The following is a 115343-nucleotide window of genomic DNA, read 5'->3' as shown; positions in this document are numbered from 1 at the left end:
TCAGGCCTTCGAGCCCAACAGGGCCACGAGCATGAATTTTATCAGTTGAGATACCAATCTCAGCACCTAAGCCATATTCAAAACCATCAGCAAAACGGCTAGACGCGTTAATCATCACGCTGGCTGAGTCAACTTCACGGATAAAGCGCTGCGACTTTGTATAGTTATCGGTAATGATAACGTCGGTATGATGGCTGCCATGGGTATTGATATGTTCAATCGCCTCGTCGATACCTGATAGTACTTTAATCGCTAAGATAGGCGCTAGGTATTCAGTATCCCAGTCCTCAGCAGTTGCCGCAGACAGGTGACCGGCAAGCTTAGCATTGTCATTTAAGATGGCTTGTGACTTATCATCAAGGCGCAGTTGCATTGCATCATCAGCAGCGACGATGGCTTCAGCAATTTTTGGCAACAGCTCATTGGCGACTGATTCATCGACCAATAGTGTCTCCATGGTATTACAAGTCCCGTAGCGATGGGTCTTAGCATTGACGCTGACTTTAATCGCTGTTTCGGCATCGGCATCACTGTCGATAAAGGTATGACAGTTACCATCTAGATGCTTGATGACTGGCACTTTGGCATCGTTACTGATACGCGCAATCAAACCTTTACCGCCGCGTGGCACGATAACATCGACATACTCAGTCATCGTAATCAGCTCACCGACAGCCGCACGATCAGTCGTTTGTAATACTTGTACGCTATGCTCAGACAGACCGACTTTTTGTAGTCCTTCTAAGATACATTTGGCAATCGCTTGGTTAGACTCAAAGGCTTCAGAGCCACCGCGTAAAATAATAGCGTTACCTGATTTTAGGGCCAGTGAGGCGGCCTCTAGGGTTACGTTAGGACGCGACTCATAAATCATACCGACCACGCCGAGTGGTACACGCATTTTGCCCAAATGAATCCCTGATGGCTGATACGTCATATCCGTCACTTCACCGATAGGATCAGGCAATGCTGCTACGTCTTTTAGACCTTGGAGCATACCGTCGAAGCGCGCATCATTTAGTTCTAGACGGTCAAGCAGCGCTGCGTCCAAGTCGTTCTTTTGACCATTGTCCATGTCTATTTTGTTGGCGGCCAATATGTCTTGCTTGGCACTCAGTAGTACGTCATGAATCGCCATAAGCGCTTGGTTTTTGTCGCCAGTATTCGCAGCAGCGAGGGCACGAGAAGCCGCCCGTGCTTGCTTGCCGACAGATTGCATATATGCGGTAACATCAGTGGTATTCGATTGACTCATAAATTATTTTCCTTATGTTATAAATGTCTGAAATAGATAAAAGCGCCCAATAGGCAAAAATTTAACAATGAATGAAATGAAAGGTTTTAATACCCAGATGGCATTATGCTATTTAACATAGAGCAGATGAGGTCGATAGTAAAGTTGATTTTGTGAACAGCCTCTGCTTTACAAAGTGGTTATCAGCATAATTTTGGTTAATAGCTTTGGGTTTTATGGTCAAATTTTCTAGAACATTACTTAGTAATTGTCGTTACGTGTCTTTAACAGAATTGCGTTGTAAATCCTAAGGTAGTCAGTATCAATCGTCAGTATAGTGGGCATAAAGTAGTCGCTGATTACATAAAAACGTGAGAATACAGATAGATGTGACAACTCATTGATAAATCGATTTACTTAACGAATTGATTAATACAACTTGATTAAAACGACACCTATTTATGATGGAGAATAAAATGGCTATCAACGATAAAATGAATAAAAACTGGCTAACCATGGGCTTGGTTGCTGCAGCGTTAACACTAAGCGCTTGTGGTAAAAAAGACGATACACCAATGGAGACTGAATCAACCGTCGATGCACAGACGGCGGTAGAAGAGGAAGCTACCGGTGTGGCTACTGCAAACAGCTCGGATGATATTGCGGTTGCTAGCGCTGACACAAGCACTGATGAGGGCATGGTGGTTGGTGAAAACGACGATGTCGCTGTGGCAACTGCGGATGATGCCGAAGTGCTTGACGGTACTGAGAGCTCAGAGCATGTCTCGACTTACTAATGGCGAATTACTAACTTTTAACCACTAGTCTTAGCGTGCTAAGTAGTCAACTACTCACTGGCAAAAACCGCTCAATGAGATAAAACAACGTTTAGGACGCTAAAGTGATAAAATAACGCCCAGCGCTGTACATTCAGACTGGGCTTTTTTATATCGGCTATTTAAGTCAGGGGTGATGGGCTGATGACTGGTCTCTTTTTTGAGCTGTTGAGTTAAATGCTCAGCGAGCCCGTTATAGGTCAAACAGTCATAATATTTGCCTTTTTGCTGCCGAATAAGAGACAATACAGGATTTTTATCTGATGGTTGTTATTCGATGTTTTTTTGTTGAATAGGACACTGTCACGATAATGCTCAGTATGACACGTAAACTCATACTATATGCACTACCTATCCTGTAGTGCCATGCTCATCATTTTTTTCTATCACGTTTTCACTCATATTTATTGGAAGTCTGCTAAACCATGCTTGATACTGCAAAAAATCCGACTCGGCCTATCGCCTTAGATTTACAAGACATCCATAAAAGCTACGGCTCATTGGCAGTGCTAAAAGGGGTGTCACTCACTGCTTATGATGGTGATGTCATCTCTATTTTGGGCTCATCTGGCTCAGGTAAATCTACCTTGCTACGCTGTATTAACTTACTTGAAAAGCCCAATCAAGGTCGTATCATTATCGGTAATGACGAGTTGATGTTAAAGCCTGCCAAGTCAGGTGAGTTGCAAGCGGCGGATATCAAGCAGTTAGAGAACTTGCGCGCGCGCGTGGGTTTTGTTTTTCAAAACTTTAACTTGTGGCCACACAAAACGATTTTGCAAAACATCATCGAAGGACCTACGCAAGTCCTAAAAATCAAAAAAGACCAAGCCATTAGTGATGCTGAAAAACTGCTCGATAAAGTGGGTCTGCTTGATAAAAAAGACGCCTACCCAGCCAACTTATCTGGTGGTCAGCGTCAGCGTGTTGCCATCGCCCGCGCGCTTGCCATGCAGCCGCAAGTACTGCTATTTGATGAGCCGACCTCAGCGCTTGACCCTGAGCTGGTCAATGAAGTGCTTGCTGTGATGCGGGAGCTGGCAGCAGAGGGACGTACCATGCTTATCGTTACTCATGAAATGCGCTTTGCCCGTGAAGTATCGAGTAAGGTCGTATTCCTGCACCAAGGTATCATTGAAGAGATTGGTACGCCTGAGCAAGTTTTTGACAATCCTACCTCTGAGCGTGTCAAAGACTTTATGTCCTCGCATCGTCAAAACTAATCGCACTCCTAGCATCTGCTGTGCATTCAAAATTCGGGATAGTAATGCCTTTGCTATCCCTATGATATCCTTAAGTCAGTTAGACATCATTCAAATTGATAATATTCAAAATAGTTTTGATTATAAAATCTGGCGTTTAGTGACTGCTGTCTCGTAATTACTATTGGGTAATTGCCGTTTCGTAATTAGCGTTGACCGTTTATTGCCCAATAATAACAGTCGGTATGCAAAACGTTTGTTTTTGATATTTTAGTCAGGTATTATCAAAAGGTTTATAGACGGTCATTCATAACGGCTGTCTGTCTATTCTGTTATCTATATTGCTTGTCTGGCAAGGATGTCAGAGAACAAAATATCAGAATCCTAACATATCAAACGCCCAAAGTTTCAAAACCCTATATGAAAAATTCATCAGAATTTAAGGAATATATGATGTCGAATTCTCGCCTATTGTGGTCATCGATGACCGTTACAGCAGCATTAATGCTGAGTGCTTGTAGTCAGCCTGCTAATGAAGCCACCGATACCAACGCTGATGCCCCTGCAGCAGAAACGGCTGGCAAGACCATTCGTATCGCTACCGAGGGCGCTTACCCTCCTTTTAACTATACCAATGCTGATGGTAGCTTGGCTGGTTTTGATATCGATGTTGCCAATGCATTATGTGACCAAATGCAAGCCAAGTGTGAAATCGTTGCTCAAGATTGGGACGGTATTATTCCAGGTCTATTGGCACAGAAATATGATGCCGTTATCGCTGGTATGTCAATCACTGCTGAGCGTCAAGAAAAGATCGATTTCAGTGAGCCGTATTTTGCCAATACCATGGTATGGCTGACTGGCAATGACAGTAATTTTGATCCAATGTCGATTAAGAACCTAACGCTTGGCGGTCAACGCTCGACGACGCCGGGTGCTTATCTACAAGACAATTACGAAGGCAAAGAGGGCAATACCGTTCAGTTGTATGACAACTACGACAATGCTTATCTGGACCTAAAGTCTGGTCGTAGCGATGCGGTATTGGCCGAAAAAGTCTCTGCCAAATCATGGTTAGCAGACAATACCGAAGGCTTTGGTGTCGTTGGTGATGAGATTGACAACGACGATAATATTGCCATTGCCGTTCGTAAAGGTGACGCACTCAAAGAAGACTTTAATAAAGCGCTGAGCGAAATCCGCAGCAACGGTGAGCTGGCTCGTCTTGAGCAGATTAATTTTGGTCAATAAGCTTTCATAAATGAGCTTGAATCAAAACAATCGAGCTTAAAAAATTGAGCTTAAAAATAAGTCATGAGTGACAAACGGCTGGTATCTATTAAGGAATAAAAATATGGCAATTTCAATGACATCATCAATGGGCAAAAAAGCCTTATGGCTTGCGCCGCTAAGCGCAGCGATGCTTATGCTAGCAGCGTGTAACAATAGCTCAGCACCGGCAGACAGTGCTGAAGCGGATACAGCAACTGACGCACCGTTGAACATCAAAATCGCTACTGAATCAAGCTATAAGCCTTTTAGCTATACTGATGCTGATGGCAAGCTAATCGGCTATGAGATTGAGTTGGTTGACGCACTATGTGCACAAATGAAAGCAGAATGTGAAGTGATTTCACAAGATTGGGATGGTTTGATTCCAGGTCTTAATGCGCAAAAGTTTGACGCTGCCATCGCTGGTATGTCAATCACTCCTGAGCGTAAAGAAGTGGTCGATTTCAGCGACCCTTACTTCCACAGTGGCATTATCTTAATCGGTAAAAAAGGTGATGACCTAAGCATCGATGGTCTGCAAGGTCAGCCTATTGCTTCACAGCGCTCGACAGTGGCTTCACAGTATCTGCAAGACGAGCATAGCAATGCCGACATCAAACTTTATGACACTCAAGATAATGCTTATCTAGATCTTACCTCAGGTCGCGTGCGCGGTATGATGTCTGATAAAGTCACAGGCATTGACTGGTTGAAAACAGAAGCCGGTAAAAACTACGAAGTTAAAGGTCAAGAAATCAGCAGCAACGACGATGCGATGGGTATTGCTTTCCGTAAAGGTGATCCACTGATTGCTAAGTTCAACAAAGCCTTGGCTGAGTTAAAAGACAATGGCACTTACGATCAAATCACGGGTAGCTATTTTGGTACCAGCTCAACCGCTGCTGCGCAAAAAGCAGTCGCCACTGACGGTGTCGAAGAAGTGCTGGTAGTTGACGAAGGTAATGTCGATGCCAATGCGGTAATCGCTGCAGAAGAGCAGGCAGAAGCGACAGCTAACTAATAGTGGCAAACGTTATTTTTATTAATAAACCCCAAGGATGACCATGAATAATCATTTTGATCAATACTCTACAGCCGCGAATGTATCTGTTATCAATGGTGTAAAGGCGCGACGTTTTTCAGCGCCTTTGGTTGCGATTACAGCACTTTTAACGTTAGCAAGTTGCAGTAATGGTCAAAATGATGTTGATGATGAGGTCACGCAAGAAACGGCTGAAGCAGCTGCGACGGGTGATGTGCTACGCATTGGTACTGAGGGCGCTTATGCCCCCTTTAACTATACCAATGCTGATGGCACACTTGGCGGTTTTGATATTGATATGGCAAATGCTATCTGTGAAGACATGCAAGTAACTTGTGAGATTATGGCACAAGACTGGGACGGTATCATTCCTGGTCTAAAAGCAGGTAAATATGATGCGATTGTCGCGGCGATGTCAGTCACGCCTGAGCGCGCGCAACAAGTTAGCTTTACCGATCCATACTTTAGCAACGCCTTGGTTTTCTTAGCCAAAAAAGACAGCAGCTTTGACCCTAGCAATAGCAGCGATATTGATGCGCACTCTATTGCCGCTCAGCGCTCGACCATTTCATCACAGTGGCTAGAAGAGACCTATCCAAAAGCCAACATGAAGCTCTATGATACGTTGAGTAATGCCTTTTTGGATTTAGGCTCAGATCGCGTTGATGCGATGATTTCTGACAAGCTACCAGCGATAGAGTGGTTGAGTTCAACCTCAGGCAGTGACTATGCGCTAAAAGGCGAAGAGATTGATATTAATGATAACTTTGCCATAGCGGTGCGTCCAGGTGACCCACTACAAGCGAAGATTAATCAATCGTTGGCCAATCTAAAAGCCAATGGTACCTATGATAAAATCAATCAAAAGTATTTCGCTGTACCGTCAGCCAGTACTGCTACTGGTACGGTAGACGATGCTGAGCCATCAGTAGAAGCTAGCGCTGCTGAATAATGGCTAAGTTGATAACGATTAACTTTAGTAATTTTTTAGTGTAATGACACTTGCGCTTAATGATGTTTGAGCTGAATAATTTCTAAAATTTGTTGTTATACTTAGCGTTATGCAAATAATGACAAGGGCATCACCATCATGGTGGTGTCCTTTTTATTGTCTGAATTTCGCCTAGTCGTAATTATATATTCATACAAATTATCTACCAAAACAAGCTATACTAAATTTTAGAACTTATATGAAAACAAGTAAAATGGGTGGTGTTCTAAAAAGTATGCTGGCATCAGACGTAGCCATAATTGACATAAAAGAACACCAGATCGAATACTTTAAAGTGATTATCAAGCTTTTTTGAGAAGCAACAAGTCTTTCTAACCGCCCGACGCAATCGGTGTCTAAGACGGCAGTTATTGCCTTCAATCCCTATCGTATGCTGTTTGCCAATTCGTTTGTTATCACTTTTAAAGGCGGTTATAAAACTGTCCCAGTTGTCCATACTGATAGAGCCATAGCTGACTGTAAGCTGCTTTAAACGTGCTCTTAACTTCTTAGCCGTTTTTAGGTCACGTTTGCCCCAGACATAAGCGACAATCTCATTAGTAGCACGGTCATAAGCGTAGATGAGCCAGACTTTACGCTTCTTGCGATACACGTAAGTCCAGAACTCATCAACCTCTAAGCGTTCATAATATCGCTTCTTAGGCGCGATCTTATAAACAGATGAGCCTATGGTGCCAAGTACTTTACCAATGCTAACCTTGGCTATAACGGCTGTGTCTCTAACACCACAACCTCGGACAGTCATCAGTCGTATGAGATCTTCTATTCTAGAGTGACAGCCGTTATAGGTTACCGCATGATCGCCAATAAATTGGCGTTTGCAGTCCTTGCATTGGTAGTTCTGCTTGCCATAGCTTTTTATGCCATGTATCGAAAAACTGGGACTGTGACAGTCGGGGCAATTGATCTGTATTTGTGTCTTCATAACCTCAAATATATCATCTTGCTTTGACTGTCACCCTCCCTTTATTACTCCAGCATACTTTCTGATACACCACCGTAAAATGAATGGGTGTTATGAAAATCAACAAAGCGTATAAATTTAGGCTTGAGCCTAATGCAGAGCAACAGATTATTCTAAATAATCTTGTCGGCTCTGCACGTTTTGTTTGGAATCAAATGCTAGCGATCTCATTTGAGATGTTTGCCAAAAATGAATTTATTAATGCCACCAACTTAGTTAATAAAATCATGGATCTAAAGAATAATCCTGATTTTGACTTCTTAAAAACCCATGCCAATGCCGTGTCTTTACAGCAGAAAATACGTGATCTCGCCTCTGCTTGGTCACGATTTTTCGACCCTAAAGTTCATGCTAAGCTCAAAGAAAATAAAAAGAAACCTAAAAAGCCCAAATTCTTTAAGCTAAACGATGGCACAGAGATTCAACTTCGTCCACTAATGCCACGCTTCAAGCGCAAATCCGATGGCCGCGACTCCATGCGCTTGGTTCAGTTTGAGAGATATTGCCGTATTGAAGGCAACCGCGTCAAACTACCCAATGGCGTGGGCTTTGTAAAGTTCAGAAAATCGCAAGAGGTTGTTGGCACGATTAAAAACGTCACCATTAGCAAGAAATCAGGGCACTGGTACGTGTCGTTTGGTACTGAGCGTGAGCTGGAACAAAACCCGACTCATCCCTCTAAAAGCGCCATCGGCATTGATTTAGGTATCACCAAACTCATTGCCACCTCAGACGGTCAAACTATCCAACCAAAAAACAGCTTTAAAGCCAACCAGGTCAAACTTGCCAAGTTGCAGCGCCAATTGAGCAGAAAGGTCTTATTCAGTCAAAACTGGAAAAAGCAGAAAAGCAAGATTCAAAAATTACACCATCACATCGCCAATATTCGCCATGACCACTTGCATAAAATCACCAGCACAATCAGCAAAAACCACGCCATGATTGCTTGTGAAGATTTAAAAGTCGCCAATATGTCGACATCAGCCAGCGGGACGATGGAGAAAAAAGGTCGTCATGTCAAAGCCAAGTCAGCATTAAACAAATCTATATTAGATCAAGGGTGGGGCATGATGATTGATATGCTTGAGTACAAGCAGCACTGGCAAGGCGGCTTACTTATTAAAGTAAACCCACGCTACACCAGTCAAACCTGCTTTAACTGCAAGCATGTTGCGAAAGAGAATAGACGCACTCAAGCAAAGTTTGAGTGTGTCAAATGCAGTTATAGTGCGAACGCAGATGTTAATGCAGCTAAAAATATTTTATCGGCAGGACATGCCGTTTTGTCTGTGGAGGGAGGATGCGGTAAAGGTCGCCCGATGAAACAGAAAACTTGCGACGGTCGTGAGAAAGTCGCTTAAGAGCTTATGCTTTTAGAATCCCACATTTGAGCTTGTCGAAAATGGGGGAGTATGTCAATTAGGCGCGGCTTTTACGCGTCAGTATTAACATAGCGGCGAGCGAATATGATAAAATCAGCGCTCATTTCTACTGTGTCAATTACCGCCGCCATAATCGTATTTATATCACGTCACTCTATGACGCAAAAGACCGATATCTGTTTGGTCTATCATACGATTATCAGCAGCGCTCAGCTATTGATGCTGATTCTTTTAACTCATATTTTGCAAATTGCTAATATAAAGAGACTGAGTGGATAATTGTGTTTGATTTACAAGGATTTGGCGCGCTTCTATTAAGCGGCGCTACCGTCACGATACAGCTTGCTTTAACCAGCTTGGTCATTGGTATGGCTTTGGGCTTGCTTGGTGCCACCGCAAAGATGTCCAATGTCTGGCTGCTGCGTAAGCTTGCGACTGTCTATACGGCAACGATGCGCGGCATACCTGAGCTGCTATTGGTACTGTTTATCTATTATGGCGGTTCTATACTGCTGATGAGCATCCTCAAAAAGTTCGGCTATAACGACTATGTCGAGATTAGTGCTTTTTGGGGCGGGGTGATGGCGCTATCGATTGCTTTTGGTGCTTATGCGACCGAAATTTTTCGTATGTCCATTCAAGAAATTCCGGTAGGGCAAAAAGAAGCTGCCCAAGCGATTGGCATGCGTCCTTTTCAGATATTTTATCGCATTACGTTGCCGCAAGTATGGCAGATAGCATTGCCAGGACTGGGCAATCTGTTTTTGGTACTGCTAAAAGACACAGCATTGGTCTCGGTCGTCGGTCTCAAAGACATTATGTATCAGTCCTCCCGAGCCGCGCAGTCGACACAGCAGCCGTTTACCTTTTATATGGCCGCAGCGATTATTTATTTGGGTCTGACCATGTTGATTACAGGCTTTATGATGTGGCTTGAGTGGCGCGCCAATCCGGCGGCACGCTATGCCAAAAAGCTGAGCCGTCAGTCAACTCAACGTCAATCGACCATAGGATAGAGGAGAGATACTATGGATTGGAATTGGCAGGTCATTTTTGACCATATCCCTGATTTACTAGGCGGCGCGGTATTGACCGTACAGCTGGTCATCGTGTCAGGTATTATCGGGCTGTTTTTTGGTTTGATACTAGCATTACTAAGGCTGTCCAAAAACTGGATGGTACAGATACTCCCATTTTTGTATATTTTCTTTTTCCGTGGCACGCCGCTATTGGTACAGATATTCCTAATCTATTATGGTCTTGGGCAGTTTGAAGCGGTACGTGAGTCGTTCTTATGGGAGCCAGTCCTTAGCCAAGCCTACTGGTGTGCCATCATTGCCTTTACGCTGAATACCAGTGCGTATTTGGCAGAGATTATTCGCGGTGCGATTCAGACCATTCCCGTTGGTGAGCTTGAAGCTGCCGATGCGCTTGGTATGTCAAAATGGCAAAAGCTTACCCGTGTTACTTTGCCACGCGCCTTTGGTATCGTGATTCCAGCTTACAGTAACGAAGTCATCTTTATGCTAAAGGGCAGTGCGCTGGCATCGACCATTGCCTTGATGGATATCACAGGTGTTGCTCGTACGATTAGTGCTCGCACTTATACTCTGATGGAGCTGTTCTTTGCCGCAGGTATCGTCTATCTGTTATTGTCATGGGTCATCTTATTTAGCTTTAGACTGTTTGAAAAAAGAATGAACCGTCATGCCAGTTACGTACCACCAGACGTGATGACCAATACGATTCCATAAATCGTCGTTATGACTAATAGAGTCGTTGTTAAGGCGGTACTGTTAAAGAAACTATCCGTTAAGAAAGCATGAGTTAATAAAGCTATAAATGCTGCAGTATTTTTTACCAAAACCAATTATCTGCTATGAGAGCCAAGTATGAGCCAATCGCCACCTATGTCGTTAGTGAATGTCGTTGCTGCGAATGTCAGTGATGATGACAGCGCGGTAAATGCCAATCAACGCTTGCGTGCGCCTATTGGCAAAGTGGTTTGTGTGGGTCGTAACTATGTTGCCCATGCTCACGAATTGGGTAATGAGGTGCCAACAGCGCCTATGTTGTTTATGAAGCCTGCCTCTTCGGTGGTCTCTATTGGTCAAGGCGTCATCCGTCCAAATCCAGAGATGGTAGGCGAAACACACTATGAGACTGAGCTATGTGTTCAGCTTTCAGCGGATTTATCAGCGGCGACGATAGAAGAGGTACAACAAGCGATCGGCGGTGTGACGCTAGGGTTAGATTTGACCTTGCGTGACTTGCAGTCTGAGCTAAAAGAAAAAGGTCATCCGTGGGAGCGTGCTAAGTGCTTCGATGGCGCTTGTGTGCTTGCTGACTGGCTAGACCCACAAGCATTTGGCGACTTCAGTGATGTTGCGTATCAGCTTTACATCAATGATGCGCTCAAGCAAGACGGTGATACGGCCTTGATGCTATTCCCCGTTTATGAATTGCTGGTCAATATCAGTCATGCTTTTAGCCTACAGGCAGGTGATGTAATCATGACAGGAACGCCAAGCGGTGTCGGTGTACTGCATGCCGGTGATCAGCTAAAACTCAAATTAGGCGAACATGAGTGGCAGGCGCAAGTACAATAGCCATAAAATGTCAGATTGCTATTATCAGGTTGCTATTAATAGTTAAAGCGTTGATAGTTGTTAAGCGCTTATAACTGTCCAAACCCAATCACTATCAAAACCTCGAATACGGTTCGGGGTTTTTTTACAAGTGTTTATCACACTTATGGTGTGTTGCTGCTGATAAACTGGTCAAAAAAACATAATCAAAATACTGAGTAAAACTGGTATGTTGATGTTCTTGTAACCGATCTAACAATAAAGATACTTGATAGTTAAATCATTGTCTTCTGTTTATGGCATTTACAGGCTAGTATGTAAAACCTCCTTAATCGCTTGATGTATCGAAATTATGCTCACTCCAAGACCACTAGAAAGCATTCATGATTTTTTTGCCACCACTCGCCGTCCACCTGAAATGGTGGTGGATGCTGACGAGGGTTTTCAGGGTGATGTCTATGAAGAGCTGGCGAAACTTGAATATATTTATGTGGATGATTTCGCCGCAGAAAGTGTAGATGATGGTTATACCAAACCGCATAAGCCTATCTCCTTAGTTGATTTCTTTGAAGGCTTGGCTCAGCTGGCAACGATGGGCGTGGTTGAAGTCACTGATATTGTAGAAGCCATCCACCGTGAGATTTTGCTTCGTCCTTTAGGGCGGTTCAATCAAGGCAATCTTGACCAGTGGCAGCGCGGCATTACAGGGAGAATCTATGGCACGGTACGTCAAGCCATGCAATTGGTCGGCAACAATCTTGCCTCAGGGCTGCGTCTTTATAATAATATTTTAAAACCCAAAAAGTTACAGCCGTTACCGAAAAATTTACGCCGTGTGGTGAATCTTTTAAATGGCGTCATGGGTGATCATCTGATAACCCATAATAATCCCTTAGCAGTGTCAATGGTGTTATATGACAAATACAATCGTGTGCAAAGTGAGGCATTGTCGGGGCGTGTGATTGTTCTATGCCATGGCCTGTGTTTGAGTCACTTGAGTTGGCAAGTATCTGAAGAAGGGGATTTGGCTGAAACGCTGAGCAGCAATCTGCCAGCATCAACGGTTTTATATTTGAACTATAATACCGGTCGACGTATCTCTAGCAACGGGCGTAGCTTCGCCAAAGTCTTGCAAAATTTGGTCGATAGGAATCCGGACATCACCCAGCTTGACTTGATTGGTCATAGTATGGGCGGCCTAGTCAGCCGTAGTGCGTTATTTTATGGCAAAGAGCAAGGCTTTAACTGGGTCAAACGGGTGGGTAATCTGATCACTTTAGGCTCTCCGCACCATGGCGCAAGCTTGGAGCAGATTGGCAGTTTTGTTCAAGACAAAATCGCTAAGTTACCTTTCGCCGGTTCACTGGCAAAACTGGGTGACTTGCGTAGCGCTGGCATTATTGATTTACGCTATGGCAGCATTCGTGATGCGGACTGGAAGTCTGCCGAAGGACGCAGCGTACTGCCCGCAGAGTTCCGTCACCCGACGCGCTTACCTTTGCATGTGAATACCTATCTGGTTGCAGCGGCGTTGATTGAGGTTCATTATAAATCTAAGACCACAAGCTTACTCGGTGATGGGCTGGTGTCAGTAGAGTCAGCACTCGGTGAATATACCGAAGAGCATACGCTGAACGTACCAGAAGGTCATAAGGCGATTTTTTATGGCGTCAACCATATGAACCTAATCTATAATGATAGGGTGCACCAGCAAATCATCACTTGGTTGTTAGCCAACAGGCAAGGGGATGCGCATGAAGCGAAGTATGCACTTGATGATCGTATTTACTCTTATCCAAAAGATTATGAATTGGCAGATTAAGAGTTTTTGAAATGATTCCTATTATATATAGTATAAGCCTAAGGTAATAAAAATCAAAACCCCTCAAGCATCACACTTGAGGGGTTTTACAATAACTGATGTATAGTAATAAAAACGATTAGGCGAATATGGCTGCTATATCGTCCTTATTGAATTTGTAGACCTCACCGCAGAATCCGCAATTCATCTCAAAGCTACCGCCTTGCTCTTCAACGATATCTAACGCTTCTGTCTCGCCAATTTGTTCAATGGCCATTTCACACTTCTCGCGTGAACAGGTGCAACCAAACGACAGTGGTACAGGATCAGGGGCGACGACGTTTTCTTCATGATACAAGCGATAGAGAATCTCGTTGGCATCAAGCGTGGTCAACTCTTCTGCTTTTACCGTACGAGTTAATACACTTAAACGGGTCCACAAGTCATCATCGATGCCCGCGTCTTCGTTTTGCTCCACTTCATAAGTTTCTTCAGCAGTACGAGGTAGCATTTGTACCAAAATACCCCCTGCTTGCAAGCCATCAGATGCCAAGTTAATCAGCGTTGGAATTTGCGCCGATTGTTTTTGATAGTGCGCCAAGCAGTCAGCCAAGTTGTCATGGCTACGCTCAACGATACCTTGGTATGGCTCACCGCCATCAGGCTGAATGTTGATAAACAACACGCCTTGACCCATCGCGCCCAATTCAGCAAAAGCTTCTTTGGCAGTCGTCATATTTTCCCAAGCATGTAGTTGCTCATCGGTTTCTGCTTTCCAACTAGCGAGCGCGCGAATGATGCCGTCTTGGTCGCATTCTGCCATCGCCCAATTGAGCAAGCTGTCACTGTCTGATGACTGCAATTGAATAGATAAGCGACCATTGATTTTGACCGTACCGATAAGCAAGCTTGCGGCGGTTAGCATCTCACCCAATAAGCGTTTGATGGCTTCAGGGTAAGGCTTTTGGGCAATGGTGCTCGCGTAGCTGCGTGATAGGCGCACAACGTCACCACGTACAGGCGAATCTTCGATAAAGAAGCGTTGGCGTACGTCATTATCGCTATGATGACCAGTGGTTTGGCTGCCCGTATTTGGGACTTGAGTATCTTGTGTCATAAGTCATTTGTAGTATTAAGAAGTTGTTAGCTTTATGGGGATTGCTGCCAATTTATCAATCACCTTTGCGATGCTGTTTTACCGTTTGCCCAAAATATTCTCTAGATAACTCAGCTTATTTTAAATAAAAGGCTCAAAGATATGACAAGTAGGCAGTCGGCAAAATAGTCGTTGAGGCACTGCATACAGATAGGGTGGTACGGTAATGACAAGCGACTTATATAAAGGTAGAAAGTTCATATATTCATAAATACTGATTCTATTAAAAATAGTTCACCATGAGCATCGATTTTGTTGTACAGTAACATTACGTTGCATTGTGACAAACAATAGCAACAACCGCATGGATGCGCGTCATTAAGGCTAGTTAATAAGACCTATGTCGTCCAAGCACTCATCTAATCTTATGATAATGTGATAAAAGGATGTATCTCATGAGCTATCTATCTTCTCAGTTTTTCTCCAAACCCTTGACTCTGGCTGCTTTTATGGCGCTTGGTCTAGCAGGGTGTAATAACAGCAGTCAAACGACCACTGATGCGGCAGCAACAGATGACGCGACCACCACAGAAGCCGCAGCAAGCACTAATGGCACGCTACAAAAAATCAAAGACTCTGGCACCATTGTGGTTGGTCACCGTGACTCCTCTATTCCGTTTTCTTATATCGCTGATGACCCAAATCAGCCGATTGGCTATGCGCATGATTTAGAGATGAAAGTCGTCGAAGCGGTCAAGCAAAAGCTCAACATGCCAGACCTCAACGTGCGCTATAACCTAATCACTTCACAAACTCGTATTCCATTGGTACAAAATGGCACAGTGGATTTTGAGTGTGGTTCAACCACCAACAACGAAGAGCGTCAAAAGCAAGTGGCATTCTCAAATGGCTTCTTTGAAATCGGCACACGTCTATTGACCAAAAATGATTCCGGTATCCAAGATTTTGAAGACCTCAAAGGTAAGACGCTTGTGACGACCGCAGGTACAACTTCAGAGCGTTATATTCGTCAGTATAATGATGACAATCAGATGGATACCAACATTATCTCTGCAAAAGACCACGGCGAAGGCTTTTTAATGCTAGAGAATGGTCGTGCTGATGCCTTTATGATGGATGACGTGCTGCTCGCTGGCGAAAAAGCCAAAGCAAAAAATCCTGATGAATGGGTCATCGTTGGTACACCGCAATCGTTTGAAATTTATGGCTGTATGATGCGTAAAGACGACCCTGAGTTCAAAGCAGTAGTTGATGAAGCCTTGGCCAATGTCTTCAGCTCAGGTGAGATTAATAGTATCTATGACAAATGGTTCTTAAATCCAATTCCACCAAAGAACGTCAATCTAAACTTTGAGATGTCTGACAACTTAAAAGCATTGATTGCCAGTCCGCATGACAGTGCTCAACCAAAAGTGGCGACTGCACAGTAATCATTGTCCTTCAACATAGCTTGCTTACGCGTTCAGACTGATAGTGATGTCAATCTGACGCGTGAGTTTCTCAATCGCTGCTCGGAGAGACAACCATGAATTATAGCTGGAACTGGGGTGTGCTCTTTGAGCAGACTGGTATCGGTAACGAGCTTTATATCCATTGGATGATTACCGGTCTTGGCTGGCTGCTATTGATTGGTAGTATTGCTTGGGCCATCGCCATGGTCGTTGGCACCATCTTTGGTATCATGCGTACCTTACCCAATAAAACAGCTCGTGCCATCGGTACGGCTTATGTGACATTTTTTCGTAATATTCCTTTGCTCGTTCAGCTGTTCTTTTGGTTTTATATCGCGCCTGGTTGGCTCACGCCCACGATACAAGAGTGGTGGTATAAGGACTTGTCTCCCAATACCTCAGCCATGCTCTCTGCGAGTATCGGCTTGGGGTTATTCACTGCGGCTCGTATCGTTGAGCAGGTGCGTACTGGCATTGAGTCATTGCCAGAAGGGCAGGTCAATGCCGCTTATGCGCTAGGTTTTAGTATTCCGCAAGTCTATAAAGAAGTGCTGCTACCGCAAGCCTTTCGTATTATCTTACCGCCGCTCAGCTCTGAGCTGACCAACTGCTTCAAAAATGCCTCTGTCGCTTCCTTAGTCGGGGTAATGGAGCTGATCAGCCAAACCAAGACCATTAGTGAATATACGCAAAACAGTATCGAGATTTATACCTATGCGACGGTCATCTACTTGGTATTCAATCTGTCCTTGATTGCTATTATGGGATTGATCGAGCGCAAACTACGTGTGCCTGGGCTGATTGCAGGAGGTCAGAAATGAACATGATGACCGAGTTAGCAACCGCCTATCCCGGCCTCATGGGCGGGATGATTACCACGTTAAAAGTATTGTTTTTGGCCATTTTGGGTGGTATCAGCTTAGGCACAGTACTTGCCTTGATGCGGTTGTCTGGTATTAAGATGCTTGAGATACCGGCAAAGCTCTACGTCAATTACTTCCGCTCGGTACCTTTGCTATTAGTGCTGTTGTGGTTTTATTTTGCCGTACCGATGATTTATTTTTGGGTAGCAGGTAAGTACTTGCAACTTGATGCAGCCTTTGCCTCCTGTGTGGTGGCTTTTATGATGTTTGAGGCTGCTTACTTCTCAGAAGTGGTGCGTGCAGGTATTCAGTCTATCGGTAGCGGTCAGGTCAATGCAGCAAAAGCATTGGGCATGACTTATGGGCAAACCATGCGTTTGGTCATCTTGCCACAAGCCTTTCGCAAGATGCTGCCGCTTATTTTGCAGCAGTGTATTATTTTATTCCAAGATACCACACTGGTATTTGCGATTGGTCTGACAGACTTTTTCCGTGCAGCCTACGTACGCGGTGAGCTGATGGGACTGCTGACGCCTTATATTTTAGGGGCTGGTGCTGTTTATTTTGTCATCAGTTTAAGTGCCTCTGTTGGCGTGCAGCAATTACAAAAGCGCTTAAGGTTTTAACACACGCTGAGATAGCTTTTTTAGTTTTCAGTGTTTTATTTAATAGTAGCTACTAATATTAACTATTAACAACAATGATTCATGACAATTATCAAAAAACAATGTGGTTAGGAGCCGATGATGAGCAATACTGATACATTCGTAAATGTCTTTGGCGGACTGGTCACCAACAATGGTCATGCTAGTGATGAGATGGTCATTGAAATGTCTAACGTCAGTAAATGGTATGGCGACTTTCAAGTGCTGACTGATTGTACTGCGCATGTGCACAAAGGTGATGTCGTCGTCGTCTGTGGACCATCGGGTAGCGGTAAATCAACGTTAATTAAGACGGTTAATGGGCTTGAGCCTTTTCAAAAAGGTGAAATCATGGTCAATGGTATCTCAGTTGGTGCACCTAAGACCAACTTACCTAAGCTGCGTAGTCGTGTCGGTATGGTGTTTCAGCATTTTGAACTGTTTCCGCATCTAACGATTATTGATAACCTAACCGTTGCGCAAATCAAGGTGCTAGGCCGTAAAGAAAGCGAGGCCAAACAAAAAGCCATGGCGTATTTGGATCGTGTCGGACTGACAGTACAAGCGGCGAAGTATCCAGCAGAACTGTCTGGTGGTCAGCAGCAGCGTGTAGCGATTGCCCGTGCGCTGGCGATGGATCCAGTAGCGATGCTATTTGATGAGCCAACTTCCGCACTTGACCCTGAGATGATTCAAGAGGTACTCGATGTGATGGTGGAGCTGACTCGTGATGGTATGACCATGATGTGTGTGACCCATGAAATGGGTTTTGCCAGTCAGGTCGCCAACCGGATTATCTTTATGGATGAAGGTCATATTGTCGAAAACTGTAGTAAAGATGAATTTTTTGAAGGGGCGAAAAGTGAGCGCGCGCAGATGTTCTTATCTAAAATTCTCAATCACTAACGATGTTATTAGAAAAATCTTTAGATTTACATGATGAGAAGCGTCTATTTATAGGCGCTTTTTTGTGCCAGTAGCACATTTGACTATTCCATAAACCCTAGTCGATTTATACGGTCAACCATGATATTGATATGAGTAATTACATTGTGAGCTGTATGGCAGAATAGGTGAGTGAATGGCTGTTTACTGATACAATGGCAGTTAATCGGCTAAAAATCAAAAGCAATCGTAAACGACAGTGGAGCTAATATGAGTGTGGAAAATCAATCTGTAGTGCCTGAAGCATCCTCTCATGGTATCGTGATTATTGGAGCGGGGCTGGCAGGCTGGCATGTCATCGATGCGATTCGCGCGAAAGATAAAGACATGCCAATTACCTTGATTACTGCTGATAGTGGCGATCGTTATCATAAACCCATGCTAACGATGGCAATTAGCCAAAACAAAAGCGCATCAGACTTGGTGAGAGCTACGGGTAGTAAGGCGGCAGAAGCTGCGAATGTTAACTTGCTGGCTAATACGCAGGTCACTGATATTGACGCTAGCACTCAGCAGCTACAACTTGTCTCTGCGCTGCGATCGGACCCCGTTTATACCAATTACGCCACTATCAGCTATGACAAGCTGGTACTGGCAATGGGTGCTCATCCTATCTTTCCACAAAGCTTGCCGGAAGATTTGGTCTGGCATGTCAATCATATTGAGCGCTTTGGTCAACTGCAAGAGAAGTTGGCAAGCGGTCGTCAGCATGTTGCCATTGTTGGAGCTGGCATGGTTGGGACAGAAATCGCAGAGGATTTGCTGAAGGCTGGTCATGAAGTAACGCTGATTGATTTGAATGATGCACCGCTTTCACAAATGCTACCGTCAAAAGCGACGGCACGTATTGCTCAAGCGGTCAAATCACAAGGGATTGACTTTTTAGGCGGCTACCAAGTGTCTGACGTCATACGTAATAGTGATGGCAAGCTGCAAGTCAGCTATGAGTCAGTCGCATCAGGTGCTGATAGTAATATTGCTCAGTCTCTCGAACCATTAATCGTTGACCATGTCATTGCCAGTACTGGGCTGACGGTTGATGATAAATTGCCTGCTGCTGCTGGCGTTGAATTCAATCGACGTACCGGTATCGTGGTTGATGCGACAACACTGCGTACTAATACTTCTAGTATTTACGCCATTGGTGATTGCATGTCTATTAATGGGGTTGCCTGTCGTTATGTTGCGCCACTGCGTGCGCAAGCTGCCACCATTGCGGATGATATTTTGGGGCATGAACATGACGGCTATGAGCATAAACCGCCGATGATTCGTCTGAAAAATAAAGCCATCTCTGTGATGGTCACTGGGGTTCCGCAAGCTACTGGCAATTGGCAGGTAAAGACTGAAACGGATGACGAGTTAATCATGGATTTGCTAGATGATAACGATGTGGTCAGTGCGACAGTCACTATTAAAGCGCCTGTCATGCCTAAAGGGTAACTATTAAAAATCTCTACACCATAGCCAGTGCTGCAAACCTAATGCAGCACTGGCTTTTTTTATGGCTATCGCATTTTTTGCATTAGTTATCGACTTGATAATACGTTGTATCAATCATAATCGATACGTGCTGTATCAGTTATGATTGACAGTCTTTTCTTTTAGGCGCTATATTGGTTAGGAGGTAACTAGAAAGCTATAAATATAGCGATAAAGAGTATTCAAGGAAAAATATTTACCTTAGCAGCGCATTACATGCACATAGGGCAATAAAATAATAAAACTAACAGCAAAACGAAAGGATTCGTTATGACTCAGCACACCGATTTCGACAATATTCTCAATGAGAATACTCTTAATGACAGTATTCTAAGTAATGTTCCCAAAGTCAATATAGGCGCGCGCTCAGCGAATGCGCCACTCACCCAAAGCCATGATAAAGGACTTGATATGCCGCTGATTGAAGCGACCATCGGTGACTTTTTCGATGCTATTGTTAATAAATATCCTGAGCGTGAAGCCTTGGTTTCTCGCCATCAAAATATCCGCTGGACGTATCGCGAGCTACAGGAAAAAGTCAATCAACTGGCCAGTGCCATGATTGAGATGGGGCTTGAGATAGGGGATCGTATCGCTATCTGGTCGCATAACAATGCGGAATGGCTGCTGATGCAATTAGCGACAGCAAAAATCGGCGTCATCTTAGTCAATATCAATCCTGCCTATCGTACCTTTGAGCTGCAATATGCGCTGAATAAACTGGGCTGCTCGGCATTGGTATTGATGCGTCACTTTAAAACCAGTGATTATACGCAAATGATTCGTGAGCTATGTCCTGAAATTTATCATAAAAGCTATAATCAGCTTGATTTGGTCGAAATTCCTACCATTGAGCGCATTATTTGGATTGATGAACCAGAAAGCGATGAGGACTTTAATTTTATGCAGAAGTTCTCTACGTGGATGGCAGAGGGAGATGCAAACGACCCTCGCGTAGCGGAACGCCAAGCCTTGCTTAAGAACACTGATGCTATTAGTGTGCAGTTTACCAGTGGCACGACCGGCACACCGAAAGGCGCCACCTTAACGCATCGCAATATCCTAAATAACGGCTATTTTATGGGCGAAGGAATGAGGCTCACCGAAGAAGATAGGCTATGTATCCCATTGCCACTCTATCACTGTTTTGGCATGGTGGGCGGCAACTTAGCTATTTTGACCCACGGTGGTTGCGCGGTGTATCCCAATGATGGTTTTGATCCGTTGACAGTATTGCAAACGGTGGAAGAAGAAAAGTGTACTGCTCTGCTTGGGGTGCCAACGATGTTTATCGCGGAACTCGATCATCCAGAATTTGATAGCTTTGATTTATCTAGTCTGCGCACCGGTATTATGGGCGGCTCAAGCTGTCCTATTGAGGTCATGCGCCGTGTCATGGATAAGATGCACATGAGCGAGGTCACGATTGCTTATGGCATGACCGAGACCAGTCCAGCCTCTTGTCAGACCAGCTCGCAAACGCCCCTTGAAAAGAGAGTATCGACAGTAGGGATGGTGCTGCCAGCGCTTGAGGTCAAAATCGTCGATACCGAAACGGGTGATGTCGTCCCGATTGGAGAAACAGGCGAATTACTGACATACGGCTACGCGGTCATGAAAGGCTATTGGGGCAGCCGTTTTAAAACCCGAAAAGCCATTCAGGATGGTTGGATGCACACGGGTGATTTGGCAACGATGGACGAAGATGGCTATATCACTGTGGTTGGGCGTAGTAAAGATATGATCATTCGTGGTGGCGAAAATATCTATCCAGTAGAAGTCGAAAACTATCTTTATCGCCATCCAAAAATTCGTGATGTACAAATCGTTGGTGTTCCTGATAAAAAGTATGGTGAAGTATTGGCGGCATGGATTATTCCAAAAGAGCAAGGTAGCTTAAGCGAAGAAGAAGTGCGTCAATTTTGTCGTGATCACATTGCTCATTATAAAGTGCCGACCTACTTTCGTTTCGTTGATGAATACCCAATGACCGTCACTGGTAAAATTCAAAAATATAAAATTGTTGAGCAAATGATAGAGGAGTTGGGCTTGGAATGATTTGAAACTATTCATCACTGGAAAAGCCAGCTTTTTACTATTATGGTATAAAGTTGGCTTTTCTAACTTAGGTCGTATAAAAGACTCGTTGATTAGTCACCATTGAGGCATTACTCTTGTGTCGTTATTTTTAAATGATACATAATGTATTACTATTATTGACAGCCTTTCATTGATGGCGTTATAGTAGCTGCATGCTATGTAAGACCTGTTCAAGGAAGAACGCTATACCCACAGGCTATTAATAAGCACCGTATAAAGTAAAACGAAAGGACTCGTTATGACTAAAAATCCTGATTTTGATACCATTCTAAAAAATATTCCTAGCATCAATATGGGCGCGCGCTCAGCAAATGCGCCACTTACCCAAAGCTATGATAAAGGTCCTGATGTGCCGCTGATTGAAGCGACTATTGGTGATTTCTTTGATGCGATTGTCTCAAAATACCCAGAGCGCGAAGCACTGGTCGTGCGCCATCAAAATATCCGCTGGACGTATCGTGAGTTACAACAGCGTGTCAATCAGCTGGCTAGTAGTATGATTGAGATGGGACTTGAGATTGGTGATCGCATCGGTATCTGGTCGCACAACAATGCTGAATGGCTCTTGATGCAATTAGCGACCGCGAAAGTCGGCGTTATCCTCGTCAATATCAATCCTGCCTATCGTACCTTTGAGCTGCAATATGCGTTAAATAAACTCGGCTGCTCAGCACTCGTGCTCATGCGCCATTTCAAAAGCAGCGACTATGCAGGTCTCATCCGTGAGCTGTGTCCTGAGATTTACCATAAAGATTATACTCAGCTTGATTTGGTCGAGATTCCAACCATTGAACGCATTATTTGGATTGATGAGCCAGACTCTGATGAAGCGTTTGGTTTTATGCAGAAGTTCTCTGCTTGGATGGCGGAAGGCGATGCCAACGATCTACGGGTTGCCGAGCGTCAAGCCCAGCTTAAAAACACGGATGCTATTAACGTCCAATTTACCAGTGGCACGACAGGGACGCCAAAAGGCGCGACGTTAAGCCATCGCAATATCTTAAATAACGGCTACTTTATCGGTGAGGCCATGAATCTCACTGAGGAAGACAGACTGTGTATTCCAGTACCGCTATACCATTGCTTCGGTATGGTGCTCGGCAACTTTGCGATTCTGACGCATGGCGGTTGTATCGTCTATCCGAACGATGGCTTTGAGCCGTTATCAGTGCTGCAAGCCGTCGAAGAAGAAAAATGTACGGGTCTGCATGGCGTACCGACGATGTTTATCGCCGAGCTCGACCATCCTGAATTTGAAAATTTTGATTTATCGACCTTGCGTACTGGGATTATGGCCGGCTCTAGCTGTCCGATTGAAGTCATGCGCCGTGTCATTGATAAGATGCATATGAGTGAGGTTACCATTGCTTATGGCATGACTGAGACCAGTCCCGTTTCCTGCCAGACCAATGAGCATACGCCGCTTGAGAAGCAAGTATCGACCGTTGGTTTGGTACAACCTGCGCTTGAAGTTAAAGTCGTCGATACCGAAACGGGCGAGATTGTACCATTAGGTGAAACTGGCGAGCTCCTGACCCGTGGTTATTCAGTGATGAAAGGCTATTGGGGCAGCCGCTTTAAAACCCGCGAAGCCATCCAAGATGGCTGGATGCATACCGGCGATTTGGCGACCATGGACGAAGATGGCTATGTCAAAATCGTTGGTCGTAGTAAAGACATGGTCATTCGTGGCGGTGAAAATATTTATCCAGTTGAGATTGAAAACTATTTATATCGCCATCCAAAGATTCGTGATGTGCAAATCGTTGGCATCCCAGATGAGCGTTATGGTGAAGTACTGGCCGCATGGATTATTCCTAAAGAGCCTGACTGCCTGACTGAAGAAGAAGTGCGCCAGTTCTGTAGCGAGCATATCGCTCATTATAAAGTGCCGACCTACTATCGCTTTGTGACCGAATACCCGATGACTATCACTGGCAAAATTCAAAAGTATAAAATTATCGAACAAATGAAAGAAGAGCTGGGCTTATAGTAAGCTTGCTTGTCAGGTATGAAATAACCAGACCTGAAAATCACGGATTAATCATGTGAGTAACGCTTAAAATAAACAACAGTTAAAATAACTCGCATAACATAAAAAGCTACTCGCATTTACGTATAAAAGAAAAGGGATATCATGAGCGCTATCATAACCAGTAAACTGAGTCCAAACGCTGCTGAATTTCAGCAAAACAGTGCCGCCATGCAAGCGGTAGTCGATGACCTATATGTGCACTTGCGTAAAGTCGTTCAAGGCGGATCAGAGCGAGCGCGAGCTAAGCATCTAGCGCGTGGCAAGCTGCTGCCTCGTGAGCGTGTCGAGCGTTTGCTTGATGTGGGTACGCCATTTTTAGAAGTGGCTCCGATGGCGGCGCACGATATGTATGGCGAAGAGATTCCCGCTGCTGGCGTGATTGCTGGTATCGGTCGCATTAACGGCACTGAGTGTATGATTGTCTGTAATGATGCCACGGTAAAAGGCGGAACTTATTACCCAATGACGGTAAAAAAACACCTACGGGCGCAAGAGATTGCTCAAGAAAATAATTTGCCTTGTGTATATTTGGTGGATTCAGGCGGCGCAAACTTACCCAACCAAGATGACGTGTTCCCAGATAAAGAGCACTTTGGACGTATCTTTTTTAATCAGGCGAATATGAGCGCTGCAGGCATTCCACAGATTGCCGTAGTCATGGGTAGCTGTACGGCGGGCGGTGCATACGTACCAGCGATGAGTGATGAGTCTATTATTGTTAAAGACCAAGGCACTATCTTTTTAGGTGGTCCGCCACTCGTGAAAGCAGCAACGGGTGAAGAGGTCACCGCTGAAGACTTGGGCGGCGGCGATGTGCATACCCGTCTGTCAGGGGTGGTCGATCACTTGGCGCAGAACGACACTCACGCGTTGTCAATTGCGCGCAATATCGTCAGTCATCTAAACCGTCCTGCTAAGCAAATCCCAAATCAAATCAAACCACGTCCACCACGCTATGATGCCAAAGAGCTATACGGCGTCATTCCAACGGATAAGCGCAAACCCTTTGATATCAAAGAAATCATCGCTCGTATCGTTGATGACAGTGCCTTTGATGAGTTTAAAGCGCGCTTTGGTACCACGCTGGTTTGTGGGTTTGCGCATATTGAAGGTATGCCAGTCGGCATCATCGCCAACAACGGCATCTTGTTTAGTGAGTCGGCGCAAAAAGGCACGCACTTCATTGAGCTATGCTGTAAGCGTAAAATTCCATTGATATTCCTGCAAAACATCACCGGCTTTATGGTCGGGCGTAAATATGAAAACGAAGGGATTGCCCGTCATGGCGCCAAGATGGTGATGGCGGTGGCCAACGCCAAAGTGCCGAAATTTACCGTCATTGTCGGTGGTTCATTCGGTGCCGGTAACTACGGCATGTGTGGCCGTGCTTATAGTCCACGCTTCTTATGGATGTGGCCAAATGCCCGTATCTCTGTGATGGGCGGCGAGCAAGCAGCATCGGTATTGGCAACGGTCAAGCGTGATAATTTCGATCGTAAAGGCGAAGAATGGAGTGCGGAAGATGAGGCTGCTTTTAAAGCGCCTATTCTGGACATGTATGAGAAACAAGGTCACCCATACTATGCGACGGCACGTCTCTGGGATGACGGGGTGATTGACCCTGCCGATACTCGTAATGTATTAGCCTTAGGATTGAGCGCTGCCTATAACGCCCCGATTGAAGAGACGACTTATGGTGTCTTTAGAATGTAGACTGGTATTCTACTTTTGATGAGAGAATGCTTTAGTTTAAAATGAAAACTGGGTTACTAAGGTCAGACGCGATTGGTAAAAAATTTTCTTGCGTGCTGTGCCTACGCCGACAGAGGCTGCGAAAATTTCTACCAGTCACCCATTTCTTTTCGAAGATAGAATGACGGTGTTAGAAGTAAAAAAGAACATTACGCAAAATTATCCGTAAAAAAAGACATGCAAAAGTTACCACAAAACATTGAGATAACTCTATATGAATAATTATAAAAGCCTATTGGTCGATATTGAGCAGCACGTCGCTACGGTGACATTAAATCGCCCTGAGATACGTAATGCTTTTAATGACGAAATGATTGCCGAATTAACGGATGTATTTAACAAGCTTGGCACTGATGATAATGTCCGAGTCATTGTGCTAGCTGCTGCTGGTAAAGCTTTCTGTGCTGGTGCGGATCTTAATTGGATGTGCGCCATGGCGGATTATAGCTATGAAGAAAACCTAGCCGATGCTGATAAGCTTGCGCAAATGCTTAAGACCATTTATGAGTGTCCTAAGCCGACGGTTGCTGCTATTCAAGGCGATGTCTATGCAGGTGGCATGGGTTTGGTCGCTGTTTGTGATGTGGCTATCGCCGTCAAGATTGCGAACTTTTGCTTGAGTGAAGTCCGTTTGGGGTTAGCCCCTGCGACGATTAGTCCTTATGTTATTAGAGCGCTAGGTGCTAGAGCGTCGCAACGTTATTTCTTAAGCGCTGAGATTTTTAATGCCAAAAAAGCACTTAAACTTGGCTTTATTCATGAGCGCGTCAGTGAAGAGTCTCTTGATGATGCCGTTGCTGCATTCTGCGCTAAAATGGTCAAAAACAGCCCTGATGCGGTTAAGACCTGTAAACAATTATTACATGAAATAGCGGGCGCACCCATTACCGATGATTTGATTGCCGCTACGGTAAAAGGCATCGCTGATATTCGTTCATCAGAGCAAGGTAAGGAAGGAGTGCAAGCTTTTTTACAGAAGCGCAAGCCTGATTGGCTGGCAGCAAATTAATAGTAGAAAAGAGACTTTTGTTAAATTGATGATAAATGAACAATCAATGCCATTTTCTTAAAAACAGTCACACGTCAACATCAACCTAGATTTTATTATTTATCATTATTTATTAATGTCACAAACGAATGTTAAAAACGATAAAAACGACAAGACACAGGGATAGTTATGTTTTCTAAAATTCTAATCGCCAACCGTGGTGAAATTGCCTGCCGTGTTGCAGCAACTGCCAAGCGTCTGGGTGTAAACACCGTCGCTGTTTATTCTGATGCTGACCGTGAAGCTAAGCATGTCGCTGTCTGTGATGAAGCCGTTTATTTGGGCGGATCGTCTCCCAAAGACAGCTATCTTAAAGGCGATGCTATCATTGCGATTGCTAAAGAGACAGGTGCAGAAGCGATTCACCCAGGTTATGGGTTTTTAAGTGAAAATGCGGATTTTGCGCAAGCCTGTCAGGATGCAGGTTTGGTCTTTATCGGACCATCAGCTGATGCGATTCGCGCAATGGGCGGTAAATCTGAGTCCAAGCGTTTGATGGAAGCGGCTGGCGTGCCACTGATACCGGGTTATCATGGTGACAATCAAGATGCCCAGTTTTTAAAGCAGCAAGCAGACAGCATTGGCTATCCAGTACTGATTAAAGCCAGTGCCGGCGGTGGCGGTAAAGGCATGCGTATCGTTGAGCAGAGCAGCGATTTTATTGACTTACTAGACTCCTGTCGCCGCGAAGCGATTACCAGTTTTGGCAATGACCAAGTATTGATTGAAAAGTACGCCCTAAAACCACGCCATATCGAAATTCAAGTATTTGGTGATACGCATGGCAATTATGTGCATCTGTTTGAGCGTGATTGCTCGGTACAACGCCGCCATCAAAAGGTATTAGAGGAAGCGCCAGCTCCAGGTGTTGACGCTACCATGCGTGAAGCGATGGGAACAGCGGCAATTGAAGCGGCGCGTGCGGTCAATTATTTTGGTGCGGGTACCGTTGAGTTTATCGTTGAACAGCGCGAAGGCTCTATGAACTTTTATTTCATGGAGATGAATACCCGTTTGCAAGTTGAGCATCCAGTCAGTGAAGCCATTACTGGTGTCGATTTGGTCGAGTGGCAACTCTTGGTCGCCGCGGGTCAGCCATTACCTAAGCAGCAAGATGAGCTGGCGATTAATGGTCATGCGATTGAAGCGCGTATCTGTGCAGAAAACCCTGACAATGGCTTTTTGCCAGCGACAGGTACTTTATTTACCTATCAAAAACCTGAGCACAGCACCTTTAACATTACCGATGTACGTATCGATGATGGGGTACGCGGGGGTGATGTCATTAGCCCGTTCTACGACTCCATGATTGCTAAGCTTATCGTTCATGCGCCCACTCGTGAGCAAGCATTGGCAAAGCTTGATCGAGCACTGGGACAAACACGCATCGTTGGCTTGCCGACTAACGTGGCATTTTTGCGCTACATTCTCAATACTGAGTCGTTTAGTAAGGCTAATCTCGATACCGCATTGATAGAGCGTGAGGCGGACGAGCTGTTTAATCAGCATCCGATTCAGTTATCGACGCTTGCTGTTACTGCTATCGCGCAGCAGCTTGCCAGTGAAGGGATTGCACAAGACGCAGATGCAGATCCGTTTAGTAAGCCTACTGGTTTCCGTGCTTATAACGCTTATGCAAGATCTTTTAGCTTGGTTTATGATGAGCAAGCTTATAGCGCCCGTATTAGCAATTGGCACAACGCACATTATTCTGACAGTAAAAAGGGTGCTGAAAATACCAGCAGCTTTACGTTGATCATTGAAAAAGAGATCGCGAGTAACGACACTCAAGATAATGTCAATGTAGCCGCTCAGACAGAGAGTGTTTATGAAAGTGAAGTCAGCTACGCCAGCAGTGACGCACACAATCATACTTTATGGCTAGAAGGCGCACGTATTAACGCCCAGAGCTGGGTACATAATGAGACCGTTTATGTGTTCACAGATAGCGGTCGGGACGAGATTACGCTAATTGATATTATGGCACATGTGGGCGAAGAGTCTGCAGCGGTCGGTAGTTTGAAGTCACCAATGCCAGGGCAGGTCGTTGCCTTCAAAGTGGCTGTCGGCGATAGCGTGAAGAAAGGCGAGCCACTCGCCGTTATCGAAGCGATGAAAATTGAACATACCATTACCGCACCAACTGACGGCGTGGTGGCAGAATTGTTATTTGCGGCGGGTGACTCGGTTGCAGATGGTGATGAGCTGCTGCGTATTGACACGGAAGCTAGCGAAGCTTAAGAGCCGAAGTATAAGAACAATGAAAGGATAATAACCATGAGCCATCCGTATCCAGAGCACGTCACCATCGTGGATGTTAGCCCACGTGATGGCTTACAAAACGAGTCCATGACGGTGCCAACTGCGGTTAAGCAAACGCTTATCAACGATTTAATCGCAGCAGGCGTCAAAAAGCTCGAGGCGACCAGCTTTGTCTCGCCAAAGTGGGTGCCGCAAATGGGTGACAACAGTGAGCTGATGACCGTGCTTGCAGATAATAGGCGTGATGACGTTATTTATTCGGTACTCGTGCCCAATATGCGCGGTTTTGAAAATGCTATTGTGCATCGTCCTGATGAAATAGTAATTTTTGGCTCAGCCAGTGAAACCTTTAGTCAAAAAAACATCAATTGCAGTATTGATGAAAGTATTGAACGTTTTGCACCCGTTGCCGCTGCTGCAAAAGAGCAGGGCATCAAAGTGCGCGGCGTCATCTCTTGTACGGTCGGCTGTCCTTACGAGGGCGAGATTGATCCTAGCCAAGTGGCTTATGTGACTAAGCGCTTGGTTGAGATTGGTTCAGAACAGATTGGTATTGCTGATACCATTGGTGTTGGTACTCCGCTGAAAGTACAGCGCGCGCTACAAGCCGCATTAGAATATGCCGACATCGCTATGCTATCAGGACATTTCCATGATACTTATGGTCAAGCCGTCAGTAATACTTTAGCCGCTTTACAAATGGGCGTCAGCGAATTTGATACCTCAGTGGCTGGACTTGGCGGCTGCCCTTATGCCAAAGGCGCAACGGGTAATGTCGCAACTGAAGACATAGTTTATATGCTGCATGGTATGGGTATCAGCACTGGCATTGACTTGGATAAATTAGTCGTCGCTGGCGAGCGTATCAGTGATTTTTTAGGTCGTCGTAATGGGTCAAGCGTGGCGCGTGCGTTGATTAATAAGCGTCAGTCCTAATTAAATGCGCTGAAAATATAATGGCTTTAAAGATAAATTAACATTTAATATTTAAAACATCAAAATACAAGGAATGGTTATGAGTTTACCTGGATTGAACTTTCAGCTTGGCGAAGATATCGATGCTTTACGTGATGTGGTGCAGCAGTTTGCGGCGAAAGAAATTGCCCCGCGTGCCGCTGAGATTGATAGCAGCGATGAGTTCCCAATGGATTTATGGCAAAAAATGGGCGACCTAGGTTTGCATGGTATCACTGTTCCTGAAGAGTACGGCGGCTCTAACATGGGTTACGTTGCTCATATGGTCGCGATGGAAGAGATTAGCCGTGCTTCTGCCTCTGTAGCGCTGAGCTATGGTGCGCACTCAAACCTATGTATCAACCAAATCAAACGTAATGGCTCAGAGGAACAAAAGCAAAAGTATCTGCCTAAGCTCATCAGTGGTGAATTCATCGGTGCGCTAGCGATGAGTGAAACCGGTGCTGGCTCAGATGTGGTTAGTATGAAGCTAAAAGCCGAAGAAAAAGACGGTAGCTACATTCTAAACGGTAGCAAAATGTGGATTACCAATGGTCCTGATGCTAATGTAATGGTGGTTTATGCTAAGACCAATCCAGAAATGGGTGCGAAAGGCATGACGGCATTTATCGTTGAAAAAGGCATGGAAGGCTTTGGTACAGCGCAAAAGCTCGATAAGCTCGGCATGCGCGGTAGTCATACCGGTGAGATGACTTTTAATAATGTTGAAGTCCCTAAAGAGAATATCTTAGGCGGTCTCAACGAAGGCGTTAAAGTACTGATGAGTGGGCTTGATTACGAGCGCGCGGTATTGGCTGCCGGTCCTATCGGTATCATGCAAGCGGTGATGGATAACGTTGTTCCGTACATACATGATCGTAAGCAGTTTGGTCAAGCGATTGGTGAGTTCCAACTCATTCAAGGTAAAGTCGCGGACATGTATACCATCTTGCAAGCGGGACGTAGCTTCTTATACACCGTTGGTAAAAATCTCGATATGCTAGATCAGCGCGGTGCAGGTCATAGTCGAGAAGTGCGTAAAGATTGCGCCAGTGTGATTTTATGGTGTGCCGAAAAAGCCACTTGGATGGCAGGCGAGGGCATTCAAATTTTCGGCGGTAATGGCTATACCAATGAGTATCCTCTAGGTCGTTTCTGGCGTGATGCTAAGCTCTATGAGATCGGTGCAGGTACCAGTGAGATTCGCCGTATGTTGGTTGGTCGTGAGCTGTTTAACGAGACTAAATAAAACTTATCGAGGGTTCGTTAGATATTAATTTCAGAATAAAATCGATACATTAATATCCTCGTGCTAATGGGCTAAATTTTTCTTACTTGCTGTTCGCAGGCGTGACAGAGGCTGCGAAAAACTCATCACATTAGCAATCTGTATGGGTTTGAAGTCGAACAGGCTATAACAAAAAAGCAGTACGCTTAAAACGTACTGCTTTTTTTATTTCTAGCTTATAAAATTTTTTCAGTCGTCATGCCTGTTTACTATGATCAAAATAACGTGCCAAACCATTTAATAATAAATCATCGCGCAGGCGCACTGAACGATTAATATGTTGCGCAATGATATGAGCATCACCACCCGTCATGATGAGCTCAAAGTTTGGATGCCGGTTACTGATTTCATTGATGGCACCAACGATAGATAATAATATCCCGCGATGGACCGCATCTTGCGTGGTAACTCCCTGACTGACGCTATCAAACGTACCGTTAGAGATGGTGATTTGCTTGGTACCAGAGAATAGGGATTCACGTTGCAGATAGATGCTTGGGAAAATATAACCGCCTAAATGCTCAGCGTGATCAATCAAATCAATCGTTACAGCTGTACCGCAGCCAATCACGCATTGACGCTTTTTCTTATCAACTGCGCCTAGCATTTGTAGCCAACGATCACAGCCGAGCTGTTCGTCGTTGTAGGCGCTACGCATCAATGGATGTTCAGCATCAACATGGACAAACTCAAACGGAATATCTAGACGACTCAAGGTCTCTGATACTTTTACGTTGAGCTCGTCACCTAGTACAGACGATATACCGATAAAGTCAGGCGCATAACGCTCAAAGCGATCAGTTAGACCCATGAGTAATTCGGCAGGCGCTTGCAAATGCTGCTTGGCATCGTGCGCGACTATCTGGCCGATATCATCAGTGAGCCAGTATTTTAGACGGGTATTGCCAAGATCTAACCAGAGCATAAAAATCCCTTTATATGGTGCTCGTTAAGTATGTGTTCTACGCCTCACGAATCACATCAATACGACCGGTAAAAAGCGCAGAAATCTTACCGTTATCTTCACGCAATTGCAAACAGCCGTTTGTATCAATACTGCAGGCGTCACCAGTGATTACATGCGAATTATCATCATGGTCTTGGGTGACACGTAATCGCAGACCTGCCAGTGCATCCATCGTTGCAAACTCTTGCAAAAAGCCATCCAGATAGTAGGTATGCCCAGTGGGTCTTTCTATATCAAAATGCTCAAAGCGCGTCATAGCCGCCAATAACGCTTCACTAATTTGTTGATAAAACGTTTGTAAGGTTGGTAGAGTGTTCGCGTTATCTGACGCTAGCATTCCATAAATATCTTGTAAGCTAATGGCTTGATAGCTCATGCCTTCGCAAGTCTGCGTGGTTAGTTTTGGCGCAGCTTGTACATTAAGTCCAACGCCCATGACCACGCCAACCAATTTTCCTGCCTTCCACACAGGTTCAATTAAAATACCAGCAAGCTTATTAAATTGAATAATTTGTGTGTCTGGTTCAGCTTTATCTGCTTCAGGTAAATTTTGATAAAAGCCCAAGTCATTGGCCCATTTTACGCCAATAGGGACTAAACCTTGCGCGCGTAATTGCTCATTCAGCATTTGGATAACGGGCATTTTTGCCAACTCAACGCCGATAATCAGCGATAGTAAACCGCTAATCGGCATGTGTACTGGATGGTATAACGACAAGTAGACATTGCCGCGCGGTGATTGCCATGAACGACCGCGCTGTCCACGTCCTGCGCTTTGGGTCTCAGCCGTTAATAAATGCAACTCAGTAGCGTCAAGCGTAGCATCTTGCACAGCGTCTATCAGCTCACTATTGGTAGAGGCGCTGCTGGTCACATGACGATGGGTAAGCTCAGGTAAATGGACAGAGTAATTGGCTGGTGACGGCATAGATATAGATAACGGCATAAATTTAGTCGCTGTAGTTCATATAAGGTTTAATCGAGTCTTTAAGATAGCATTTGATATACTAAGGCAATTTTAAGAATGACAGCCATCGGCAGAATTGTCACGACTTAGATGCTAATGACGCGCAGGCGCTGGTTATTATCATCTAAAAATAACCATAATAAAAGGTAGAGCTATGTTATATGTGTGGTTTGTCATTGCAGGGGCGTTTGCTGGGGTCAGTGCAGGTTTGTTTGGCGTCGGTGGCGGCATGATTATCGTGCCAGCATTGGTATGGATTTTTACTGCGTATCATTTTCCTCCTGAAGTGGTGACCCATTTGGCAGTTGGTACCTCACTTGCGACCATTGTAGTGACTTCTATTAGCTCACTCACGGCGCATAATAAGCGCGGCGGTGTACGCTGGGAAGTATGGCGAAAAATGGCGTTGGGCTTGGTCATCGGTAGCCTCGTTGGCGCGGGTGTTGCTGACATGATTGACGGTAAGGTATTGCAAGCCATCATCGGTGTCGGGGCGTTATTGGTTGCTTTAAAGATGTTGTTCTTTTCTAACAAAGAGCAGCTAGGTAAGCCGTTACCGTCCGCTGGTGTGCAGTTTGGTGCGGGTACAGGGATTGGGATGGCGTCGTCTATCTTCGGAATTGGCGGTGGTAGCTTGACCGTACCATTTTTAAATTGGGCTGGACTACCGATGAAGCAAGCAGTCGGCACTTCAGCTGCTTGTGGCCTGCCGATTGCATTGGCTGGCGCAGCAGGATTTGCATGGTTCGGTCAAGATATGGTCAACCTGCCTGAAGGTACAATAGGCTTTGTACATATTAGTGGGTTTTTATGTATTTCCGTTGTCAGCTTCGCTATGGCAAAAGTCGGTGCCAAGCTTGCCCATGTATTACCTGCGCTAACACTTAAGCGTGCTTTTGGGGTGTTGTTATTATTTGTAGGTGGGCAGTTATTGTTAAGTGGGATTGGGGTGATTTAAGTTATTTCTTATCAATCGCATCCAGCCCCAGACGCATCCACTTTCTTGCTAACTCACTATGGTCGCTGAGCATACTCCAAAGCGCATCTTCACTAAAGATTGAGTACTCTTTACCTGAGTGTTCAATTGGCAGATCCGCTTCACGATCTGTCATCCATTGCGGATTTAGATAGTAGTCTTTTAATTCGTTTTGCAATGCTTCAGCTTTTAAGAACTGCTGTTGCGCCTCAAGCTGTTTACGATGTAGCTCACACCATTCTTCATATTTTTGTTGTAGTTCTTGCGGGTTATATTCTGCCATTTTAATTCTCTTTTTTAGTGATTAATAATTTAGCTTTTGAGCAGTATCATATAATGAATTGAAATAAAACTAGTATATAGATTTGAATGTGCTACTGGTATAAATTTTCCTTGCTTGCTGTGCGACTTCGTCAATCCAGAGGCTACACAAAATTCATCCCAGTAGCACTATATACTTTTTAAAGTGAACATATTATAGCATTCCTCACAAACTCTAAAAACTCGTCACAATTTCAGGTAGAATAGCCGCCTGTTTTCGCTAAGTTTATTGATTATTGATGCGCCTAAAATCTCTAAAGCTGGCAGGTTTTAAATCCTTTGCCAATCCAACGACTTTTACCTTCCGTCATGGTATCACTGCCATTGTCGGGCCGAACGGCTGTGGCAAATCCAACGTGATTGATGCCATTCGCTGGGTGCTGGGTGAGACCTCTGCCAAGCAGTTACGTGGCGGAGCTATGAGTGATGTCATCTTTGCCGGCACGCAAGACAAATCCGCCAAAAGTGTTGCCAGTGTCGAGCTTACTTTTGAGCATACGCAAGATGAACAGACGGGTATTCGCCATGAATTCAATCTCTATCAAGAGCTGTCAGTACGCCGACAGGTAAATAAGGAAGGACGCTCAGACTACTTTATCAATGGCACGCGCTGCCGTCGCCGTGATGTAGTTGATGTGTTCTTGGGAACTGGGCTTGGCGCGCGCAGTTATGCGGTTATCGAACAAGGTATGATTGGGCGAATTGTTGAATCTAGCCCCATGCAGCTGCGAGAGTTTATCGAAGAGGCGGCAGGGGTTTCGCGTTATCAAGCGCGCCGCGAAGAAACGCAAAAAAAGCTAGAGAAAACTAAAGATAATTTAGCACGTCTGCATGATATGCAAAGCGAGCTGATTAGCCAGCAAAAACGGTTATCTAAGCAAGCAGAAAGCGCTCAGCGTTACGAAGAGCTAGCGTTAACACTTGCTGATATCAAGCAGCAACTTGCCATTCAGCAACTGTATCAAGCTAAGCATAACCAGCAGCAGCAAAAAATCGCCCATGAACGTAGCGCTAATGAGGTCGCCACACTACAAGCCAGCTATGAGACTCTAAAAGCCAAACAAGATAAGCTTGCTGCCCATATCAATCAAGAGCAGTGGCTAAAAGATGATGCTCAAAGTGCACATTATCAGCAGCAGCTAAGCTATCAACAAGCTGAGCACCAGCTCAGTGATGCAACGTCGCAGCTCGCCGTCATTGAGCAGCAGCTAGTTAGTTTAGAGCAGCAGCGTGAGCAAGCAGTCGATGAAATTGAGCGCTTAAAAACCGAGCAGGCTGAGCAGCATAATGTGCTAGAAGGCTTGCGCCCACAGCTTAGCGAGTTAACCAATAAACGCGATTCGCATAAACGCAACGAGCAACCATTACAGCGCGCCTACCATGATGCGCAAAATAATCTGTCACGCCTGCAAGATAATGCGCGTGCACTTGAGCAGCAGCAAGCGATTAATAGCCAAGCGCAAAAACGGCATCAGCAAAACTATGATAAATGGCAGCGTCGCCAGCAAAACTGGCAGAGTCTATGGCAGCAACTACAACAGTCACTAGCACCAGCTGCCAATACTGACAGGGCTGATGGTAATGGACAAGAGCAGGCTGATGCGAACAATTTGCAGCGCACATTAGAGACGCAAGTGACTGAGCTAAATAAACAGTTGCAGCAGATTGAGCGTCAACAAGATAGCGTTGATGAACGACTGTCTAAACTACAACCGCAAGCCCATGATTTACAACAACGCTTGAACATGCAGCAACGCGAGTTGAGCGAGGATGAAAAACGTCACGCAGTTTTAGCAGGTGAGTACGATACTCTACATCAGATATTACATCCTAAACCCATGCCAAAGTCGCAACAGTCTGCTAATGTAAAAACTGATTTAGAAAATGAAATAGCCAACGACTATAATGACTTAGCTATCACCACCTTACGTGAGCAGATTGAGTTAAGCGCGAAAGGTCAGCAGCACGCAGAGTTACTCGATAGCGTAATGGCGTTATGGCTCGATAGTCATGTGCTGGTTTCTAACCAAACTAGCAGTGAAAAGATTAATGATGACTCTCAAACAGCCGATAGCTTATGGCAAGCGCTTGAGCATGACTTAACGCATTTGTTTACTTATCAGACTGCACAAAATGAGCGTAGTAATAGAGAAGAGAGTTCTTCAATAGAAACAGGCCATAGCCTGTGGCTATCTGCTAAGCAAAGTGAGGTTAAAGATAATTTATTTGTTAGCGAATTGCCTGACAGTTTGACTGATACAGTACTGTCTTTATCAGAGCTGATTACTGCACCTAACTTAGCGCTTTGGCAGCAATGTTATTTATATGTCGCACAATCTGACGCTACTAATAAGCAGACACTTGAAGCGCTCGCTGATATTCTGAAAATATTACCATCATCAGCAATTCTGCTAACCTCGGACGGCTGGATTATCAGTTGTCAGGGTACGATTAATCTCAGTAAGTTTATTGGTGCGCAAGATGGTCAAAACGATAGCAATAGTCAATTCTTAAGCCAGCGTTTACAGCAGCGCAGCCGTCTACAAGCGTTAGAAGATTTGCTTGATGAGTTTGAAACCAAAATACAAGAGCAGCAAAAGACTATCGCTAATAACCAGCGTAACTACGATGCGTTAACGATCAGCTTAGAAGAAACTCGCGCTCAAGCGGAGCAATTAACCCGCGATAAGCATCAATACCAGCAGCAGCTTACCACTCAGCGCGCCAACGCTGAACGTCTACAAGCAGACAGCCAGCGTCTAAATGCTGACAAAGAAGCCCTTGAGCAAGAGCAACAAGAGCTTGAGCAAGAGTTGCAAGCCCTCAATCATGAGCAACAGCGTATTCAAAGTGAGATAGCGGCGCTGACTCCACAAATAGCGGATGCTCGGACATTGAGTCAGCAGTTGCAGTCCGAACGTAGTGAGCTTACCCGCACACGTCAGGCAGATGATGACGCTTGGCAAGCATTGCAACTTGGTATTCAACAAAGCGAGATGCGTTTAGAGCATAGCGTTAGTAGTCTTGCCCGTGCGAGTGAGCAACATGGTAAGTCACTACAAAACGAGCGAAGTCTAAAGGTGCGTCATGAGCAGCAGCAAAACAAACTGCCAGCACTGCAAGCAGCATTGCACACAGCGCAGACAGCACGCGATGAACAGCAGACAGTATTGGCAGAACGTGAGACGACATTAACGGCTCTCAAAGAGGAATATAGTCAGCAGCAGATAGAGGTAGATACGCTACAACAGTCATTGCAGACTCAGCAAAGCAAGCTTGCACATCACGCTACCGAGCTGGCATTAAGCGCGGCACGTCTAGAAGATGCCAGTACTCATACGCAAGAGGCTTTAGAAGCTTACTATGGCATTAGGCATAGATATAAAACTGATAAAGAGTTACCACAGCAACCGATTAGTGTCTCAAATTTATTAGCGGACTTTATCGCCCATGATCGCCGTGTACGCCCAGAAAAAATAGCTGAGCTTGAGAGTGAGCATGCTAAGCTTGACCAGCAGTTAAGTAAAATTGGCGCGGTCAATCTTGCCGCGGTGGCAGAACTGGCTGAGGTCAATGAGCGTTTAGAACCGCTGGCGCAGCAGACAGAAGATATTGCTGCCAGTATGGAGACGTTAACGGAGGCGATTGCCTCGATTGATGAGACTACCAAAACGCTATTTATGCAGACGCTTGAGGCGGTCAATAGCGAGCTTGCCAATTTATTTGCCAAAGTCTTTGGTGGCGGGCAAGCAAGCTTAACCCTCAATACTGACGATATGCCTGCTAATGCGCCAAAATCAGAACAGTGGCGGGCAGGGCTGACTTTAATGGCACAACCAAAGGGCAAACGTAATAGTCGCCTTGCTGTACTTTCCGGTGGTGAGAAAACCTTGACCGCGCTAAGTTTAATTTTTGCGATATTTAAGCAGCATCCTGCACCGTTTTGTGTGCTTGATGAAGTCGATGCGCCGCTTGATGATGCCAACGTTGCTCGCTTTACCAGTTTGATTCATGAGTTAGCAGACGACTTGCAGTTTATTTTTATCAGCCATAATAAGCTGACGATGCAGATTGCCGATGAGCTTAAGGGTATTACGATGCCGAACGCAGGCATTTCTACTTTGGTCAGTGTCTCACTCGATGAGGCGGCAAGCTATATTGATAGTTAACAAAAGTGATTGAGATTATGGCATGTAAATAACGAACAATGATAGCGAATGATGATGTTAACGTTGATATAACAACATTTATGCTGATAACTGCGATAATAAATAGCACACTATAAACGGCTACTATATGGTGACGATAACCGTTAGCCATGCTAGACTATTGCCATTTGTAGCCTCTTATGTATTCCCTTTTGTCATATATTAGGATGTATTTCTCATGACCGCTATTCAGTTTGTATTGATTGCCATTGCTGCATTTATTGTGCTTGCAGGCCTGTTTATGGTCATTCGTAGCTTTAAGCGTCGCAACACTGCTGAGACTGCTGCGGTCAATTATGATAAGAACGGTATTCCAATCATACCGCGCCACGAGCGAAATATCGTTGATCAGCCAGACTTGGACGATACGGTCGCAGGCGAAACGAGCATTGCTCCCGATCGCAGCTATTTGGATGCTGTCGTTGAAGAAGAGCCATTAACTCAAACGCATACCAATGTTAATACACAGCTCAGCGCTGGGCAGGACAACATCAGTCACGATGATAATGACATGATGGATGATACAGATTATGCACGTTGGCAAGATGAGCAATTGCGTAGTGATAACGCTGAGTTTGTCGAAACTGCTGGGCAACTGAATATCGAGCAAGAGCCTGATGCGTTCTCTACTCTGGTATCAGCGACTGACAATTTGATGCCGTCGATTGATATGGCAGAAGAGCCAAGCTTTAATGACAATAGCCCGATTCTTGATCAGCATCTGTCAGAGCCAGTCGATGAAGCGCAAAACGGTCCACTCATCAACGCCAAAGACAACATCAATATCACTATTTTGCCACACCAATATCGTGATCGCCCAACTGCCATTATTCGCGGTCGTGACTTGTTGGCATTGATTGATAAGTACGGTTTGCGTTATGGCGCGATGAATATGTTCCATCGTTATGAGCAAAAAGACGGCACCGGTATGCTGTGGTTTAGCATGATGGGTATCACTGACAGTGGTATCGCACCTTTTGATCCGCACAGTGTAGCGACCAATACTTATAACGGGCTGGTGGTGTTCTTATCTTTGCCGCATCCGCAAGCATTGCGCAGTTTCGACAGCATGATGAGTATTGCTTATATGATGGCAAGTGATTTAGATGCCATTATGCTTGATGAAGAAAACGAACCAATCACCCCTGAATACAAGCAGCAGCTGCGCAACCAAGTGCGTGACTATGAAGGGTAAAAGCTATAAAAGCTAAGCGCTATGAAGGGTAAGTTCTATAAAGGTTAGGTTAGAGTTTTGAATAATAGCTGATTAATATCAACCGTAGTGCAACCATTAAAAGTAGTAAAAAAGGCAAATAGCGATTGACGTTATTTGCCTTTTTTGGTTTTCTATTTTCGTTGTTCATCGTCTTGATTTCCATAAAAGGATATCCGAGCCTCCTACAAACTTGTTATTATATCGGCATCTTGAATCGCAAAAAAAAGACGCCGACTATGACTGACTCTCGCTTATCAAATAATTCTAAAAATGCTTCTACTCAATTAAAAAGCGCTCAATCAACGACTGACGATACGCCTTATACAACTGACAACAATACAGAGATTGTCACCCAGATGCGCTCGCTTATTGATGCCATCAAGAAACACAATTACGCCTATTATGTGCTTGACAATCCTGTCTTAGAAGACAGCGAATACGATCAATTGCGTCGCGCTTTGCTTGAGCTTGAAGAAGAATATCCAGATTTGGTCCAGCCGGACAGCCCTATCAATCAAGTCGGTGATATGCCGTTATCTGCTTTTACCCAAGTCATGCACGATGTGCCGATGCTATCGCTCGGTAACGTCTTTGACTATGATGAATTACATGGCTTTATGCGCCGTGTCAATGACCGTCTTAACGATGCACAAAAAACCCCCGAATACGAGATGGAGTTAAAGCTTGATGGTCTTGCGGTCTCAATAAAATATGCGTATGGCAAATTTGTCCAAGCAGTGACGCGCGGTGATGGGCAAACAGGGGAGGACATCACCCAAAACGCCAAAACCATTCGCAATCTGCCACTGTGGCTTGCAGCAGCTGCTGATATCGAGTTGCTAGAGGTACGTGGTGAGGTGTTAATGCCCAAGGCAGGCTTTGAGCGTCTCAATCGTCTAGCAGAAGAGAAAGAAGAAAAGACCTTTGCCAATCCCCGTAATGCTGCTGCGGGGAGCTTACGTCAGCTTGATCCAAATATTGCCGCCAGTCGTCCACTTGCCTTCTATTGTTATTCAGTCAATCAAGGTCTACCTGAAAATATAAATACTCAATCAGCCGCGCTAGCATGGTTAAAAGACATTGGTTTTACGGTCAGCGCGGTCGAGGTCGTGCAAAATCCACGCGAGGCACAAGCCTATTATGAGTCAGTGATTGAAACGCGTGATGAGCTACCGTTTGAAATTGACGGTATGGTGATTAAGGTTAATAGCTTAGCATTGCAACAGCAGCTTGGGTTTTTATCTCGTGAGCCGCGCTGGGCAACCGCTTATAAGTTTCCTGCTGAAACGGTCATGACACGTCTAAACGATATCGAGTGGCAAGTTGGACGTACCGGACAAATCACCCCAGTCGGTAAGCTTGAGCCTGTAAAAGTCGGCGGCGTCACCGTCAGCAATGTCACCTTGCATAATTTTGGTGAGATTCAGCGCTTAGACGTGCGCGCAGGCGATATGGTCAGCGTCCATCGTGCTGGCGATGTCATCCCCAAAGTTACGCGCGTCTGGCATGATCAGCGTCCAGAAGACTCAGAGCCCGTTAAGCTACCGTCCACTTGTCCAGTATGCGACTCGCCTGTTGTGCTGCCCGAAGACGAAGCCTTGGCGCGTTGTACGGGAGGGTTGTTTTGTCCCGCGCAGCAGCAAGAAGCGCTCATTCACTTTGTCTCACGTCGGGCGATGGATATCGATGGCTTAGGCGAACGTTGGCTCATCAGTTTCTTTGAGCATGGACTCATCAAAACCGTCGCTGATATCTATCAATTGCACAATCATCAAGATCAGATGATTACTTTTGAGAAGTTGGGCGAAAAATCGGTACAAAACATCATCAGCGCTATTGAAGCCAGTAAAAAGACCACCCTAGCCAGATTTATTTATGCGCTGGGCATTCGCGGCGTGGGTGAGACCACCGCGCAGAATTTGGCGCAGCAGTTTGGCGACCTTGATAGCCTGATGGCAGCAGATATCGAAAAACTACTGCAAACACCAGATGTGGGCGCTATCACCGCTGAGCTGGCACATGAGTTTTTCCGCGCACCGCACAATATCGAAGTCATCACTGCATTGCGAGAAGCTGGTGTGCATTGGGATAAAGTTGAGCAAACCGCATCAGCTGACCAGCCGCTAGATGGGCAAACATGGGTCATCACTGGCGCGCTCGATAGCATGGCGCGCGATGAAGCCAAAGCTAAGCTGCAAGCGCTGGGTGCTAAAGTCTCAGGCAGCATTTCTGCAAAAACCACTGCCTTACTTGCAGGCGATAAGGCAGGCTCTAAGCTAACCAAAGCTGAAAAGCTTGGCGTTAAGATAGTGGGTGAGGAAGCGTTTTTGGCATTGCTTAGTGAGTAATAGTTAAAAAATCGGAAGACAAAAGCAAAAAAACATGGCCTCAGTATGGAATCCTTTTATGGGGGAGAAATATGCGGGTCATGGGTAGTCTTTCTTTAATGATTTACTCAGCGCTCGTCCCTCGCGCACAGTTCTCCGGCTGCTTTTGAGCCTCGTATCGACATTGTTTTATACACTCGCGCAATATTAAAATCTTGCACTTATTTGAGTAAGGTGCGCCTAGCTTATCATTTAAGAATTAAATTTTGAGATTTGAATTATTATAAAAAATACCTGAACGTGGAATCAATTGCATAGATAAGTGTTTTAATTTGTCTTTCATGCTTACGTATCAGTACGCGGGGCGCATCCTACAACTACTCTTCAAGAAGCATCTAGCATTCTACTCCGCCACCTTTCCATGCGCCTTTACCTCACTCTTCTTACCATCTGGCTGAATCACGATAGGTAACACCAACCCTTTAGCAAAGTCATCAGACAGCACGTAGTCATAGCGACTGGCAGTGACATCGGGCGTAGTATGAATGATAAGTGTCATATCTTTATCATCAGTCAACTCATGCGACACATAGGTCTCACTCAATTGATCTAATGCTTTTGACAGCGCTTCGTTACTGGCCATACTCACCGTCAGGTTATGCTGAGCCGTGGCACTATCCACCTCGAAATACTCTGCATAATCACGCACATTTTGGCTATCGAGTGCAAATGGATACTGATAATTGGCGCGGTCAGCAGGCTTTTCGCCACTCGCGACCAACGACCAGTCGACGTTATGTGCCGCTGGTGTAGAGGTTTCTATTGTCGTGATATCTTGCTTAGAGGCTGATTCAGAGCTTTGCTCGGCAGTTTCAGTATTGCTGTCGCAGCCAGTTAACGCCCACATACTGGCAGCAGTGATTATCAATATACTCATTAAGAGCTTAACCATCGACGTGTCCTCTTTATTATTGGTCATAAATTTTATATAAGCGCTATTTTGACAGCTTTTGTTATGCTTCTCTAGCATAATGCAGCAAACGTGTGATTGTTATAGAAATAAGGGCGCGCCCTAATATGTATTAAAAATACCCATAAAAAAACAGCCATCTTTCGATGACTGCTCTCGGTTCGCTATTTCTTATTTTGCTTTTATGTCGTTTGAATGCGTAAGGTTAATGACGCAACAACCTCAATCATTATCTACCGATCTGGCAATTTACTTGGTATTCTTTACCGTTTGCCCATTTCGTCGCAAAGATACCTTTGTCACCTTTCATATGCCATGCGTAAACCACTTCTGGGTTTGAATCGTTGACGTAACTTGCCGTATCACCTTTGACGCCGCCATTAAGGATGATTGGCTGGTCAGCCCATTTTAATTTAGGTAGTGTCGCATTGAGCATCACTTGGTTTTTATTGATTGACTGTTTTGCCATGATTTTGCTGTCATCAGTACAGGTATAAGGTGCTGGTGCCATACGGTCGTAGGCGGCATCAGTGACACTTTCAGAGGCAGGCGTGTTGTTTGGCGCCGTAGGCGCAGTAGTCGCACAAGCGCTTAGTAATGCAAGGGCAGGTAAGGCAACAGCAACTTTAGTTAAGGTGTTCATGGTTTTCTCCAAAATAATATATTTTCTAATGTATTTTTTACTATGCAGCAAGCACATAGCGTATATATTAGCGAATACATGGCTTGGATAATGTTAGAAATTGTTTGTTACATGTTCGTTAAGTTACTTAAACACCGACTAATGTAACGCTTAGCTTAAAAGAATGTGTAAGGTAGCTTATTTAAGATAGGGTGAAAAAGGGTGTGGTGAAAAAGGGTGTTAGGAAGTCGATGTATGTAAGAAGACAAAATAAAAAACGCATATCAACTTGGGAGCTGATATACGCTTTTATTGTCTGACTTATATAGGCTGATAAGAGTCAGCCTATATTTTGTGTTATTTAATACAATTTATTAATACTATTTGGTTTTGCGTGGTGGTAGACCAGTATGCTGAGTTTGGAAGTTACCTTTACTCACTCTCTTTTTAGTATTTTTGCTGGCCACATTGTTATTGGCTGAGCCATTGCTACGCTTGACTGAGTCATTACCAAGGCGGCTATTCTTTTTGCGTGCTGATTGATAACTGTCTTGCGCAGCATCGCGACCTTCTAGATGCGCGTTAAATGGTGGAATCAAGCAGCCACGGTTTTTACCAATCAAATCACTGCGTCCCATATCTTGCAGCGCTTTACGCAACAGCACCCAGTTTTTTGGATCATGATAACGCAGAAATGCTTTATGTAATTTACGCTGCTTGCCAGACTTAACGATGTCCATGTCACCCTCACTACGGCTAATCTTATGCAGCGGGTCTTTGTGGGTGTGATACATGGTGGTTGCTGTCGCCATCGGGCTAGGGTAGAATGCCTGAACTTGGTCAGCACGATAGCCATGACTTTTTAGCCAGAGGGCTAAGTTCATCATATCTTCATCCTTGGTGCCCGGATGCGCAGCGATAAAGTAAGGAATCAGATATTGCTCTTTGCCTGCCTCTTGGCTGTACTGCTCAAACATGGCTTTGAATTTATCGTAACTGCCCATGCCAGGCTTCATCATTTTTGACAATACGTTTTCTTCAGAGTGCTCAGGAGCAATCTTTAGATAACCACCGACATGATGGCTGACCAATTCTTTGACATATTCAGGATCTTTTACCGCCAAGTCATAACGCAGACCAGAAGCGATAAGGATTTTCTTCACGCCTTTGATATCGCGTGCTTTACGGTATAACTGAGTCAAATTACTGTGGTCAGTAATCAGGTTTTCACAGACATCAGGGTAGACGCATGACGGCTTGCGGCAGTTTTTCTCAATATTTTCGTCTACACAACTAAGACGATACATGTTTGCCGTTGGCCCACCTAAGTCGGAGATGACGCCAGTGAAAGCTGGGGCAGTATCACGAATCGCTTCGACTTCACGTAGGATAGATTCTTCTGAGCGGTTTTGGATAATGCGGCCTTCGTGCTCAGTAATCGAGCAGAAGGTACAACCACCAAAACAGCCGCGCATGATATTGACCGAAAACTTAATCATGTCATAAGCAGGAATACGTGCATCGCCATAGCTTGGATGTGGCAAGCGTGCATACGGTAAGTCAAAGACGTAATCCATCTCTTCGGTTGAGAGTGGAATCGGTGGTGGATTGAGCCAAACGTCAATCGAGGTGTGTGAATTACCTGCACCGCTGCTATGACGCTGCACCAACGCCCGAGCGTTCCCTGGATTGGTCTCTAAATGCAAGATACGGCTAGCATGAGCATAAAGTACTGGGTCAGATTTTACATGCTCATAATCAGGCAGACGAATCACCGTCTTCTCACGAGCAGGCATTTTTATCTTGTATTTACGCGCTGTTTTAGGCTTGTATTCTTGAACCTCCATACCGCGCATTTGAACGACTTGCGTGTCTTCATCAACTTGGTCGGCGTTAATGACTTTATTGGTGACTGGCTCTGCGACGAAACCCTGATATTGCGCTGATATGCCTGTCATGGCCTGCCCAACGGGTGAGTCGGCCGGCTTTTCTTGCTCAATTTTGCAGCTGTCAACGTCTTCGGTCATCACGTACGGATTGATAATCGGATCGACACGACCAACGGTATCGACATCATTACTGGCGACTTCGGTCATGTCCGCTTGCCAATGGCGACGTGTCGGTGTCAATAGATAAGCCGTACCACGTAATTTACTCATCTGCTCAAAGGTGTAGCCTTTCGACAGACCGTGAACCACATCGACGATGGCACGTTCGGCATTACCATACAATAAAACATCGGCACGGGCATCGAGCAAAATACTGCGGCGAACTTTATCCGACCAATAGTCATAGTGAGCGATACGGCGCAAGCTGCCTTCAATACCGCCTAATATAATCGGCACATCAGGATAGGCTTCACGGCAGCGCTGACTATAAACGATAGCAGCACGGTCAGGACGTTTATTGGCAACGTTACCCGGAGAGTAGGCGTCATCGCTACGAATCTTACGATCAGCAGTGTAGCGGTTAATCATGCTGTCCATGTTGCCCGCAGTCACGCCGTAAGCATAAACCGGTTTGCCAAGCTCCATAAAGGCGTCTTTGCTCTTCCAATCTGGCTGAGCAATGATACCAACCCGAAAGCCTTGTGCCTCCAATAGACGACCGATAATCGCCATGCCGAAGCTTGGATGATCAACATAGGCATCGCCTGAGATGATAATAACATCGCAAGCATCCCAACCAAGTGCGTCCATTTCAGCACGGCTCATGGGTAGATAAGGCGCAGGCTCATAGCAGCTTGCCCAGTGTTTATCGTAATCGTATAAAGGTTTGACGCCTTGTTTAAAGGCGGTGCGGGCGATGGTATCGGCAGACATGAGCGGACCTGTTAATTAGAAAAATGGTACTAAAAATGAGCCGTTATTATTCTTGATTAATAACGGCTTATTTAAAAGCGCTCATTTTAACATGAATCGCACTCATGATGTGATAAAGCAGCTTGGATAAATGTTCGATAAGTTATTGATAGCGTAAGATAATCTAGTATCAAAGCGTACATTGGACAGTCAAATATACGCTTTATTCTAGCCAACCATTAACCTCAAGAATCATTATTGTAGTAACTGAAATGGGAAGGTGACGACATCAAATGCTAGAGCAAAGGGCAGTAAGACCAGCTTTTGCGCGGTATTGGCACCACCACTACGCGACACCTGACTTTGTTCGCTCTGTGTGTAAAAGCTGACCATATAAGGTTTGCTCAACGCGCGGTAATTGGCTTGAATCAGATTTAGATTACTGACTTGCGGATAGATAGCACCTTTGACAAGAACGCTAAAACAAAAACGCTGAGCATTGATACGCAGATCGCTGGCTGACGTGCATTCGCGTCCATTATTTTGTAAAAAGAATTGATAGTCTGAGCGCTGGAACTCATCTTTTAATTTGGCGTAAGAAAGTTTCATTTCGCCCTGAAAATACCCATCATTATTAGGCACAGAAAAACTCATATCGTTATCGACTTGGATATTCTTTGCTGTCAGGTTACTTAATAAACTGACCATTTCTGTCCCGCCTTGGGTCAGCACATAGCTGTTCTTTTCACCAACGATGACCATGGTCGCATTTGGTGTCTTTGGTAATGCCTGCGCAGGACGGCCAAATGCCAATATTTGGTCTTCAGATAAGATGCTTTTCGTCGTTTTGGTGCTGACATAACGGTCGTCATCTAATAATGAGCTGGTGGCGCAACCTGAGCTGGCGAGCACTGCCGCAAGCGCTGCACCTGTTAGCGCTATTTTGATATTTAGTGTGCTTCTTACGTTGAATGACTTTAGACTGACTGGCTTTAATGCTATATCATCGCTTTTTTCTTTATTGATAGGACGGATGTGCTTAGTCATGTGAAGCTTCCTTGTTTACATTGACTATGATTGGAATTTTTTAACTGATACTTATACACTCAAATTCTTTCAAGCTTTAACGACTATCGTACCTTGTTTAATCACTACTTATCTACTGTTAATTAAAACGCTCATTAGCCTTAATTATTACCATCAATCGAGCAAAATCTTGGTGCCACTTTTGGTAAAGTTCATCACAAACTGGCTTTTAAAGCTGCGCACATTATTCTCGTAAGTCAGCAAATTACGCGTGAATTCATGATAGTCATTCATATTTTTGGCGTTGACCATAAGCATAAAATCCGCATCCCCCGACACTTCAAAGCAGCTCATCACTCGCGGCTGATCGTGCATCAAGCGCTCAAATCGATGCTGCATCGAGGTGTTTGAGCGCGACATCTCTATCATTACTACCGCCGTCAGCCCATAACCTACCTTGTTCGGGTTAACGATAGCGACTTGTTTGGTAATCACGCCGTTATCCATTAAGGCTTGGATGCGGCGCTGGGCAGTAGCAATAGAGACATGTACCCGCTCTGCGACGGCCTTCAATGGCAATGTCGCATCGTTCTGTAGCAGATTCAAAATGGCTTTATCAGTATCATCTAATATTTCACTCATCGGCTTGGCTCTCGTTAAAAGTATTATCACTATAAATTGAAAATTGATAAATAATACAGTTTTAGAGCATTTATTCGATAAATAAATTCAAAATTCTATTTATATAGAGATAATATCCCATAGCACCTTAGTAAAATAGTCGGCAACAAACAGAGCTCATCAATGAAAATAATAGCTGAACGCTCGAACGTCTATTCAAATTTACGGTGCTTACTATGTCTATCTCAATGCTATCTAACGTATTCGCGAACACACTCATAACCACTGTTTCGCGCTTGCCATTGCCTACGATGTGGACAGCGGGCAGCATTCAGCAACGTACCTTAATAATGGGTGTGGCACTGGCCGTATTATCAAACATTTTATTTGGCGTGCTTTATGCGTATAGCAGTTTTTTGGCACCGTTATCAGGCACGCAAGTCTTTATCTGGCGGATGTTGGCGATGTGGGCAGCCTTGGTAGGGTATTTAGTGATTAGTGGAGGCTTAGGCTTACATATAGATAAGTTAAAAGCGCTACGAGGTATGAAGCAGTGGGCGTGGTTATTATTGCCAACGTCGATATTTCTCAGTCAGTTTTGGCTATTTATGTGGGCGCCGGTTAATGGGCAAGGTGTGCAAACCGCGATGGGTTATTTTTTATTTCCACTCATGATGGTGGTGTTTGGCTGCGTCCTGTTTGGCGAAAAATTAAGCCGTTTACAGTGGTTGGCAGTTGCCTTTGCTGCGGTAGGCGTGGGCAGTGAGATTGTACGAACTCAAAGCGTTTCTTGGGCGACGCTATGGGTGTGCGGTACTTATCCCGTCTATTACATTTTACGTCGCATGCAAGGTATTGGCGCGATTACAGGCTTGTTGGTTGATTTGACCATCTTTGCGCCTTTTGCGGTAGCCTATTTATTGTTATTCGCGCCGAGTAGTTTAGAGTTGGTTAGCAGTTCTGGCTTCTTTATCATGATGCTGACAGGGTTGGGCATACTTAGTGTGCTCGCGATGAAAACCAACGTCGATGCCAGCCAGATGTTACCAGTAAACGTCTATGGCATGATGAGTTATACAGAGCCAGCGCTATTATTTATTTTAGCCGTCACCGTATTAGGCAATCCATTTGAATCAGCGATGATTTATAGCTATGGTTTAATTTGGTTAGGCATTGTGTTTTTGATTATCCATGGCGTTAGACAGTTGCGTCAGGCAAATAAAGAAACTAAGGCTTCGTTAATCGTCAAATCTGTATAAATAACTTTGAGTGAAGCTGACATTCTTTTAAGAAGCATAGATGTTTTAAGAAGCATAGAACACAAAAAGGACGATTCAGCTTGAGTTGAATCGTCCTTCGGTTAGATTAATATCAGCAGTTTTGCATCAAATATTAATCCAAATGCTGCTTAAAGCCGCGCTGCTTATCACGTTCCCAATCGCGGTCTTTTAGGGTCTTACGTTTATCGTGCTGCTTTTTACCAACGGCAAGCGCAATCTGGCATTTCACCAGTGAGTTTTTCCAGTAGCAAGATAATGGCACGCAAGCATAGCCTTTTTGATTGACCGCGCCCATAAGTTTTTCAATTTCACGACGATTCAGCAGCAGCTTACGAGTACGGATGCTATCAGGGCTTACATGTGTTGAGCTTGAAAGCAATGGCTGAATATGCGCGCCAAACAGAAAAGCTTCGCCATTACGAAAGATAATATAAGCTTCGGTAATGGTCATTTTACCTGCACGAATGGCTTTCACTTCCCACCCTTGTAGCGATAGACCTGCCTCGAATGTCTCTTCGATAAAGTACTCGTGACGAGCCTTTTTATTACTGGCAATTTGATTGTCAGGTCTTTTTGATTTTTTTGACATAATTTCTCCAGAAGGAATTCAATATATATTGTGGTGATATCCCTCAAATATATATGTCCCTTGTCTAACAGTTCCTCATCCTATGAATATTCAACAGACCCTAATACGAATTATTTTTTGCCATGCTGGCTTGTTTTACTAAGCCCGCTAAAAAGGATGAGTCGAACCGACTATTGTAGCAAAGCGTCTAACAAAAATGTAAGTCAACTGTTAGGACAAATGTAGCAGATAAGTATTAAGTTTGGACAAAATTTGCTAGCATATAGCGTAATATTACCGACTATATTAGCCACATTATGAGCAATCCTACTTCTCCTAATTCCTCAAAGCTACATACCAAGATTTTGTACCCTGGTACTTTCGATCCCATTACCAACGGTCATGTGGATTTGGTGAAGCGCGCGACCAAATTATTTGATGAGGTTGTTATCGCCGTTGCTTCAGGACATCACAAAAAGCCCTTGTTCGATTTTGAAGAGCGAGTCGCCTTGGTCGAGACCGTCTTTGCTGACTTACCGCAAGTCTCGGTGATTGGCTTTGAAGGTTTGTTGGTCGACTTTATGCGCGAAAAAAACGCCACTGCCGTATTGCGTGGCTTGCGAGCAATGTCAGACTTTGAATATGAGTTTCAATTGGCCAATATGAACCGTGAGCTCGATGAAAACTTCGAGGCAGTTTTTTTGACGCCATCGCAGAATTACTCATTTATCTCCTCGACCATGATTCGAGAAATAGCCAAATTGGGCGGCGATGTCAATAAATTCGTCCCTCCTTGTGTCTCGCGAGCCTTTGCTGAAAAATTAAATCTTGAATGAATGTATGCTCTAGTCGCTTGTAGCGAGTAATTATTCAGTTATTGATAGAAACAGTCAAAGCTGTCAGTTTCTATTGTTATCAGTAAAATATAAGGAGCAGTTTGTGGCATTGTTAATCACTGATGAATGCATTAATTGTGATGTTTGTGAGCCTGCCTGCCCAAATGAGGCCATCTCAGAAGGGGAGGATATTTATGTTATCGACCCTGATCTCTGCACCGAATGCGTTGGTCATTTTGATGAGCCGCAATGCGTGGTGATTTGTCCTGTTGACTGCATACCTAATGACCCAAACCATGTCGAAAGTGATAGCGATTTACTCGCTAAGTACAAACGTATCACCGGTCAATGAGCATGTTTTTATGATGAGTATGTCAATCACAAAATTTTATATTCAAATAAGCGCAAAAGAAATGCTCAGACGGCTATAAGTTTGTTATACTAGCGCGCTTGGTAGACTAGGCGATCGCCGCTGCACACTGGTAACAGATGAGCAGGGGAGGAAAGTCCGGGCTACATAGGGCAGCGTGCCAGCTAACGGCTGGGCAGGGTAACTTGACGACCAGTGCAGCAGAGAGTAGACCGCCTTGCGTAAGCAGGGTAAGGGTGAAAGGGTGCGGTAAGAGCGCACCGCGTGGCTGGCAACAGTTCACGGCATGGTAAACTCCACGCGTAGCAAGACCAAATAGGCATCGGCATGGCGCGGCCCGCGTTCGATGCGGGTAGGTTGCTTGAGCGTATTAGCGATGATACGCCTAGAGGAATGATCGTCCACGACAGAACCCGGCTTATCGGTTTACCAAATTTTTATTGTTCGTTTTTATCGTAAGTAGCATCAATAGTTGTGATTAATTTGAATAAAATTCATTTTTTTTGCAAAAAACGATAATTAGGGGTTGACGATAGTCATCTCTATCGGTATTATACCGAGCCTTAAATGGCGATGTAGCTCAGCTGGTTAGAGCGCATGACTCATAATCGTGAGGTCAAGAGTTCAAGTCTCTTCATCGCCACCATTTATAGTAAAACCTGCAGTATTTAAAAAGCCAATCATTATGTGATTGGTTTTTTTTTGCTTATAAGAAATGATTAAAAGATCTCGTTTGTAGTAATAGTGGTTAAGCTTTATATGAAAATGGCTGTGAATTACTTACTGATTTATTGCTAAATCATAGTCTTATCAGTTTACTCACAGATTAATTCTTGTAACTTATGTCCCGCTTACTTATCATAGGGGCTGTTTTCGGTAAAGTCCTGTAACGCCATGTCTGTACAATTGCCTCCTTATCGTCCTATCAAGCACCGTAGTGGCCTTAAAGTCATGGGTGCAGCTTTTCATGCTTTGCTGATGCGTGAGCTACAAACGCGCTTCGGTGGTTATCGTTTGGGCTATCTTTGGGCGCCGCTTGAGGTTCTTTTTCAAGTGCTGATTTTTCTAGTTATTTTTGGTACGATTCGTGAGCGTTTAGTTCCAGGTATGGACTTCTCTTTGTTTTTGGTAGTTGGAATGGTTCCTTTTCGTATGTTCCAAAGAATTGCTGTTAGAGCATTAGGGGCAGTTGATGCGAATAAAGGCCTGCTAATGTATCGCTCAATTAGACATGTAGATGTAATTATTGCACGCTCATTTTTAGAGCTGGTTATCTATTTTTTTACCTCAATATTACTACTATTTGGTTTGGCTTTTTTTGATATCTACGCTAATTTAGAAAATTTACATATTGTATTGTTCTGCTGGATTACGCTTTTTATATTCAGCTTTGGTGTTGCTTTAATTATGATGGTCGTGGGGTTCTACGGTGGTGAGATTAGTAAGGTTATCACGATATTTTTCACCATATTATATTTTCTATCAGGCATTGTTTATCCCATTCATGTTATTCCTGAGCCTTATTTTAGCTACTTACTTTATAATCCGTTTATTCATAATATTGAACTAATGCGTCATGCATTCGCACCCAATTACCCTGCTTATCATATTGATATAAGTTATTTTCTAAAATGGACGTTTGCAGTAAATTTTTTTGGATTATTACTATATAAATATGCTGAACGTGACATGATACGTTCTCGTTAAAAGCAACTATAGAAGATACATAAAAGGTAAGTAAGTGATTGAAATTAGAAATGTTTCTAAGTCATTTATGACCAAGAAAGGTCGGCACTATCTATTTAAAGATCTCAATCTGACCATTGGTGATAAACAAAGTGTTGGGTTGCTCGGTCGTAATGGTGCGGGTAAGTCAACTTTATTGCGTATTATATGTGGACTAGATGAGCCAGATCATGGTGAAATCATTACCGACTCTACTATTTCTTGGCCAGTAGGGGTAGCAGGTGGCTTCCAAGGCAGCTTAACTGGTCGTCAAAATGTACGTTTTGTTTGTCGTCTTTATTCAAGCGGTCCTTATATTGATGAAAAAATTCGCTTTGTCGAAGAGTTTGCTGATATTGGTAGCTATTTCGACATGCCGGTTAAAAGCTATTCATCAGGCATGAAAGCACGTTTGACCTTTGGGCTTAGCTTAGCCTTTGATTTTGATTATTATATGCTTGATGAGGCGGGTGCGGTTGGTGATGCCGCTTTCCGTAAACGTAGTGAAGAGATTTTGGCAGCTCGCCGTGCACAAGCGGGATTTTTGATAGTGTCGCATAATATCGGCGATATAAAGCGTAACTGCGATATTGGTATTGTGTTAATGGATCAAACAGCACACGTCTTTGACGATACAACAGAAGCGATTGAGGTTTATGAAAAGCATATCCATAAAGCAAAAAAGTAAAATAATTAACTTCTCGCTGTTTATCGGCTTGGTCATCCTTCCTTGGGTGCTGGTGATATTTTATGTCATGACGCTTGCGCACCCGCGATTTATATCTACTGCTGATGTGGTAGTGAAGCAAGTCAGTGAGTCGAGTGTGCCCTCAGGTGGTGGTCTATCAGCCCTTTTGGGTGTGAATAGTACCAGTAAGGAAGATGCCACCTACTTAACCGAGTACATTCTATCTAACGATATGGTGAAGCGCCTTGATAATAAATTCAAGTTCCGCGAAGCCTATCATGTCGATGGCTCAGATCCTCTCAATGAAATCAATCCTGATGCATCGCAGGAAGAGCTACTTGAGTATTTCAAAAAACGTGTCCACATTAACCTTGATGAGCAAAGCTACGTGCTTTCAGTATCAACGGAAGCTTTTGATTCAAAATACGCTTTTGAGCTCAATAAAACGATATTGAGTGAGTCCGAGCAGTTCGTAAACCGTATTTCACAAGAAGTGGCTCGTGATCAACTGGTGTTTGCAGAGACGCAGCTAGATGAGTCAGAAGAGCGCTTAAACGATGCAAAAGAACAGCTGTTAAAGTATCAAAATGAAAATGAAATTTATGACCCGCAGGCCAATGCTCAAGTGGTCAATCAGTTAATTGGCAGCTTGCAAGCGCAATTGAGCTCATTACGTACTGAAGAGAGACAGTTGTTAAGCTATCTGAATCCAGATGCACCACAAGTGGTTTCGCTAAGAAGCCAGATTAAAGCAGTCGAAGAGCAAATCACCCAAGAGCAAACCAAGCTGACCTCACCAAATACCACTAAGTTGAACCGTCAAGCGGTACAGTTTGAGACCATTAAAGCAGATGTTGATTTTGCAACTGAGCTGTATAAATTGTCATTATCATCACTTGAAAAAGCACGCTTAGAAGCTTTTAAAAAGATGAAAAATCTCATTGTCATCTCAACGCCTTATGAAGCTGAAGAGGCACTATATCCGCGCCGTGCCTATATCATCTGGACATCGCTGGCTCTACTACTGATGTTGTATGGGTTTGTGCGCTTAGTAATGGCAGTTGTCCGCGATCATCGCAGCTAGTTTTAATCTTATTTTTTACAGAGTGGATTGTTAAGTCCTACACTCTGTACAGCATTAAAGAATCGATGTGCCTGACAATAGTGAATGATTTGTCAAACCAGATACTAGTAATGATCGATAGATCAGCAAAGGAATAAATCTAATGAATATGAAACCACGTGCTATCGTGACAGTGATGCAAGCGATGAGCTTGGTCATGGCAGCAAGCAGTGTATCCGCTCTAGCAGCAACCAGTTATGCTGATCAGATATCAGGGTCTAGCTTCGGTACTAGCAACAATAGCATGGGTCAAGATCAGAATCGCAATAATATCAATGTATCAACGCAGGCTTTTGCAGGTGGCGTACCAGGGCAGGCGACCACTCAAGAAGCGGTTAATGCCGCAAGTCTACCAAGCCAGTCAGTCATCAATACATCTCGTCCTTATCAGGATATCAATACGCAAGATATGATGTTTGGCGAACAGTTATTTCGCGGTGCTTTTTCGACAACGTCTGGTTCTACCTTTAATGACAGCTACGTGATTAACCCTGGTGATAACGTGCAGGTGCGGATGTGGGGTGCTTATCAGTTTGCCTCGACTATGACCGTCGATCCACAAGGCAATATATTCTTGCCAAATGTCGGTCCAGTACGTATCTCAGGTGTGCAGAATGGCAGTCTACAAAATGTGGTTAAAAGTGCAGTCAGCCGTATTTATCGATCTAACGTTGGTGTCTATGCTTCTTTAGAGCAAGCGCAGCCAGTCAAAGTGTTCGTCACGGGTTTTGTCAAACAACCTGGCTATTATGGTGGTCTTGCAGCAGACTCCGTACTGTCTTATTTAGATAGAGCAGGCGGTGTTGACCCAACGCGAGGCAGTTATATTGATATTCAGATCAAGCGTAACGGTCAGTTGTTACAGCAAGTCAATCTCTATGACTTTCTACTAGCTGGTAAATTACAAGCATTCTCGTTTCGTGATGGAGATGTGATTACCGTTGCCCCTCAGAAAAAAACCTTTGAAGTAGGCGGGCAAGTTCAGAACGAATATACGTTTGAGTTTGATGTCAATGATTTGACCATAGGTGATGTACTGCAAGTTGCCAATCCAGCGGCAAATGCCACTAACGTGAGCATCACTCGCAGTGCAGGACGTGCGCAGACCGCAGAGTACTATTCACTTGCCGAAGCGCAAAATGTTCCTGTTTATAATGGTGATCAAATGGTTGTCACCTCAGATCGTTATGCAGGGACTATTGCTGTACAGGTGAAGGGTGCACATACGGGTAATGGCGCAATGGTAGTGCCATATGGCGCGCGATTGAAAGACATCGTTCCACAACTGCAGCCAAGCCCACTTGCAAAACTGACTCATTTGACCATTTATCGTGAGTCTGTGGCTGAGCAACAAAAGCGTATGATTAATGAGTCGCTTGATCGTCTAGAAGAATTGACACTGGCTACTCAGTCAACGACTCGTGAAGAGGCAGCATTGCGTCAAGACGATGCCGCTTTGGTCAAGCAGTTCGTCGCCAAAGCTCGTAATGTCAAAACGACTGGTCAAATTGTTGTCGTACCGAATTCGTGGCAAGATATTATCTTACAGCAAGGTGATATTATCGAGATACCTGCGCAAACGTCAGTAATTACCGTGAACGGTCAAGTGCGGGCACAAGGTGCGTTGACCTTTAACCCAGATTATACCGTGGGTGATTATGTTGCCAATTCGGGCGGCTTCTCTGACAATGCTGACGTCAAAGAAATCTTGGTTATTCATCAAAATGGTGCCAGTGAAGTGGTTAATACCGCTTACCGTATCCAGCAAGGCGATGAGATTATGGTATTACCGAAGGTCAAAACCAAGCGTGTAGAAATTGCTCGCGGCTTATCGCAAATTCTGTATCAATTGGCGATTGCGGCTAAAGTAGTTCTCGATTTATAACCGTTATTCAATAGCGGTTTAGAATCACCTGCATATATTGATACAAAAGTAACAGATAAGGGTGTTAAAAATGGCAAAAAGCGTCGTAGATGAAGTTAAGGTGTCAGTCACCTACGCCTCTGAGAATGCGTTACGCTTGCCATCGGCTCAGTGTCAATTACCACAGAATCTTGCAGTGATTGGCAAGGGCATGCGTCGTAACAATCTACTGTTATCTCAAGTACTGCAAGCGGACATTCAACGCTGGTATCCATGGTCAAGTTTGCAACAGCGTTTTAATCTGGGACTGGAGGCGCCGAGTGCCTTTATCGGCTGGGGCCGCAAAAAAAGTTATCAGAAAGCAAGCAAGGTTGCTAAGCGACAAAAGAGTACAACCTTAAGTATTGAGGATGGCTTTTTGCGCTCATTAGATTCAGGGATTAGCAGTCGTCATGGATTGAGCGTAGTCGTTGATGACCTAGGTATCTATTTTGATTTGACACGTCGCTCGCGCCTTGAGCAGTTGATAGTTGCACATGCTAAGAATGATACTAGTATTAGTGAGTACCATTTATTTAAAGAGCGTGCCCAACAATTAATGGCACGTATCTGTGATGAAAAAATTAGTAAATATAATGCAGTAATGGATTGTCCATCGTTAGACGCGCTAATCAATCAAGAAAGTGAAAACACTGCGCAGAACCTTCTAAAATCACACATTTTAGTGATTGATCAAGTTGCTGGCGATGCATCTATCAAGGGTGCTGGCGCTGATAAACGTCAATTTAAGCAGATGTTAAAGTCTGCTTGTCGCAATCACCCTAATGCGCACATCTGGATAAAAGCCCATCCTGCTGCGAAGTCAGGATACCTTACCACGTTAAAATTGCCCAAAAACGTTCGAGTTTTAGCTCAGCCAGTAAACCCAATGGCACTTTTAGCACAGGTTAGTGATGTCTATACGGTCAGCTCGCATATGGGTTTTGAAGCATTGCTGCTTGGTAAGAAAGTGCATTGCTTTGGGGTCAATTGGTATAGCGGTTGGGGGCTGACCGATGACAGCGGCGCACCAAAACGCTTGCTAAAAACTGTCGTACAGCGTCGTCAGAAAATTGCCAACAAACTGCTAAAGGCTAGGGGGAACTCAAACCCCGCATTGTTTCCTACACTATTCTCTAAGAAAATGACTGCTACACTAGAAGTTTTATTTTATAGTGCTTATGTTGATTATAGTCGTTATGTAGATCCAGCCACTAAGCAGGCATGCGATATAGAGACTGCGATTGACTGGCTAGTGACCAATCGATATTGGCAAGCATGCCTCGAAGGTAACTTGACAGTATATGAGTTTAGTCGCTGGAAGCTGCCCTTTGTCAAAGCCTTTGTCGGCTTACCTCGCACGACATTATTCATAAAACTCAAGCCTCGTCTTAAAAACTTATTACATCCAGACCATTTTAAGGTTGATTATCAGCAGCCGCTATTAGTGTGGGGTTTGGCCAAGCGTCAACAAGTCCAAAAACAGCTGCAACGTAAAATCACGAAGCAGAAACTGATAGACACGCCAGTTATTCATTGTATGGAAGATGGCTTTATCCGCTCAAACGGCTTAGGTGCTACCTTGTTAGCGCCTTTGTCCGTGGTAATAGATAAACAAGGCATTTACTATGATGCAACTCAGCCTTCGGATTTAGAGAGCTTATTATGCAATTGTGAGACGTTAAGTCCGCAGCAAAGTACACGAGTGCAACAGCTTCAAAATAAACTGCTGACTCAAAGAGTCAGTAAGTACAATGTTGGGACTAGCATTGACAGTAGTGATGGCAATAGCACTGATAGCGATTATAGCGGTTGGATGCAGAGGGCACAGGTATCTGGTAAAGCGCGAATACTCATCGTCGGACAAGTTGAAGATGATTTGTCGGTACAGTACTGTGGCTCAACAATCAAAACCAATAGTGGTTTGATTGAGCGTGTACGACAAGATAATCCTGATGGTTATTTGATTTATAAACCGCATCCAGATGTCGAAGCAGGACTGCGTGCAGGCAAGGTGAGCGCAGATTGCTTGCAGCAGGTAAATGCAGTGGCCTACGATACATCGATGCCCGATTGCTTAGAATGTGTCGATGAAATACATACGATTAGCTCATTAACGGGCTTTGAAGCTCTATTGCGTGGTTTAAAAGTCACTTGTTATGGTTTGCCGTTTTATGCTGGCTGGGGCCTAACGACCGATATTGATGCTAAGCTACCACCAAAAGCTGAGTATCTACAAAGACGTAAACGAGACACAGCATTATCGCTTGAGCAATTAATATATTGCGTACTGATTCGCTACCCATTATATCGTTTGCCCGATGGATATGGTCTAGCACAAGTAGAGCAGGTGATTGATTATTTATATCCGCCTAAAAACCACAGTAAAGAAGCGTCTCAAAATAAACCACATGGCAGTATGGTTAATATAACCAATAGTTCATCGTTAAAGCAGTTCGCACTTTCAGAAGTGACTTCTCAGCTCAAATGCCGTGTTGCTACGCGTTTTATGCAGCAGCGTCATCAATGGCAACAATTTCTACAGAAAAAACCACGCTGATTTTCTCAAAATTACCTGTCTAAATCCTCTGCGACACTGATTCCTTTTTTAGGTATAATTACTTGTTGTTTATTTTTATTATCATCCGTAATTTCATCTTCTTTTCTTTAATTAATGGTAAGCCAACATTATGACAGCTTCGATGTCTCATTTGCTTTCTCATCGACACGTCTTGCTATTACAAGGAAAGATGGGCGGATTCTTCAATCGATTTTCGACATTTCTACAAACTCAAGACATCAAGGTTAGCAAGATTAACTTCAATGCTGGCGATGCGTTTTTCTATAATCATACCAATACCCACGAATATACTGGCACCTTAGCGCAGTTCTCATCATGGTTGCCAGCGTTTATTCAAGAACACGATATCGATGCCATTGTTTGTTTTGGTGATTGTCGTCCGCATCACACACAAGCAGCTCGGGTAAGTGAACAGCTAGGCACTTCATTTTTTGTATTTGAAGAGGGCTATTTGCGTCCTGATTACATCACCTTGCAAGAGCATGGCATTAATGGGTATTCGCGTTTGAATACCGCTGATATCAAAGCACTCAAAAAAGCCAATGACAAGCCGTTATATACGCACAATCGCTTTTATCGTTTAAGTATTGCCGCTATCGTTTATTACATTATCGCTTGGCTATACAAAAGCCGCTACCCACATTACTCTCATTACCGAGGTATGACAGCGTGGCAAGAGGCGATTGCTTGGCTAAAAGCCCCATGGCGCAAGATGTGCGGCTATCTACCTGACAAAAAATTACAGAAACGATTAACCCAAGAGCAAAGTAATAATTATTTTTTAATCAGCCTACAAGTGCACAATGACTCGCAGATTACGCACCATAGTGACTATCGTGATGTGGTACAGTTTATTGATGAGTCTATTGCAAGCTTCGCAGATTATGCTGATGAGGGGCAGTTGCTGGTATTTAAACATCACCCTTTGGATCGTGGTCATCGTGATTATCGAGAATTGGTTGCAAGCTTAGCCATGCGCTACCAGGTAGCCGATCGTGTTTTTTATGGCTGTGATATGCATCTGCCAACGTTGATGAAACATAGCATCGGTATGGTGACTATCAATAGCACCACAGGATTGCAATCGGTCTATCACAAAAAACCGACCAAGGTGATGGGCCGCGCTATCTATGATACCCCTAAACTGACGGACCAGAAACCGCTCGATGATTTTTGGCAGCAGCCTAAAAGCCCAGACAATGAGTTCTATCTACGTTTTCGCGAGTACTTAATAGAACAAACTCAGCTTAACGGGGCTTTTTATGGAAAGTCGCCATGGATATATAAACATCTGACTGATACAAAGGCTGCAGCAGCAGAAGCTGAGCTGTCTAAGACCAATTTACCTCAGTAGTTTATTAGACATTTATTTCGATTAAATATTCAATACAGCCTAATAGTTTCTATTAGCCTGCACTCTTTTGTAGGTTAATGAGGCTCTAAAAACCGTCTTACTTTCTATCAGTACCGTTATCCGCTCGTAAATTCCGCTGTAAATCGTCTCCCTGCTAATAAAATCGCCTTACTTTACAGTGGAAAACTGCTAGAATACTCTTTCATGCCTGCGCATCAGCGTTAGTGTTCTGAGCGGTTGATTTGAGACCATTATTGTAGTGAATTCGCTACTCTATTGATTCTCTTTTCAACGCCAGTCGGTCTTATTTTTTTATACCGATATCAGACAATACCTTAACGTTTGTGCCTGACCGCATTTGTTTTCATCATATTACTCTATCACCCTTAATTTAGTAGGCGCTTTGTGACTGCATTAGCCAATATTCGTAACTTTTCAATCATTGCCCACATTGATCATGGCAAGTCGACGCTTGCTGATCGTTTTATTCAGATGTGCGGTGCCTTGCAAGATCGCGAGATGCAGGCGCAAGTACTCGACTCCATGGATATCGAGCGCGAGCGCGGTATTACTATTAAAGCCCAGTCGGTTACTTTGTTTTATGACCATCCAAATGGTGAACGCTATCAGCTCAACTTTATTGATACGCCTGGTCACGTCGATTTTTCATATGAAGTGTCGCGTTCATTAGCCGCTTGTGAAGGCGCGTTATTGGTCGTTGATGCGGCGCAAGGGGTTGAAGCACAGTCAGTGGCCAACTGCTATACCGCAGTGGATCAAGGGTTAGAGGTGATGGCAGTCTTGAATAAGATTGACTTACCGCAAGTTGAACCTGAGCGCGTCATCCAAGAGATTGAAGACATAATCGGTATTGACGCGGTGGATGCCCCACGAGTATCAGCAAAATCTGGTCTTGGTGTTGATAAACTACTTGAGGCGTTGGTTGAATTCATTCCACCGCCAACAGGTGATCGTGAAGCACCGCTACAAGCACTAATCATTGATTCTTGGTTCGATAGCTATTTAGGCGTGGTGTCTTTAGTGCGAGTGCGTGAAGGTACCGTCAAAAAAGGCGATAAGATTTATATTAAATCGACTAAAGAAGCCCATCCGGTCAGCTCTATCGGTGTCTTTACGCCGAAACCTGTCGACACAGGTATCTTAGAAGCGGGTGAAGTCGGCTTTATTATTGCCGGTATCAAAGATATTGCTGGCGCACCAGTTGGCGATACGATTACCCATTCAAAAACACCTGACGTTGAGCGTATTCCTGGCTTTAAACAGATTACCCCGCAGGTCTATTCGGGTATGTTCCCTGTTGATGCCAATGACTTTGAAAAATTCCGTGAAGCACTGCAAAAACTACAGATTAATGATGCCTCGTTATTTTTTGAGCCTGATACCTCAGACGCCCTAGGTTTTGGTTTCCGCTGTGGCTTCTTAGGCATGCTGCACATGGAGATTATCCAAGAGCGTTTAGAGCGCGAATATGACTTGGATTTAATCACTACCGCACCATCGGTTATTTATGAAATTGTAAAAAAAGATGGCGAAATTATCTACGTTGACAACCCATCAAGATTGCCTGAACCCAATAATATAGAAGAATTCCGCGAGCCGATTGCTCGCTGTCAGATTTTGGTACCGCAAGACTATTTGGGCAACGTGATGACGCTGTGTATCGAACGTCGCGGCGTGCAGGTAGATATGCGTTTTATGGGCAAGCAAGTCCAGTTGGTTTTTGATATTCCGATGGGCGAGGTGGTCATGGATTTCTTTGACCGTCTAAAGTCTGTGTCTCGTGGCTTTGCTTCACTTGATTATAACTTTGAGCGTTATCAAGTTGATAAACTGGTCAAAGTTGACGTACTTATCAACGGTGATAAAGTCGATGCGTTAGCGATGATTGTGCACCAGGATCAAGCGCGCTATCGTGGTAATCAGTTAGTCACCAAGATGAAAGAGTTGATTCCACGTCAGATGTTCGATGTAGCGATTCAAGCGGCGATTGGCAGTCAGATTATTGGTCGTAGTACGGTCAAAGCCATGCGTAAAGACGTATTGGCCAAGTGTTATGGTGGTGACGTTTCGCGTAAGAAAAAGCTGTTGTCTAAGCAAAAAGCCGGTAAAAAACGTATGAAGCAAGTGGGTAACGTGGAGATTCCTCAGGAAGCCTTCTTAGCTGTATTACAAGTTGATAGTTAATAGTCAATTGCTAACCTTGTTGAGTTCGGTTTTAGCGCAGAATATGTCAAATGTGGTTGGCTTAATTATTTAAGCATTAGATAAGTCGCTCGTTAATAGGCAATTTGGTATGGATTTTGATTTTAATTTAATTTTAGTGCCGTTAACCATAGGCTTAGGTATCATTTGGCTATTAGATAAGTTGGCGCTCAAACAGCGCAAAACGCGTGGGCGTGGTAAAGAGGGGCTAATAGTACGCTGGGCTTACGACTTCTTCCCTGTGTTAGCGGTGGTATTAATTGTACGCTCGTTCTTGATTGAGCCCTTTAATATTCCTTCATCGTCTATGGTACCAACTTTATATACTGGCGACTTTATCGCAGTGAATAAGTATGCTTACGGGGTACGACTGCCACTGACTTATAACAAAGTGTTGGATACTGGCGAGCCTGAGCATGGCGATGTAGCTGTATTTCGCTATCCTGAAAACCCAAGTATTTACTATATTAAGCGCGTTATCGGTTTGCCTGGTGACATGGTTAGCTACAATCAGGGACAGCTTGCGATTAATGATGTATCAGTAGAGACTAAGTCAATAGACTTTGCTGCCAATCCTGAGCTAACCTCACAGCTATATTTGCCAGGACAAGTTGCTCCAGGACAGGTACTGACTGAAGAAGGTGCTGCGGCGATGGGTCAGCAAGAAGAAAGTGAGGCGCAATACTTTCAGGAAACACAAGGCGACAACCAGCATCTTGTTCGATACATCGAGGGTATGAACAGCGCTCAGTACGCGCCATTTTTACAGCAGCAATCGCCAGAAGTTGTCAGCTCAGAAGGTACGGCATGGCGTATTAGCGTACCAGAAGGGCATTATTTCGTCATGGGTGACAACCGTGATCGCAGTGCTGATGGTCGGTTTTGGGGATTTGTTCCTGATGACAATCTAGCTGGTAAGGCAGTTTATATCTGGATGCATAAGCCACCGGGACTGAACTTGCCGACGTTTAAACGTAATGGCACGATTGATTAACCTGGCAAATGCTCTATTGATTGATTTACCGATAATAGTTTTGTGCTAATATTGTTACTATCTTATAAACGGCTATTTAACCTTTAGGTAGCCATTAAAAATAACAATATTAACTCATCAGTAGAGGGATATCATAATGCAGCAGTTATCTGGATTGACCACACAACGTGGCGCTAGTGTCACCAGTATCGTTTTAATCATTATTGCTCTAGGTATCGCTGCTAAACTGGTGGTCGCTATTGTTCCCGCACAGATTGGTGATTACCAGTTAACTAAAACGTTAAGTGCACAGCTGAAAGAGTCAAACAGTAATAAAGAAACAGCCAAGCAATTCGTTGAACGTGTCAATAGACAATTATCTATTAATGCCGACTACAACACCAGAGCGGAAGAAGTTTTTACCTTTACCGATAAGAAAACAGGTCAGTTGGCAATCCATAAGCAATACGCCGTCACCAACAATTTCTTTGGTAATGTTGATATCGTCAATCGCTTTGAAGGTGATGTTGAAATGGCTGGCGCTGAATAACCGAAAAGATTGCCAAATTACTTACTAGGACACACCTTAGTGTTTTAATAAAAGCAACCACCGCATACTATTATTAATCAATATTAACCAAGTCAGCAAAACAGAAGGGATAACCACAAGCCACGCATGAAACCAACTTCGCAGCATTCCAAAGCGGTTCCTACTCCCCAAAAAATTAGCACGTCTGTCGACACGCATGTTGTTAGTTCAGAGTTTATTCAGCGGTTAGCAATACTGACGCGTAAACTAGGCTATGAATTTAATGACTTGAGCCTGCCAAAGCTTGCTTTGACCCATCGCTCGTTTGACAGCAAAAAAAATTACGAACGCTTAGAGTTTTTGGGTGATGCGTTATTGGGAATGATTGTCGGGGAGGCTTTGTATCATCGATATCCTACCCAAAATGAGGGACGCTTAACGCGTATGCGTGCAACTTTAGTGCGTCAAGAGTCACTGGTTATCATTGCGCAAAACTTAGAGCTTTCTAATCACCTTATTTTAGGGATAGGAGAGCGTAAAGGCGGTGGTCGCAACCGTGCCTCTATATTGGCTGATGCGGTAGAGTCTTTGATTGGTGCCATCTATTTAGACAGTCAGGATATGGACATTACTCGTGACTGTGTGCTGTCATGGTATGGCGATTTGATTGACAACGTTAATGACCAAAAAGCGTTGAAAGATGCCAAAAGTCGGCTGCAAGAATGGTTACAGTCCAAACAGTTTGATTTGCCCCATTATGAATTGATGGAAACACGTGGTAATGCTCCTCATCAAATTTTTGTGGTGCGCTGTCATGTTAATATTAATAACTGTCCTGATATCACTGAGTCTGGAGAGAGCCGCCGTATCGCTGAACAAAAAGCAGCAGAACTGATGATTAACCAATTGCACAAGTTGCCAAATTCAGCCAAAAAACGCTTATAACTGATAACCAGTGATGCGCGACAACTTATAATTTTAAATTTATGCTATGTCTTAAATGGCGTTATAAAAGCAATTATTCGAATTGCCTTAACGCGACATACTGTAAACCCTCATATACTTTTTAGTCCATAACGGCGCAGGTTTCTTTGTATTAAAGTCAATACTAACTGATAGAGTTAGTATTGAGACAACGACAACTTGAACATTATTAAGCGCCGTTTGACTAGTTATAAAACCTACAGGATTACCCTATGAGCAATCGTACTGATTTGCCATCAAATGATGAAGACACTAACAACGATATGACCGAAAATACCAAGATGAATGTAAATCAAAAAGAGGTGGATATTACCATTGAAGACATCAATCAATCAGAAGACGTTTCGTTAGAGACGGATACCGCGATTGAAGAATTTTTCACGGCTAACCCGAATACACCACTAGCTGATGACTTCAAAGCCGGCTATGTTGCTATTGTTGGGCGCCCAAACGTTGGTAAATCAACGTTGATGAATCACCTATTGGGTCAAAAGTTATCTATTACCTCACGTAAACCACAAACGACTCGACATCGTATTCATGGCATTTTATCTAACCATGAGATGCAGGCAGTTTTTGTAGATACACCAGGCATCCATCGCAACGAAGTACGCGCTATTAATGAGCGTATGAATAAAGCTGCCGTATCAGCCTTGGTCGATGTGGATTTGGTATTGTTTGTTGTGGATTCGGACCAATGGCGTGATGATGACTTACTCACCTTGCAAAAGCTTGGCGAGACAGATTTGACAGTCGTTTTAGTGATTAATAAGGCCGACACTCTAAAAGACAAAGGCAGTATATTACCGCTGATAGAAACCTTTAGCGACAGTTTCGATTTTGCTGATATTGTCCCAGTGTCTGCTTTAAAAAACCAAAACTTGGATCGTCTGCAAGCAGTCATTGCTTCGCATTTGCCAATTGCCGAGCCTATGTTTGATACTGAGCAAATTACGGATCGCTCAGAAAGATTCTTGGCCAGTGAAATCATACGCGAAAAAATCATGCGTAGTGCAGGCGATGAAGTTCCTTATGATTTAACCGTACAAATTGATGCGTTTAAAGACGAGGCTGCCCATACTGACCCGAAAACAGGGCGTCCACGTAAGGCCTGTACCTTCATTGATGCGACTATCTATGTTGAGCGTGGCGGACAAAAAGCCATTGTAATTGGTGATAAAGGTCAACGTATCAAGCAAGTTGGTATGGATGCCCGTAAAGACATGGAGCAGCTTTTTGATAAAAAAATCATGCTGACATTATGGGTAAAAGTGAAGCGTGGTTGGTCTGATGATGAACGCGCCTTGACCAGCTTGGGATATTAATAGTGATTATGTAGCAGCCTTTCACAAACGTGTGAATGCTTGATGCTGAGGTAATGAGATATGCGTAATGAAGCGTTAGTCGGTTATTTATTGCATCAGCGTCCTTATCAAGAAAAGCGTGCCTTATATTATCTGTTTTCTCAGCAACATGGTGTCATACATGGTGTGGGTAAAAAGGGCGCGCCGCTGTTTATGCCATTGCAACTTTTTGCGACTGGCAAGCGCGACTTAAAGACCTTTACGCAAATTAATATCGCATCACAAGATAGCCTTCAACAAAACATCCTTAAAAAGGATAGCTCTCAAGAAGAAACCTATCAAACAGGTATAGTAGTGGAAGACGATGCGGCTACTATTTTAGAACCTATTCCCTATGAAAACATCAATGGTCAACATCAGTACTCAGCATTATATCTAAATGAGATATTATGGCGACTGTTGCCGACCGAAGATCCGATGCCCACACTGTGGCTGCATTATCAGGACAGTTTACGTCAACTTCGACAACCCATGACAGCCAATGAGCTGCGTCTGTGTTTGCGTCAATTTGAACAGCATTTATTCAATGAGTTGGGTTTTACCCTAACGTTAACCCACGACAGTATGCAAGATGCTATTACGCCTAATTGTTTATATCGTTTTTTGCCTGATGTGGGCTTAGTGGCGGTTTCTCATAGTGCAGCAGAGTCTGAGCATTTAGAGAGTACCACTGGACAAACTGTGTTTGGTGGTAGTGATATTATTCAGATGGCAAATACGGGTATTACTGATACAACGTTAAATAGTTGGTCGAAACTACATCGACACTTGATTGACCATTTACTAGATTATCAACCGCTACAAAGCCGCTTATTGTGGCAGCAGCAGCAGCGCTATCAATAGTGGTACTACTTTTAATGTATGTTATCAGTCATGACAAACTGTTTTTTACTTTAGCATTTTAATGCTATTGCTTATTTTCTACTATTGGCTCTATTTAACCCATTCCAGCTATCATTGATGCTAGCTAAGAAAAATACTGGCTTATCAATACTATTTGATCATCAATCAGATTAATAAGCCGTCGGATTGTTAATTAGGTTGTTAATTGATTAGGTCTCGTTATCAAAAGGATTTCTTATGACCACTTCTTCGTCACTTTCATCTACACGTTCTATCCAAAAACCTCTATTAGGCGTGAATATCGACCATGTAGCGACTTTACGTCAAGCCCGTGGTGTAAGCTATCCTAGCCCTTTGGCTGCAGCTTTATTATGTGAGACGGCAGGGGCAGACGGCATTACCATACATTTGCGTGAAGATCGTCGTCATATTCAAGATGCAGACGTCTATGAGATCGCTGAGCAACTGACGACCAGAATGAATTTAGAGATTGCCGCGACTGATGAGATGCTGGCAATTGCTCGTGAAGTCAAACCCTATTGGGTGTGCTTGGTTCCTGAGAAGCGCGAGGAGCTGACGACAGAAGGTGGTCTGGATGTTGCAGGGCAAGTGAGTTGGCTCAAGGACTATGTTGCTAAATTGCAAGAGGCAGGCATTAAAGTATCGTTGTTTATTGATCCTGAAGATAATCAGGTTGCTGCAGCCATAGAGTGTGGAGCCGATGCAGTAGAGTTGCACACAGGCGCCTATGCTGAGGCAGGTTTGGCAGGGGATTCTGATAAACAGAGGATGGAGCTCAATCGTATTAAGCAAGCCGTTATTAGCGCCCAACGTATTAATAAAGGCTTGCTAGTCAACGCAGGTCATGGTCTGACTCGTGATAACGTCAATGCCATTGCGCAAATTGATGGTATTTATGAATTGAACATTGGACACGCGCTTATTGCAGATGCGGTGTTTGTAGGGATAGAGCAAGCAGTTGTTATGATGAAAGACGCGATGTATAAAGAAAGCTAAAACATCTGGGTAGCTAGTTAATTAGGGGCTGCTTATTTAGAGGTTGTTTATCCACAGACCATAGTAGATAAGGCTCATTTATCACATTGAGTGGGGTGGTTTTCATTCAGCTTTTGCTTAACGATGCCGCCTTGGTTGAAAGAGATGAGATACATGGCTTTGTTATAAGCTTCAGTTGGGCAATACTTAAGGTGACCAAAATGACCTCGTGGTAAACCACTATCGCCCCAAAACTTGGTATAGTGACGTTTACCTCCAACCCGTAGTCTCACTTTGCTATATTTGAGGTTTAAGGATTGCTGATTCAGTAGATGGTCAACTTGCGCATCAAAATGCTTATTGTCATTTTTATCTACAAACAATATAAGCGTTTTATCACTATCTCTATGGCAGCGTCCACCAGTATTAGATAAACATAGTAAGACGTTTTGTCTTCTGATAAAGCTTTCAGCTTTTGCTAGCGTCAGGGAGTCCTCTAATTGGCTTTTGATCCGTCTGGACTCCATCTGTGCTAATTGTGTTTGAATAGCAGGAGCGGCAATAGTTGCTATGATTGCTAGTACCGCTACTGTGATGATCAGTTGCACTAAGGTAAAACCATGGCTACTTGAATACTTAGCCACGTTTATCTTTCTTTGAGTTATGTTGTCAAAATTAGCACGTTGGCATATTGTGATAAGCAATTGGAAAATATATAAGACCACTCTGCTGTAAATGAACTCATATTTAACAAATCCCAGAATAACTGAGAGAAATGCAGATAGCTTTTTGTTAGTTAATGATAACTTGTATGGCATTTTCATGAGGTTTATTACCTATGAGGAGTGGTTTAATCCAATAGAACAATCTCGCTTATCTAGTGATTCAGGTTTCGATGATTTGTAAAGCGCTTAAAAAATTTGAGCTTTTGAGATTCCGAATTGACTTGCTATTAAGTCATCTTTCAATTACATATCAGGAATACAGATTAATGTTGATTAATATGATTTAAACAGAATATATGTCTACTGTCAAAAAATGTTTCAATTGGTGAATGATTGGTTTTAATAATAGAGAAAAATTGCTAACTGTATTAAAATGCGCTCAGACAATAGATATTATTAAGTTAACTGTCTATTGCGAACTGACATACAAAAGATAAAAAGCGTAAGGTGTGTTAGTTCTAGGTAACTTAAGCCGGTTATTGTGTTTTAGTTACGACATTATCGTGTAATAATGTGTAGCTCGTTAACGAAAAAAGTTGTAAACTGAATTGATAATCGCTAAGCTACTCCTTAATTGGTTTTGCTTTGTAACTTAAAATTCGTCAAAGATGTCTATTTTAGAGCATCTTGAGAAGCGGTTTTGCTTAACGCATCACTAAAATTATCCTTTGGAGGAAGTCCATGAAATTGAATAAAATTGCTCTAGCTCTGGTAGCTGTAGCGGCTGCACCTTTAGCAGCTAACGCTGGTGTAACTATTAGCCCATTGTTACTTGGTTATCACATGACTGAAGAGTTTGGTGATACTAGTGATAAGCAGCGTGATATCCTAAAAACTGGTAAAGACCTATACATCGATGCCAATGGTAACTCGATCGATGGTCGTGGTGGTAATGTACCTAATGGTGGCGTAGCGAAAGAAAGTGGTCTATACACTGGTGCTGCAATCGGTATCGAACTGACTCCTTCTACTCAGTTCCAAGTTGAGTATGGTGTTTCTAACACTAACGGCGAAGCTTCAGAAAGATCAGCAGACGCTGGTGTTAACCGCTTTGACGTAGAACAAACCATGCTTTCTGGTAACTTCCTAATTGGTACTGAAGAGTTCACTGGTTATACTGATAGTGCATTGAAGCCATATGTATTGGTTGGTGCTGGTCAGTCTAAAATCAAAGTAGAAAACCAAGAAACTTATGGTCCTGCTGAAGGTTCTTCTGTAGGTACAGTTAACGCTGGTACTGAAGTTTCAGAGTCTAAAGATACTATCGGTAACCTAGGTTTAGGTGCTATGTATCGCATCAACGATGCGCTAAGCCTACGTGGTGAAGCTCGTGCGATTCATAACTTTGATAACAACTGGTGGGAAGGCATGGCATTGGCCGGTCTAGAAGTTGTACTAGGTGGCCATTTAGCACCTACAGTAGCTGTACCACCTGCTGAGCCATTAGTTGATAACACTCCAGTAGTTATCGTTGAATCTGATCTTGATTCTGACGGTGATGGTGTACCTGATAGCATCGATGCATGCCCAGGCACTCCAATGAACGTAGTGGTTGATGAGCGCGGTTGCCCAGTACCAGTAGATATTACTGATGAGCTGAAAATGGAACTACGTGTATTCTTTGATAACGACAAATCAGCTATCAAAAACCAATACAAGCCAGAAATCGCTAAAGTAGCAGAGAAGATGCGCGAGTATCCTAACTCTACAGCACGTGTAGAAGGTCATGCTTCTAAAACTGGTCCTTCAGCACGTTATAACCAACGTCTATCAGAAGCTCGTGCAGTTGCGGTTAAATCTATGCTAACGAACGAATTCGGTATCGCTCCAAACCGTCTATCAACTGTTGGTTATGGTTACAACAACCCAATCGCAGACAACAACACTGAAGAAGGTCGTGCTATGAACCGTCGTGTTTATGCCATCATCACTGGTGACAAAACAATGACTGTTGAACAAACTAAAGACATGGTTGTTCAATAAGTAATAGCTAACTGACTACGTTGTTAAATACATAGTTACAAAAAAAGCCGCCCAATGGGTGGCTTTTTTTTATTGATGTATTGAGAAAAGCAAGTTATTACATAAATTTATCAAGCAATAATGTTATACTAGCTACCGAAACATTCTGTAAATTGACAGAATGTACATTAGCATAGCTATCTGTACGATGAATTTATCAGTGTAGATATATGATTATATTGAAGTTATTAGATTAACCCGACCTATTGTACGGACTTCTAATAGTATGTATTCAATATCTATCTGATTGATGATAAAAGTTTATCCAGCGGCGCTTATTGCTACTGCATTTTTTTAAGACGAAACGAGCATTTTATATGGCGAACGATATCAAACACCTGCGTAACATTGCAATTATTGCCCACGTTGACCACGGTAAGACAACTTTGGTTGATAAGTTATTACATCAGTCTGGCACTTTTGGCGACCGTGCAAACATTGCCGAACGTGCAATGGATTCAGGTGATATTGAGCAAGAACGTGGCATCACTATTTTGGCTAAAAACACAGCTATCCGCTGGACAGACAGCACTGATGATACTGAATACCGTATCAACATTGTCGACACCCCAGGTCACGCCGATTTCGGTGGTGAAGTTGAGCGTGTAATGTCAATGGTTGACTGCGTACTTTTAGTCGTTGATGGTGTCGATGGCCCAATGCCACAGACCCGTTTTGTAACTCAAAAAGCGTTCGAGCAAGGTCTAAAGCCAATTGTTGTTATCAACAAAATTGACCGTCCTGGCTCACGCCCTGATTGGGTAATGGATCAGATTTTTGATTTGTTTGATAACCTAGGTGCAACTGATGAGCAGCTGGACTTCCCAGTTGTTTATGCTTCAGCACTGAATGGTATTGCTGGTTTAGAAGCAGACAACCTAGCGGATGATATGACGCCGTTGTTTAAAACCATCGTAGATGTTGTACAGCCTCCACAGGTTGATGCAGATGCACCATTCCGTATGCAAATCTCAAGCCTTGATTACAACAGCTTCGTAGGTGTTATCGGTATTGGGCGTATCCAGCGCGGTAAAGTGAAAACCAATACTCAAGTAACTGTCATTGATAAGAACGGCAAAACACGTAATGGCCGTATCTTAAAAATCATGGGCTATCATGGTCTTGATCGTATCGAAGTAGAAGATGCGCAAGCAGGTGATATTGTCTGTATTACTGGTATCGATGCACTAAACATCTCAGATACGATTTGCGATCCTAATCACGTCGAGGCATTGCCAGCGTTAACGGTTGATGAGCCAACTGTATCGATGAACTTCCAAGTAAATAACTCACCATTTGCTGGTCGTGATGGTAAGTTTGTAACCTCCCGTAATATTCGTGAGCGTCTTGAGCGTGAACTGATTCACAACGTAGCGTTGCGTGTTGAAGACACAGAATCTCCTGATAAATTTAAAGTATCAGGTCGCGGTGAGCTTCATCTGTCTGTATTGATTGAAAACATGCGCCGTGAAGGTTTTGAGCTTGGTGTTTCTGGTCCAGAAGTTATCGTTAAAGAAGTTGACGGTAAGCTGCAAGAGCCGTACGAAAACGTTGTTTTTGACGTTGAAGACGAGCATCAAGGCGCTATCATGGAGCAAGTTGGTCTACGCAAAGGCGAAATGACCAATATGGAGCTTGACGGTAAAGGTCGTATGCGTATTGAAGCGACTATGCCAGCCCGTGGCTTGATTGGTTTTCGTTCTGAGTTCCTAACCTTAACTTCAGGTACGGGTATCATGACGTCAAGCTTCTCTCATTATGGTCCACAAAAAATTGGTGATGTTGGCGGTCGTACTAATGGCGTATTGGTTTCTATGGCAAATGGTGTTTGCCTAGGTTTTGCGCTATTTAACCTACAAAAACGTGGTAAGTTGTTTGCTGAGCCACAGCTTGAAGTGTACGAAGGTATGATTGTTGGTTTGAACTCACGTAACGACGACATGACTGTTAACCCAACGACTGCTAAGCAGTTGACCAACGTCCGTGCCAGTGGTACTGATGAAGCATTAACACTGACCCCTGCTGTTAAGTTCACCCTTGAGCAAGCGCTTGAATTTATTCAAGATGATGAGTTGGTTGAAGTAACGCCAAAAGCCATTCGTCTGCGTAAGCGTTATTTGACTGAGAGTGAGCGCAAACGTCATAGCCGCGGTAAGAAAGGTGCTTAATATCGATAACTGAATTAATTTATAATTCAATTATCTGATATGCAATAGCATTATCTTAGTGCTAATAAAAACTATCAGCATTAAGATATAGAAAACCAGCAGTATAGAGTGAGCTAAATATGGTTCACTTTATACTGCTTTTTTTATGTTGCAATATTTATAGAATACAGACAGAATAATCGATAATAGTGGTGTATCTTGTTATTGCAAATAAAACCCAATTTCGGGTTAATTGTTTAATCACCTATCTAATGATAGATAAGGGTTTTGAGGAGTAAATAATGAGTATGGTTTCTGAGTTTAAAGAGTTTGCGGTAAAAGGTAACGTGATGGACCTGGCGGTCGGTGTCATTATTGGTGGGGCTTTTGCCACTATCACAACTTCTTTGGTTGAAGATATTATTATGCCGATTGTTGCTTTTATAGCGGGTGGCGAAATCAACTTTGAGAATATGTTCTTAGTAATGGGTGATGCGCCTGAAGGTATCGCTATGACTTATGAAGCACTTAAAGAAGCGGGCGTTCCGGTATTGGCATACGGTAGCTTTATCACTGTACTGATTAACTTCCTGATTTTAGCTTTTATCATCTTTATGATGGTTAGAATGGTCAACAAAATGCGTCGCGAAGAAGAAGTAGAGGAGGCGATAGAAGAGCCTTCAGAAGAAGTACAATTGCTTCGTGAAATTAGTGCCAAGCTCAGCAATACCAACATAACCAAATAAAAAAATATTGATCATTCCAGCAATAAAAAAGGCTAACACGATGTTAGCCTTTTTTATTACTCAATATTTAGAACCTATGGCGTGACGACCACATAATCATTGGTGTTGATTAATATCTCTGATGGTTGGTCAACGACGATACGTACCACATTGTTATCTACGACTTGCGATTTATAGTAGTTGTCTTCGGCAACCGTGCAGCCTAAGCAGCGTGCCATAGCATCCCAAGGCTCTACAAACAGTTTTTGCTGCGCTTGGTCTGCGTTACCACCGATAAGTGAGAAAGGCAGGCTAACGATGTAGGCGGCCGTACCAGCAACAGCATTAACCAACTGTAAAGGCTTACCCACAACTGTATCAACGACCATTGTTTCATAAGAAGGCCCAAAATCAGTTTCATCAATTTCTATTGCTGCCAATGCAGGTTGCATGGTAGCAGCCATTAAACCTAGGCTGGCAACTATTGTGAAAAACTTTTGCTTAACTGTGCGTTGGGTGTTGGCTTTAACAGTCATAATGGTATCCTAAAACTCATAATTGGTATGGTTAATGGCTGCAGCTATTTTCACACAGAGACAATTTCCCTATAGAAACGATGCGGCAAAGATAGGTATTGATAATATTACAGGTAAATAAATGCTTTGCACTATTTATGTAAGCGCTAGCACTATTAAAGCAAGATGTGCGTGAATAAGCAACAAAAATGCGCAGCATCTACCAATCTATATATAAACCACTGTGAAAAATAACGGTTTTAATCGACTGTATCTTTATCCAAAATATCACTGTTCTATTGAGCATTATAACCATTGGCATTAATATGGATTAAGACAAAGGCTGACAATTAGAACAATATATACTGGCTCGACCATTCAGCTTGATATTTTCAAGCACCGTATCACAATGGGGGCAAGCTTCACCTTGTCTACCATACACATTTAAAGTCTGCTGGAAATAACCAGTTTGACCACTGGCGACGGTAAAATCACGCAGTGTTGACCCACCCAACTCTATTGCCTTTAATAAAATCTCTTTAATATGATTTACCAAAGTCGTTATCTGCTGATAGGAAAGCTGATAGGCGGGGGTCGCTGGATGGATACCAGACAAGTATAAGCTTTCTGTCGCATAGATATTGCCGACACCGACCACCACTTGCTGCTCCATAATGACTGATTTTATTGCACGGGCAATCGGCTGTCTTTTTGATTTGGCTTTACTGGCAATTGTTACATCAGTACCTGTGTTAGTACTTGCATCAGTGTTTCCGTTAGACGTGGTAGTGCGTTGAATCAGATGGTACAGATAGTCAGCAGTGAACTTATCTGACAAAGGCTCTGGACCTAGATGATCTAATAATTTGGCACTATAATCATGATGCCATAATACAGAGCCAAATCGTCTAGGATCATAATAGTGTAGCTGCGATTTTGTATTTTCAGTGTCGATGAAGGTTATCAGCAAATGGTCATGCTTGCGCTTGTCGGTGGCACACTCATGCTGCTGTAAACTTCCTGACATCCCTAAGTGGATTAAGAGCTTGCGCGGACTGGGAGTGTCGGCTTGATTGTGAGCGCTACTGTTATCGCCACCATCTACGCTATCACGGCTATCAAAGGTTGGTAAAAAGTTCAGTATCAGATATTTCGCACGGCGCTCGACACTATCTAATGTGTAACCGACCAAGCTGTCTAAATCATCTGGCATTGACCAGCGCAGCTTTGGCTGAAAGACTTTTATATCGACGACTTTCTGCCCCAATAGTGGGTTTAAACTGGTTTTAGTGGTTTCTACTTCAGGTAATTCTGGCATGATGTTTTTATGACAACTCTATGATGAAAGGAATGTATGTAGCGAAGGATTGGATTAGGTGACCGCACGTCTGGCATGTAATATGCCGTGCTGTTGCTCTAGCTTGGCCAGCAACTTAGACAAATGTGCCAATCCTGAAACTTCAATATGGAACTTTAAAAAGGCAATATTGTCATCATTACTCAAGGTCTCCACTTGACGAATATTGACGTTTTCTTTATCAATAATTTGCGTCAAGTCACGTAACAATCCCCGTCTATCGTAGGCTTCTACGTGGATATCTACCGGCTGATAGCGACCAGGCTGAACCCGCCATGAAGCTTCTATCTCGCGCTCAGGGTCACGCTCAATCAGGCGTAAATATTCAGGGCAGCCACGATTATGCACGCTGACGCCTCTTGATAAAGTGATGTAACCAGCGATTGGCTCACCATGTACAGGATGGCAGCAGCCGGCTAAGTTGATTTCGATATTGTCCAAACCATCGATACGAATTTTATAAGCGTCTAGCTTGCTGGTGTCTCTTGTATCTACGCTCGGCACGAAGTCTTCTGGAGGTCTCTCGGGCTCTAGATGCAGCTGACGAGAAATATGACTGGTCAGCTGATTCAGTCCAATATCGCCGGTGACCAATCCAACGATAATATCGTCTGTATTATTGACATTAAAGTGTTGGATGTAGTCATTTAAATCGATGCTATTAGGATGTACAGACAGACGCTCAAGCTCTTTGCTGAGCATTTGGCGGCCAATTTCGATGTTTTTATCACGGTCTTGTTTATTAAACCATTGGCGTAGTTTCGAGCGGGCGCGGTTGGTATGGATATAACCTAGCGAGGCCACCAACCAATCACGATTGGGCTCACGAGACGCTTTGGTGATAATCTCGACTTGCTCGCCAGTTTTAAGCTGATAAGTTAGCGGTACATAGCGCTGATTGACTCGCGCCGCTTGCGCACGGTTGCCTACTTGCGTATGCACATAATAGGCAAAATCAAGCACCGTCGCCCCTTTTGGTAGCTCGGTAATATCACCATCACGACTAAAGATATAAATACGCTCCAGCTCATCAAAATCGACAAGTTGCTCATCTTCATCAAACTCTATCTCTTCAAGCTCTTCACCAGTCAATAAAGAAGAGCGGTGTTGATTGCGATTCTCATTATTAATCGATAACAGCTGACGTAGAGAGCTGATTCTTTGATTGAGGTAGTTGTCCTTTTTATTCTTTAGACCTTCCTTATAATTGACATGCGCACACATGCCAAGCTCAGCCTCAAAGTGCATCTCATGCGTACGAATCTGTACCTCTAAAGATTTGTTCTCCGCTATAACGGCAGTATGCAGTGAGCGATAACCGTTGGATTTTGGGTTGGTGATATAGTCATCAAACTGCTCAGGAATATAACGCCATAAGCCGTGCACCAGTCCCAATACGTGATAACAGTCTGATGGGTTGGTGACCAAGACACGTAGCGCTCGAATATCATAAAGCTGATCAAAGGACAGACCTTTGAGCTTCATTTTGCGGTAGATAGAATAGATATGCTTGACGCGTCCAGACACCTCACCTTCAATATCAGCATCTGACAACGCTTGATTAAGCTTGTCTTGTACACGTTGAATGTAAGATTCGCGTTCACTGCGTTTTTCTGATAATAGCTTGGCGATTTCTTTGTAGCGCTCAGGTGCAAGGTAACGAAAAGCTAAGTCTTCAAGCTCCCACTTAAGTTGTGCGATACCCAGTCGATGCGCTAGTGGCGCGTAGATGGTCATCACCTCACGTGCCACGCGATTTTGCCGCTCTTCATTAGAGAACGTCAGTTCACGCATGGCAAAGGTACGCTCAGCCAGCTTAATCAGTACCACGCGCACATCATTGGTGACCGAGATGAGCATGCTATAAATATTTGATAATTGATCACGCTGATTGTTGACGAAATGGTCTTCTAGACGCTTGTTGTTTTCGATAATCTCAGAAAGCTGACCCATTGCCAACGTATCTTTGACTAAGGTTGCGATGTCTTCACCGAATTTTTTCTCGATATCAGCGAGGCTTATGATGGATTTACGCGCACTACGGTAAAGCATCGCTGCGACAAGGGCGTCTTCATCTTGGTAGAGATAAGTCAAAATATCGGTCATACCAATACCCGTGACGTAGGCACCTGAACGCTCAGATTCGCTGGTATTCATATGATTGCGAATGAACTCGCAAGCGGCAGTGAGATTAGGTACAGACTCTTGACCAATGCGTTTGGCGACGTTGTCAAGCCAGGTAGGCACGTCGATATTAATTTGATCTAGGCTGATGGCCTCGAGCTCTTTTTTTGCTAATGTATTGTTTTTATTGAGCAGCGGATTGTCTGAATACTCATTGGCTAGCTTTGGGTCATAAGTATGAATCGCGTGTGGTGCTGAGCGATCAAAGGTGGTGTGTAGCTTGTGCGTGGCTAGCTGGTATTTGATATCGAGGGGAATTTGGGCATAGCTGTTGGCAGACTGATGAGAGCGTTGGCTCGCGACCAGTTGTGCCGCTAGTGTTGCACTGTCGGCTTGTGTCGTCTGTCCGTCCACCAGCGGTAATCCTTCACGAATTTTTACCATAGCCGACTCCTCTTAGCTATTTTGAATTGATTATAACTTCATCTACTATGCACACACTCCAAATCCAAGATGTTAAAGTGCCAGCTATAAACCAATACAACTGCTAAAAAGTCCATTTTTAGCAGCTATAAAATGCATGTGAAATATATAAAGCTATGAGCGCAAATACTTACTACGTACTGATAATACAAACATTAATGCACACATAGAAAGATTGATTATTATTATCTCATTTTAAGATGACAAATCAAGCGAGGCTATGTAATGTCTGTCCTTAGCAAGGATAAACAGTCGCTATTGATTAGCAAAACTTAACCAAGGTTTTGGCTAAATGTGAGCATGTTTCAACACGGCTATTTATCACTTTAAAAAAATGAATAAATGACAAAAGGTTAAACAGCGACTTTCTCAAATCGAGCGATTGATTCAACATGACCCGTATGGCAGAACATATCCATCACCCCAGCATGAGTCAAACGATAGCCTTGCTCTAATAATGCTTTGGTATCACGAGCGAGCGTAGCAGGATTACAAGAAACATAAACGATGCGCTCAGCGTTGAATTTTGGTAAATATTGCATAATCTCCCACGCGCCAGAGCGTGGTGGATCAATCAATAGTGCATCAAAACCCTGATTGGCCCAAGGTTGGTCTGAACAATCATGCGTCAAGTCTTGAGTATAAAATTCAGTGTTATGGATACCGTTACGACGTGCGTTATCAGCGGCGCGTGCGGTCATTGCATCGCTACCTTCTACGCCTACCACGGAGCCTGTTTCACCAACCAGGCGCGCAAGTGGCAAGCTAAAGTTGCCAAGACCACTGAATAAATCCAATACCCGTTCGCCTGCTTTTAAATCTAGCAAGTCACAAGCCAGCTTGGTCATCTGACGGTTCACCGATAGGTTTACTTGGGTAAAGTCAGTCGGGATAAATTCAAAAGTAAGATCAAATTCTGGCAATTGATAGTACAAGCGTCCAAACTGCTGGCTCATGTCATCATCGTCAGTCAAGGCAATACGCTGGATGCTGTCAGCGCCTTTAGATTGCAGATATAACTGCCAGTTACGTGCGGCAAAAAATACTTTTAGTTTCTCTACATCAGCGTCTGATAATGGCTCCAAGTTGCGCACGATAAGGGCAACAGGTTGATTGCCATCTGGCAGCTCATCTATTTGCTCGCCCATGGCCAATTCAAGCTGAGCAATCTTGTCACGACTCTCTAAAGTGCTGATAAGCGCTTTTAGGTTCTCAATCTCAAAACCGATTCGTGGGTCTAAGATGTGACACTCGTTTAACTCCGCTAAAAAGTTACTAGAACGCTCACGGAAACCGACCAAAGCCGTTTCTTTTTTAGCGACATAGCGGACGCCCAATCGTGCTTTGGTCCGATAGCCAAGGCGATCACCGACCACGGGTGCAAGCCAAGTATCAGGCTCAACATTGGCCTGATGTATCAGCATTTCAGCCAATACAGACTGTTTAAAATTGATTTGACCATCTGGCTGCCAATGTTGCAGGTTACAACCACCGCAGACACCAAAATGCGGGCAGGGTGGTACAGCACGCTCAGGGTTTGGGTTGGCCGTGATGCTAATCGCATCGCCTTCCTCAAAGCTGGCACGGCTGTTGGTCAATTTAACCAAAGCGCTTTCACCGGGCAAGGCAAAGCTGACAAAGACTTTTTTGCCATGTTTGTCCTCGATATGACCGTCATCTACACCAAAGCCATTACCGTATATCGCAACGCCACGACCATCATGTGACAAGCCATCAATAGTAAATGGCAGCGGCTCAGCCTCTTTTAGGCGACGGCGTATCTTAGAAGAAGGTTTGGACTTCTTCTTATTAGGCGGTATGGTAATGGTTTGGGTATCGCTCGTTTGTGACGTAGCATCAGCTGTTTTCGCGGTATTCGAATCGGTGGGTTGCATAAACCTGCCTTAATAATAAATGATAAATAGCTAAAAATAAGGGTGAGTGCTACGCTTTATAGCACTGTTTTATAATTTGGCTTGCAGTAATACAGTTCTTTATAATTGCGGCGCAGATGACCAGTCAGCGATAAACTCATGATGGCGTGGACTGCCATCCGCTTGGGTATATTGTGCCAAATAATCATGGCTTTGCTGCTGCCAAGCGTTAAAGTCTTGTGAAGATAATTGACCCGTCAGACGCAACCAGCGCAAATAAATCAGCCAAGTATTCATGACATCAGACTCACAGTAAATGGACAGTGTTTGCCAATCACCATTGATAACAAGCTCTCCAACCATGCTGCCATCGATGTCCGTTTTTCCAGGTAGGCCATAAAGGCTTGCGACCACATCCATGGCCTCGCGGCGACTGGCACCGTATTGGCTAAATCTGTCCATTAAGTCCAGATGGCGAGTGTGGAAGCGATTGACATAATTATCAAAACGCATGTTTTTGATGCGCTCGCCTTCTTCAAATAGCCACGGTGCTGACAAGTCATACTGCATGGCACGGTAAATAAGCACGGGAATATCAAAGCCAGAGCCGTTCCAACTAATAAGCTGAGGTAGTTTTTCAAGATCACTAAACGCCCGAAAAAACTTAGACAAAATGTCTTTTTCGCTAAATTTATCTGCGGTTAGAGAAAACAAAGAAAACGTGCCATCTTTGATATATAACGCTGAGATACAGACGATACGCTGCAGTGGCAAGCGCATAAAGTCATGTCCTGCTTCTTGTGTGCGTATCGCTGTCAGTGCGCTTAGGGCATCAGCATCGTTAAGCTCAGCCAACTGCGGATAGATACGGCGCGCCGCATCAGTATCGGCAACAGTTTCGATATCAAAGACCAGTATCGGGTCGGACGGTAAGGCTTGTGACATAGGTAAACCTAATTAATTGTTGGCTTATTGTGCTGCGCTTTCTGTACCGTTAACAACATTGTCGTCATTAACATTGTATAAACCAGTCGATAAATAACGATCCCCGCGGTCGCAGACGATAAAGGCGATGACGGCATTAGGGTTTTCTTTGGCGACTTGTACTGCCGCCCATGCTGCGGCACCAGAAGATACGCCCGCAAAAATGCCTTCGGTTTTGGCCAGTTTGCGCATATAAACTTCAGCGTCATGCTGATCAACATCCATGACCTCATCGACCAAGTCTGCATCAAAAATACCTGGCATATAAGCGGCAGGCCAGCGGCGGATACCCGCAATAGATGCCTCTTCATCAGGCTGTAAACCGATAACCTTGACGTCAGGGTTTTGCTCTTTTAAGTATTGCGACACACCTGTGATAGTGCCGGTAGTGCCCATTGAGCTGATAAAGTGGGTGATTTTCCCACCAGTTTGTGCCCATAATTCAGGGCCTGTGGTTAGATAATGCGCTTGGCTATTGTCAGGGTTGTTAAACTGATCCAGTACAATGCCTTTACCGTCTGCTTGCATTTGCAATGCCATATCGCGTGCCGCTTCCATGCCTTCGTCAACTTCGATTAACGTTGCACCGTAGGCTGTCATGGCGTCTTTGCGCTCTTGGGTTGAGTTGGTCGGCATCAGTAGCGTCATCGGATAGCCGCGCATCGCAGCGACCATGGCCAAGGCAATGCCAGTATTGCCGCTGGTGGCTTCAATCAGCATATCACCAGGCTTGATATCACCACGCTGCTCTGCTTGATAAATCATATTAAAAGCAGGGCGGTCTTTGACGGAGCCCGCTGGATTGTTACCTTCAAGCTTGGCCAACAATACTGCGCCATTGGCAATTTTCTCTTGTTCAGGCAAGCGCTGTAATTTGACCAGTGGGGTCTGACCGACGCAATCCGCAAGGACAGTGACTTGAGAGATGAAGTTGTCGTTTGACATGGTCGTATCGGACATAGGGTACCCTTATTTTTAATATTGAACTTTAAAACATAGTTGATTTTTTAAATATCGTTGCAGCTTTACATACAATCATTCATTTGCCGACCAAAAGTATTAGCCGGTAATTAAGTAAGCATGACCGTTGCCAAAAATAGCAGCCATTAAAAAGTTGCGTCATTATATCATTTTGTTTTTGGCTACGCTGAGAGCATCCAGAGATTTTGGTAAATGAGTGGTGTTTAAAAAGAACTTGCTGCTATTGATGAACCAATATATTTGACGATAAAAAGTGAATGGCATCTATAGATGTTTGGATAGCGAGTAAATGCTATAGTCATTCCTCTATGATGTATTATTAATGAAAACCGCTTATAGTCGCCATTTATCAATTGTAAAAACCAGTAGAGAGTAGAGCTAGTATGGCATACAAAAAACGCTTTGATACCAGTAGTGCTTATGGTCAGCTGATCATATTGGTGTTTTTACCGATATGTGTATTGGCAGCCGTTGGCGGTATTTTGGTGTTTCATGAAACCATGCGTGCAAGCGACTCTGAGCAAGAAGTGTTGGCAGAAGCGGTGCTTATCCGTTATACGCCAGCGATTGCTGACCTGATTCCTGAGCTGTTAGCACAAGAGCGACAGCAGGCAGATAGTACTGCGCAGACAGCAATGATGACGCTAGAGGGTATCCAAGATAGGCTCGGTCGTATGCAGTCTGAGCAGCATGTTCAGCGTATTGCTATTATCAATGAAGACAACCAAGTGCTTGCCACAGTTGGCTATGGGCTAAATGAAGCATGGCCGTTGATTGATGCTTCACAGCAGTTTATCTCACAAGAACCAACACCTATCGGTACTGCTTATGGCAGTGTGTTGGGTGATTTTGAAGGTCAGCGGTTGTGGCTATTGGTCGATATGGATAATGAGCCGCTTTATATTGCTCGTTACCGTATCGCCATGGCATTGGTGATTACAGGTCTGTTTACCATTTTGATTTTATTGCTGAGTTTAAATATTTACTCAAAACGTTGGATAGCACCAATATATGAGCTGCGCCTACAACTGCAGCGCACCCATGTCGACAATCTATATCAGCCCATTCCCGTTGAGTCAAATGGCGAGCTGAATTTGTTGCAACAGGATTTAGTCAGGACGTTGCGCCGCTTACATGGTAGCTTTCAAGAGCTTAAAGACCACGCCGAGCAGACCGAAGATGACTTGCGTTTGGCGTTTGATGAGATGGAAATGCAAAACATCTCTATAAGAAACGCACGTGATGCCGCTATTTCAACCAGCCAAGCCAAGTCGGCATTCTTAGCGAACATCAGCCATGAGCTGCGCACACCGCTTAACAGTATTGATGGCTTTATTAATTTGCTGGCGCGTCATGGTGAGCTTAATCCTGAGCAAGACTTGTATGTACAGACCATTCGTAAATCTTCAGCGCACTTGCTTGCTTTGGTCAATGATGTTTTAGATTTTTCTAAGATTGAAGCGGGCAAGCTGGTGCTTGATCGCCATGAGTTTGACCTGTATGACACCATCTATGATGTGGTGGATATGCTCTCGCCGGTATCGGCGGAGAAGGGTTTACGCATGGCTGTGCTGTTTTATAATGATGTGCCCATGCGTATCAATGGCGATGCACTGCGTCTCAAGCAGGTGCTGACCAATATCGTCGGTAATGCGATTAAGTTTACGGATAGTGGCGATGTGGTGGTGCGTGTTAGCTTAGATGATCATCGTGATAATTACTTGATGATTAGCGTGCAAGATAGCGGCAAAGGCATTTCACTGGCTGATCAAAAAATGCTGTTCCAGAGCTTTAGTCAGGGCGATCCGTCAATCACCCGTCAGTATGGCGGTACCGGACTGGGCTTAGTAATCTCCAAGCAACTGACGCGTTTGATGGGCGGAGATATTGGCTTTTATGATAATGCGCAAGAAAACATCGCCAATCAAGGGGCGACCTTTTGGTTCCGTATGCCTGCTCATGTCGATGTGCTGGAGGCCGCTACCGGTCAGACAATTGAGCTGCCAGTTTTAGCGCCGCTTGCCAGCGCGACGGATGAGTTTAATGTGTTGGTCTGGATTAATCATACGGCATCTATCCAAGTGCTCAAGGCCAGCCTGCAGTATTTGCCAATTAAACTGACACAAGCCAACTCGTTACCTGGTGTGCTTGAGTCGTTAAAAGAACGTGGCAATTATTGGGACTGGGTCATCGTTGATGATGACACGCAAGACGACATGATGGCGCTGCTCAAACAAATTCGCCTGCATTATCAGGGTAAGCTTGCGGTATTCGGCTATCAAGTCGCTGCTGACCAAGCGCTGCTCAATCGTTATCATGCCAATATTTTGTATGAGCCACTGGATAAAAGACAGCTTTACGCCATGCTTGATACCCAAAATCGCAGCATACCCAAGAGTTTGCAAGAGCCACGTTGGAAAGGCGTGACCGTACTGGCAGTTGACGACCATCTACCCAATCTACTGGTGCTAGACGCGCTGCTTAGTGAGCTTGGCATTCAGGTCATCACCGCGAGTAGTGGCTTTGATGCGATAGAAATCATCAGTAAGCAACAGACCAAAAATATCAAAACGGCTAAGAATGATAAGCAAAGTTTATCGAGTAAAACGCAGCTGTCAAAGGCGGAAGCTCGTGACGATGTCAATAAAAAATCAAATAGTGGACTGCTTGAAGAGGGCAGCCTTGACGATAAAGGTAACGTGCAAGATAAGCATAATATTGACTTGATATTTATGGATATTCAAATGCCGCGTATGTCAGGGCATGAAGCAGCAAGACAAATTCGCAATATTGAAAATGAGGACAGCCGCATCCCTATCATTGCGTTGACCGCACATGGTTTGGCAGATGAGCGTGACAAGCTTATCGCTAGCGGCATCAATGACTATGTTGGCAAACCCATTAGTCAGCCGCAATTGCTACAAGTACTGCAAAAATGGCTAGGACGTACATCGACGACGTCACAATTAACGGCACTGTCTGAAACCAGCTTAAACGGTTTCGATGAGCAAGCGACTGACTCACAAAAAAGTACAGATACTGATAGCTATTCAACGTGGCCTGCAGACTCCACGACTGCTTATCCTGTGCTAAAAGATGACGTCAGTATCAGTGAATCTGCCGCTGATGACGCCCATCATCCGAAGATTACAAGACCATTGTCATTGAAAAAAATTCGCGATGATTATCTGCGTGATAGTCAGCCGCGAGAAGATTATAGAAAAGAGACACCACGTGAAACTCAGCCGCGCTATGAAAGCTTGCGATTCCAAAAACAAGGGCAGGCACCATTACTCAGTTTACCTAAGAAGCCAATAGATATGGCTGATGAGGAAATATCAGCAACTCCAGACTCAGTTTCATATGAGCAGGAAAGTCTGGCTTTGAGCGGTAATTATCTAAGCGTTAATGGCAGTACGAGCAATCAGTCAGAGATTTTGGACTGGCAAGATGCGCTGACTCGCTCAGCCAACAAACCTGATTTAGCGGCCAAGTTAATCATCATGATGCTCGACACCATCAACGATGAAAAGCAAGCGTTAACGCAAGCATGGGAGGCTCGTGACCGCAGCATGCTGGCGCAAATCGCTCACCGTATATTGGGCGGTAGTCGCTATACAGGCGTGCCACAATTGCGTCAGGCGAGCCAAGATTTGGAAGATAAGTGCTTACTAAATATCCACCACACTACGCCTGCGCAGTTTGCGATGTTAGAGCCTTATTATGAAGCATTATTGACAGCGCTAAATAATTTGCAAACCTTAGATTTGTCTGCTTATCCTCAGCTCAATTATCATCGTTTGAGTGAAAATGATATGACATGGAAAATGATTTAAGAAGCCAATGTCATTTAAAAAACTAAGGTAAAGTAAGTCTTTTTGGTAGATAGAACCAAATATAGGACCGTGGCAGTCAGTTATTGCTGCAGTAGGATAAGAATAAGCCTGTTAATATTGCTAGGGCGTGTCCTCAATTCAATCGATAATAATCTAAATGGGTTAAAAATGGCTAAATCTTGCCAAACAGCGTCAAATAGCTGACTAATATCTCGATATTATCTGCGCTATTTTCCTTGTTTGACCGCAATTTATCTCATTTTTACCACCATTTTTAAAATGAAGACACGCCCTAGCATTAGCACTATATTTTATTCATTCATTAATAAGGATTGTTATGAACGCCATTGCAACTTACCAATATGAAACCCTAGCAGTTAGTATCACCGATAGTATATTGACCGTGACATTGAACCGACCACACAAAAAAAATGCCATGAGCTTTAAGGTGGTCGAAGAGCTGATAGCCGTCGCAGGTCGCATAAAAAAAGACAAAACCATACGCGCAGTCATCCTCAATGGGGCAGAAGGGACGTTCTGTGCAGGTATCGACTTGGGCGATTTAAACCACCCAAAAAACCAAGCGTTTGCAGTTTGGGAGTTGGTGAAGCCATGGCAAAGCTCGTTTCAGCGCGTCTGTCTGGTGTGGCGTGATGTGCCAGTACCGGTCATTGCGGTATTAGAAGGCTATTGTATCGGTGCAGGACTGCAGTTGGCACTCGCTTGTGATGTGCGTATCAGCCATCCTGATTGTAAACTGTCTATCATGGAAGCCAAGTGGGGTCTCGTGCCTGATATGGGCTTGACGCAATCGGCGTTTGGCGTCGTGCGAGAAGATGTACTAAAAGAGCTGGCAATGACGGCACGTATCGTCGATGCCAATGAAGGTAAAACACTGGGTTTGGTCAGCCATTGCAGTGAGACGCCACTTGAGCAAGCACAGCAGCTTGCCGCTGAGTTTGCAGAGCGTTCTCCTGATGCTGTGTTGGCCAGTAAGCGTGTTATCAATGCCATGCATCAACAGCCAGCGACGACATTGTATAAAGAAAAAATGTGGCAGCTAAAAATGATGCTCGGTCGCAATCGCAAACTGGCACTGAGGAAAGCCAAGCAAGCCAGTACTGCTTTTGGTAAGCGTCAGTTTAATTAGTCGTTAATGAGTTATTAGTCGTTCGTTAAAAAAGGTATATTATAAATTTCAGACATATTTTACCGTTTTACGTTGATTGTTTTTTAGTTATAGGGTTTGTTTTATTAACGTTATGATTCTATTGAAATAGCGATGCTAGATACGATATAACATTGTCCGCTTGCATAGCCGCAAGTAAATATGCACTATTGTTGTTAGTAGCCGTTTTTACGATTGAAGAAAACCAAATACGACACCGCTCGAATCATAAAATAATAATCACTATATAAAATGGTCTAAATATGTCTGCTCCAAAATCCTCCCTGCCTAACAAACCTATCGCCTCTGAGCGTGTGCGCTCCGCTGATTTGCCCGTTGCATGGATTATGATGCTCGGACTTATCGTGGCGGTAGGCCCATTATCTATCGATATGTATCTGCCTGCGCTGCCTTCTATGGCAGATGATTTCGGGGTTTCCACCGCTTTTATGGCCAACTCTGTCCCAGCGTATTTTTTGGGATTGGTATTTGGTCAGCTGTTTTATGGTCCCTTTAGTGATCGCGTTGGCCGCGTTAAGCCACTATATATCGGCATGACGCTTTATGTCATCGCCTCGATTGTCTGTGCAACGACTGATAATGAGTACGTGTTATTTGTGGGACGGACGATGCAGGCGTTAGGTGCTTGTGTGGGCGCGGTTGTTACTCGTGCAGCCATTCGCGATAGACTAACGGCCAAACAAACCGCAAAAGCATTCTCTATCATGATTTTGGTCATGGGTTTGGCGCCGATATTAGCACCATCACTCGGTGCACTATTTTTGCGCTTTTTTGATTGGCACTCTATCTTTTGGTTTTTGGCGGCTTTTGGGGTTCTGAACTTACTGCTAACCAAGTTCTTCTTTTTTGAGACCCTCACGGAAGAGAACCGTAATGTACGCCCTGCCAAAGAAGTGCTGAGCCAGTATTGGGACTTATTAAAAGACCCAACCTTTAACTACCCAGCGATTGGTGGTGGTTTATTGATGGGCGCAATGTTTGTTTATATTAGCTCAGCTTCAGAGCTGATTATGGACACTTATGGTATGTCGGCGACGCAATTTGGTTGGTTGTTCGGTATGAATGCGGCGGGCTTCGTTGGTCTAACCCAATTGAATCAGTGGCTGACCAATCGCTTTCGTATTTTGAGCATCCTACGCTTTGGTGCGATGATGCAGGTTATCTCTGCTGGCACCTTGTTTTTTGTTGGTATATTTTTGGGCACTGATGCATGGTTACCATTGGTATTGGCCTGTATTTTCTTCTGTATCGCAGGCTTGGGTTTGACTCAGCCAAATGCCTCGGCCATTGCATTGGCTTTCCAAAAGCGTCGTGCAGGTATGGCAAGTGCGCTGCAAGGGTCGCTGATGTTCTCAGTGGGTATTTTTGGTGGGTTATTATTAAACCTGTTTCCCGTGAACGCAGTACTAAAAATTGGTATTGCCATGTTTGCGCTCATGAGTCTGGGTAGCTTTTTAATCTGGCAGATTGACCGCAACTTGGACCTTGATAACGCAGAGTAAGTCAGTCCTAATCGTTTAAGGAAACACCCAATATATTTATATGTTGGGTGTTTTTTTGTCTGTTTATCCATGAAAATTACTGGCTAGAATGTCTTTTATCTGTCATTAATAAATTATATATAACAAGTTATTGAGAATAGAGGGAGTAATTCAATAAATCACTAATAGCAGTTTTTAAGACTGTTAATGTGAATTTATTACCTAAGGTATGACATTTATATTCTTTGGAATGCTATATAAATATAGCCTCACAACTTGTATCTATCTAAATGAAAAAAAATAGTTTGTCCATACTAAACAAATTTAACAGAAGTATTTCAATTGTGAATAATTTAGTGTAGATTGTAACTTTATGTTTACAGCGTAATGGTTTTGAAATCAAATATTACTAAACGATGACATTAAGAATAATAGCTTCCGATTGTAAGGACAAAATATGAGACAACTGTATCGCCTATTTCCAGTCGTACTAAGTATTGGCCTATTTGGCTGTGGTAACTCTACCACTCAAGAAAATGCTAATTCGACCACTGCACCAGTAACAGAAAATAAAGATACCTTCGTTAGTAGCCTGCCTGATACGGCACCTACACTTAAGGTTGCTATGACGGGTGATTTGCCACCTTTTTCGTTTCAAGATGACTACGGTAATATGCAAGGCACTGATGTTGATTCTATTCGTGCTATTGGGGAAGAGCAGGGCTTTAAAGTCGAGTTTTATAAAGAAACTTGGCAAGATATGTTTGACAGTGTCGAGTCAGGAAAGCGTGATTTAGCGATTTCAGGTATTTCATATAAAGATGATCGAGCAGTAAGGTACGGCTTATCAACGCCTTACTTTTTTAACCCAGCGACTATCATGTATTTGGAAGGAAAGTTCGACATAAAAGGTTTAGAGGACATTAAGGGCTTGAAGACAGGCACTTTAGAGGGCTCTAAAGAAGAAGATACTCTGAAAGAGATGGGCGACTCAGTTGAGCTGGTTTCAAGATCGACGGCATTTTTGGCTTATCAGGACTTGGTACAAGGCAATACTGATGTTTTCTTATATGACATGCCAGTGTTGCAGTACATTGTAAAAGGTTATCCAGAACACAAAGTTACCATCGTACCTTATGAAGCGGCAGATGCACCTTCAGCACAGCAAGTAGTATTAATGGCTAAAGAAAACACGCAGCTTATTAATACTGTAAATGAAGGGATTAATAAGCTTAAAGAGAAAGGGACGTTTAAAGAAATTGAGAAGCGTTGGTTGGGCGACTCCAAAGCTACTGGTAAAGATATCTCTGACACTACTAACAATAAGCAATTGAACTAAGGAACTCTAAAGATGGCAATTACGCATAATATTGACAATAAGCGTTACCAAGGTCTGATTGTTTCAATTGCACTGTTTTTATCACTCATCGGTGCCTTGCTAGCTTTTACCTTCTATACTTCGAGTTTATTAGAGAGGAACACGGCTCTAATTGACCAAACTAACCAAGTTGCTAATAGCGCACAGGCGGTAATTAAAGACCTTTTTGACTTAGATAACAGTTATGGTGAGGATACCAACTCTCCACATATCCAGCGCGTCCTGAGCCGTTTGGAAGAAAACACGGCATTAATTACCAGCTCCATCTCTGCGATTGAGCAAGGGGGTAAGATAACCGATACCACTGGTAAGAGTTATAATCTGCCAAAGATTGATAGCAATGCACAAGCGAATATTACCGCTGCCAACGATCAATGGCAGGCGCTAGAGCCGAAAATTCAAGCATACCTGAAAGATGCTGATAACATCATGGTTGCTTCTGCAGATGATTTGACTCGAGCCGTTGAGCAGGCCAAAACATCAAGTTTGCTGATTAACGATTCACTAGACAATCTTACCGACGATGTATTTAGTAGTGCGGAGCGTCAAGCCACGACCATTCGTCTGATTCAGGTGCTGGGTGTTGCTGCTATTTTTGCTTACTTCTTGATCTTTGTATTCTTCTTTGTTCGTCGTCTACGTGAGACAGATGCTGAAGCAGCTGCTGCTCGTCGTGAGACACAAGAGATTATGCAAACGGTAAATACCGGTCTATTCTTGCTTGATAAAGACTTAAAGATTGGTCAGCAGCATTCTCGCGCTTTAAACGATATTATCGGTGCTGATAGCTTGGCGGGTGAGAACTTTACCAGTGTATTACGTGGTCGTATCTCTGATAAAGACTTAAACACCACCAAGCAGTTTATTGAGCAGCTATACAACCCACGAGTCAAAGAAAAGCTGGTGGACTCCCTAAACCCTCTACACAAAGTCATGCTGCATAATGCTGCTGGCAATAAAGGCGCGAATAGCCGTTTCTTAGATTTCAAATTCTCACGCGTGTATGATAATAAAGACATTGCCCGTATCTTGGTCAACGTCAATGACGTCTCTGATGCTGTTTATCTTGAGCAGCGCTTAGAAAAAGAGCGTTCTCAGAACGATATGCAGATTGAGATGCTCACCACTATCTTGAATGTGAATCCGAAGATTATTAACGAGTTCATTGCCAATACCGATGCGCATATCAACAAGATGAACAATATCTTGAAAAACCCTGGTAGCTCGCAATTTGAGCTAGAAAGCAAGTTGAAAGCCATTTATCGCGAAATGCACAGTCTAAAAGGCGAGGCTTCTTCGTTAAAACTGCACAGCTTTACTAAGATTGCCTCAGATGCTGAAGACAAGTTGCATGCGCTGCAAAACCAAGGTCAGCTATCGGGTAATGATTTCTTGCCACTTGCCGTGCATTTAGATGACTTGTTGAGCTTGTCTAATACCATTGCAACGCTCGGTGAGCGTATCAATCGCTCAGCGCCAGCACCTACCAAACCTGCCACCACGCAAAAAACAACTGCGTTAAATGATGCGATGGCGAAAGAGAATACAGTAAAAGCAGCAACGCCTGATACTGCTATTAGCAATCAGCCAGCCAGCCTATCGATTGGTGGCATCACTATTGCTGGTGGTCAGGATATCGACCTGAACGATGAGCAAAAGGATGATCAGCTCTCATTTTATCGAGATTTTGCCAAGGATATCGCCGCAAGACAAGGCAAGCAGATACAGCTAAACAGCCACACGTTAGCGCAAGTCAATATCCCAGAGCATCTTGCCAAGCCTATCAAAGAGATTGGTATTCAGTTACTACGCAATGCTGTGGTACATGGTGTTGAAGCGCCAAGCATTCGTCATTCTCTTGGGAAGGATGCGGCAGGTAAAATTGACCTAGAAGTGCAAGACACTGGTCAAGACTTTATGCTGATTGTGCAAGATGACGGTCAAGGTATCGACTATGATGGTATCCGTCATAAACTGGTTGAAGAAAACCACTTTAATAGTGAAGAGGCAAGTCAGCTCACTCACGGTGATTTACTTAAAAAGCTGTTTGCTTCTGGCTTCTCTACCAGAGATGATGCCGATGAAGATGGTGGTCGCGGTGTGGGTCTAGATATCATCAAAGCATTGGTGAAAGACTACGGCGGCAAGCTGAATGTCAATAGTGAACTGGGTAAAATGACGCAATTCGTCATTACGTTACCTAAAGCTTAATTGGGGACAACAGGTACGCGGTTAAGGATGACCACGTACCTCATTACAGGTAATAGGTTATGCATAAATTAATGATTGTTGATGATTCTAATATCATTAGAAACCGTATTCAGCGTGCGTATGACTCAGGCGAGTTTATGCTAGTAGCCACGGCAACCAACGGTGTACAAGCGATTGAAAAATTCAACCTCCATCGTCCTGATGTGATTACAATGGATTTGACCATGCCGCAAATGGATGGTCTTGAATGCATTGAAAAAATCATCGCAACAGATCCAGACGTACGTATTTTAGTCGTGTCAGCCTTGTCTGATAAAGCCACTGGCATTGAAGCATTGTCGTTGGGTGCCAGTGGGTTTTTGTGCAAGCCTTTCTCAGAAGAAGAGCTTGTAGAGTCTTTGCACGAGCTGGTGCAAGATTAATATCATTCAACGACTTGAGTAGATGTCTATATGAAAGAACAAAAGCTACAGATTTTTTTAAATATTATTAGCAATTATTTTAATCAGTTTGGTGGAGAAGACCTCATCGCTGATACGCCTTATTTGTTAGAAAACAAACAGCCAAAAGTCCACGATTATACGGGCGTCATCGGTATCTCAGGTGAGCAAAAAGGGGTGGTTTACTTTTCGGCAACCCGCAAGCTTTTGTCTGAGATATTGGACAGCATGGGTGAAACTGACAAGAGTGATGAGAATTATATCGATCTTGCTGGTGAAGTGGCCAACACCATCGCAGGTAATGCCCGCACCGAGTTTGGTTCAGAGTTTCATATCTCTGTGCCGTTCGTATTCAAGGGCGCACCGAAAAGTATTGTCCTACCGAACGATGAGCGCTCTTTTATTATCCCCATCACTTGGCATTCGCAAGTCGGTGAGATTGTAGTCTGTTTGCAGGATTGATGATCTCGCTATTACGTTTTCATACGGATGTTAATTATTATGATTAAAGTAGAAAAACTGGGTGTGTTTTTAAGTTCAATCAATGCCTTTTTTACGCAGATTGATGGTACAGATGTAGAGATTGATACGCCTTATCTGAATAATAATAACAGCGCTATTGGCTATGATTATAGCGGTGTGATAAAGATATCAGGTCCTCTAGAAGGCTGCGTGTATGTGAGCGCGCCTAGTACCATGCTGCGAGAGGTCATTAGAGTGATGGGTGAGACAGACTCATCCATCACGATGATGAAGGATTTGCTCGGGGAGATGGCCAATACCATCTCTGGTAATGCTCGCACAGAGTTCGGTTCGGAGTTCATTATTTCTCCACCGCACATCGTCGATAGTGCCCCAAACGTGTCTTATTTACCAAGAGATCGCCAAAGTTATATCACACCATTTACGTGGCGTGGATATAAAGCGGTGATAGGTATCTGCATCGCTTAATTGAGCGCAGATAAATAAGAGTCCATCATGATGGTATTAAAACGACGTATAGACGTCGTTTTTTTATGGCGTGAGTAATATACGCTCATTAGGGCAGATTGGCTTATATTAAGCGCTAGAACATTTGGCGATGAATAAACAGAATATAGATGCTGAATACAAGAGGATGATTATCAAATTATTGCCATTAAATGACACAGATAATCTGTTAACGCTGCTGATAATAGCGCTAGCAGTTGCACAGGCTTATATGATAAAATACAGCGCAGCTATTTTTATAATTTGAATTTAAACATTTTGCTTAAATTTGAAGCATAGCTCAATTTTTTAAACCAACCAATGACACACACATCATGGCAAAAAATTGCTGGGTGTTTGGCGACTTGATTAATTTGCAGATAAGTCATGCGTTAATAATAAGCATGAAGCAGATGCGTGTCGCTAAATAGGCAGTTTTTGTGATGTGGAGGCATAACCCAACCAATAGGAATTTCACATGGCTACAAAGAATCCAACCAAAATCGAAATGCGCGACTTACTACAAGCCGGCGCTCACTTTGGTCACCAAACACGTTTTTGGAACCCAAAAATGGGTCCATATATCTTTGGCGCACGTAACAAGATTCATATCATCAACTTAGAGCACACCGTTAAAGCGTTTAACGAAGCATTGACTTACGTAAACGGCCTAGCTGCTAAGAAAAACAAAGTATTGTTTGTTGGTACCAAACGCGCTGCAAGCGGTATCATCCGTGAGCAAGCTGCTCGCGCTGGCATGCCATACGTTGACCATCGCTGGTTAGGTGGTATGTTGACTAACTGGAAAACACTTCGCCAGTCAATCAACCGTCTAAAAGAGCTAGAGAAGCAAGCAGAAGACGGTACTTTTGCTAAGCTAACCAAGCGTGAAGCGCTAGAGCGTACTCGCGATATGGAAAAGCTTGAGCGTTCACTAGGTGGTATTAAAGACATGGGCGGCCTACCTGACGCTATCTTCGTTGTAGACGTAGATCATGAAGCGATTGCTATCAAAGAAGCCAAAAATCTAGGTATCCCAGTTATCGGTATCGTTGATACAAACTCTAGCCCAGATAACGTTGACTACATCATCCCAGCTAACGATGATGCTATCCGTGCTGTGACTCTATACGTAACTTCTATGGCTGATGCTATCATCGCTGGTAAAGAATACGCACAGACTCAAGCTGGCGGCAAAGCTGAGCAAGAAGCGCCTGCTGCTACTGAAGAAGCACCAGCTGAAGCCAAAGCAGAAGAAGCGGCAACTCCAGCAGAATAAATCGCTGACCTACATGGTTTAACTTTGTAAGGATACCTTGATAGTTACTCTATCAGCATCCATATAGAGTTATTAACAGCACACAAGCTCATAACAGGCATGATGTAGTTTTACTCGTCATGCCTTGTTATTGAATGAACCACTATTAATTGAAACCATCATAAATACGCGAGTCGCTGTTGGGCGAGTATTATCGTCTGTACGAGCCATATCGCTGTTTTAGTGCTATTGATATTCATTCAAAATGAGCCATCTTATTGGGTTTTAAACACCCTTAAGATATCGAACAGACAGTAAGTACTCCTATACATAACTATACTAAGGTGACTCTTATGACAGACGTAAAAATCTCTGCCAAAATGGTAAAAGAACTGCGTGACCGTACTGGTCTTGGCATGATGGAATGTAAAAAAGCACTAGAAGAAGCGAATGGTGATGTTGAAGTTGCCATCGATAACCTACGTAAATCTGGTCAAGCAAAAGCGGCCAAAAAAGCAGGTAACATCGCAGCTGACGGCGCTATCATCATCGCTCAAGGCGAAAACAAAGCATTCTTGTTAGAAGTTAACTGCCAGACTGACTTCGTTGCAAAAGATGACAGCTTCACTGCATTTGCAGAAAAAGTGGCTAACCTTGCACTAGAAAACAACGTGACTGACGTTGCTGCTATCTCTGAGCTACCGTATGGCGAAGGCCAAACCGTTGAAGAAGCTCGTGTATCTCTAGTACAGAAAATCGGTGAGAACATTCAGATCCGCCGTGTTGAAACCCTAGAAGGTAACAACATTGCATCATACCGTCACGGTCTACGTATCGGTGTGGTTGTCTCTTATGAAGGCGGCAACGCAGACACTGGTAAGAACCTAGCGATGCACATCGCTGCATTCAACCCAGTTGCTGTTGATGACGAAGACGTTGCAGCTGACGTACTAGCACGCGAAAAAGACATCATCGAAGCAAAAGCTAAAGAATCTGGCAAGCCTGACAATATCGTTGAGAAAATGATTGAAGGTGGCCTACGTAAGTACCTAGACGAAGTAACGTTACTACGTCAGCCATACGTGATGGACAATGAGAAAAAAGTTGGTGACGTACTAAAAGCTGAAGGCGTAAAAGTACTTGGTTTCAAACGTCTAGAAGTTGGTGAAGGCATTGAGAAAAAGCAAGAAGACTTCGCTGCTGAAGTTGCTGCTACTCAGGCTGCTAACAAGTAAGTTTTTATATTGGTAATGGCTATGAGTGTACAGTAAGATTTTATTCAACATTCATAATTCAACATTCATAGTCTGATTCTATCGCCTACATTATAAGAGGTTAGATAGAATCTCCAAGTACAAAAAAGCCCGTTATTTATTAACGGGCTTTTTTGTGTCTGCAATTTAAGTCTTTTGCCTACAGGGATGTGGTTACATTAACGCAATGCTGCATAGGCTGAGTTGGCATAGCTAGGGCTGTTGCTGTTATTGCTGGTGCCGTAGCTGACATTTTGTAAGCCGCCACTGGTTCTTGTCGCCGTATTGGTCTGATTACTAGCACTCATGCTCGCACCAGACAGTCCTGCATCATTTTTATAGAGACTGTGATAGCGACTCATGACTCTTTGGACATAGTTACGCGTTTCTTTAAAGGGTGGGATACCACCATATTTATCGACGTTACCTTCACCAGCATTATAGCCTGCGACAGCATGTTCAACGTTATTATTGAAACGGCGCATGAGCCAAGCGATATATTTGGCGGAGCCTTCGATATTGTCAGCAGGATTCCAAGGGTTACCAACCTTAAAACGTCGGGCAGTGGCCGGCATTAGCTGCATAAGACCTTGAGCACCGACAGGCGAGCGTGCATTTGGATTGAATGCAGACTCCGTATGCATCATGGCCTTCATGAGGGCAGGATCTACGCCATGACGAGCAGCAGAGGCACGAATGTAGCTATCATAAGCGTTACGGCTACCGCTACTGCTTGCAGGGCTGCTGCCATAGCTATCGCTACTGCCATCATACATTTTGGAGTCTTTATAATAGGTAACTTTGACTTTTTTTGTGAATTTATCAAAGTTGCCGCTAGGACTGACGTTGGTCAGTAATACCTGCCCAGCTTTGTCTTTATAGATATACATATTGCCTGCGTGAGCAGTAACAGAAAAGGCAAGTGAGCTAGTAATGGCAGTTAATAGAAGAGGAGACAAACAGCGAGTCATCATGGTAGTAATGTTTATCATAGAGGTATCACTTTTCATCGAATAATAGCAAATTGTTTTGCCTATAGACGCGTTGTTTTACGCGATTAAGCGGTCATCGTGTTTACAGTGTTAGATAGACTCCACAAAGAAGCATAGCTAACAAAAATCACGTCTAACTAAAAACCACTTGCAATAGATACAAAAAATAATAGTTGTTTACTATAACATATAATAACTTTTTGACGCATGAGATTGTCAAAATTAGCCACAAAACTGGATTTTAATTTGTAAATAACTTTAAATAAATCAATAGGCTATATTTCTAAGGCTTATAAGGGCAAGAGTGGAACCAATACTTTCAAGCTTAATATATAGTTTTATCAATGTTCAGGCTAGAGGGTATTCTCGATTCAATTGATGGTTCTCTACATGCATTGAAAATGGCTAAATGTTGAAGGCGCTGATAAAGATAGGTACCCAAACGGCAGTGACTAAGCCATTCACCGCCAAACCAAATGCGGCATAACGTCCAGCCGTATGACTAATCTGCCATGCTTCCACCGTGCCAAAAGCATGCGCTGCGAGGCCAAGTGCCAAGCCTTTGGCGCGGTCATCATCGACACTGCGGAATAAAAAGCGCGCTAACGTACCACCAATTAGACCAGACACAATGATAATCAGGTTTGCCATCGCAAGGGGGGCTTTAATCAAATCTGCCACACTCAGACCAATGGGCGTGGTCACTGAACGGGTGGCAAAAGCCAGTATGGTGTCGTGACTCAGTGAAAACAGGTATGCCAATGACATCGGTAGTAACGCACCAACGACACTCGCAATAGCGACGATTAGGGTGAGTTTTTTGACTGGCAGCCCTTTGAAGTTCATGGCGGCTAGCGGCACAGCCAACAGGACAGTGACGTATCCTAAGAGATGGTCGAATACAGGTTTAGCAACACTGTAATAATGGTTGTAATCCCATTGTAGAATGAATAGAAACAAAAGCACCAATACCAGTGCCGTAATCACCATTGGCAACCAAGACAGCTTGCGTGCCAGTATGCGGGCAATGACGTGAGCGGCTAAAGTCAACAATATCGCTGCAAGGGTCGCCATGAAGACGCTATCAAAAGTCATAATATATCCTCATCCACACAGCTTAGAGCTGTCCCTTTTGCTCATGGCGTTTGTTACTAGCATCGTTTTGTATATCAGTATCTTGATTGAGCCAACGGTTGGAAAGTATCGCTAGACCCCAAAGCGGTATCAGGGTGCTGATAATCATCGTTAGCATCACGCCCCACAGCTCATCGCCTAAGGCAAACAGCAATAAGCCTGCACCAGCCGATACTGGCAAAAAAGCAAAGCCACTATCGACCAACAGGGTGTTGCTGGCTTGGGTCAGCCAGTTAGGCAGCCCTTTTAGTAGTCGCCACGTCATCAAAATAACAAACATAGCCACCAGCCCAACGATATTGGCAGCTTTTTCGATACCTGCCCACTGACAGATGATGACAGCTGATTCACGGACAAAAATGACCATTGCTAACGTCAGAATTAACGCCTGCCATAGCGGCATGTTGGAGGAGTGAGTAGACTTCATAAGCAGCTCTGGCCGATTCGAAATAGGTGGGATAATCATAAAATGCAAAATAGGCATTGGTATAAATACCCATACTTAGATATACATATGCAACACGTCTATATTTATAGGGTGGACAATAGGTGATTATATAGAGAGTCACTCAACTAAGAAAGCCTATGTTAAATGCATGAGCATTTCCCAAAAAAATGGACGATATCAATTGATATCGTCCATTCATTATTTAACGGGTAGTTTTCAGAAACTTGCTATCTAAACCTGACGATATAATAAACCTAACTGTATATAAGCGTGAAAGCATTAAGCAATCAATAGTGTCAATTAGCCAGTTCTTAGCGATGAGAATCAGAGTTTGGTGTTTCTACTGCTGAGTCTTCTAGACCCGTTGTGGCAGAATTTAGCGCATCAAATTCATCGAAAGCTTTTTCTTCTGCTTCAGTCATCGACGGCTCGGCCACTTCATCAGGCTGCTCAAACTCTTCAAGTATCGGCATCAGCAGTGTCGCTTGCGCCAATGGCAATACATCGAGTGGGTCTAAATCTGCTTGCCCAAGCAGCTGTCTGAGTCGGTCACTTGGTAAGCGGATGGCTAAGCACTCATGACCTGTATCATCGTAGCTTTCTTCTAAGATGACGCCTAGCTCATATAGCGTGTTTTTAAAGTGACCCGCATCATAAGGAAGCGTCACATCAAAGGTCGTCAAGGTACCTGTTAATAGCTGCTGTACCGCAAGCGATAGCTCTTCCATACCTAGGTTTTGTCGAGAAGACACATAGACCCGATTCGGTTGTCCTTCGCTTGCATAACCAATATGCGCAGGCTCATCAGTCAAATCAATCTTGTTATAAACATTGAGCACTGGCACATCGTTGTCGATTTCGGCCAGTACATCTTTGACCGCTTGGATTTGCTCGTGCATGTCCTCGCTCGAGGAATCGATGACGTGCAATAACAAGTCTGCCTCTAGCGTTTCTTCTAACGTTGCATGAAAAGACTCAACCAGCTCATGCGGCAGATGACGAACAAAACCGACCGTATCGACTAAGACCACTCGACCAACACCCTGCCAGTCTAAACGGCGTAGGGTGGGGTCTAGGGTGGCAAAGAGCTTATCAGCGGCATAGATATTTTCATCGACCAAGCGATTGAACAAGGTGGATTTACCGGCGTTGGTATAACCGACCAGTGAAATAGTCGGTACGTCGGATTTCTGTCTGCGGGCACGGCCTTGCGCACGAGTCTGACGTACTTTTTCGAGTTTGTTTTTTAGCTGATTGACTCGGGTTTGTAGTAAACGACGATCCGTCTCAAGCTGGGTTTCACCAGGTCCACGCAGACCAATACCGCCTTTTTGACGTTCCAAATGCGTCCAACCACGTACCAAGCGCGTTGACAAATGGTTCAGCTGTGCCAGCTCTACCTGCAGCTTACCTTCATAAGTACGGGCGCGCTGAGCAAAAATATCTAAAATCAAACCAGTACGGTCAAGCACACGGCATTTCACCACCGACTCGATATTACGTTCTTGTGATGGTGACAAGCTGTGATTAAAAAGTACGATGTCAGCGTCATGCTCACGTACCAGTTCTGCAATTTCTTCTGCTTTGCCACTACCAACAAAGAACTTGGCATCAGGCTTTAAACGTGAGCCTGTCACCAGTGCCAAACGATCTGCTCCAGCTGAATCGGCCAAGAGCTCAAATTCGTTTAGATCATCAGGATCCTGAATTTGGCGAATGTCTAAATGTACAATAATGGCGCGCTCGCCACCTTCATGTCTTTCAAAATAATCCAAAGAGTATCACCTATTTAATAAAGTAAATATATCGCTATTATCTGTCTGCTAAATTTCGATATAGCGTTCATATGACCATCTATATGCGGTCTTATCACTTGATATTAAAGCGTATTCATACAATTAGCGATAGATTTATGTTACAGCGAAAGCGCTTATAGTTTTATATCACTTGAGTTTATCCACGGCTTTATTACGCGTTTGTATAGAAGTATCCACTGACTGAGTGAACAGGCTATCACTGAGCATCATAACTTTGTTATACTTAGCTCGTTTTTTTGACTATTCAAATTGCAGTTATTTAATCATGAGGGCGAAGATGAGCCAAGCTAAATCAAGCTTTTCACTCAGACAACAATTGGGTCGCGGCAAACAAATCGCCGGTATGACCACGACGATGGTTGGTGGACTGCGTGCCGCACAGCGTATCGGGGCATTTAAGCAACCTCCACGCGAAAAACTGCCACGCTATATCCAAGCATTCTGTCGCAAGATGGCAGGCTCTTTTGGTGTAAAAGTTATCGAAGTCGAGCCAGTCCAGCAGCATCATGGTCTGTGGGTGTCCAACCATGTGTCGTGGATGGATATTCCTGTGGTAGGTACTGTCAGTCCAGCGTTTTTCTTATCCAAGGCTGAAATTGGCGAATGGCCCGTGTTTGGTAAGTTGGCTCATGCCGCAGGAACGCTGTTCATCGAACGTGGCTCCGGTGATGCAGGCTCAGTATCAGCGCAGATTGCTGATTTTTTGACCAAAGGGTTTTCGGTGATGTTCTTTCCAGAAGCAACCACCACTGATGGCAAAAAAATCAAGCGTATCCACGGCACTTTGCTGCAGGCAGCGATAGAAGCAGATGTGCCTGTGCGACCTATCCTAATCGCTTATGTCGATAAAGATGGCACATTAAGCGAAGCACTACCATATTATGGCAAGCTGACGATGAAAGAGAGCCTCAAAAAAGTGCTAGATAGTAAAGACGTGACGGCTTATGTGTTGCCATTGGAACCGATAGATCCAAAAGGCTATGGTAAAAGTGAGCTCACTGATTTATTACAAAGAAAAATGCAAGAGGGTTTGGCGGATTTACATTCACGAGTACTGAGTGTACCACCTAGCAAATAATCATTTGCACGACCAACGCCAAGCAAAGAAAAGGCGCAAGTCGCTAGTATTATCACTGCGATTTGCGCCTTTTTTATGAGCTACACATTGTGAGCTGCAGGTTGTCAGTTACCTATTATGATTTACGTACTAAGGTGACGGATTAGGTTGGCGCGTGTGTACCGCTTCAATGGCATCCAATACATCGCTCGCCAACGTTAAATCAATGCTGTCAATGTTGGACTTTAACTGCTCTAACGTTGTCGCACCAATGATATTGCTGGTGACAAAATGACGCGAGTTGACAAAGGCTAACGCCATTTGTGCCATATCCAACCCAGCATCAGCCGCTATCTCAGCATATTGTGCGGTGGCTGATTTCGCTTGTTCATTAACATAACGACCAAAACGACCATACATGGTCAGACGCGCACCAGCAGGGCGTTTGCCATCCAGATACTTCCCTGACAATACGCCAAATCCAAGCGGTGAATACGCCAGTAAGCCAACGTTTTCGCGATGGGCAATCTCTGCCATCCCAACTTCGTATAATCGGTTAAGTAGGCTATAAGGATTCTGTACCGTAATCGGTGCTATCAGCCGTTTTTATCCGCTTCCCACAAGTAGCACATCAGCCCCCAAGCGGTATCGTTCGACAGCCCATAAGCACGAATGCGACCTTTTTTAATCTCATCATTTAATGCTTGGATGGTCTCCAAAAATGGCGTTAGTTCATCTAAAGATTGCGCTGCCATATCAGTATTATAGCCACGTTGACCGAAGAAGTTCGCTTGACGTTCTGGCCAATGTAGCTGATAGATATCGATATAATCCGTTTGCAAACGCTCAAGATTGCCGTCAATCGCGCTGATGATTTGCTCAGCGTTATAACGGGTTTGTCCATCACGTAAAAAGCTCATTGGTGACATTTTACTGGCCAGTATGACCTTGTCACGCTGCTTGGTTTTATTAAACCAGGTGCCAATGTAGCGCTCGGTATCGCCTTGCTTGTCTTTATCTGGTGGCGAGGGATACATCTCTGCCGTATCCCAAAAGTTCACGCCTTCGCTAAGCGCCAAATCCATCTGCGCATGGGCTTGCTGCTCTGTGTTTTGCTGTGCCCAAGTCATGGTACCTAGGCAAATTTTAGAAACCTGTTCATCAAGTTGCGGCAACGTTGTATATTGCATGCGAGTCTCCTTGTTGATGTTATCTTGTGGTCAACCTTTTTTAGATTACATGATTTGTATACCAGTGACGCCAGGCGGCGTTACTTTAAAGATTTTGACTTTAAACAATACTGACTGACCGGCAAGTGGGTGATTAAAGTCCACTTCGATTTCGTCATCGCTGATGGCGCTAATCGTACCAGGTAAGGTGTTTTTGCCTTTGTCTTCGAACTCAATCATCATGCCGATTTCTGGATTGTCGGCGACAAGGGCAAATTGAGGATGGCTAAAGTGTTGAATATTATCAGGATTCCAATCACCAAAGGCTTGCTCTGGCTCGAGATGCGCGGTACGTGTGTCACCGGCACGCAGATTCATGAGTACTTGTTCAAAGCCTGGTAACAAGCTTTCATCACCAATGGTCAATGATACAGGTGCATCACGATTGAAAGTCGAGTCAATGATGGTGCCGTTTTCTAGCGACACTTCAAAGTGCAACTTCACAAGGCTGCCATAAGCGATGCGAGTGTCTTCATTGGGATTGATAAACTGGGATGAATCATTAGATTGGGTCATGGGTAACAGCCATTTTCTAGTGGATTAAATAGAGGTATAAAAGATAAGGGTTGTAAGAAATGATAAGCCATCTGAGATGGTCTGTAAGCGTAAATAGTGTAACGCAAATAGTGTAAGATATCTGCCATATCTATCAATGGGTCACTAGAATAATGACAAGCAGACAACAAGGTCGAGTAAAAAAATGGCAGGATGACAAAGGTTTTGGTTTTATTGAAACTGAGGCGGGCGAGTCGGTGTTTTTCCATGTCAGTGAATTCAAAGCCCAGCGTCGCCCTGAGGTTGGTGAGCAAGTGGTCTTTGCGACTGGTCAAGACAATCAAGGACGATTGCAAGCCCGAGAAGTACAAGAGCTGAGATTTGTACAAAAAAAGATGGCAGAGAAGAATCAGCAAATTCGGCAGCGTAATCGCAAACGTAGTACGCAAGCGGACTTTGAGGCAGGACAAAAGAAGCGTTTATTCCTAGGTGTTGGCTTTTATGCTGTATTAGTCTTATTGGCGGTTACAGATAAGCTCAGCTGGCTAGTGGTAGGTTGGTATGTGGCGTTAGGATTTATAAGCTACATCATCTATGCCAAAGACAAAGCAGCGGCACAAAACAATGATTGGCGTACGCCTGAGTCGACTCTGCATCTGCTGAGCGCACTTGGTGGCTGGGTGGGTGCGATGGTCGCGCAGACATACCTACGTCATAAATCACAAAAGCCTGAGTTCCGCATGGCTTATTATTTGACTGTGGTGATTAATATGGCGGGGTTGTTGTTTGTGTTATCTGGTGGGCAACTGAGGTTTTTGGAAGCGCTATTATAGGCCGGCTTTTAGGGTAACCTCACGAAGCTGTTAAACCTGTAGTGTGGTTTGAATTTGAATGTTTTGGATATAAATGTCCTGTTTTTCAGTTAACGTTAACCAAACCACAGTCTATCGCTAACGGATAGATGACAAAAGGGGCTTTCAATCTTGTTATTATATTCAGGTATTTAATAAAACTATGTAAATAATGGATAAATAAATAATGTAAAAGAGGAAAAGTTATGAGTAACGACACTGATGTTGATTTAAAAAAAGATATTTTTGATGCACTAATTGAGAAACATGAAATACAACGCGCGTTATGCGACAAGCTTGAAAGTACAAAAGATGAAACACAGCGTAAGGCTCTCTATGAAGATTTGAAGCTAGAGTTGCAGGCACATGCAGCGGCTGAAGAGCGTCATTTATACGTGCCAGTGATGCAGCATGATGAAGGTCTAGATTTGTCTCGTCACGCCATCACTGAGCACCATGAGATGGATGAGATGATGGAGACTTTAGATGATGGTCGTATCGGACAAGAGAAGTGGGATAAAACCTGTGCAGATTTGATTCATAAAGTCCGTCATCATTTAAAAGAAGAAGAAAACGACTTTTTCAAACAAGCGAGAAAAATCTTAGATACAGACTTACAGCAGCGTTTGGGTGCTTTGTACCAAGTTGAGCATGCTGAGTTTGAACAAACACATGCAGACGACTAGGTACGCCATGTTTCGATAGAAGTTAACGTCAGAACGTAAAAATAGCCACTATTTATAGTGGCTATTTTTTTGGACAGTTTTGTAGCGTTTAATTGCGTGTTTCACCAAAGGTTGCCATCTTAAGATTCACGCTTCTTTTCTAAAAACAGCATATCAATCACAATCATCGCCACACCGACACTGATAGCAATATCAGCGATGTTAAAAATCGGATAATGCCAAGCATCGGCATAGTGCACATGGATGAAGTCGACAACCTTGCCAAGCATCAAACGGTCGATTAAGTTACCAATCGCACCGCCAAGCACCAGTGCTAGACCTGTAGACAGCAGCTTGGCTTGACGTGGGGCTTTGATTAAATAGCCAATCAAAAACAGCGACATAATCAGCGCCAGTCCAGCAAAAAACCACTTTTGCCACCCTGATTGGTCTGCTAAGAAGCTAAAGGCAGCGCCATAGTTATAAGCAAGCGTCCAATTCAAAAATGGCTCAATCACGGGTATTGGCTCATGAAACGCCAGATTGGTTTGTGCCAACCACTTTGTCCACTGATCGATAATGATGACCACCAGTGACAGCAAATACCACATAAAAGCGCGGCTGCCATTGGCAATAATTTTTGGCGTTTTAGTCAAACGACTTCTGGGCGTCGTTGAGCTACCCGTGGTTGCATGCGCAGGGGTAGGCGAATGGTCAACCTCAACCTGCCGCTGCTTGTCTTCAGTTGATTCTGTCTGGTTAGACGTAGAGTTAGGCGCTGATTTAGGCATAATGGCGCACCTCGCCGTCGCCGCTGACGTTGGTCACGCAGCGAGCACATAATTCTGGGTGCCTGCTATCGGTACCGATATCATCACGGATATGCCAGCAGCGTACACATTTGGTGCCTGTCGCGGCGCTGACTTCGACCACTAAATCGACTGATTCATCGGCATTGTTATCAGTTTGGGCAGCAGTATTATCTTGACTGACAGTAGGGGCATCACTCATTGGCTTTAAGGTTGCGCTACTGGTAATAAGAACAAAACGCAGCTCTTCGCCAAGTTTGGCCAAGCTTTCATGCATCGCACCGTCGGCATATAAATCAACGCCAGCAGACAAGTTAGCATTGATGATTTTTTCACCACGTGCGGTTTCGATATGCTTGTTGACGATGTCTTTTGCTTGCATGATACGTTGCCAGTCATCGGTACTGATGGCGCTTAGCTCAAACTCTGGGAAGGTGTACCATTCTTCGGTAAACACGTAGCCTGCGTCATTGCCGTTTTTACCTTCCAATACTTCCCACGCTTCTTGCGCAGTGAATGACAAGATTGGCGTAATCCAGCGAATCAACGCATGAGCGATATGATAAATCGCCGTTTGCGCAGAGCGGCGCGGCTGTCCATCAGTCTGGGTAGTGTACTGACGGTCTTTGATAATATCTAAGTAGAAGCTGCCTAAGTCCTGCGAGCAAAACGCAGTGATATGCTGGGTGACTTGGTGAAAGTCCATCGCATCATAGGCACTGATGATCTGTGCTTGTACTGTTTGTGCACGCTCAATGATGAATTTATCAAGGCTGACCAGCTCATTGATATCAATGCTGTTGGTCATCGGATCGAAATCATCGGTATTGGCAAGCAAGAAACGCAAGGTATTCCGGATACGGCGATACATATCGATTGCGCCTTTAAAGACCGTTTTGCCTGCGCTCATCTCATAACGATAATCGCTCGACGCAATCCACAAGCGCAGCATGTCTGCACCTGTTTTATTGATCTCTTCTTGCGGCGTGATGATATTGCCAAGCGACTTACTCATCTTGCGACCGTTTTCATCAACGACAAAACCATGGGTTAACACTTGCTTAAACGGTGGGCGCTCGTACATCGCTTCAGACGTAAGCAGTGACGTCTGGAACCAACCGCGATGTTGATCTGAGCCTTCTAAATATATATCAGCTGGATTGGTCAGCTCATCACGTTGCTCCAGGACGGCAAAATGCGTCGTTCCTGAATCAAACCAAACGTCTAACGTATCCGTTGCTTTATCATAGTCAGCGGCCTCGCTGCCTAAGAAATCTTCACAGCTGGCATCAAACCAAGCTTCTACGCCGCCTGCATCGATTTTTTGCGCGGCCACTTCCATCAGCTCAAGCGTATTAGGATGCAGCTCGCCAGTTTCTTTATGCATAAAGAAGGTGATCGGCACGCCCCATGTGCGCTGGCGTGAGATACACCAATCAGGGCGACCATTCATCATTGCCTCGATGCGGTTTTGCCCCCACGCTGGCGTCCAATTGACCGATGGAATATCGGCAAGCGCGCGTTCACGTAGACCTTTGGTTTCCATATTGATAAACCACTGCGGCGTGGCACGGAAAATAATCGGTGACTTATGGCGCCAGCAATGCGGATAGCTGTGCTCAATTTTGGTATGGCTAATGAGATGACCGTTTTCATGAAGAGTGGCGATGATTTTTGGATTGGCTTTATAGATATGCTCACCCGCAAATACTGCTGCGCTCTCTAAATAAACGCCCGTGCCACTCACTGGGTTTTCAACGGGCAAGTTGTATTTAAGACCAACGATATAATCGTCGAGACCGTGACCGGGTGCAGTATGGACGAGGCCAGTACCGCTATCGGTGGTCACGTGGTCGCCTAAGATAAGCGGTACTTGACGATCTTCAATCAGTGGATGCTGGGCACGCAGACCTTCAAGCTCTCGTCCTGATACGGTTGCCAATACGCCTTCGTTGCTGAGCTTAAGCTCGGTTAATGCCGTTTCAACAAGGTCGGTCGCTAATAGGAAGTTGCCTTTGTCAGTCGCGACGACACTATAGTCATGCTCAGGATGTACAGCGATCGCTTGGTTAGCAGGTAGCGTCCAAGGCGTCGTGGTCCAAATGACAGCTGCGATGTTGCCATCAATTTCGCTCAATGCAGCAACCTTTTCAGTATCAAGCACATCAAAGCTCACGTAGATAGCGTCTGACACTTTATCTTGGTATTCAACTTCAGCTTCGGCTAGGGCAGAGCTACAGTCTAAGCACCAGTTCACTGGCTTCATACCGCGGGTCACGTGACCATTGTCATAAATTTTGGCAAGTGCGCGTACGATGTTGGCTTCTTGATGGAAGTTCATCGTCAGATAAGGGTTGTCCCAATCACCAAACACTCCTAAACGTTTAAAGTCTGCCTTTTGCAGCTCAATCTGCGTGCTCGCATACTCACGGCACAGACCACGGAATTCAGTTGCAGAGACTTTTTGACCGACTTTGCCGACTTTGGCTTCGACCTTTTGCTCGATAGGCAGACCATGGCAGTCCCAACCGGGCACATAAGGCGCATCAAAGCCTGATAAGGTTTTTGACTTAACGATAATGTCTTTAAGTACTTTATTGACCGCGTGACCTAAGTGAATTTGACCATTGGCGTATGGAGGGCCATCGTGCAAAATGTATTTGGTTGCACCTGTACGCGCCTTACGAATTTTGCCATACACATCATCCGCTTCCCACGCAGCAAGCCAGTCTGGCTCACGTTTGGCAAGGTTTGCACGCATTGCAAAAGGCGTATCGGCAAGGTTTAGCGTGTCTTTATAGTCTTGGCTCGGTGTATCAGTACTTTTATCAGTCATAGAAGGCGTCTTATAAAGTGATGGTTAGAAGTGGGGTAAAAAGTCGGTCTAAATTTGTGTCCAAAATAACATGCAAGTTTTAATGCTAAGCTGTTTATTTAAATATTAATGGTGATGTTCTGGTTTATCAGTTGTTTATAAAGAGGGTTCAGTTAATAATAAATGCTTATGAAGTGAGCAATACCCTATACATATATCAAAATATTGAGAAAAGTGACGATGATAACGGCAGCTATTATATGACAAAACGGGTGGGGTAAAAAGAGCTGACCAGTATCGCCCGTGTATTCATCAACCTTAGCTTTTATTGTTGGCTGTCTTACGATTGCTCGTTATTTTATATCTGTTACGCTAAGACTGATAGAGTGATGATAAAGATAATGCAATCAATGCTTAAGCGCTATATATTAAATGAGTCAGTATCATAGCATTATCATCGCTGAATCCATACTCTTAGCACTTTATTGCTGTCTTCAATCAGATTTGAATCTGTTTCTATGAAGCGGCTTGTTTTACAACAGCATCAATCAAAGCGTCAATTAAATAATTTGGGTGCGAATGAATGATAAACAAGGAGCAGTTATGAAAATAGGCATTCCTAAAGAAACGAAGAATAATGAAAATCGGGTCGGTTTAACACCAAACGGTGTCAGCGTGCTGGTCGATGAAGGGCATAAAGTACTGGTCGAAACCGATGCCGGCATGGGCTCGCAGTTTACCGATGATGATTATAAAGAAGCGGGCGCAACCATCGTTGAGGAGGCTTCGAAAGCATGGGATGTAGAGTTAGTCATCAAAGTAAAAGAGCCGCAACCGGACGAATACCAGTACCTCACTGAAGATTTGATTTTGTTTACCTATTTGCATTTGGCAAATGAGCCGGAGCTTGCAAAGGTACTCATTGAGCGTAAAGTCACGGCCATTGGTTATGAAACGGTACAGTTAGAAGACAAGTCATTACCGCTGCTGACACCAATGAGCGAGATTGCTGGGCGCATGAGCACGCAGATTGGCGCACAGTTTTTGCAGTCGTTTTATGGCGGCAAAGGCATACTGCTTGGCGGCGTGCCAGGGGTGCAAAAAGGCAGGGTAACGATTATTGGTGGCGGTGTCTCTGGTACTGAAGCCGCTAAGATTGCTATTGGTCTGCGTGCTGATGTGACGATTTTAGACCTTGATCCCAAACGGCTCAAACAGCTGTCTGAGATGTTTGGTAATAATGTACAGACGCTAATATCAAACAAGGTCAATATTGCCAATAGCGTCAAAAACAGCGACTTGGTTATCGGTGCTGTGTTGATTCCGGGGGCAGCGACACCGAAACTGGTCACAGAAGAGATGATTCAATCCATGGATGATGGTGGCGTGATTATCGATATTGCCATTGATCAAGGTGGCGTCTTTGAGACCACCGATCGCATCACCACGCATGACAAGCCCACTTATAGCAAGCACGGGGTGATTCATTATGCGGTGGCCAATATTCCAGGCGCTGTACCGCGGACAGCAACGATGGCGCTGTCGAACGTGACATTGCCGTATATTCACGCGCTGGCAAAAAAAGGCGTGAAAAACGCCTGCAATGACGATTCAGCATTGGCCAAAGGCGTCAATACTGCTCAAGGTCATATGACCTATAAAGCAGTGGCTGAGGCACTAGACTATGAGTATAAAGCGCTGTCGTTATAAGCTGTCATTATAAATAGCTATGTTAAAAAAATGCCAATCTATAGGTGATTCAATTTAAAAAGGTACAAGGCAACTGAGTGCTGATGTATATGTAATACTTCAAGCGAGGTTAACGATGTAGCTTTTTATAGTGGATTGACTATACTCACTATAATAGATGGGCATCTTTTTCTTAGCTGCTATTTAAACTGTCTTATGTTAGCGCCTTAGAAGTTTTCTGAGAAGTTCATCAACTCTTCAGCACGTTCTTTATTTTTAGACTGTAAACAATGCGGTAAGGCAGGGCTGCCAATATACGTCCCTTCTAAATCACATTGCTTATCACGATAATCAAGCCAACCAAGTTGTGACTTTTCGAAATTTGCAGCATCCTCATCGTATCTGGCATTGCTTTTTAACGATTTATATATCTTGTTATAAGCCTTATTCATGGCGCTCTTATATTTTTGATCGGCATATCCAGTGCATTCATACACCACCGAGTTATTCATGCTCTTGTATTTGCTGGTACATTCGCTGTAGTAATCTTTTAGTTCAGCATTCGCTGAAGTCATCGCTACCATGCCAATTAAGAGGGCCGTCACCGTGTTGATGCCAGTGTGTTTCCAACTCATTTTTAATCCTTAAAAATTCATTAATATAAATGCAAAGCGAAAGTCCATATTAACGAATATGAGATATTAAGTAAACTTTAGTTTATCTTTTGAGTGAATAAATAATAAAGGTGGTGACAAATGGTATGGGTTGGCTAGGGCGTGTCCTCATTTTTAACCCATTTAGGTTATTATCGATTGAATTGAGGACACGGCCTAATAACTTATAAGTATATGGTCAATCTATGGTAAAGGCATTTTGAAAACTACCGTTCATAAGCGTAAGGTTTAAAAGGTGGCTGATAACCACAATCGTAATTTGAGTGACCATAACGGCTGAATGCCGGTCAACCCTTGTGTCATCTCCCCATCTTTTAGCACCACATAAGAGGGCGTGACTTGACCTTGCCAATCGGTAAATATCTCCCCTTGTTTATCATTGATGGTGGTAAAGCGATAGTTGTTTTCCGCCAGGTAGCCATGCAGCTCTTGATTAGAGCCAGACTTAATGGCAATGGTTACGACAGGATAGTTGCCCTCTGCCGCAAGCTTGTCTATCGTCGGCGAGGTCACGCTACAAATTGGACACCATGTTCCCCAAAAATATACCAACGTCGGTTTATCCTGACTCAGCGCTGCCAAATCAACTGCCTGACCTTGATAGTCCGTCAACTGCAATTGCGGATTGGCTGGCATGACGGGTTGTCGCCACCAATTGACAGCGGTATAAATCACGGCAAATATTAAACCATATATCAGCACCGTCTTAATGATAGACAGCAGTCTTTGCTGTGGTGTCTTTTTAGGTTTTATAATGGTCTTGTCAGTATCAGTCGTCATAGTGGCTGCTTTTATACTTTTGATTTTAAATCGCTAGGTATGATAATAGATAAAAATAAACGGCTGAATGGTCAGCCGTATTATTATCATTCTCACGTTATTATTTTGAGTGCCTGCTTGCTAAAATGCCAGCTTAAGGCTTTTGCGCGCGGTTTTGTAACGGGTCACCGAGTAATACGCTACCGGAGTTTTCGCGGCGCTCTTCATCGCTCAGCTTATTCGCGGGGACTTTAGACTTTCTCTTCCATTTTAAGCTAAACAAATCATCGCGGCGGTCAATGAGATTATGCACCGAGCCTTCGTTACGGACGTGGATGAGCTTGTCTAAGTTTAAGTCAGAAAAGAATACCATTTCAGTATTGGCAGTCGTTTCCGCCATAATCGCATCATGTGGGAAAGCAAAATCTGACGGTGAGAAAATAGACGACTGCGCGTACTGAATATCCAAGCTTTCAACTTGCGGCAAATTACCAACAGAACCACAAATCATCACATAGCATTCGTTTTCGATTGCACGCGCTTGGGCACAGTGGCGTACGCGCAGATAGCCGTTTTGGGTATCGGTCCAGAACGGTACAAATAAAATATCCATGTCATCGAGCGCCATCAAACGAGCAAGCTCCGGGAATTCGACGTCATAGCAAACCAAGATGCCAACACGACCAGCATCGGTGTCAAATACTTTGACTTCATCGCCGCCTTCAATCACCCAAGCGCTACGCTCGTGCGGCGTGATATGAATTTTGCGTTGTTCTTCAACCGTACCGTCGCGGCGGCATAAGTAACTAACGTTGTAGAGCGTGTCATCTTCATCAAGCAGAGGCATAGAACCGCTGATGACGTTGACATTATAGGTGACGGCTAAATGCGATATCTCATTTTTAAACCATTCGGTATAACCCGCCAAAAAGCGAATCGCGACGTTTTGATCAGTCGATTCACACAGCCCCATTAAGGGCGCGTTAAAGAATTCTGGCAAACACGCAAAGTCAGAGTTGTAATCGGCCATGATATCGACGAAGAACTCAACTTGTTGCAGCAGCTCTTCAGGTGACTCGACCTCACGCATTTGCCATTGAATGCCGCCGATTCGAACCTCTGATTTGCGCGTGTTAGGCTTATAATCCTGCGGCTCATAATAAATGTTTGCCCATTCTAGTAAAGTGGCAAACCCTTTAGATTGAGCGTCGTCTGGCAGATAAGCGGTCAAAATACGTTTGACGATAAAGCCGTTTGATAACTGGAAAGACAGCGCAGAGTCATGAATCTCGCGAGACTCAACGGCATCGATATATTCGCCAGGTGTTAGGTCTTGGTGGTTGTGATAATTAGGGATACGACCACCGGCCAAAATAGCACGGAAGTTCAATTGGCGGCACAGCTCTTTACGCGCATCATAAAGGCGGCGGCCCAAGCGATAACCACGGTATTCAGGGTCGATTAGCGCATCTAAGCCATAGATGGCATCACCATCAGGATTGTCTCTGATGATTTCTTTGTGACCAATCAAATCATCATAGGTATGCGGGTTAGAAAACTTGGTGTAATCAACGCGCATAGATAACACAATACCAATCAGCTCGTCATGGTCAAATAATGCAATCTGACCTTCAGGGAACGCGTCAATCAAAGCGTGAATGGTGTTCTTTGACCAAGCGCCGCCCAAATTGACATAGACACGGTCCATCAATGCTTTGAGTTGCGGGTAGTCTTTTTTCTTAATCTCAGCAATGGTTAGATGGAAGTCATCTAATTTTTCAATTTTGCTCATAATATTCCTGTCTGTGGTTTTGATAAAATAGGTGGTTTAAAGGGTGCTAATACATTTAGGACTGATAATTTTAAAGATAGAGGGATAGAAAACAGCGATAAAAGTATGGGCAGATAAGCGTCAGTACATAAAACCCCTAGTAGGAGATCTCACCTCGATGCCGTTATTAAAGGCAAACGCTAAAAGCAAGGGCACAGATTTTCGTGTAACAAAGACGAGAAAAATATTCCCATAACACACTAATGCCGTTACAATCATTTATCACCATATTAACAATAAGTTAGGATGATATTTTATCTCATTTAGCTTGTCGTTTTAGGATTAATCGTGGTCGCTACAGTTATCAGATTGACGATATAACTTCTAGCAAGCCCACCATAACTATCAAGCATTCACCATCAACTTGGTACGCCTTTTATCCTATTATTCGCTGTTTTGCTGGTCATGATAACAAGCCACACAACCATTGACAGTCTAACGTGGTAACTATTTGCTACGTTTTTGTGAGTCAGACTTTTTTCGGGCACCGCTTTACTTCACTTGTTTCATTCGGTCGCCTACCAGCAACTTTTTAGGATTATTTAATTATGCCCTTAGCTTATGCCGATAGAACCAAGATATTGGAAGAATTAGACGATTCAGCATTGTTTCAATTGGTTTACGTCAGTAGTCTGACGCTGCGCTCGCGTTTGAGTGCCTCGATATTCGAGGAAGTAGAGAGCCATGCACGTGATTATAATCAGCAGCACGGCATCACAGGTACTTTATGTTATGGTAATGGGCATTTTTTACAGTGTATCGAAGGCAAAAAACAGAATGTCTTTACCTTACAGCAGCGTATCTTTGCCGATAACCGCCACAAAAACGTGGAAGTGTTGTTATTACAACCGATAAACCAGCGTAGCTTTGCCGATTGGCGAATGCGCCTGCTGTTTTTAGAGCGATGGCTGTGGTCGCCAGCGACTAAGCAGCAAGCCGCGCAATTGTCACCCTATTTGCCATTTGCGCCGCACGGTTGGTCACCTGATTGTACCGCGCAGTTTTTACAACTTATAAAAACTTTTGACAGCCCACCACATATTAAAGCGGCAGGTATCACTTATAATGCATTAGGTAATATGTTTCGTCATATCGCCGCACCACATCAGGCTTTTTTAATAGTACAAGGTTTTTTAAGTGTGTTGCTGGTGGTCGCGTTGATACTGCTGTATTTATAAGCCATAAATAATAGTGCAGTTATCTGCAAGTCACAGAGTGTTATAGAGTGCTATAAAGATGTCATGTCCTATTCAATATTTAAAAAGACGCTAATTCAATATTTAAAAAGACGCTAAACTTTTAAGTCTAGCGTCTTTTTTATACAATCAAACTTATTGCAATATTAATAAATTGAACCAATTACATATCAAAAATCTTGCCACGATTCATAATATTATTCGGATCAAATACCTTTTTGACCTCTCGTAAATACTCAATCTCAGTCTCACTGCGGCTATAGTTTAGATACGGCTTTTTGGTCATGCCAACGC

90 protein-coding genes, 1 tRNA gene, 1 other RNA gene and 1 pseudogene (1 of these 93 running past the window's edge) are annotated in these 115343 nt (G+C 43.9%); 62 read left to right on the top strand and 31 right to left on the bottom strand.

Annotated features, from left to right (window positions below; translation table 11 throughout):
• A protein-coding gene (locus tag QL919_RS05110; RefSeq protein ID WP_290188497.1) for a glutamate-5-semialdehyde dehydrogenase crosses the window boundary here: on the bottom strand, nt 1–1255 show its 5' portion. Its footprint begins 47 nt before the window's first position; 1255 of the gene's 1302 nt are visible here — the first part of the coding sequence; its start codon is at nt 1253–1255; its stop codon lies beyond the left edge, outside the window.
• A 440-nt stretch (nt 1256–1695) separates the two neighbouring features.
• Between QL919_RS05110 and QL919_RS05105 the strand changes: the two genes are divergently transcribed.
• The 5 genes from QL919_RS05105 to QL919_RS05085 all read left to right on the top strand — a co-directional run bounded on the left by QL919_RS05105 (nt 1696) and on the right by QL919_RS05085 (nt 6538).
• Entirely contained in the window at nt 1696–2031 is a 336-nt protein-coding gene (locus QL919_RS05105) for a hypothetical protein (RefSeq protein ID WP_290188496.1), read from the top strand.
• 464 nt (nt 2032–2495) lie between these two features.
• A complete protein-coding gene (locus tag QL919_RS05100; RefSeq protein WP_290188495.1) occupies nt 2496–3293 on the top strand; it encodes an ATP-binding cassette domain-containing protein in 798 nt (265 codons plus the stop codon).
• A 429-nt stretch (nt 3294–3722) separates the two neighbouring features.
• Nucleotides 3723–4523 carry a transporter substrate-binding domain-containing protein gene (locus tag QL919_RS05095; RefSeq protein WP_290188494.1) on the top strand — a complete coding sequence of 267 codons (801 nt, stop codon included), beginning with the start codon at nt 3723–3725 and terminating at the stop codon, nt 4521–4523.
• A 103-nt stretch (nt 4524–4626) separates the two neighbouring features.
• Nucleotides 4627–5565 (top strand): transporter substrate-binding domain-containing protein, encoded by a 939-nt coding sequence (locus QL919_RS05090; protein WP_290188493.1) that lies wholly within the window; start codon nt 4627–4629, stop codon nt 5563–5565.
• A 43-nt stretch (nt 5566–5608) separates the two neighbouring features.
• Nucleotides 5609–6538 (top strand): ABC transporter substrate-binding protein, encoded by a 930-nt coding sequence (locus QL919_RS05085; RefSeq protein WP_290188492.1) that lies wholly within the window; start codon nt 5609–5611, stop codon nt 6536–6538.
• 283 nt (nt 6539–6821) lie between these two features.
• Here QL919_RS05085 and QL919_RS05080 read toward each other — a convergent pair whose 3' ends face one another.
• Nucleotides 6822–7523, bottom strand: coding sequence for an IS1 family transposase (locus tag QL919_RS05080; RefSeq protein WP_290188491.1), 702 nt, complete (start codon nt 7521–7523; stop codon nt 6822–6824).
• Between the two features lie 92 nt (nt 7524–7615).
• Here QL919_RS05080 and QL919_RS05075 point away from each other — a divergent pair, with 92 nt between their 5' ends.
• The 5 genes from QL919_RS05075 to QL919_RS05055 all read left to right on the top strand — a co-directional run bounded on the left by QL919_RS05075 (nt 7616) and on the right by QL919_RS05055 (nt 13354).
• Nucleotides 7616–8923, top strand: a complete 1308-nt coding sequence (locus tag QL919_RS05075; RefSeq protein WP_290188490.1) for a transposase — start codon at nt 7616–7618, stop codon at nt 8921–8923.
• 302 nt (nt 8924–9225) lie between these two features.
• Nucleotides 9226–9960: an ABC transporter permease gene (locus QL919_RS05070; protein WP_290188489.1), complete on the top strand. Its 735-nt coding sequence runs from the start codon at nt 9226–9228 to the stop codon at nt 9958–9960.
• A 12-nt stretch (nt 9961–9972) separates the two neighbouring features.
• Nucleotides 9973–10698, top strand: coding sequence for an ABC transporter permease (locus QL919_RS05065; RefSeq protein ID WP_290188488.1), 726 nt, complete (start codon nt 9973–9975; stop codon nt 10696–10698).
• 138 nt (nt 10699–10836) lie between these two features.
• A complete protein-coding gene (locus QL919_RS05060) occupies nt 10837–11553 on the top strand; it encodes a fumarylacetoacetate hydrolase family protein (protein ID WP_290188487.1) in 717 nt (238 codons plus the stop codon).
• 331 nt (nt 11554–11884) lie between these two features.
• A complete protein-coding gene (locus QL919_RS05055) occupies nt 11885–13354 on the top strand; it encodes an alpha/beta fold hydrolase (protein WP_290188486.1) in 1470 nt (489 codons plus the stop codon).
• 118 nt (nt 13355–13472) lie between these two features.
• Here QL919_RS05055 and QL919_RS05050 read toward each other — a convergent pair whose 3' ends face one another.
• Nucleotides 13473–14450 (bottom strand): Hsp33 family molecular chaperone HslO, encoded by a 978-nt coding sequence (locus QL919_RS05050; RefSeq protein ID WP_290188485.1) that lies wholly within the window; start codon nt 14448–14450, stop codon nt 13473–13475.
• Nucleotides 14451–14884: 434 nt separating this feature from the next.
• On the opposite strand from QL919_RS05050, the gene QL919_RS05045 reads away from it, so the two are divergent.
• The 12 genes from QL919_RS05045 to QL919_RS04990 all read left to right on the top strand — a co-directional run bounded on the left by QL919_RS05045 (nt 14885) and on the right by QL919_RS04990 (nt 31235).
• Nucleotides 14885–15880, top strand: a complete 996-nt coding sequence (locus tag QL919_RS05045) for a glutamate/aspartate ABC transporter substrate-binding protein (RefSeq protein ID WP_290188484.1) — start codon at nt 14885–14887, stop codon at nt 15878–15880.
• A gap of 95 nt (nt 15881–15975) precedes the next feature.
• Nucleotides 15976–16722 (top strand): amino acid ABC transporter permease, encoded by a 747-nt coding sequence (locus QL919_RS05040; RefSeq protein ID WP_290188483.1) that lies wholly within the window; start codon nt 15976–15978, stop codon nt 16720–16722.
• On the top strand, nt 16719–17390 hold the full coding sequence (locus QL919_RS05035; RefSeq protein WP_290188482.1) for an ABC transporter permease subunit: 672 nt from the start codon (nt 16719–16721) through the stop codon (nt 17388–17390). The genes QL919_RS05040 and QL919_RS05035 overlap by 4 nt, the downstream gene beginning before the upstream one ends.
• A gap of 192 nt (nt 17391–17582) precedes the next feature.
• Complete coding sequence (locus QL919_RS05030; protein WP_290188518.1) at nt 17583–18314, top strand: amino acid ABC transporter ATP-binding protein; 732 nt, start codon at nt 17583–17585, stop codon at nt 18312–18314.
• Nucleotides 18315–18563: 249 nt separating this feature from the next.
• Nucleotides 18564–19796, top strand: a complete 1233-nt coding sequence (locus QL919_RS05025) for an FAD-dependent oxidoreductase (protein WP_290188481.1) — start codon at nt 18564–18566, stop codon at nt 19794–19796.
• 309 nt (nt 19797–20105) lie between these two features.
• Nucleotides 20106–21893 (top strand): AMP-binding protein, encoded by a 1788-nt coding sequence (locus QL919_RS05020; protein ID WP_290188480.1) that lies wholly within the window; start codon nt 20106–20108, stop codon nt 21891–21893.
• A 280-nt stretch (nt 21894–22173) separates the two neighbouring features.
• Nucleotides 22174–23928, top strand: a complete 1755-nt coding sequence (locus tag QL919_RS05015; RefSeq protein WP_290188479.1) for an AMP-binding protein — start codon at nt 22174–22176, stop codon at nt 23926–23928.
• 144 nt (nt 23929–24072) lie between these two features.
• Entirely contained in the window at nt 24073–25683 is a 1611-nt protein-coding gene (locus QL919_RS05010) for a carboxyl transferase domain-containing protein (protein ID WP_290188478.1), read from the top strand.
• A gap of 253 nt (nt 25684–25936) precedes the next feature.
• The gene (locus QL919_RS05005) at nt 25937–26731 is read left to right on the top strand and encodes an enoyl-CoA hydratase/isomerase family protein (RefSeq protein WP_290188477.1); all 795 of its coding nucleotides are present in this window, start codon (nt 25937–25939) and stop codon (nt 26729–26731) included.
• Nucleotides 26732–26899: 168 nt separating this feature from the next.
• Entirely contained in the window at nt 26900–29011 is a 2112-nt protein-coding gene (locus QL919_RS05000; RefSeq protein ID WP_290188476.1) for an acetyl/propionyl/methylcrotonyl-CoA carboxylase subunit alpha, read from the top strand.
• A gap of 36 nt (nt 29012–29047) precedes the next feature.
• Entirely contained in the window at nt 29048–29968 is a 921-nt protein-coding gene (locus QL919_RS04995) for a hydroxymethylglutaryl-CoA lyase (RefSeq protein ID WP_290188475.1), read from the top strand.
• Between the two features lie 79 nt (nt 29969–30047).
• On the top strand, nt 30048–31235 hold the full coding sequence (locus QL919_RS04990) for an isovaleryl-CoA dehydrogenase (protein WP_290188474.1): 1188 nt from the start codon (nt 30048–30050) through the stop codon (nt 31233–31235).
• A 235-nt stretch (nt 31236–31470) separates the two neighbouring features.
• Here the strand turns inward: QL919_RS04990 and QL919_RS04985 are convergent, their stop codons facing one another.
• Together QL919_RS04985 and QL919_RS04980 are read right to left on the bottom strand one after the other, a co-directional pair.
• Nucleotides 31471–32199, bottom strand: a complete 729-nt coding sequence (locus QL919_RS04985; RefSeq protein ID WP_290188473.1) for a pantothenate kinase — start codon at nt 32197–32199, stop codon at nt 31471–31473.
• A gap of 37 nt (nt 32200–32236) precedes the next feature.
• On the bottom strand, nt 32237–33187 hold the full coding sequence (locus QL919_RS04980; protein WP_290188472.1) for a biotin--[acetyl-CoA-carboxylase] ligase: 951 nt from the start codon (nt 33185–33187) through the stop codon (nt 32237–32239).
• A 175-nt stretch (nt 33188–33362) separates the two neighbouring features.
• Here QL919_RS04980 and QL919_RS04975 point away from each other — a divergent pair, with 175 nt between their 5' ends.
• Nucleotides 33363–34166 carry a sulfite exporter TauE/SafE family protein gene (locus QL919_RS04975; protein ID WP_290188471.1) on the top strand — a complete coding sequence of 268 codons (804 nt, stop codon included), beginning with the start codon at nt 33363–33365 and terminating at the stop codon, nt 34164–34166.
• A gap of 1 nt (nt 34167) precedes the next feature.
• Here QL919_RS04975 and QL919_RS04970 read toward each other — a convergent pair whose 3' ends face one another.
• Nucleotides 34168–34467, bottom strand: coding sequence for a DUF4298 domain-containing protein (locus QL919_RS04970; protein WP_290188470.1), 300 nt, complete (start codon nt 34465–34467; stop codon nt 34168–34170).
• Nucleotides 34468–34744: 277 nt separating this feature from the next.
• Here QL919_RS04970 and QL919_RS04965 point away from each other — a divergent pair, with 277 nt between their 5' ends.
• The 3 genes from QL919_RS04965 to ligA all read left to right on the top strand — a co-directional run bounded on the left by QL919_RS04965 (nt 34745) and on the right by ligA (nt 42277).
• On the top strand, nt 34745–38674 hold the full coding sequence (locus tag QL919_RS04965; RefSeq protein WP_290188469.1) for an AAA family ATPase: 3930 nt from the start codon (nt 34745–34747) through the stop codon (nt 38672–38674).
• 217 nt (nt 38675–38891) lie between these two features.
• Nucleotides 38892–39908 carry a cell division protein ZipA C-terminal FtsZ-binding domain-containing protein gene (locus QL919_RS04960; RefSeq protein ID WP_290188468.1) on the top strand — a complete coding sequence of 339 codons (1017 nt, stop codon included), beginning with the start codon at nt 38892–38894 and terminating at the stop codon, nt 39906–39908.
• Between the two features lie 257 nt (nt 39909–40165).
• Entirely contained in the window at nt 40166–42277 is a 2112-nt protein-coding gene (ligA, locus tag QL919_RS04955; RefSeq protein WP_290188467.1) for an NAD-dependent DNA ligase LigA, read from the top strand.
• A gap of 382 nt (nt 42278–42659) precedes the next feature.
• Here ligA and QL919_RS04950 read toward each other — a convergent pair whose 3' ends face one another.
• The 5 genes from QL919_RS04950 to QL919_RS04930 form a co-directional block, all read right to left on the bottom strand.
• A complete protein-coding gene (locus QL919_RS04950; RefSeq protein ID WP_290188466.1) occupies nt 42660–43193 on the bottom strand; it encodes a hypothetical protein in 534 nt (177 codons plus the stop codon).
• Between the two features lie 262 nt (nt 43194–43455).
• Nucleotides 43456–43869: a hypothetical protein gene (locus QL919_RS04945; RefSeq protein WP_290188465.1), complete on the bottom strand. Its 414-nt coding sequence runs from the start codon at nt 43867–43869 to the stop codon at nt 43456–43458.
• Nucleotides 43870–44228: 359 nt separating this feature from the next.
• Nucleotides 44229–46670: a YgiQ family radical SAM protein gene (locus QL919_RS04940; RefSeq protein ID WP_290188464.1), complete on the bottom strand. Its 2442-nt coding sequence runs from the start codon at nt 46668–46670 to the stop codon at nt 44229–44231.
• 234 nt (nt 46671–46904) lie between these two features.
• Nucleotides 46905–47696, bottom strand: coding sequence for a hypothetical protein (locus tag QL919_RS04935; RefSeq protein ID WP_290188463.1), 792 nt, complete (start codon nt 47694–47696; stop codon nt 46905–46907).
• A 153-nt stretch (nt 47697–47849) separates the two neighbouring features.
• Nucleotides 47850–48317 carry an Lrp/AsnC family transcriptional regulator gene (locus QL919_RS04930; RefSeq protein ID WP_290188462.1) on the bottom strand — a complete coding sequence of 156 codons (468 nt, stop codon included), beginning with the start codon at nt 48315–48317 and terminating at the stop codon, nt 47850–47852.
• Between the two features lie 215 nt (nt 48318–48532).
• Between QL919_RS04930 and rarD the strand changes: the two genes are divergently transcribed.
• On the top strand, nt 48533–49555 hold the full coding sequence (gene rarD / locus QL919_RS04925; RefSeq protein ID WP_290188461.1) for an EamA family transporter RarD: 1023 nt from the start codon (nt 48533–48535) through the stop codon (nt 49553–49555).
• Between the two features lie 133 nt (nt 49556–49688).
• Here rarD and smpB read toward each other — a convergent pair whose 3' ends face one another.
• The gene (gene smpB / locus QL919_RS04920) at nt 49689–50165 is read right to left on the bottom strand and encodes an SsrA-binding protein SmpB (protein ID WP_290188460.1); all 477 of its coding nucleotides are present in this window, start codon (nt 50163–50165) and stop codon (nt 49689–49691) included.
• Nucleotides 50166–50461: 296 nt separating this feature from the next.
• Between smpB and coaD the strand changes: the two genes are divergently transcribed.
• The 17 genes from coaD (at nt 50462) to QL919_RS04835 (ending at nt 68657) form a co-directional block, all read left to right on the top strand.
• Nucleotides 50462–50980 (top strand): pantetheine-phosphate adenylyltransferase, encoded by a 519-nt coding sequence (coaD, locus tag QL919_RS04915; RefSeq protein WP_290188459.1) that lies wholly within the window; start codon nt 50462–50464, stop codon nt 50978–50980.
• Nucleotides 50981–51083: 103 nt separating this feature from the next.
• The gene (locus tag QL919_RS04910) at nt 51084–51332 is read left to right on the top strand and encodes a YfhL family 4Fe-4S dicluster ferredoxin (RefSeq protein WP_290188458.1); all 249 of its coding nucleotides are present in this window, start codon (nt 51084–51086) and stop codon (nt 51330–51332) included.
• Between the two features lie 98 nt (nt 51333–51430).
• An RNA gene (rnpB, locus tag QL919_RS04905) (RNase P RNA component class A) lies at nt 51431–51787 on the top strand.
• Nucleotides 51788–51919: 132 nt separating this feature from the next.
• A tRNA-Met gene (locus QL919_RS04900) sits at nt 51920–51996 on the top strand.
• 248 nt (nt 51997–52244) lie between these two features.
• On the top strand, nt 52245–53057 hold the full coding sequence (locus QL919_RS04895) for an ABC transporter permease (RefSeq protein WP_290188457.1): 813 nt from the start codon (nt 52245–52247) through the stop codon (nt 53055–53057).
• Between the two features lie 67 nt (nt 53058–53124).
• Nucleotides 53125–53763 (top strand): ABC transporter ATP-binding protein, encoded by a 639-nt coding sequence (locus QL919_RS04890; protein ID WP_265090668.1) that lies wholly within the window; start codon nt 53125–53127, stop codon nt 53761–53763.
• Nucleotides 53732–54847 (top strand): capsule biosynthesis protein, encoded by a 1116-nt coding sequence (locus tag QL919_RS04885; RefSeq protein WP_290188456.1) that lies wholly within the window; start codon nt 53732–53734, stop codon nt 54845–54847. Before QL919_RS04890 ends, QL919_RS04885 begins: the two co-directional genes overlap by 32 nt.
• A gap of 142 nt (nt 54848–54989) precedes the next feature.
• Nucleotides 54990–56771, top strand: coding sequence for a polysaccharide biosynthesis/export family protein (locus QL919_RS04880; protein ID WP_290188455.1), 1782 nt, complete (start codon nt 54990–54992; stop codon nt 56769–56771).
• Between the two features lie 70 nt (nt 56772–56841).
• Nucleotides 56842–59349, top strand: a complete 2508-nt coding sequence (locus QL919_RS04875; protein ID WP_290188454.1) for a capsular polysaccharide biosynthesis protein — start codon at nt 56842–56844, stop codon at nt 59347–59349.
• Between the two features lie 130 nt (nt 59350–59479).
• Complete coding sequence (locus QL919_RS04870) at nt 59480–60724, top strand: capsular biosynthesis protein (RefSeq protein WP_290188453.1); 1245 nt, start codon at nt 59480–59482, stop codon at nt 60722–60724.
• A 405-nt stretch (nt 60725–61129) separates the two neighbouring features.
• Complete coding sequence (gene lepA, locus QL919_RS04865; RefSeq protein WP_290188452.1) at nt 61130–62929, top strand: translation elongation factor 4; 1800 nt, start codon at nt 61130–61132, stop codon at nt 62927–62929.
• 109 nt (nt 62930–63038) lie between these two features.
• Nucleotides 63039–63941 carry a signal peptidase I gene (lepB, locus tag QL919_RS04860; protein ID WP_290188451.1) on the top strand — a complete coding sequence of 301 codons (903 nt, stop codon included), beginning with the start codon at nt 63039–63041 and terminating at the stop codon, nt 63939–63941.
• A 136-nt stretch (nt 63942–64077) separates the two neighbouring features.
• Nucleotides 64078–64470, top strand: a complete 393-nt coding sequence (locus tag QL919_RS04855) for a DUF4845 domain-containing protein (protein WP_290188450.1) — start codon at nt 64078–64080, stop codon at nt 64468–64470.
• Between the two features lie 126 nt (nt 64471–64596).
• A complete protein-coding gene (rnc, locus tag QL919_RS04850) occupies nt 64597–65394 on the top strand; it encodes a ribonuclease III (protein WP_290188449.1) in 798 nt (265 codons plus the stop codon).
• 302 nt (nt 65395–65696) lie between these two features.
• Complete coding sequence (gene era / locus QL919_RS04845; protein ID WP_290188517.1) at nt 65697–66758, top strand: GTPase Era; 1062 nt, start codon at nt 65697–65699, stop codon at nt 66756–66758.
• A gap of 60 nt (nt 66759–66818) precedes the next feature.
• A complete protein-coding gene (locus QL919_RS04840) occupies nt 66819–67640 on the top strand; it encodes a DNA repair protein RecO C-terminal domain-containing protein (RefSeq protein ID WP_290188448.1) in 822 nt (273 codons plus the stop codon).
• A gap of 237 nt (nt 67641–67877) precedes the next feature.
• Nucleotides 67878–68657: a pyridoxine 5'-phosphate synthase gene (locus tag QL919_RS04835; protein ID WP_290188447.1), complete on the top strand. Its 780-nt coding sequence runs from the start codon at nt 67878–67880 to the stop codon at nt 68655–68657.
• 74 nt (nt 68658–68731) lie between these two features.
• Here QL919_RS04835 and QL919_RS04830 read toward each other — a convergent pair whose 3' ends face one another.
• The gene (locus QL919_RS04830; RefSeq protein WP_290188446.1) at nt 68732–69280 is read right to left on the bottom strand and encodes a prepilin-type N-terminal cleavage/methylation domain-containing protein; all 549 of its coding nucleotides are present in this window, start codon (nt 69278–69280) and stop codon (nt 68732–68734) included.
• A 762-nt stretch (nt 69281–70042) separates the two neighbouring features.
• On the opposite strand from QL919_RS04830, the gene QL919_RS04825 reads away from it, so the two are divergent.
• The 3 genes from QL919_RS04825 to mscL all read left to right on the top strand — a co-directional run bounded on the left by QL919_RS04825 (nt 70043) and on the right by mscL (nt 74276).
• Nucleotides 70043–71344, top strand: coding sequence for an OmpA family protein (locus tag QL919_RS04825; protein ID WP_290188445.1), 1302 nt, complete (start codon nt 70043–70045; stop codon nt 71342–71344).
• A gap of 356 nt (nt 71345–71700) precedes the next feature.
• Nucleotides 71701–73551 carry a translational GTPase TypA gene (gene typA / locus QL919_RS04820; protein ID WP_290188444.1) on the top strand — a complete coding sequence of 617 codons (1851 nt, stop codon included), beginning with the start codon at nt 71701–71703 and terminating at the stop codon, nt 73549–73551.
• Between the two features lie 281 nt (nt 73552–73832).
• Nucleotides 73833–74276 carry a large conductance mechanosensitive channel protein MscL gene (mscL, locus tag QL919_RS04815; protein ID WP_290188443.1) on the top strand — a complete coding sequence of 148 codons (444 nt, stop codon included), beginning with the start codon at nt 73833–73835 and terminating at the stop codon, nt 74274–74276.
• A gap of 74 nt (nt 74277–74350) precedes the next feature.
• On the opposite strand, the gene QL919_RS04810 is transcribed toward mscL, so the two are convergent.
• The 6 genes from QL919_RS04810 to cysM all read right to left on the bottom strand — a co-directional run bounded on the left by QL919_RS04810 (nt 74351) and on the right by cysM (nt 82552).
• A complete protein-coding gene (locus QL919_RS04810; protein WP_290188442.1) occupies nt 74351–74791 on the bottom strand; it encodes a hypothetical protein in 441 nt (146 codons plus the stop codon).
• Nucleotides 74792–75101: 310 nt separating this feature from the next.
• Nucleotides 75102–76088, bottom strand: a complete 987-nt coding sequence (mutM, locus tag QL919_RS04805; protein ID WP_290188441.1) for a bifunctional DNA-formamidopyrimidine glycosylase/DNA-(apurinic or apyrimidinic site) lyase — start codon at nt 76086–76088, stop codon at nt 75102–75104.
• A 54-nt stretch (nt 76089–76142) separates the two neighbouring features.
• Nucleotides 76143–78695: a bifunctional (p)ppGpp synthetase/guanosine-3',5'-bis(diphosphate) 3'-pyrophosphohydrolase gene (locus QL919_RS04800; RefSeq protein WP_290188440.1), complete on the bottom strand. Its 2553-nt coding sequence runs from the start codon at nt 78693–78695 to the stop codon at nt 76143–76145.
• A gap of 392 nt (nt 78696–79087) precedes the next feature.
• Complete coding sequence (gene rlmD / locus QL919_RS04795) at nt 79088–80629, bottom strand: 23S rRNA (uracil(1939)-C(5))-methyltransferase RlmD (protein ID WP_290188439.1); 1542 nt, start codon at nt 80627–80629, stop codon at nt 79088–79090.
• Between the two features lie 99 nt (nt 80630–80728).
• Nucleotides 80729–81553, bottom strand: a complete 825-nt coding sequence (locus tag QL919_RS04790) for a 3'-5' exonuclease (protein ID WP_290188438.1) — start codon at nt 81551–81553, stop codon at nt 80729–80731.
• 24 nt (nt 81554–81577) lie between these two features.
• Nucleotides 81578–82552 carry a cysteine synthase CysM gene (gene cysM, locus QL919_RS04785; RefSeq protein ID WP_290188437.1) on the bottom strand — a complete coding sequence of 325 codons (975 nt, stop codon included), beginning with the start codon at nt 82550–82552 and terminating at the stop codon, nt 81578–81580.
• A gap of 404 nt (nt 82553–82956) precedes the next feature.
• Between cysM and QL919_RS04780 the strand changes: the two genes are divergently transcribed.
• From QL919_RS04780 to tsf, 10 genes are all read left to right on the top strand, one after another.
• On the top strand, nt 82957–86409 hold the full coding sequence (locus QL919_RS04780) for an ATP-binding protein (protein ID WP_290188436.1): 3453 nt from the start codon (nt 82957–82959) through the stop codon (nt 86407–86409).
• A gap of 337 nt (nt 86410–86746) precedes the next feature.
• Nucleotides 86747–87559: a crotonase/enoyl-CoA hydratase family protein gene (locus QL919_RS04775; protein ID WP_290188435.1), complete on the top strand. Its 813-nt coding sequence runs from the start codon at nt 86747–86749 to the stop codon at nt 87557–87559.
• 281 nt (nt 87560–87840) lie between these two features.
• Nucleotides 87841–89100 (top strand): multidrug effflux MFS transporter, encoded by a 1260-nt coding sequence (locus tag QL919_RS04770; protein WP_290188434.1) that lies wholly within the window; start codon nt 87841–87843, stop codon nt 89098–89100.
• A 436-nt stretch (nt 89101–89536) separates the two neighbouring features.
• Nucleotides 89537–90418 (top strand): transporter substrate-binding domain-containing protein, encoded by an 882-nt coding sequence (locus QL919_RS04765; RefSeq protein ID WP_290188433.1) that lies wholly within the window; start codon nt 89537–89539, stop codon nt 90416–90418.
• 12 nt (nt 90419–90430) lie between these two features.
• Nucleotides 90431–92668 (top strand): ATP-binding protein, encoded by a 2238-nt coding sequence (locus tag QL919_RS04760; protein ID WP_290188432.1) that lies wholly within the window; start codon nt 90431–90433, stop codon nt 92666–92668.
• 59 nt (nt 92669–92727) lie between these two features.
• Entirely contained in the window at nt 92728–93090 is a 363-nt protein-coding gene (locus tag QL919_RS04755) for a response regulator (protein ID WP_290188431.1), read from the top strand.
• Nucleotides 93091–93120: 30 nt separating this feature from the next.
• On the top strand, nt 93121–93570 hold the full coding sequence (locus QL919_RS04750; protein WP_290188430.1) for a chemotaxis protein CheX: 450 nt from the start codon (nt 93121–93123) through the stop codon (nt 93568–93570).
• Nucleotides 93571–93609: 39 nt separating this feature from the next.
• Nucleotides 93610–94059: a chemotaxis protein CheX gene (locus QL919_RS04745; RefSeq protein WP_290188429.1), complete on the top strand. Its 450-nt coding sequence runs from the start codon at nt 93610–93612 to the stop codon at nt 94057–94059.
• Nucleotides 94060–94555: 496 nt separating this feature from the next.
• Nucleotides 94556–95356, top strand: coding sequence for a 30S ribosomal protein S2 (gene rpsB / locus QL919_RS04740; protein WP_290188428.1), 801 nt, complete (start codon nt 94556–94558; stop codon nt 95354–95356).
• 332 nt (nt 95357–95688) lie between these two features.
• Nucleotides 95689–96570 carry a translation elongation factor Ts gene (gene tsf / locus QL919_RS04735; RefSeq protein WP_290188427.1) on the top strand — a complete coding sequence of 294 codons (882 nt, stop codon included), beginning with the start codon at nt 95689–95691 and terminating at the stop codon, nt 96568–96570.
• 197 nt (nt 96571–96767) lie between these two features.
• Here the strand turns inward: tsf and QL919_RS04730 are convergent, their stop codons facing one another.
• From QL919_RS04730 to hflX, 4 genes are all read right to left on the bottom strand, one after another.
• Nucleotides 96768–97580, bottom strand: coding sequence for a lytic transglycosylase domain-containing protein (locus QL919_RS04730; protein ID WP_290188426.1), 813 nt, complete (start codon nt 97578–97580; stop codon nt 96768–96770).
• A 405-nt stretch (nt 97581–97985) separates the two neighbouring features.
• Nucleotides 97986–98675, bottom strand: coding sequence for an LrgB family protein (locus QL919_RS04725; RefSeq protein WP_290188425.1), 690 nt, complete (start codon nt 98673–98675; stop codon nt 97986–97988).
• A 22-nt stretch (nt 98676–98697) separates the two neighbouring features.
• Entirely contained in the window at nt 98698–99141 is a 444-nt protein-coding gene (locus QL919_RS04720; protein WP_290188424.1) for a CidA/LrgA family protein, read from the bottom strand.
• A 332-nt stretch (nt 99142–99473) separates the two neighbouring features.
• Complete coding sequence (gene hflX, locus QL919_RS04715) at nt 99474–100937, bottom strand: ribosome rescue GTPase HflX (RefSeq protein WP_290188423.1); 1464 nt, start codon at nt 100935–100937, stop codon at nt 99474–99476.
• Nucleotides 100938–101256: 319 nt separating this feature from the next.
• On the opposite strand from hflX, the gene QL919_RS04710 reads away from it, so the two are divergent.
• Nucleotides 101257–102057 carry a lysophospholipid acyltransferase family protein gene (locus tag QL919_RS04710; protein ID WP_290188422.1) on the top strand — a complete coding sequence of 267 codons (801 nt, stop codon included), beginning with the start codon at nt 101257–101259 and terminating at the stop codon, nt 102055–102057.
• 129 nt (nt 102058–102186) lie between these two features.
• Here QL919_RS04710 and QL919_RS04705 read toward each other — a convergent pair.
• Nucleotides 102187–103226, bottom strand: a pseudogene (locus tag QL919_RS04705) (aldo/keto reductase).
• Between the two features lie 45 nt (nt 103227–103271).
• Nucleotides 103272–103781: a peptidylprolyl isomerase gene (locus QL919_RS04700; RefSeq protein WP_290188421.1), complete on the bottom strand. Its 510-nt coding sequence runs from the start codon at nt 103779–103781 to the stop codon at nt 103272–103274.
• 152 nt (nt 103782–103933) lie between these two features.
• On the opposite strand from QL919_RS04700, the gene QL919_RS04695 reads away from it, so the two are divergent.
• Nucleotides 103934–104593, top strand: coding sequence for a cold shock and DUF1294 domain-containing protein (locus tag QL919_RS04695; protein ID WP_290188420.1), 660 nt, complete (start codon nt 103934–103936; stop codon nt 104591–104593).
• Nucleotides 104594–104817: 224 nt separating this feature from the next.
• A complete protein-coding gene (locus tag QL919_RS04690; protein WP_290188419.1) occupies nt 104818–105297 on the top strand; it encodes a hemerythrin domain-containing protein in 480 nt (159 codons plus the stop codon).
• Nucleotides 105298–105416: 119 nt separating this feature from the next.
• Here the strand turns inward: QL919_RS04690 and lspA are convergent, their stop codons facing one another.
• Together lspA and ileS are read right to left on the bottom strand one after the other, a co-directional pair.
• Nucleotides 105417–106067 carry a signal peptidase II gene (lspA, locus tag QL919_RS04685; protein WP_290188418.1) on the bottom strand — a complete coding sequence of 217 codons (651 nt, stop codon included), beginning with the start codon at nt 106065–106067 and terminating at the stop codon, nt 105417–105419.
• Nucleotides 106060–108921 (bottom strand): isoleucine--tRNA ligase, encoded by a 2862-nt coding sequence (ileS, locus tag QL919_RS04680; RefSeq protein ID WP_290188417.1) that lies wholly within the window; start codon nt 108919–108921, stop codon nt 106060–106062. The genes lspA and ileS overlap by 8 nt, the downstream gene beginning before the upstream one ends.
• Nucleotides 108922–109503: 582 nt before the next feature.
• Between ileS and ald the strand changes: the two genes are divergently transcribed.
• A complete protein-coding gene (gene ald, locus QL919_RS04675; protein ID WP_290188416.1) occupies nt 109504–110610 on the top strand; it encodes an alanine dehydrogenase in 1107 nt (368 codons plus the stop codon).
• Nucleotides 110611–110816: 206 nt separating this feature from the next.
• Here the strand turns inward: ald and QL919_RS04670 are convergent, their stop codons facing one another.
• The 3 genes from QL919_RS04670 to QL919_RS04660 all read right to left on the bottom strand — a co-directional run bounded on the left by QL919_RS04670 (nt 110817) and on the right by QL919_RS04660 (nt 113814).
• Entirely contained in the window at nt 110817–111224 is a 408-nt protein-coding gene (locus QL919_RS04670; RefSeq protein ID WP_290188415.1) for a lysozyme inhibitor LprI family protein, read from the bottom strand.
• A 267-nt stretch (nt 111225–111491) separates the two neighbouring features.
• Complete coding sequence (locus tag QL919_RS04665) at nt 111492–112043, bottom strand: protein disulfide oxidoreductase (RefSeq protein ID WP_290188414.1); 552 nt, start codon at nt 112041–112043, stop codon at nt 111492–111494.
• Between the two features lie 133 nt (nt 112044–112176).
• The gene (locus tag QL919_RS04660) at nt 112177–113814 is read right to left on the bottom strand and encodes a bifunctional GNAT family N-acetyltransferase/carbon-nitrogen hydrolase family protein (RefSeq protein WP_290188413.1); all 1638 of its coding nucleotides are present in this window, start codon (nt 113812–113814) and stop codon (nt 112177–112179) included.
• A gap of 587 nt (nt 113815–114401) precedes the next feature.
• Between QL919_RS04660 and QL919_RS04655 the strand changes: the two genes are divergently transcribed.
• On the top strand, nt 114402–115031 hold the full coding sequence (locus QL919_RS04655; RefSeq protein WP_290188412.1) for a BLUF domain-containing protein: 630 nt from the start codon (nt 114402–114404) through the stop codon (nt 115029–115031).
• Nucleotides 115032–115212: 181 nt separating this feature from the next.
• Here QL919_RS04655 and QL919_RS04650 read toward each other — a convergent pair.
• The coding region (locus QL919_RS04650; RefSeq protein WP_290188516.1) for an FAD-linked oxidase C-terminal domain-containing protein at nt 115213–115343 on the bottom strand (131 nt) is incomplete at its 5' end.

It is taken from the genome of Psychrobacter sp. APC 3426 (assembly GCF_030408035.1).
In the GTDB taxonomy this organism is placed as follows: domain Bacteria; phylum Pseudomonadota; class Gammaproteobacteria; order Pseudomonadales; family Moraxellaceae; genus Psychrobacter.
Note: the sequence above shows the minus strand (reverse complement) of the source record. Positions and strands in the feature narration are given on the sequence as shown.

Bases quoted from the DNA above. Each gene is read 5' to 3' on its own strand.
- QL919_RS04880 (WP_290188455.1), top strand. From the start codon at position 54,990: ATGAATATGAAACCACGTGCTATCGTGACAGTGATGCAAGCGATGAGC.
- QL919_RS05085 (WP_290188492.1), top strand. From the start codon at position 5,609: ATGAATAATCATTTTGATCAATACTCTACAGCCGCGAATGTATCTGTT.
- QL919_RS04665 (WP_290188414.1), bottom strand. From the start codon at position 112,043: ATGACGACTGATACTGACAAGACCATTATAAAACCTAAAAAGACACCA.
- QL919_RS04995 (WP_290188475.1), top strand. From the start codon at position 29,048: ATGAGCCATCCGTATCCAGAGCACGTCACCATCGTGGATGTTAGCCCA.
- QL919_RS05025 (WP_290188481.1), top strand. From the start codon at position 18,564: ATGAGTGTGGAAAATCAATCTGTAGTGCCTGAAGCATCCTCTCATGGT.
- QL919_RS04835 (WP_290188447.1), top strand. From the start codon at position 67,878: ATGACCACTTCTTCGTCACTTTCATCTACACGTTCTATCCAAAAACCT.
- QL919_RS05005 (WP_290188477.1), top strand. From the start codon at position 25,937: ATGAATAATTATAAAAGCCTATTGGTCGATATTGAGCAGCACGTCGCT.
- QL919_RS04710 (WP_290188422.1), top strand. From the start codon at position 101,257: ATGAGCCAAGCTAAATCAAGCTTTTCACTCAGACAACAATTGGGTCGC.
- QL919_RS04790 (WP_290188438.1), bottom strand. From the start codon at position 81,553: ATGTCACAAGCCTTACCGTCCGACCCGATACTGGTCTTTGATATCGAA.
- mutM (WP_290188441.1), bottom strand. From the start codon at position 76,088: ATGCCAGAATTACCTGAAGTAGAAACCACTAAAACCAGTTTAAACCCA.
- QL919_RS04760 (WP_290188432.1), top strand. From the start codon at position 90,431: ATGGCAATTACGCATAATATTGACAATAAGCGTTACCAAGGTCTGATT.
- QL919_RS05000 (WP_290188476.1), top strand. From the start codon at position 26,900: ATGTTTTCTAAAATTCTAATCGCCAACCGTGGTGAAATTGCCTGCCGT.
- QL919_RS04670 (WP_290188415.1), bottom strand. From the start codon at position 111,224: ATGAGTTGGAAACACACTGGCATCAACACGGTGACGGCCCTCTTAATT.
- QL919_RS04980 (WP_290188472.1), bottom strand. From the start codon at position 33,187: ATGCCGTTATCTATATCTATGCCGTCACCAGCCAATTACTCTGTCCAT.
- QL919_RS04940 (WP_290188464.1), bottom strand. From the start codon at position 46,670: ATGTCTGCCGATACCATCGCCCGCACCGCCTTTAAACAAGGCGTCAAA.
- QL919_RS04780 (WP_290188436.1), top strand. From the start codon at position 82,957: ATGGCATACAAAAAACGCTTTGATACCAGTAGTGCTTATGGTCAGCTG.
- QL919_RS04730 (WP_290188426.1), bottom strand. From the start codon at position 97,580: ATGATAAACATTACTACCATGATGACTCGCTGTTTGTCTCCTCTTCTA.
- QL919_RS04695 (WP_290188420.1), top strand. From the start codon at position 103,934: ATGACAAGCAGACAACAAGGTCGAGTAAAAAAATGGCAGGATGACAAA.
- lepB (WP_290188451.1), top strand. From the start codon at position 63,039: ATGGATTTTGATTTTAATTTAATTTTAGTGCCGTTAACCATAGGCTTA.
- QL919_RS05080 (WP_290188491.1), bottom strand. From the start codon at position 7,523: ATGAAGACACAAATACAGATCAATTGCCCCGACTGTCACAGTCCCAGT.
- QL919_RS05035 (WP_290188482.1), top strand. From the start codon at position 16,719: ATGAACATGATGACCGAGTTAGCAACCGCCTATCCCGGCCTCATGGGC.
- QL919_RS04755 (WP_290188431.1), top strand. From the start codon at position 92,728: ATGCATAAATTAATGATTGTTGATGATTCTAATATCATTAGAAACCGT.
- cysM (WP_290188437.1), bottom strand. From the start codon at position 82,552: ATGTCCGATACGACCATGTCAAACGACAACTTCATCTCTCAAGTCACT.
- QL919_RS04720 (WP_290188424.1), bottom strand. From the start codon at position 99,141: ATGAAGTCTACTCACTCCTCCAACATGCCGCTATGGCAGGCGTTAATT.
- QL919_RS04970 (WP_290188470.1), bottom strand. From the start codon at position 34,467: ATGGCAGAATATAACCCGCAAGAACTACAACAAAAATATGAAGAATGG.
- QL919_RS04700 (WP_290188421.1), bottom strand. From the start codon at position 103,781: ATGACCCAATCTAATGATTCATCCCAGTTTATCAATCCCAATGAAGAC.
- QL919_RS04750 (WP_290188430.1), top strand. From the start codon at position 93,121: ATGAAAGAACAAAAGCTACAGATTTTTTTAAATATTATTAGCAATTAT.
- QL919_RS04770 (WP_290188434.1), top strand. From the start codon at position 87,841: ATGTCTGCTCCAAAATCCTCCCTGCCTAACAAACCTATCGCCTCTGAG.
- coaD (WP_290188459.1), top strand. From the start codon at position 50,462: ATGAGCAATCCTACTTCTCCTAATTCCTCAAAGCTACATACCAAGATT.
- tsf (WP_290188427.1), top strand. From the start codon at position 95,689: ATGACAGACGTAAAAATCTCTGCCAAAATGGTAAAAGAACTGCGTGAC.
- QL919_RS04855 (WP_290188450.1), top strand. From the start codon at position 64,078: ATGCAGCAGTTATCTGGATTGACCACACAACGTGGCGCTAGTGTCACC.
- QL919_RS05075 (WP_290188490.1), top strand. From the start codon at position 7,616: ATGAAAATCAACAAAGCGTATAAATTTAGGCTTGAGCCTAATGCAGAG.
- QL919_RS04725 (WP_290188425.1), bottom strand. From the start codon at position 98,675: ATGACTTTTGATAGCGTCTTCATGGCGACCCTTGCAGCGATATTGTTG.
- QL919_RS04745 (WP_290188429.1), top strand. From the start codon at position 93,610: ATGATTAAAGTAGAAAAACTGGGTGTGTTTTTAAGTTCAATCAATGCC.
- QL919_RS04965 (WP_290188469.1), top strand. From the start codon at position 34,745: ATGCGCCTAAAATCTCTAAAGCTGGCAGGTTTTAAATCCTTTGCCAAT.
- QL919_RS04985 (WP_290188473.1), bottom strand. From the start codon at position 32,199: ATGCTCTGGTTAGATCTTGGCAATACCCGTCTAAAATACTGGCTCACT.
- QL919_RS04810 (WP_290188442.1), bottom strand. From the start codon at position 74,791: ATGACTGTTAAAGCCAACACCCAACGCACAGTTAAGCAAAAGTTTTTC.
- lspA (WP_290188418.1), bottom strand. From the start codon at position 106,067: ATGCCTAAATCAGCGCCTAACTCTACGTCTAACCAGACAGAATCAACT.
- QL919_RS05030 (WP_290188518.1), top strand. From the start codon at position 17,583: ATGGTCATTGAAATGTCTAACGTCAGTAAATGGTATGGCGACTTTCAA.
- typA (WP_290188444.1), top strand. From the start codon at position 71,701: ATGGCGAACGATATCAAACACCTGCGTAACATTGCAATTATTGCCCAC.
- QL919_RS05105 (WP_290188496.1), top strand. From the start codon at position 1,696: ATGATGGAGAATAAAATGGCTATCAACGATAAAATGAATAAAAACTGG.
- QL919_RS05055 (WP_290188486.1), top strand. From the start codon at position 11,885: ATGCTCACTCCAAGACCACTAGAAAGCATTCATGATTTTTTTGCCACC.
- QL919_RS04765 (WP_290188433.1), top strand. From the start codon at position 89,537: ATGAGACAACTGTATCGCCTATTTCCAGTCGTACTAAGTATTGGCCTA.
- ileS (WP_290188417.1), bottom strand. From the start codon at position 108,921: ATGACTGATAAAAGTACTGATACACCGAGCCAAGACTATAAAGACACG.
- QL919_RS04775 (WP_290188435.1), top strand. From the start codon at position 86,747: ATGAACGCCATTGCAACTTACCAATATGAAACCCTAGCAGTTAGTATC.
- QL919_RS05100 (WP_290188495.1), top strand. From the start codon at position 2,496: ATGCTTGATACTGCAAAAAATCCGACTCGGCCTATCGCCTTAGATTTA.
- QL919_RS04975 (WP_290188471.1), top strand. From the start codon at position 33,363: ATGTTATATGTGTGGTTTGTCATTGCAGGGGCGTTTGCTGGGGTCAGT.
- QL919_RS04660 (WP_290188413.1), bottom strand. From the start codon at position 113,814: ATGAGCAAAATTGAAAAATTAGATGACTTCCATCTAACCATTGCTGAG.
- QL919_RS04890 (WP_265090668.1), top strand. From the start codon at position 53,125: ATGACCAAGAAAGGTCGGCACTATCTATTTAAAGATCTCAATCTGACC.
- QL919_RS04930 (WP_290188462.1), bottom strand. From the start codon at position 48,317: ATGAGTGAAATATTAGATGATACTGATAAAGCCATTTTGAATCTGCTA.
- QL919_RS04945 (WP_290188465.1), bottom strand. From the start codon at position 43,869: ATGAACACCTTAACTAAAGTTGCTGTTGCCTTACCTGCCCTTGCATTA.
- QL919_RS05095 (WP_290188494.1), top strand. From the start codon at position 3,723: ATGATGTCGAATTCTCGCCTATTGTGGTCATCGATGACCGTTACAGCA.
- era (WP_290188517.1), top strand. From the start codon at position 65,697: ATGACCGAAAATACCAAGATGAATGTAAATCAAAAAGAGGTGGATATT.
- QL919_RS04870 (WP_290188453.1), top strand. From the start codon at position 59,480: ATGACAGCTTCGATGTCTCATTTGCTTTCTCATCGACACGTCTTGCTA.
- rarD (WP_290188461.1), top strand. From the start codon at position 48,533: ATGTCTATCTCAATGCTATCTAACGTATTCGCGAACACACTCATAACC.
- QL919_RS04935 (WP_290188463.1), bottom strand. From the start codon at position 47,696: ATGACTAAGCACATCCGTCCTATCAATAAAGAAAAAAGCGATGATATA.
- QL919_RS04960 (WP_290188468.1), top strand. From the start codon at position 38,892: ATGACCGCTATTCAGTTTGTATTGATTGCCATTGCTGCATTTATTGTG.
- QL919_RS05040 (WP_290188483.1), top strand. From the start codon at position 15,976: ATGAATTATAGCTGGAACTGGGGTGTGCTCTTTGAGCAGACTGGTATC.
- QL919_RS04655 (WP_290188412.1), top strand. From the start codon at position 114,402: ATGCCCTTAGCTTATGCCGATAGAACCAAGATATTGGAAGAATTAGAC.
- QL919_RS04875 (WP_290188454.1), top strand. From the start codon at position 56,842: ATGGCAAAAAGCGTCGTAGATGAAGTTAAGGTGTCAGTCACCTACGCC.
- QL919_RS04840 (WP_290188448.1), top strand. From the start codon at position 66,819: ATGCGTAATGAAGCGTTAGTCGGTTATTTATTGCATCAGCGTCCTTAT.
- QL919_RS04950 (WP_290188466.1), bottom strand. From the start codon at position 43,193: ATGAGTATATTGATAATCACTGCTGCCAGTATGTGGGCGTTAACTGGC.
- QL919_RS04690 (WP_290188419.1), top strand. From the start codon at position 104,818: ATGAGTAACGACACTGATGTTGATTTAAAAAAAGATATTTTTGATGCA.
- QL919_RS04895 (WP_290188457.1), top strand. From the start codon at position 52,245: ATGTCTGTACAATTGCCTCCTTATCGTCCTATCAAGCACCGTAGTGGC.
- QL919_RS04800 (WP_290188440.1), bottom strand. From the start codon at position 78,695: ATGGTAAAAATTCGTGAAGGATTACCGCTGGTGGACGGACAGACGACA.
- QL919_RS05090 (WP_290188493.1), top strand. From the start codon at position 4,627: ATGGCAATTTCAATGACATCATCAATGGGCAAAAAAGCCTTATGGCTT.
- QL919_RS05050 (WP_290188485.1), bottom strand. From the start codon at position 14,450: ATGACACAAGATACTCAAGTCCCAAATACGGGCAGCCAAACCACTGGT.
- QL919_RS05020 (WP_290188480.1), top strand. From the start codon at position 20,106: ATGACTCAGCACACCGATTTCGACAATATTCTCAATGAGAATACTCTT.
- QL919_RS04825 (WP_290188445.1), top strand. From the start codon at position 70,043: ATGAAATTGAATAAAATTGCTCTAGCTCTGGTAGCTGTAGCGGCTGCA.
- rlmD (WP_290188439.1), bottom strand. From the start codon at position 80,629: ATGCAACCCACCGATTCGAATACCGCGAAAACAGCTGATGCTACGTCA.
- QL919_RS05060 (WP_290188487.1), top strand. From the start codon at position 10,837: ATGAGCCAATCGCCACCTATGTCGTTAGTGAATGTCGTTGCTGCGAAT.
- QL919_RS05015 (WP_290188479.1), top strand. From the start codon at position 22,174: ATGACTAAAAATCCTGATTTTGATACCATTCTAAAAAATATTCCTAGC.
- rpsB (WP_290188428.1), top strand. From the start codon at position 94,556: ATGGCTACAAAGAATCCAACCAAAATCGAAATGCGCGACTTACTACAA.
- mscL (WP_290188443.1), top strand. From the start codon at position 73,833: ATGAGTATGGTTTCTGAGTTTAAAGAGTTTGCGGTAAAAGGTAACGTG.
- ald (WP_290188416.1), top strand. From the start codon at position 109,504: ATGAAAATAGGCATTCCTAAAGAAACGAAGAATAATGAAAATCGGGTC.
- QL919_RS04885 (WP_290188456.1), top strand. From the start codon at position 53,732: ATGAAAAGCATATCCATAAAGCAAAAAAGTAAAATAATTAACTTCTCG.
- QL919_RS05045 (WP_290188484.1), top strand. From the start codon at position 14,885: ATGAGCTATCTATCTTCTCAGTTTTTCTCCAAACCCTTGACTCTGGCT.
- smpB (WP_290188460.1), bottom strand. From the start codon at position 50,165: ATGTCAAAAAAATCAAAAAGACCTGACAATCAAATTGCCAGTAATAAA.
- QL919_RS05065 (WP_290188488.1), top strand. From the start codon at position 9,973: ATGGATTGGAATTGGCAGGTCATTTTTGACCATATCCCTGATTTACTA.
- QL919_RS05010 (WP_290188478.1), top strand. From the start codon at position 24,073: ATGAGCGCTATCATAACCAGTAAACTGAGTCCAAACGCTGCTGAATTT.
- rnc (WP_290188449.1), top strand. From the start codon at position 64,597: ATGAAACCAACTTCGCAGCATTCCAAAGCGGTTCCTACTCCCCAAAAA.
- ligA (WP_290188467.1), top strand. From the start codon at position 40,166: ATGACTGACTCTCGCTTATCAAATAATTCTAAAAATGCTTCTACTCAA.
- QL919_RS04990 (WP_290188474.1), top strand. From the start codon at position 30,048: ATGAGTTTACCTGGATTGAACTTTCAGCTTGGCGAAGATATCGATGCT.